The 115,343-nt window shown below is 47.1% G+C and carries 112 protein-coding genes, 1 tRNA gene and 1 pseudogene (1 of these 114 running past the window's edge); 57 read left to right on the top strand and 57 right to left on the bottom strand.

Features of this window, described 5'->3' with window-relative positions:
- The 6 genes from holA to AC1DYT_RS11100 form a co-directional block, all read left to right on the top strand.
- Positions 1–799: the 3' portion of a DNA polymerase III subunit delta gene (holA, locus tag AC1DYT_RS11125; protein WP_477469678.1), read on the top strand. Its footprint begins 224 nt before the window's first position; only the last 799 of its 1,023 coding nucleotides appear in the window; its start codon lies off the left edge, out of view; it ends in the stop codon at positions 797–799.
- Between the two features lie 22 nt (positions 800–821).
- Positions 822–1,952 carry an acyltransferase family protein gene (locus AC1DYT_RS11120; RefSeq protein ID WP_477469677.1) on the top strand — a complete coding sequence of 377 codons (1,131 nt, stop codon included), beginning with the start codon at positions 822–824 and terminating at the stop codon, positions 1,950–1,952.
- Between the two features lie 120 nt (positions 1,953–2,072).
- Entirely contained in the window at positions 2,073–2,264 is a 192-nt protein-coding gene (locus AC1DYT_RS11115; protein ID WP_477458554.1) for a hypothetical protein, read from the top strand.
- 73 nt (positions 2,265–2,337) lie between these two features.
- Entirely contained in the window at positions 2,338–2,745 is a 408-nt protein-coding gene (locus tag AC1DYT_RS11110) for an EVE domain-containing protein (protein ID WP_477469676.1), read from the top strand.
- Positions 2,742–3,869 (top strand): carbohydrate-binding family 9-like protein, encoded by a 1,128-nt coding sequence (locus AC1DYT_RS11105; RefSeq protein ID WP_477469675.1) that lies wholly within the window; start codon positions 2,742–2,744, stop codon positions 3,867–3,869. Before AC1DYT_RS11110 ends, AC1DYT_RS11105 begins: the two co-directional genes overlap by 4 nt.
- A gap of 1 nt (position 3,870) precedes the next feature.
- The gene (locus AC1DYT_RS11100; RefSeq protein ID WP_477469674.1) at positions 3,871–4,944 is read left to right on the top strand and encodes a family 10 glycosylhydrolase; all 1,074 of its coding nucleotides are present in this window, start codon (positions 3,871–3,873) and stop codon (positions 4,942–4,944) included.
- Here the strand turns inward: AC1DYT_RS11100 and AC1DYT_RS11095 are convergent, their stop codons facing one another.
- The 8 genes from AC1DYT_RS11095 to AC1DYT_RS11060 all read right to left on the bottom strand — a co-directional run bounded on the left by AC1DYT_RS11095 (position 4,945) and on the right by AC1DYT_RS11060 (position 12,635).
- Positions 4,945–5,265 carry a hypothetical protein gene (locus AC1DYT_RS11095; protein WP_477469673.1) on the bottom strand — a complete coding sequence of 107 codons (321 nt, stop codon included), beginning with the start codon at positions 5,263–5,265 and terminating at the stop codon, positions 4,945–4,947.
- A gap of 20 nt (positions 5,266–5,285) precedes the next feature.
- Positions 5,286–5,813 carry an O-acetyl-ADP-ribose deacetylase gene (locus AC1DYT_RS11090; protein WP_477469672.1) on the bottom strand — a complete coding sequence of 176 codons (528 nt, stop codon included), beginning with the start codon at positions 5,811–5,813 and terminating at the stop codon, positions 5,286–5,288.
- Between the two features lie 41 nt (positions 5,814–5,854).
- Positions 5,855–6,724: an aspartyl protease family protein gene (locus AC1DYT_RS11085; RefSeq protein WP_477469671.1), complete on the bottom strand. Its 870-nt coding sequence runs from the start codon at positions 6,722–6,724 to the stop codon at positions 5,855–5,857.
- A gap of 51 nt (positions 6,725–6,775) precedes the next feature.
- On the bottom strand, positions 6,776–7,300 hold the full coding sequence (locus AC1DYT_RS11080) for an acyl-CoA thioesterase (RefSeq protein WP_477469670.1): 525 nt from the start codon (positions 7,298–7,300) through the stop codon (positions 6,776–6,778).
- A 221-nt stretch (positions 7,301–7,521) separates the two neighbouring features.
- Entirely contained in the window at positions 7,522–9,048 is a 1,527-nt protein-coding gene (locus AC1DYT_RS11075) for a type IX secretion system plug protein (protein WP_477469669.1), read from the bottom strand.
- Positions 9,049–9,139: 91 nt separating this feature from the next.
- Positions 9,140–9,532: a DUF5991 domain-containing protein gene (locus AC1DYT_RS11070; RefSeq protein ID WP_477469668.1), complete on the bottom strand. Its 393-nt coding sequence runs from the start codon at positions 9,530–9,532 to the stop codon at positions 9,140–9,142.
- Positions 9,533–9,844: 312 nt separating this feature from the next.
- The gene (gene abc-f / locus AC1DYT_RS11065) at positions 9,845–11,773 is read right to left on the bottom strand and encodes a ribosomal protection-like ABC-F family protein (RefSeq protein ID WP_477469667.1); all 1,929 of its coding nucleotides are present in this window, start codon (positions 11,771–11,773) and stop codon (positions 9,845–9,847) included.
- A 94-nt stretch (positions 11,774–11,867) separates the two neighbouring features.
- Positions 11,868–12,635 carry an SGNH/GDSL hydrolase family protein gene (locus tag AC1DYT_RS11060; protein ID WP_477469666.1) on the bottom strand — a complete coding sequence of 256 codons (768 nt, stop codon included), beginning with the start codon at positions 12,633–12,635 and terminating at the stop codon, positions 11,868–11,870.
- Positions 12,636–12,729: 94 nt separating this feature from the next.
- Between AC1DYT_RS11060 and AC1DYT_RS11055 the strand changes: the two genes are divergently transcribed.
- The gene (locus tag AC1DYT_RS11055) at positions 12,730–13,764 is read left to right on the top strand and encodes a quinone-dependent dihydroorotate dehydrogenase (RefSeq protein WP_477469665.1); all 1,035 of its coding nucleotides are present in this window, start codon (positions 12,730–12,732) and stop codon (positions 13,762–13,764) included.
- Positions 13,765–13,917: 153 nt separating this feature from the next.
- Here AC1DYT_RS11055 and AC1DYT_RS11050 read toward each other — a convergent pair whose 3' ends face one another.
- Together AC1DYT_RS11050 and AC1DYT_RS11045 are read right to left on the bottom strand one after the other, a co-directional pair.
- Positions 13,918–14,091 (bottom strand): spore protein, encoded by a 174-nt coding sequence (locus tag AC1DYT_RS11050; protein WP_078347886.1) that lies wholly within the window; start codon positions 14,089–14,091, stop codon positions 13,918–13,920.
- 32 nt (positions 14,092–14,123) lie between these two features.
- Positions 14,124–14,194: transfer RNA gene (locus AC1DYT_RS11045), tRNA-Cys, on the bottom strand.
- Positions 14,195–14,354: 160 nt separating this feature from the next.
- On the opposite strand from AC1DYT_RS11045, the gene AC1DYT_RS11040 reads away from it, so the two are divergent.
- Positions 14,355–15,035, top strand: coding sequence for a hypothetical protein (locus AC1DYT_RS11040; protein ID WP_477469664.1), 681 nt, complete (start codon positions 14,355–14,357; stop codon positions 15,033–15,035).
- Here AC1DYT_RS11040 and AC1DYT_RS11035 read toward each other — a convergent pair.
- Positions 15,032–15,778: a TrmH family RNA methyltransferase gene (locus AC1DYT_RS11035; RefSeq protein ID WP_477469663.1), complete on the bottom strand. Its 747-nt coding sequence runs from the start codon at positions 15,776–15,778 to the stop codon at positions 15,032–15,034. The genes AC1DYT_RS11040 and AC1DYT_RS11035 overlap by 4 nt on opposite strands.
- Here AC1DYT_RS11035 and tamL point away from each other — a divergent pair.
- Positions 15,769–18,162 carry a translocation and assembly module lipoprotein TamL gene (gene tamL, locus AC1DYT_RS11030; protein WP_477469662.1) on the top strand — a complete coding sequence of 798 codons (2,394 nt, stop codon included), beginning with the start codon at positions 15,769–15,771 and terminating at the stop codon, positions 18,160–18,162. The genes AC1DYT_RS11035 and tamL overlap by 10 nt on opposite strands.
- Before the next feature lie 34 nt (positions 18,163–18,196).
- On the opposite strand, the gene AC1DYT_RS11025 is transcribed toward tamL, so the two are convergent.
- The 4 genes from AC1DYT_RS11025 to AC1DYT_RS11010 are packed head-to-tail and all read right to left on the bottom strand — an operon-like array spanning position 18,197 to position 20,880.
- Positions 18,197–19,084, bottom strand: a complete 888-nt coding sequence (locus tag AC1DYT_RS11025) for a flavin reductase family protein (protein ID WP_477469661.1) — start codon at positions 19,082–19,084, stop codon at positions 18,197–18,199.
- 34 nt (positions 19,085–19,118) lie between these two features.
- Positions 19,119–19,505, bottom strand: coding sequence for a four helix bundle protein (locus AC1DYT_RS11020; RefSeq protein WP_477469660.1), 387 nt, complete (start codon positions 19,503–19,505; stop codon positions 19,119–19,121).
- A 40-nt stretch (positions 19,506–19,545) separates the two neighbouring features.
- Complete coding sequence (locus AC1DYT_RS11015; protein WP_477469659.1) at positions 19,546–20,544, bottom strand: fumarylacetoacetate hydrolase family protein; 999 nt, start codon at positions 20,542–20,544, stop codon at positions 19,546–19,548.
- 39 nt (positions 20,545–20,583) lie between these two features.
- Positions 20,584–20,880, bottom strand: a complete 297-nt coding sequence (locus AC1DYT_RS11010) for a hypothetical protein (protein ID WP_477469658.1) — start codon at positions 20,878–20,880, stop codon at positions 20,584–20,586.
- Between the two features lie 373 nt (positions 20,881–21,253).
- Here AC1DYT_RS11010 and AC1DYT_RS11005 point away from each other — a divergent pair, with 373 nt between their 5' ends.
- From AC1DYT_RS11005 to AC1DYT_RS10980, 6 genes are all read left to right on the top strand, one after another.
- Complete coding sequence (locus AC1DYT_RS11005) at positions 21,254–22,411, top strand: homogentisate 1,2-dioxygenase (protein WP_477469657.1); 1,158 nt, start codon at positions 21,254–21,256, stop codon at positions 22,409–22,411.
- Positions 22,412–22,518: 107 nt separating this feature from the next.
- Positions 22,519–23,643, top strand: coding sequence for a 4-hydroxyphenylpyruvate dioxygenase (gene hppD, locus AC1DYT_RS11000; protein ID WP_477469656.1), 1,125 nt, complete (start codon positions 22,519–22,521; stop codon positions 23,641–23,643).
- A gap of 119 nt (positions 23,644–23,762) precedes the next feature.
- Positions 23,763–24,224, top strand: coding sequence for a YciI family protein (locus tag AC1DYT_RS10995; protein ID WP_477469655.1), 462 nt, complete (start codon positions 23,763–23,765; stop codon positions 24,222–24,224).
- On the top strand, positions 24,214–24,888 hold the full coding sequence (locus tag AC1DYT_RS10990; protein WP_477469654.1) for a DNA alkylation repair protein: 675 nt from the start codon (positions 24,214–24,216) through the stop codon (positions 24,886–24,888). The genes AC1DYT_RS10995 and AC1DYT_RS10990 overlap by 11 nt, the downstream gene beginning before the upstream one ends.
- Positions 24,889–24,938: 50 nt before the next feature.
- Positions 24,939–25,436, top strand: coding sequence for a TspO/MBR family protein (locus AC1DYT_RS10985; protein ID WP_477469653.1), 498 nt, complete (start codon positions 24,939–24,941; stop codon positions 25,434–25,436).
- 49 nt (positions 25,437–25,485) lie between these two features.
- Entirely contained in the window at positions 25,486–26,025 is a 540-nt protein-coding gene (locus tag AC1DYT_RS10980) for a hypothetical protein (RefSeq protein ID WP_477469652.1), read from the top strand.
- Positions 26,026–26,051: 26 nt separating this feature from the next.
- On the opposite strand, the gene AC1DYT_RS10975 is transcribed toward AC1DYT_RS10980, so the two are convergent.
- From AC1DYT_RS10975 to AC1DYT_RS10945, 7 genes are all read right to left on the bottom strand, one after another.
- A complete protein-coding gene (locus tag AC1DYT_RS10975; protein ID WP_477469651.1) occupies positions 26,052–26,756 on the bottom strand; it encodes a L,D-transpeptidase family protein in 705 nt (234 codons plus the stop codon).
- Positions 26,757–26,972: 216 nt separating this feature from the next.
- Positions 26,973–28,142 carry a DUF6794 domain-containing protein gene (locus AC1DYT_RS10970; protein WP_477469650.1) on the bottom strand — a complete coding sequence of 390 codons (1,170 nt, stop codon included), beginning with the start codon at positions 28,140–28,142 and terminating at the stop codon, positions 26,973–26,975.
- Positions 28,143–28,208: 66 nt separating this feature from the next.
- Complete coding sequence (locus AC1DYT_RS10965) at positions 28,209–28,856, bottom strand: DUF4279 domain-containing protein (RefSeq protein ID WP_477469649.1); 648 nt, start codon at positions 28,854–28,856, stop codon at positions 28,209–28,211.
- Between the two features lie 50 nt (positions 28,857–28,906).
- The gene (locus AC1DYT_RS10960; protein ID WP_477469648.1) at positions 28,907–29,656 is read right to left on the bottom strand and encodes a LytR/AlgR family response regulator transcription factor; all 750 of its coding nucleotides are present in this window, start codon (positions 29,654–29,656) and stop codon (positions 28,907–28,909) included.
- A complete protein-coding gene (locus AC1DYT_RS10955; protein WP_477469647.1) occupies positions 29,653–30,687 on the bottom strand; it encodes a sensor histidine kinase in 1,035 nt (344 codons plus the stop codon). The genes AC1DYT_RS10960 and AC1DYT_RS10955 overlap by 4 nt, the downstream gene beginning before the upstream one ends.
- A gap of 176 nt (positions 30,688–30,863) precedes the next feature.
- Positions 30,864–31,199 carry a DUF4288 domain-containing protein gene (locus AC1DYT_RS10950; RefSeq protein WP_477458581.1) on the bottom strand — a complete coding sequence of 112 codons (336 nt, stop codon included), beginning with the start codon at positions 31,197–31,199 and terminating at the stop codon, positions 30,864–30,866.
- A 45-nt stretch (positions 31,200–31,244) separates the two neighbouring features.
- A complete protein-coding gene (locus tag AC1DYT_RS10945) occupies positions 31,245–32,084 on the bottom strand; it encodes a LiaF transmembrane domain-containing protein (protein ID WP_477469646.1) in 840 nt (279 codons plus the stop codon).
- 167 nt (positions 32,085–32,251) lie between these two features.
- On the opposite strand from AC1DYT_RS10945, the gene AC1DYT_RS10940 reads away from it, so the two are divergent.
- A complete protein-coding gene (locus AC1DYT_RS10940; protein WP_477469645.1) occupies positions 32,252–33,400 on the top strand; it encodes a hypothetical protein in 1,149 nt (382 codons plus the stop codon).
- A 4-nt stretch (positions 33,401–33,404) separates the two neighbouring features.
- Here the strand turns inward: AC1DYT_RS10940 and AC1DYT_RS10935 are convergent, their stop codons facing one another.
- Both AC1DYT_RS10935 and AC1DYT_RS10930 read right to left on the bottom strand, forming a co-directional pair.
- Entirely contained in the window at positions 33,405–34,445 is a 1,041-nt protein-coding gene (locus AC1DYT_RS10935) for an agmatine deiminase family protein (protein WP_477469644.1), read from the bottom strand.
- Positions 34,446–34,580: 135 nt separating this feature from the next.
- Positions 34,581–35,450 (bottom strand): carbon-nitrogen hydrolase, encoded by an 870-nt coding sequence (locus AC1DYT_RS10930; RefSeq protein WP_477458587.1) that lies wholly within the window; start codon positions 35,448–35,450, stop codon positions 34,581–34,583.
- Positions 35,451–35,930: 480 nt separating this feature from the next.
- Between AC1DYT_RS10930 and AC1DYT_RS10925 the strand changes: the two genes are divergently transcribed.
- From AC1DYT_RS10925 to AC1DYT_RS10915, 3 genes are all read left to right on the top strand, one after another.
- Complete coding sequence (locus AC1DYT_RS10925; RefSeq protein WP_477469643.1) at positions 35,931–36,902, top strand: lysylphosphatidylglycerol synthase transmembrane domain-containing protein; 972 nt, start codon at positions 35,931–35,933, stop codon at positions 36,900–36,902.
- Between the two features lie 488 nt (positions 36,903–37,390).
- A complete protein-coding gene (locus AC1DYT_RS10920) occupies positions 37,391–39,169 on the top strand; it encodes an aromatic amino acid hydroxylase (RefSeq protein ID WP_477469642.1) in 1,779 nt (592 codons plus the stop codon).
- 66 nt (positions 39,170–39,235) lie between these two features.
- Positions 39,236–39,940 (top strand): SDR family NAD(P)-dependent oxidoreductase, encoded by a 705-nt coding sequence (locus AC1DYT_RS10915; RefSeq protein WP_477469641.1) that lies wholly within the window; start codon positions 39,236–39,238, stop codon positions 39,938–39,940.
- 126 nt (positions 39,941–40,066) lie between these two features.
- Here AC1DYT_RS10915 and AC1DYT_RS10910 read toward each other — a convergent pair whose 3' ends face one another.
- Entirely contained in the window at positions 40,067–40,405 is a 339-nt protein-coding gene (locus AC1DYT_RS10910) for a single-stranded DNA-binding protein (RefSeq protein ID WP_477469640.1), read from the bottom strand.
- A 147-nt stretch (positions 40,406–40,552) separates the two neighbouring features.
- Here AC1DYT_RS10910 and AC1DYT_RS10905 point away from each other — a divergent pair, with 147 nt between their 5' ends.
- The 8 genes and pseudogenes from AC1DYT_RS10905 (at position 40,553) to AC1DYT_RS10870 (ending at position 46,817) form a co-directional block, all read left to right on the top strand.
- Positions 40,553–40,939 carry a hypothetical protein gene (locus AC1DYT_RS10905; RefSeq protein WP_477458593.1) on the top strand — a complete coding sequence of 129 codons (387 nt, stop codon included), beginning with the start codon at positions 40,553–40,555 and terminating at the stop codon, positions 40,937–40,939.
- A 52-nt stretch (positions 40,940–40,991) separates the two neighbouring features.
- Positions 40,992–41,159 (top strand): annotated as a pseudogene (locus AC1DYT_RS10900) (short-chain dehydrogenase); the annotation flags it as partial.
- Positions 41,160–41,177: 18 nt separating this feature from the next.
- On the top strand, positions 41,178–41,567 hold the full coding sequence (locus AC1DYT_RS10895; protein ID WP_477469639.1) for a hypothetical protein: 390 nt from the start codon (positions 41,178–41,180) through the stop codon (positions 41,565–41,567).
- A gap of 161 nt (positions 41,568–41,728) precedes the next feature.
- Positions 41,729–42,796, top strand: coding sequence for an NADPH dehydrogenase NamA (gene namA / locus AC1DYT_RS10890; RefSeq protein WP_477469638.1), 1,068 nt, complete (start codon positions 41,729–41,731; stop codon positions 42,794–42,796).
- 134 nt (positions 42,797–42,930) lie between these two features.
- Positions 42,931–43,350, top strand: coding sequence for an OsmC family protein (locus tag AC1DYT_RS10885; RefSeq protein WP_128531669.1), 420 nt, complete (start codon positions 42,931–42,933; stop codon positions 43,348–43,350).
- A 79-nt stretch (positions 43,351–43,429) separates the two neighbouring features.
- On the top strand, positions 43,430–44,017 hold the full coding sequence (locus tag AC1DYT_RS10880; protein ID WP_477469637.1) for a DUF4230 domain-containing protein: 588 nt from the start codon (positions 43,430–43,432) through the stop codon (positions 44,015–44,017).
- Between the two features lie 61 nt (positions 44,018–44,078).
- Positions 44,079–45,461, top strand: coding sequence for a M16 family metallopeptidase (locus AC1DYT_RS10875; RefSeq protein ID WP_477469636.1), 1,383 nt, complete (start codon positions 44,079–44,081; stop codon positions 45,459–45,461).
- Positions 45,462–45,479: 18 nt separating this feature from the next.
- The gene (locus tag AC1DYT_RS10870) at positions 45,480–46,817 is read left to right on the top strand and encodes a M16 family metallopeptidase (protein ID WP_477469635.1); all 1,338 of its coding nucleotides are present in this window, start codon (positions 45,480–45,482) and stop codon (positions 46,815–46,817) included.
- Positions 46,818–46,956: 139 nt separating this feature from the next.
- Here AC1DYT_RS10870 and AC1DYT_RS10865 read toward each other — a convergent pair whose 3' ends face one another.
- The 3 genes from AC1DYT_RS10865 to AC1DYT_RS10855 form a co-directional block, all read right to left on the bottom strand.
- Entirely contained in the window at positions 46,957–48,060 is a 1,104-nt protein-coding gene (locus tag AC1DYT_RS10865) for an AI-2E family transporter (RefSeq protein WP_477469634.1), read from the bottom strand.
- Between the two features lie 154 nt (positions 48,061–48,214).
- Positions 48,215–49,696: a glycine--tRNA ligase gene (locus AC1DYT_RS10860; protein WP_477469633.1), complete on the bottom strand. Its 1,482-nt coding sequence runs from the start codon at positions 49,694–49,696 to the stop codon at positions 48,215–48,217.
- Between the two features lie 85 nt (positions 49,697–49,781).
- Positions 49,782–50,876, bottom strand: coding sequence for an AI-2E family transporter (locus tag AC1DYT_RS10855; RefSeq protein ID WP_477469632.1), 1,095 nt, complete (start codon positions 50,874–50,876; stop codon positions 49,782–49,784).
- Between the two features lie 447 nt (positions 50,877–51,323).
- Between AC1DYT_RS10855 and trpA the strand changes: the two genes are divergently transcribed.
- Positions 51,324–52,094, top strand: coding sequence for a tryptophan synthase subunit alpha (trpA, locus tag AC1DYT_RS10850; RefSeq protein WP_477469914.1), 771 nt, complete (start codon positions 51,324–51,326; stop codon positions 52,092–52,094).
- Positions 52,095–52,278: 184 nt separating this feature from the next.
- Here the strand turns inward: trpA and AC1DYT_RS10845 are convergent, their stop codons facing one another.
- From AC1DYT_RS10845 to AC1DYT_RS10830, 4 genes are all read right to left on the bottom strand, one after another.
- Positions 52,279–53,460: a hypothetical protein gene (locus tag AC1DYT_RS10845; RefSeq protein WP_477469631.1), complete on the bottom strand. Its 1,182-nt coding sequence runs from the start codon at positions 53,458–53,460 to the stop codon at positions 52,279–52,281.
- 33 nt (positions 53,461–53,493) lie between these two features.
- On the bottom strand, positions 53,494–54,114 hold the full coding sequence (locus tag AC1DYT_RS10840; protein WP_477469630.1) for an L-threonylcarbamoyladenylate synthase: 621 nt from the start codon (positions 54,112–54,114) through the stop codon (positions 53,494–53,496).
- A 78-nt stretch (positions 54,115–54,192) separates the two neighbouring features.
- Positions 54,193–54,966 carry a hypothetical protein gene (locus AC1DYT_RS10835; protein ID WP_477469629.1) on the bottom strand — a complete coding sequence of 258 codons (774 nt, stop codon included), beginning with the start codon at positions 54,964–54,966 and terminating at the stop codon, positions 54,193–54,195.
- A gap of 440 nt (positions 54,967–55,406) precedes the next feature.
- Complete coding sequence (locus AC1DYT_RS10830) at positions 55,407–55,940, bottom strand: YceI family protein (protein ID WP_477469628.1); 534 nt, start codon at positions 55,938–55,940, stop codon at positions 55,407–55,409.
- A 722-nt stretch (positions 55,941–56,662) separates the two neighbouring features.
- Here AC1DYT_RS10830 and AC1DYT_RS10825 point away from each other — a divergent pair.
- Positions 56,663–57,202, top strand: a complete 540-nt coding sequence (locus AC1DYT_RS10825; protein ID WP_477469627.1) for a hypothetical protein — start codon at positions 56,663–56,665, stop codon at positions 57,200–57,202.
- A 550-nt stretch (positions 57,203–57,752) separates the two neighbouring features.
- On the opposite strand, the gene sucC is transcribed toward AC1DYT_RS10825, so the two are convergent.
- Complete coding sequence (sucC, locus tag AC1DYT_RS10820; protein ID WP_133236175.1) at positions 57,753–58,946, bottom strand: ADP-forming succinate--CoA ligase subunit beta; 1,194 nt, start codon at positions 58,944–58,946, stop codon at positions 57,753–57,755.
- Between the two features lie 369 nt (positions 58,947–59,315).
- Positions 59,316–60,134: an alpha/beta hydrolase gene (locus tag AC1DYT_RS10815; protein WP_477469626.1), complete on the bottom strand. Its 819-nt coding sequence runs from the start codon at positions 60,132–60,134 to the stop codon at positions 59,316–59,318.
- Between the two features lie 84 nt (positions 60,135–60,218).
- Between AC1DYT_RS10815 and AC1DYT_RS10810 the strand changes: the two genes are divergently transcribed.
- From AC1DYT_RS10810 to AC1DYT_RS10795, 4 genes are read left to right on the top strand one after another with little or no spacing between them, the layout of a single operon-like run.
- Positions 60,219–60,881: an ABC transporter ATP-binding protein gene (locus tag AC1DYT_RS10810; protein WP_477458611.1), complete on the top strand. Its 663-nt coding sequence runs from the start codon at positions 60,219–60,221 to the stop codon at positions 60,879–60,881.
- Positions 60,878–61,186, top strand: coding sequence for a hypothetical protein (locus AC1DYT_RS10805; protein ID WP_477469625.1), 309 nt, complete (start codon positions 60,878–60,880; stop codon positions 61,184–61,186). Before AC1DYT_RS10810 ends, AC1DYT_RS10805 begins: the two co-directional genes overlap by 4 nt.
- Positions 61,167–61,784 (top strand): HAD family hydrolase, encoded by a 618-nt coding sequence (locus AC1DYT_RS10800; RefSeq protein WP_477469624.1) that lies wholly within the window; start codon positions 61,167–61,169, stop codon positions 61,782–61,784. Before AC1DYT_RS10805 ends, AC1DYT_RS10800 begins: the two co-directional genes overlap by 20 nt.
- A gap of 59 nt (positions 61,785–61,843) precedes the next feature.
- Positions 61,844–63,412 (top strand): S41 family peptidase, encoded by a 1,569-nt coding sequence (locus AC1DYT_RS10795; RefSeq protein WP_477469623.1) that lies wholly within the window; start codon positions 61,844–61,846, stop codon positions 63,410–63,412.
- 58 nt (positions 63,413–63,470) lie between these two features.
- Here the strand turns inward: AC1DYT_RS10795 and smc are convergent, their stop codons facing one another.
- Complete coding sequence (gene smc / locus AC1DYT_RS10790) at positions 63,471–67,013, bottom strand: chromosome segregation protein SMC (RefSeq protein WP_477469622.1); 3,543 nt, start codon at positions 67,011–67,013, stop codon at positions 63,471–63,473.
- Positions 67,014–67,089: 76 nt separating this feature from the next.
- Between smc and AC1DYT_RS10785 the strand changes: the two genes are divergently transcribed.
- The gene (locus AC1DYT_RS10785) at positions 67,090–67,620 is read left to right on the top strand and encodes a hypothetical protein (RefSeq protein ID WP_477469621.1); all 531 of its coding nucleotides are present in this window, start codon (positions 67,090–67,092) and stop codon (positions 67,618–67,620) included.
- A 25-nt stretch (positions 67,621–67,645) separates the two neighbouring features.
- On the opposite strand, the gene AC1DYT_RS10780 is transcribed toward AC1DYT_RS10785, so the two are convergent.
- Together AC1DYT_RS10780 and AC1DYT_RS10775 are read right to left on the bottom strand one after the other, a co-directional pair.
- Positions 67,646–68,764: a DUF4369 domain-containing protein gene (locus AC1DYT_RS10780; protein ID WP_477469620.1), complete on the bottom strand. Its 1,119-nt coding sequence runs from the start codon at positions 68,762–68,764 to the stop codon at positions 67,646–67,648.
- Positions 68,757–69,542: a PhzF family phenazine biosynthesis protein gene (locus tag AC1DYT_RS10775; protein ID WP_477469619.1), complete on the bottom strand. Its 786-nt coding sequence runs from the start codon at positions 69,540–69,542 to the stop codon at positions 68,757–68,759. The genes AC1DYT_RS10780 and AC1DYT_RS10775 overlap by 8 nt, the downstream gene beginning before the upstream one ends.
- 121 nt (positions 69,543–69,663) lie before the next feature.
- On the opposite strand from AC1DYT_RS10775, the gene AC1DYT_RS10770 reads away from it, so the two are divergent.
- Positions 69,664–69,903: a hypothetical protein gene (locus tag AC1DYT_RS10770; RefSeq protein WP_477469618.1), complete on the top strand. Its 240-nt coding sequence runs from the start codon at positions 69,664–69,666 to the stop codon at positions 69,901–69,903.
- Positions 69,903–70,502, top strand: a complete 600-nt coding sequence (locus AC1DYT_RS10765; RefSeq protein WP_477469617.1) for a zeta toxin family protein — start codon at positions 69,903–69,905, stop codon at positions 70,500–70,502. The genes AC1DYT_RS10770 and AC1DYT_RS10765 overlap by 1 nt, the downstream gene beginning before the upstream one ends.
- Positions 70,503–70,509: 7 nt before the next feature.
- Here the strand turns inward: AC1DYT_RS10765 and AC1DYT_RS10760 are convergent, their stop codons facing one another.
- From AC1DYT_RS10760 to AC1DYT_RS10745, 4 genes are all read right to left on the bottom strand, one after another.
- Complete coding sequence (locus tag AC1DYT_RS10760; RefSeq protein ID WP_477469616.1) at positions 70,510–71,169, bottom strand: ATP-binding cassette domain-containing protein; 660 nt, start codon at positions 71,167–71,169, stop codon at positions 70,510–70,512.
- A complete protein-coding gene (locus AC1DYT_RS10755) occupies positions 71,166–71,471 on the bottom strand; it encodes a hypothetical protein (RefSeq protein WP_477469615.1) in 306 nt (101 codons plus the stop codon). Before AC1DYT_RS10755 ends, AC1DYT_RS10760 begins: the two co-directional genes overlap by 4 nt.
- Before the next feature lie 137 nt (positions 71,472–71,608).
- Positions 71,609–72,469, bottom strand: coding sequence for a sigma-70 family RNA polymerase sigma factor (locus AC1DYT_RS10750; protein ID WP_067053926.1), 861 nt, complete (start codon positions 72,467–72,469; stop codon positions 71,609–71,611).
- A gap of 122 nt (positions 72,470–72,591) precedes the next feature.
- Entirely contained in the window at positions 72,592–73,431 is an 840-nt protein-coding gene (locus AC1DYT_RS10745; protein WP_477469614.1) for an MBL fold metallo-hydrolase, read from the bottom strand.
- A 511-nt stretch (positions 73,432–73,942) separates the two neighbouring features.
- On the opposite strand from AC1DYT_RS10745, the gene AC1DYT_RS10740 reads away from it, so the two are divergent.
- On the top strand, positions 73,943–74,173 hold the full coding sequence (locus AC1DYT_RS10740) for a hypothetical protein (protein ID WP_477469613.1): 231 nt from the start codon (positions 73,943–73,945) through the stop codon (positions 74,171–74,173).
- A 133-nt stretch (positions 74,174–74,306) separates the two neighbouring features.
- Complete coding sequence (locus AC1DYT_RS10735; protein ID WP_477469612.1) at positions 74,307–74,942, top strand: hypothetical protein; 636 nt, start codon at positions 74,307–74,309, stop codon at positions 74,940–74,942.
- A gap of 473 nt (positions 74,943–75,415) precedes the next feature.
- On the opposite strand, the gene AC1DYT_RS10730 is transcribed toward AC1DYT_RS10735, so the two are convergent.
- Positions 75,416–76,243, bottom strand: a complete 828-nt coding sequence (locus AC1DYT_RS10730; protein WP_477469611.1) for an SGNH/GDSL hydrolase family protein — start codon at positions 76,241–76,243, stop codon at positions 75,416–75,418.
- 64 nt (positions 76,244–76,307) lie between these two features.
- Positions 76,308–77,600 (bottom strand): tetratricopeptide repeat protein, encoded by a 1,293-nt coding sequence (locus AC1DYT_RS10725; protein ID WP_477469610.1) that lies wholly within the window; start codon positions 77,598–77,600, stop codon positions 76,308–76,310.
- A gap of 229 nt (positions 77,601–77,829) precedes the next feature.
- Between AC1DYT_RS10725 and AC1DYT_RS10720 the strand changes: the two genes are divergently transcribed.
- Complete coding sequence (locus AC1DYT_RS10720) at positions 77,830–78,258, top strand: SRPBCC family protein (protein ID WP_477469609.1); 429 nt, start codon at positions 77,830–77,832, stop codon at positions 78,256–78,258.
- Positions 78,259–78,297: 39 nt separating this feature from the next.
- Here the strand turns inward: AC1DYT_RS10720 and AC1DYT_RS10715 are convergent, their stop codons facing one another.
- The 7 genes from AC1DYT_RS10715 to AC1DYT_RS10685 form a co-directional block, all read right to left on the bottom strand.
- Entirely contained in the window at positions 78,298–79,959 is a 1,662-nt protein-coding gene (locus tag AC1DYT_RS10715) for a serine/threonine protein kinase (protein ID WP_477469608.1), read from the bottom strand.
- A gap of 390 nt (positions 79,960–80,349) precedes the next feature.
- Complete coding sequence (locus AC1DYT_RS10710) at positions 80,350–81,417, bottom strand: NHL repeat-containing protein (RefSeq protein ID WP_477469607.1); 1,068 nt, start codon at positions 81,415–81,417, stop codon at positions 80,350–80,352.
- Positions 81,418–81,732: 315 nt separating this feature from the next.
- Entirely contained in the window at positions 81,733–82,260 is a 528-nt protein-coding gene (locus tag AC1DYT_RS10705; protein ID WP_477469606.1) for a hypothetical protein, read from the bottom strand.
- 54 nt (positions 82,261–82,314) lie between these two features.
- The gene (locus AC1DYT_RS10700) at positions 82,315–83,607 is read right to left on the bottom strand and encodes a hypothetical protein (RefSeq protein WP_477469605.1); all 1,293 of its coding nucleotides are present in this window, start codon (positions 83,605–83,607) and stop codon (positions 82,315–82,317) included.
- A gap of 218 nt (positions 83,608–83,825) precedes the next feature.
- Entirely contained in the window at positions 83,826–84,599 is a 774-nt protein-coding gene (locus tag AC1DYT_RS10695; protein WP_477469604.1) for a polysaccharide deacetylase family protein, read from the bottom strand.
- Positions 84,580–85,590, bottom strand: a complete 1,011-nt coding sequence (locus tag AC1DYT_RS10690; RefSeq protein WP_477469603.1) for a glycosyltransferase family 2 protein — start codon at positions 85,588–85,590, stop codon at positions 84,580–84,582. Before AC1DYT_RS10690 ends, AC1DYT_RS10695 begins: the two co-directional genes overlap by 20 nt.
- Positions 85,587–86,810: a glycosyltransferase family 87 protein gene (locus tag AC1DYT_RS10685; RefSeq protein WP_477469602.1), complete on the bottom strand. Its 1,224-nt coding sequence runs from the start codon at positions 86,808–86,810 to the stop codon at positions 85,587–85,589. Before AC1DYT_RS10685 ends, AC1DYT_RS10690 begins: the two co-directional genes overlap by 4 nt.
- 671 nt (positions 86,811–87,481) lie before the next feature.
- Between AC1DYT_RS10685 and AC1DYT_RS10680 the strand changes: the two genes are divergently transcribed.
- The 7 genes from AC1DYT_RS10680 to AC1DYT_RS10650 all read left to right on the top strand — a co-directional run bounded on the left by AC1DYT_RS10680 (position 87,482) and on the right by AC1DYT_RS10650 (position 95,039).
- Positions 87,482–88,171, top strand: a complete 690-nt coding sequence (locus AC1DYT_RS10680; RefSeq protein ID WP_477469601.1) for a class I SAM-dependent methyltransferase — start codon at positions 87,482–87,484, stop codon at positions 88,169–88,171.
- Positions 88,172–88,285: 114 nt separating this feature from the next.
- Entirely contained in the window at positions 88,286–89,401 is a 1,116-nt protein-coding gene (locus tag AC1DYT_RS10675; protein WP_477469600.1) for a glycoside hydrolase family 130 protein, read from the top strand.
- A 358-nt stretch (positions 89,402–89,759) separates the two neighbouring features.
- Entirely contained in the window at positions 89,760–90,314 is a 555-nt protein-coding gene (locus tag AC1DYT_RS10670) for a hypothetical protein (RefSeq protein WP_477458636.1), read from the top strand.
- A 193-nt stretch (positions 90,315–90,507) separates the two neighbouring features.
- Complete coding sequence (locus AC1DYT_RS10665; protein WP_477469599.1) at positions 90,508–91,443, top strand: transporter family protein; 936 nt, start codon at positions 90,508–90,510, stop codon at positions 91,441–91,443.
- Between the two features lie 16 nt (positions 91,444–91,459).
- On the top strand, positions 91,460–93,004 hold the full coding sequence (locus tag AC1DYT_RS10660) for a vanadium-dependent haloperoxidase (protein WP_477469598.1): 1,545 nt from the start codon (positions 91,460–91,462) through the stop codon (positions 93,002–93,004).
- A 38-nt stretch (positions 93,005–93,042) separates the two neighbouring features.
- On the top strand, positions 93,043–93,846 hold the full coding sequence (locus AC1DYT_RS10655) for a hypothetical protein (protein WP_477469597.1): 804 nt from the start codon (positions 93,043–93,045) through the stop codon (positions 93,844–93,846).
- Positions 93,847–93,938: 92 nt separating this feature from the next.
- Positions 93,939–95,039: a transporter family protein gene (locus AC1DYT_RS10650; RefSeq protein WP_477469596.1), complete on the top strand. Its 1,101-nt coding sequence runs from the start codon at positions 93,939–93,941 to the stop codon at positions 95,037–95,039.
- Positions 95,040–95,131: 92 nt separating this feature from the next.
- Here AC1DYT_RS10650 and AC1DYT_RS10645 read toward each other — a convergent pair whose 3' ends face one another.
- The 5 genes from AC1DYT_RS10645 to AC1DYT_RS10625 form a co-directional block, all read right to left on the bottom strand.
- Positions 95,132–95,548 (bottom strand): OsmC family protein, encoded by a 417-nt coding sequence (locus AC1DYT_RS10645; protein ID WP_477469595.1) that lies wholly within the window; start codon positions 95,546–95,548, stop codon positions 95,132–95,134.
- Positions 95,549–95,568: 20 nt separating this feature from the next.
- Entirely contained in the window at positions 95,569–95,982 is a 414-nt protein-coding gene (locus AC1DYT_RS10640; protein WP_477469594.1) for a hypothetical protein, read from the bottom strand.
- A gap of 43 nt (positions 95,983–96,025) precedes the next feature.
- Entirely contained in the window at positions 96,026–97,075 is a 1,050-nt protein-coding gene (locus AC1DYT_RS10635) for a PorP/SprF family type IX secretion system membrane protein (protein ID WP_477469593.1), read from the bottom strand.
- A gap of 2 nt (positions 97,076–97,077) precedes the next feature.
- A complete protein-coding gene (locus AC1DYT_RS10630; protein WP_477469592.1) occupies positions 97,078–102,264 on the bottom strand; it encodes a PKD domain-containing protein in 5,187 nt (1,728 codons plus the stop codon).
- A gap of 198 nt (positions 102,265–102,462) precedes the next feature.
- Positions 102,463–103,701, bottom strand: a complete 1,239-nt coding sequence (locus AC1DYT_RS10625; protein WP_477469591.1) for a nucleoside recognition domain-containing protein — start codon at positions 103,699–103,701, stop codon at positions 102,463–102,465.
- A gap of 94 nt (positions 103,702–103,795) precedes the next feature.
- Between AC1DYT_RS10625 and AC1DYT_RS10620 the strand changes: the two genes are divergently transcribed.
- The 11 genes from AC1DYT_RS10620 to AC1DYT_RS10570 all read left to right on the top strand — a co-directional run bounded on the left by AC1DYT_RS10620 (position 103,796) and on the right by AC1DYT_RS10570 (position 113,623).
- Positions 103,796–104,230 carry a DinB family protein gene (locus AC1DYT_RS10620; protein WP_477469590.1) on the top strand — a complete coding sequence of 145 codons (435 nt, stop codon included), beginning with the start codon at positions 103,796–103,798 and terminating at the stop codon, positions 104,228–104,230.
- A gap of 1 nt (position 104,231) precedes the next feature.
- The gene (locus AC1DYT_RS10615) at positions 104,232–104,654 is read left to right on the top strand and encodes a DUF3052 family protein (RefSeq protein ID WP_477469589.1); all 423 of its coding nucleotides are present in this window, start codon (positions 104,232–104,234) and stop codon (positions 104,652–104,654) included.
- Positions 104,655–104,838: 184 nt separating this feature from the next.
- On the top strand, positions 104,839–105,546 hold the full coding sequence (locus AC1DYT_RS10610) for an ATP-binding cassette domain-containing protein (RefSeq protein ID WP_477469588.1): 708 nt from the start codon (positions 104,839–104,841) through the stop codon (positions 105,544–105,546).
- A gap of 169 nt (positions 105,547–105,715) precedes the next feature.
- Positions 105,716–106,219, top strand: a complete 504-nt coding sequence (locus AC1DYT_RS10605; protein WP_477469587.1) for a hypothetical protein — start codon at positions 105,716–105,718, stop codon at positions 106,217–106,219.
- Between the two features lie 153 nt (positions 106,220–106,372).
- A complete protein-coding gene (locus AC1DYT_RS10600; RefSeq protein ID WP_477469586.1) occupies positions 106,373–106,882 on the top strand; it encodes a hypothetical protein in 510 nt (169 codons plus the stop codon).
- Between the two features lie 76 nt (positions 106,883–106,958).
- Positions 106,959–107,498: a hypothetical protein gene (locus AC1DYT_RS10595; protein WP_477469585.1), complete on the top strand. Its 540-nt coding sequence runs from the start codon at positions 106,959–106,961 to the stop codon at positions 107,496–107,498.
- A gap of 127 nt (positions 107,499–107,625) precedes the next feature.
- Complete coding sequence (gene gldG, locus AC1DYT_RS10590; RefSeq protein ID WP_477469584.1) at positions 107,626–110,028, top strand: gliding motility-associated ABC transporter substrate-binding protein GldG; 2,403 nt, start codon at positions 107,626–107,628, stop codon at positions 110,026–110,028.
- 144 nt (positions 110,029–110,172) lie between these two features.
- Positions 110,173–111,297, top strand: a complete 1,125-nt coding sequence (gene dnaN, locus AC1DYT_RS10585) for a DNA polymerase III subunit beta (protein ID WP_477469583.1) — start codon at positions 110,173–110,175, stop codon at positions 111,295–111,297.
- A gap of 177 nt (positions 111,298–111,474) precedes the next feature.
- Positions 111,475–112,146 (top strand): DUF4397 domain-containing protein, encoded by a 672-nt coding sequence (locus AC1DYT_RS10580; protein ID WP_477469582.1) that lies wholly within the window; start codon positions 111,475–111,477, stop codon positions 112,144–112,146.
- 15 nt (positions 112,147–112,161) lie between these two features.
- A complete protein-coding gene (locus AC1DYT_RS10575; RefSeq protein WP_477469581.1) occupies positions 112,162–112,899 on the top strand; it encodes a DUF4397 domain-containing protein in 738 nt (245 codons plus the stop codon).
- 58 nt (positions 112,900–112,957) lie between these two features.
- On the top strand, positions 112,958–113,623 hold the full coding sequence (locus AC1DYT_RS10570; protein WP_477469580.1) for a DedA family protein: 666 nt from the start codon (positions 112,958–112,960) through the stop codon (positions 113,621–113,623).
- 9 nt (positions 113,624–113,632) lie between these two features.
- Here AC1DYT_RS10570 and AC1DYT_RS10565 read toward each other — a convergent pair whose 3' ends face one another.
- Positions 113,633–114,100, bottom strand: coding sequence for a hypothetical protein (locus AC1DYT_RS10565; protein WP_477469579.1), 468 nt, complete (start codon positions 114,098–114,100; stop codon positions 113,633–113,635).
- 6 nt (positions 114,101–114,106) lie between these two features.
- Entirely contained in the window at positions 114,107–115,072 is a 966-nt protein-coding gene (locus AC1DYT_RS10560; RefSeq protein ID WP_477469578.1) for a zinc dependent phospholipase C family protein, read from the bottom strand.
- Between the last annotated feature and the right edge of the window lie 271 nt (positions 115,073–115,343).

Here is a 115,343-nt window from a genome sequence, read left to right as displayed (position 1 = left end):
TTACCAGGTGGTGATGGTGAAAGAGGCCCAGGATATGAAATGGGGCCGCGACGACGATGACAAGAAAAGCATCAACCCCTTGCTGGCCTACCTGGAAAACCCGCTGCCAAGCACCATATTGGTTTTTTGCTACAAATACGGCAAATTCGACAAACGCAAGAAGACTTATAAAGCTATCGATAAAAAGGGGCTGATATTCGAATCGGCTGCTTTGTATGATAACAAGATACCAGGCTGGATAGAGGGTTACATTGCGGATAGGAAATACCGCATCAACACGCAGGCTTCGGCCATGCTGGCAGAATACCTGGGCAACGACCTATCTAAAATAGCCAATGAACTGGATAAGCTGATGCTGAACATCGCCGCCGGCGACGAGATTACCCTGAAGCACATCCACGATAACATCGGCATCAGTAAGGAGTATAACGTATTCGAGCTGCAGGCGGCACTCACCAAAAAGGATGCCTATAAGGTGAACCAAATTGTAAACTACTTTGAGGCCAACCCCAAAGCCAACCCCATAGTACTGGTTTTAGGCAACCTCAATAACTTTTTCAGCAAGGTGCTGGCCTATCATTACGTAAAAGATAAATCGCCGCAGAACCTTGCACGCGAGCTTGGCGTAAACCCCTATTTCTTAAAAGACTATGAACAGGCGGCCCGTGGCTACAACCTCGGCAAAACCTTCCAGGTGATTAGCTACCTGCGCGAGTACGACCTCAAGAGCAAAGGGGTAGAATCTAACACCGGCCCCGGCGGGCTGATGAAAGAACTGATGTTTAAGATATTGCATTAATCACCTACACCAATTGGTAAATATGACCGAAGCAAAACCGGACGCAGCACCCGACCCACTGAAGCTGAAATATGTAGATGCACTGCGTGGTCTGGCCATTTTGGGGGTGATAATGGTACATTGCGGGCAAAACGGCAATAATCAGCATTTAACTACATTCGTAAAATACGTCATACTGAACGGCAGCAGCGGCGTGGCCCTGTTTTACTTTGTGAGCGCTTATACACTAATGCATTCTATGCACGCGCGCGCAAGGGCGCAGCATGAGCCGTTGAGTGATTTTTACCTGCGCCGCTTTTTTAGGATTGCTCCCATGTTTTACGTGGCCATTATATATTACCTGTGGCAAGATACCGGCGGCCACCTGGGCAATAGCTTGCAGGCATACACGGCGGGGAATATTATTTCGCATTTTACATTGTTGCATGGCTTTCATTACTGGTGGATGAATACCCTGGTGCCCGGCGGCTGGTCCGTTGCCAACGAGGTGCTGTTTTATGCGTTGCTGCCGCTGCTGTTCCGCCTGATAAACAGCACGCAAAAAGCCGCCTGCTTTTTCCTGATAACGCTTTATTTGAGGTACCTGCTTGATTTTGCCCTGCGGAAATATGTTGTTGGGCATGATGATATACTGCTGGAGTACACCCGCCTTTATTTGCCGGCCCAAATGCCTGTTTTTGCCCTGGGGATATTATACTATTTCGTAATAAACGATGGCTATAAACTTAAGGTTAGCCCGGCAGTTATTTTGGCGATGGCAATCACCTTGCTTATGAATATTTTAGGGGTGGTTATACTGCCGACTAACATATTGTGTACCATTGCTTTTTTTGTACTGGCTATTGCCCTGAGCAAAAAGGAGTTTAAGTTTATGGTAAACCCGGTACTCATCTACATAGGCAAGGTAAGCTATAGCGTGTACCTGTGCCATTTTGCGGTATTTTATTGGCTTGGAAAATATAACCACGTAGACTATTTTGCTGCCACCAACCTGCCCGGCGCGCTGGCCAATTTCGCACTGCGGTACCTTGTAGTGGCTCTGCTGGCAATTGCGGTATCATCTATAACCTATAACCTGATAGAGGTGCCCATGCAACGGCTGGGTTATCGCATCATCAAAAACCGTAAAAAAGCATCAGCTGAACTGCTTTGATAGCTACTGTACGAAGGATGTAAGTAATAAGCAAAATTCCTGCATTATTATGCAACTACTTTTTTGTTTATTCGTACAAAGAATAAATATTATATTAGACAAATCATCATAGCAGTAGTCATGAGCGCAGGAGTTACCATCATCATAATTTTATTTTCGCTTGCAGCGTTGCTGATATTAGGCGTAATATTTTTCAGTATCCTTAAATACATCAAGCGGCAGTATTACCCCAACTGGAAATTCCCCGATTATTTCAGCGTGGGGTACGCCGAATACTTATATCATAAGTTTATCAAAAAAGACCTGAAATAAGGGTTTTTAAGGTCGTTCGCATTTCCGTTTATCGGGCCTTTTTAGCATTTTTACTGCATAATACTTCTACGATATGCAGTACTGGCTCGTAAAATCGGAACCATTTAAATACAGTTGGGATAAGTTCAATCAGGAAGGCCGCACCTTTTGGGATGGCGTGCGCAATTACCAGGCGCGTAACAATCTCAGGGCCATGGCCACCGGCGACTTGGTAATGTGGTACCACAGCAACGAGGGCAAAGAAATCGTAGGCATAGCCCGCGTAGCAAAAGAGGCCTACCAGGACCCCACCACAGAAGACCCGAACTGGGTAGTGGTTGACCTTGAACCCGTAGAGAGCCTTAAACGCCCCGTAACCCTCGAAGAAATAAAAGCCGACGAACCATTGAAAGATGTAGGCCTGGTGCGCCAGGGCCGGTTATCGGTAATGGGCCTTAAACGCGAAGAGTTCGACCGCATACTGGAGCTGGCCGAAAAATGAAGCATCAGACTGCCCATACCTCCAAATCATTAATCAAATCACTTGTAGCAGCTTGCCTGTTCACCATGCCGCAATTTGCTAAGGCGCAGGATGCTTTTGCCCGGTTTGCTAACTTATTTACCGTGCCCGCCCATTATGTGGTAAAACATGTGAATAAAGCACCTGTGATTGATGGCAACATAGGCCAAGCCGAATGGCAACAAGCCGCCTGGACTACCGATTTTGTAGACATAGAAGGCGACCTGAAGCCGAAGCCATTTTTGCAAACCAACCTGAAGATGCTTTGGGATGATAGCTGCCTGTACATAGCCGCCCGCATACGCGATCCGCATGTGTGGGCCACCCTTAAAAAGCACGACGATATCATTTACCTCAACAACGATTTCGAGCTGTTTATAGATCCTTTGAACACCATGCACCAATATTACGAGGTGGAGGTAAACGCTTACAACACCATATTCGATTTATTGCTGACAAAACCTTACCGTAACGGCGGCAAGCCCGTTATCAGTTGGAATGCAGCGGGTATACGCTCGGCGGTGCAGATTCAGGGAACACTAAACAACCCTTCTGACCAAGATACCGGCTGGACGGTGGAAATGGCCATCCCTTTTAAGGCCTTGAATGCCACGGCGCAGCAAATCAAGCCGGGCAACGGTTCCATGTGGCGCATCAATTTTTCGCGCGTGCAGTACGATACCGAAATAGTGAATGGCGATTACCGTAAATTAAAAGACAGCACCGGTCGCACCCTGCCCGAGCGCAATTGGGTGTGGAGCCCGCAAGGCGTTATCAATATGCATTGCCCCGAGCGCTGGGGTTACCTGCTCTTTAGCAAGGGGAAGAAAGCTGCTAAGTTTAAAATGCCCGACGCCGAATTGCAGAAAAAATACCTTTGGCTGGTATATTATAAGCAGAAAGAATGGCTGAAGGCCAGGGGTAACTACGCGCCAACGCTTGCCGATTTGCAACTGGATGGCGCGGTTAAGGTGGCGGGGGGCGTCAATGCCTTAAGCCTGGAAGCCAGGGGGCGAACTTTTATTGCCCGTATAAGCGGCGGTAGCAATAAAGCTGCTTATACAATAGATCAGGACGGTTTGGTACAACAAGAAACTGCTAAATAAAATGAATAAACGGGAATTTTTAAAAGTGGGCATGCTCACTGCCGCCGCAGCGCAGTTGCCTTTAGGAAGCTTTGCCGCAAGCAAAAAGAAAAAAGGCATGAAAAATTGGGTATGGACCAACCCAAACACCAAAGATACCGACGAGGAACTGCCGGCCCGCTACGCCGCCTATAAAGCCGCAGGCATTACCGGGATATTCTTCGAGGCGGATAGCGAGCGGCATTTCCGTGCGGCAAAGGCGCAGGGGCTTGAAACGCACCGCTGGATATGGACCTTCAACCGCGCCGAACTGGTGAGCCAGCACCCCGAGTGGTACAGCGTGAGCCGCAAAGGCGATTCCTGCGCGGATAAGCCGCCCTATGTGAATTATTATCGCTGGCTGTGCCCATCGCGCCCCGAGGTGCAGGAATATCTGGAAAAGACTGTTACCGATATTTTAGCCTTGGATTATGTAGACGGCATCCATCTGGATTATGTGCGCTATTGCGACGTAATTTTACCAGTAAACCTGTGGGACCACTACAAGCTCGACCAAACCCACGAACTCCCCGAGTATGACTTTTGCTATTGCAACGTATGCAAGGCCAAATTTAAAGAGAAATACAACTACGATATCGACCAGGTACAATACCCCGATGCCAGCTTATCCTGGCGCTTGTTCAGGTACGGAAACATCACGCGCGTGGTAAATAGCATTGCAGATATTGCACATCGCAATAAAAAACAGATTACCGCGGCCGTGTTCCCCACGCCGGAGATTGCCCGCCGCAACGTAAGGCAGGACTGGACGAATTGGAACCTCGATGGAATCTGCCCCATGATTTACCATGGCTTTTACAAAGAAGGCGTAGGCTGGATAGGCGATGCAGTGGCCGAAGGCGTACACTTTTTAGCAGGCAAATTCCCAATTTATGCAGGCGTGTATCTGCCCGATTTTAAGAACGATGACGAAGTGAAGACCGGTATCCAAAATGCGCTTAAGAACGGCGCGGCGGGTATATCTTTCTTCGGCAACGTTACGCGGGGCGTATTGGATGCCTTGAAAGGCGAGATTGCCAATAGTAAACGAGCATAGCTAAAGTTTCCCGAAAAAACTCGAGATATCGAAATAGACATCCAGTTTGGTACCTTCGGCGGTGACGATATGGATGATGTCGTAAGGTTTTTTATCGTGGCTGCTTAGCGCCTGCCCCTGTGTTTTGGCACCGGGGTATTTTACTTTTATCCACGCATATTCGGCATCTACGCCCTGGCGTTCGTGCGTTTCGGTGATGATAATGGCGGTTTCGAAGGATTTGCCATCCTGCACGGCGCTTGCGCCAGCCAGCTTTTTAGTACTACTGCATGACGCGAAAATGAACAGCAAAAGGGCAAAAACAACAAATAATCTTTTCATAACGAGGTTGATTCAGGTTACTATAAATGTAATAAATTTTTATAGATACCTAAATTTTCATCGTCGAAGCAGATGAAGATCACTTCATCTATCCCTTGGTTATCCGCCAGGAATTTATCCACTGTTTCGGTGGCTATTTCTGCGGCCAGCTGTTTGGGGAAACGATATACGCCGGTACTGATGTTGGGGAAAGCAATGGTTTTGATGCCATTATCCAAAGCCAGGTTAAGGCTGTTGGTGTAGCAGTTGGCCAGTTGTTCCTCCTCTTTAGCTACGTTCTTCCCGCCGTTGTAAACCGGGCCAACGGTATGGATAACATATTTAGCGGGTAGGTTACCGCCCGAGGTGATGACCGCCTTGCCTGTTTTACAGCGGCCCTGTCTGTCCACAATCTTTATACACTCTTCCAGTATTTGCTTGCCGCCGGCGCGATGTATGGCGCCATCCACGCCACCGCCGCCCATCAGGCTGCTGTTGGCCGCGTTTACGATGGCATCGATGGCCAATTTAGTAATATCGCCCTGCTGTAATTTTATCCTTGCATCCATAAATTATAACGGCTATCAAACGCAACCGTTTGCGTGAGATTTTACTCCAAATAAAGCAAATTTCGCTTATAATCTATGGTGAATTTATATTGCTTCAAAATGCCGCCGCCAATGCTGCCATCTATACTGTTATCAGCAAAGCCACCTGTTTTTGCCATGGGGATGCGGGAGGCTACATTGGCTATTTGTTTGTTCCCGATGCCGATCTGCTTTAAAGTAAACGTTCGCGCGTAAATGGGGCCGCCAATGCCATAGCCGGTAATTGTAGTATCAGATAATGGGTAGCGATTTTTGATGCCTGTACTTTCGGCATAATGGTTAAATACCGTGAGCGCGGTGCGGTCACCCGTATCCATGATGAGGGTGGCGGGTTTGCCGTCGATAGCAGCTTTTATCCTGGGGATATGGTAATACATGCTGAAAGGAATGCCACTTGTGCCGGCGTATGAATTATAAAAATTGATGGTTCGGTTGGGATAGTCGAACTGGACCGCATAATCTTTCATGAAGTTATAGCCGATGGCGCCATCCAGATAGGGTAGGTGCAATTTGTTCTTGATTTCCGACAGGTCCACCACATTGAAATCGCCATTTATGATTGTAGACTTACCGATGCGCGTAGTATCTACAGTAGTTTCCCAGCTCGATGCGCGTTTGGCCCCTGCGCCGCTGGTGGTGCTTTCGTTCATCAGTTTAAGATGCAGGGCGCGGGCCGTAGTCACATCTATTACGTCCGTTGCGCCGCAATCCAATATAAAGTGCAGGGTTTTATTGTGAATCTTCACCTCAATAAACGGGCGGTTATCTACCAAAGTAAACGGGATAGAGAATTGCAGTTTATTTTGCGCCGATGCGGAATTGCAGCAAAGCAAAACTATGGTAAAGGCAAGCAGGCAAATATTTCTCATCATCCGTGTTTTTAGTTGGATGGATGGGAGGGTGGAAAGTTACATGGGCAATAATTACTTTTTCTGCGCGGCAAAAAACAAAGCCTTCAACTCCGTAGCGTCATCCGGTTTCATCTTACCGCCCAGTATCAGCCTTAACTGGCGGCGGCGGAGCGCACCGTCATAAAGTTCTATCTCGTCTTCGGTTACGGGTAGCAGGGCGGGGACATTTACCTTGCCGCCATCCTTGTCCAGGGCTACAAAGGTGTAATAGGCTTCGTTGCTTTTATGGCGGGTGCCCTGTGGGATATTCTCGGCATACACGTCCATCCGCACCTCTACAGAGGTGGTGAAAGCACGCGTAACCCGGGCTTCGATGGTGATTACATCGCCCAGTTTGATGGGGTGGTGGAAGGAAACATTATCTACCGATGCGGTTACCACCACGCGGTTGCAATGCTTTTGTGCAGATATGGCAGCCGCTATATCCATCCAATGCAGCAGGCGCCCGCCCATTAAATTATTGAGGGTGTTGGTATCGTTGGGCAATACCAATTCGTTCATAATAGTGAATGATTCTTTAGGCGCTTTTCCAGTCATAATTGCAAAGATAGATATTTCAGTTGGCAGTTTTCGGTGGGCTGTGTGCAGGCTGATGGGGCAATTTTACCACAAAGAACACAGAGGTAAAAGCACTAAGAACACAAAGATTAAAAACTGATTCAAGTTAAAGGGACGTTAAAAATGGGAACTTTGCCTTTGTGTTTCTTTGTGCTAACAAACTCGCAAATCCTTTGAACTCTTTGTGGTAAAAGACAGCGCTAAGGCCTCACCGTCCTTAACAAACTATAGCCCACCAGCTCCTCCCAGCGGGCACCTGCGGGGCGGGCGTAAACCAGTAACTGGTACTCGTTCTCAGTTTCGAAATAAGTGCCCTCCAGGGCGGCGTAATCGGGTTGTTTGGTGGTGTTGTTTACCCACACGTACATATAATCGTAAACGCCTTGTTTCAGCAGCAGGTCGGTGTAGAAGCGGCCGCGGGCATCAAACTGCATACGGCTTTGCTCGTTTATCTTAAAATCATTAAACTGACCAATGATATACGGCGTGCCCTCCACTTCGGATTTATTGGTGCCCACATTGAAATAAACATGCGCGTAATCGGCATCCGTGCGTGCATCGCGGCCATCCTGATTAATGATGTAGTATTTGCCGTCGTTATCGTAAAGCAAGGTGTAATTGGGCAGGTTGCGGTTCGGGTCGCCCAGCAGCATTACGGTGTTGGCGGTGTCGCGATATATCCTGGCAATACGCTCCGAGTTGAGTTTTAACGAGCGCGTATCAAAATGCCTGAATTCGTTGCCGCCGGTAAAATCGTTAATGTTTACATCGTTATACACCAGCTGCGTGCCGCGGATGTAGGTAGGCACGGTGTTCATCCTGCCGGTTTCGGGCCGGGCGTTTTGCATTACCAGCACGCGGATATCGCGGTTGGGGTTCTGTACGTTGAGGCCGCCATAATCCACCGTAAAATTCAATTTTTGATTGCTGCGCCTCGCCAAAACGTTGTTAGATGAAGTGATAGTGCCCCCAACCCCAACGCGGCTGTTAAGCACATACATGCGGCGGGTGAGTATCAGTTTAGTCGGGTCGCCATCTTCGTAAATCTTCAAAACATAATTACCTGCTATTTTTGGTGCGATGTTTTGATTGGGCAAGGTGAGTTCGTAATGCGTGTATTTTTGGAACGTGGCCGATGAGTAGGTGTAGTTGAAAAGCCTGTCGTCCATAAAAGTTTGCAGGTATTCGGCAGGGGAGAGGTTGGACGATTTCCAGTTTGCATCGCAATGCTCTATAGTGTACGAGAAGTTGCGGCTACCACCGCTAAGGTCGTCGAAGCCTAATGTTACTTTTTCGTCGCTGTTTAGCGAAATTACCGGGAAGGCTGCCGCTTGTTTATCTACTTTATAAAACTCAACGCTTTTTATTTCGGGGTGGAAGATGTTATTGCCGTAGGGGGATTGGGCGAAGGCGGTGCTTTGGATGAAGAGACAAAGGACTACAAGGAGGGTTGAAAAGCGGGGGCATGTGCGATTCCCCTCTTGAGAGGGGCGGAGGGGTGTGTACTCTCCACAATGCTTCGCGAGGTTTGCACAGCGGCGAACACACCCCTGCCACCACACAAGCCCACGCGCCCCCTCTCGAGAGGGGAACAAAGGCGATCTTTCGAGACACTGATAGGCTTGCAGTGCGGCTTTGCGTGCCGATGATTGCCACGCTATCGCTCGCAAGGACGAGGTGGCTATTGGCGACAAAGCCAACGGCGAAACGGGCAACGCTTTTTTCATTATCACAATAATAGCACAAAAACGCGCGCGGTAGGGAATTATTTCGGCAGGCGGCGGCGTGTATTGAATATCAAATGTAAGTCGCCTGTTTTTATTTCTTCACAAAACACGAGCAAGTTGGCGGAAATTTTTCGGGCAGGATGGGTGTAAGTTTCGCCCACTTTGTAATTAATTTTCCGTGGATATTTTCGAGGATAAACAATGCTTGCCCGCGTTTATAAGCTCCGTAATCTGTTCCATCCAACGTTTTGTTGTAAACGATGGTAATAGAATTCCCGTTCACCTTAATATCCGTGAGCAGTTTAAGGAAAGTTTGCTGCCCGTTAACATCTAAAATACCGGTGTAAGCCGTGGCCCCCGCTTTTTTAACAATTAACTGCCATTCCATCACCATCGAGTAATCCGCAATTGCTTTTAAAGGTTCCTCATTGTATACGTACTTACCCTCCCATGAAACTGATTTAGGTTGCTCCTTGAATGCCATACCCAGGATTAGCAGTGGAAAAATTAGCAAACAAAGCGCTTTTTTCATTATCACAATAATAGCACAAAAACGCGGGGGCGGGAATTTACTTCAGCAGGTTTTTATTTCATTGCCGTCGGTTTTAACCGACGGAGAGCCTGGAAAAGTAATACCGGCTTTAGCCAAACGCCGAGCACCGGTTCGGCTAAAGCCCAACAGGTACCAAACAAAACCGTCCCATAAATGGGACGGCAATGAGAGTGTTTTATTGAATTAGTTTTTCAAAAACTCCCCCTTTAGCGGCCTGCCTGCCGGTAGGCAGGGCTGGGGGGCTTACGCTTCCAGCTCCATTATTTGCTCGGCAAGAGCTTCCCATTTTTGCTGCAGGCCGCCAAGCTCCATTTTTTTAAGCTGATAGCTGTTGTTTATCTGCTTCAACTTTTCGGCCTGGTTAAAAATGGCGTTATCAGCCAGTTGGGCCTCTAAGGCTTTTATTTCTTTTTCTACCAATGCAACGTTATCCTCCAGCTTTGCCAAATCCTGGTTAAGCTTTTTCAACTGCTGGTGTTTGTTATCGCCACCGGTCTGTTGTTTAACCGGGGCAGATTCCTTCTTCTCTTCCTTTTTAGGCTGGGGAGCAGGTGTAGCTGCAACCGGCTCCAAAATGCGTTTGGCGTTCCATACGTCGTACTCGGCGTAGGTGCCGGGGTATTGTTTTATCTTTTGATTTTCGATAAACCAAATTTTATTCGCCACATTATCCAGGAAGTACCTATCGTGCGATACCACGATTACCGTACCTTCATACTGCTGCAGTGCCTGTATCAATATATTCACCGAAGCCATATCCAGGTGATTGGTAGGCTCATCCAGTACCAGGAAGTTAGCATCCGCAGTAAGTGCTTTGGCCAATGCCACGCGCGATTTCTCGCCACCCGACAGCACCTTTATCTTTTTGAAAACATCATCGCCGGTAAACAGGAACGAACCTAATATCGAGCGCAGCTCGGTATCGGTATGTTTTGGAGCGAACGCCTGCAGTTCCTGCAATATCTGGTGCTCCAGGTGCAACGACTCTAACTGGTGCTGTGCAAAGAAGGTTTGCGTAACGTTATGGCCTGTTTGTGATGTGCCCTCAAACTCAGTATCGGCCCCTGCAACAATGCGCAGCAGGGTAGACTTACCTTTACCGTTGGCGCCGATCAGGGCAATTTTATCACCTTTTTCGATGATGGCTTCGGCATCATCCAAAATATCGATGGTTGGGTATTTTTTGGTGATATGTTCCATGGTAACCACGTGCCTGCCGCTTTGCTTGCTGAAACGGAAGCTGAAGTTAACCTCCGGGTTATCATCATCCACGTCATCAACACGCTCCATTTTATCCAGCATTTTTATACGCGACTGGGCCATCTTAGCCTTAGAGGCCTTCGCACGGAAACGCTCTATCAAGCGCTCCTCCTGCTTTATTTTTGATTGCTGGTTTTTAAACTCGCCACGCTGTATCTCGGCACGTAAGGCTTTTTCTTCCAGATAGAAAGTGTAGTTGCCTGCGTAAACGTTCAGCTTTCCCTTGCGGCTTTCTACCGTGCGGTTAATAACTTTATCCAGGAACCACCTATCGTGCGATACGATGATGATAGCGCCGTTGAAGGCTTTTAGGTAATCTTCCAGCCATTGGATGGAAGGTAAGTCCAAGTGGTTGGTAGGCTCATCCAGTAAGAGGATATCCGGTGCCTGCAACAGTATCTTGGCAAGCATTACACGCATGCGCCAGCCCCCGCTAAAAGTACTTAGCTTACGCTGGCACTCTGCCTCGCTAAAACCAAGACCGGCCAAAATTTCGTGTGCTTTGTATTCGATGTTGTAACCATCCAGCAGTTCAAATTCGTGCTGTTTATCGCTAAGCTTATGTAAAAGGTCCTCGGTATAATCTGTTTCCAGTTTTTTCAGCAGGGCCTCAATCTCGTCGTGCAGTTGGTTCTGGCGCTCAAAGGCTTCCATTGCAACGTGAACGATGTTCTTGTCGGATGAGTAAGAGAGCAGATCCTGGTTTAGGTAACCCATAGTAAGGTCCTTAGCCATCGATATCGTACCCGATGTGGGTTTGTAATCGCCTACGATTATCTTCAGGAGGGTGGTTTTACCGGTACCATTGGCCCCTATAAGGCCAATTTTTTCTCCCGGTTTTATATGCCAGTTAGCTTCATCATACAGCGCCCGGGCACCAATCTCAAACGTAAGGTTATTTATAGCGATCATTTGCCGCAAAGATACGAAAACCCCCCGACCCCCTAAAGGGGGAGTATGAAAAAGATAGGATGACCAAAAAGCTCCCCCTTCAGGGGGCGGGGGGCTACCCTCTAACCGTACTCAACCATCCCTCTGCCATCAATCTTGATCCTGCCACGCTGGGGTGTACGCCATCCAGCGTCCAGTAATTGGCAGAGCCGGTTTCCAGTGCCTTATCGAATATTTTTTGCAGCGGTATCAACGGCGCATCGAATTGCCCGGCTAAATCTTTCGCTGCTTTTTGGAAAAGCGGGAACGTAGGGTACCATTTGTCGTCTACAAATTTGGTTCCTTTTAGAGCAAATGGTTCGCCGATGATGAATTTTACGCCGGGCAGGGCTTTTTGGGTACGCTCCAACAGGGCCTTATAATCAGCGATATAGGTGTCTATGGTGCCTTTGTAGCCGTTGGTAAGGCTGTGCCAAAAATCGTTTACACCGATGTGGATGCTCACTACGTTTGGTTTAAGGGCCAGGCAGTCGGCTTCCCAGCGTTCGGCCAATTGGTAAACTTTGTTGCCGCTTACGCCGCGGTTGTATATTTTGAAGTTCTTTTGTGCATGTTTAAATAATAGCTCGCCGGCAGCATAGGTGGTGTAGCCCGTGCCCAGCATACTGTTGGTGTTGGGTTCGGTGGCTTTATGGTCGCGTCCCCAATCGGTGATAGAATCGCCCTGGAAAAGGATTACGTCGCCATCATTCAGCTCCACTTTTTTCGCGGATGATGTGCCAACGGCGGCCGATACGATTTGTGGGATTGATAAGGTGGCAACGGTGCCTATAGCGGCGCTTTTAATAAAACTGCGGCGGGAGTTTTGCAGGAAATTCTTCATTATTGGCAGGTGTCTGTTATAAATGGACAGCAACTAAATTACAATTTTCCGGCTGATGTTAACCCTTAAATATTAAAAACGGTAAATTCGCGGCATGTATCAATTGCTTAAGCCCCTGCTGTTCAAATTCGACCCGGAAAACATACATTACTTTGTTACCCGCAACCTAAAGCGTCTTAATAAAGTTCCTGGCGGCAGCGCCATCAGCAAAGCTATATGGACCTCGGACGATAAACGTTTGGAGCGGGAAGTCTTCGGCCTGAAATTCAAGAACCCGGTGGGCCTGGCGGCAGGTTTCGATAAAAATGCCGAGCTCATTGCCGAGATGGGAAACCTCGGCTTCGGCTTCGTGGAAGTAGGCACAGTTACGCCCTTGCCCCAGCCCGGTAACGATAAGCCGCGCATGTTTCGGCTGCCCGCAGACGAAGCGCTTATCAACCGGATGGGCTTTAATAATTTAGGAGTAGATGTAGCTGCGGAGCGTATTGCCGCCTACCGCAAAAGCCTTAAACCGGGCGAAACGGCCCTCATCATAGGCGGCAACATCGGCAAAAATAAAGTTACTCCGAACGAAGATGCCGTAAGCGATTACATCAAATGCTTCGACCGGCTGTTTGATGTGGTGGATTATTTTGTGGTGAACGTAAGCTCCCCCAATACACCAGGCCTGCGTGCCTTGCAGGAAAAGGAACCATTGATGCATATCCTGAACACGCTGCAGCAGCGCAATAGCAAAAACGGCATCAGCAGGCCTATACTCCTTAAGATAGCTCCGGATCTCACCGATTCCCAGTTGGATGATATTGCCGATATTGTAAAGCAAACGGGCATAGCGGGCATTATTGCTACCAATACCACTATCAGTCGCGAGGGTTTGGTTTCACCGTTTAAGACCGAAACCGGCGGTTTAAGCGGCAAGCCGTTGACCAAACGTTCTACCGAGGTTATCAGTTATTTGCATAAAGCTTCAGGCGGCTCGTTTCCGATAATTGGTGTAGGCGGCATTCATTCGGCAGAGGATGCGGTAGAGAAATTACAAGCCGGCGCGGTGTTGGTGCAGTTGTACACCGGGTTTATTTATGAGGGGCCGGGGTTGATCAATCGTATATTGACACGATTGAAGGATTAAGGGATTGACACGATTTTTGTAGAGGGGTGATATTCCACGTCTCTAATCATGTAATCTTAAAATCAAGCAAATCATGGTTCAGACAAAATCTCCCCCAACAAAAAAAGGCGTACCGAACCTCAGTACACCTTCAAATCTTTTGCGGAGATAGAATTATTTGCCTGCAGCAATAGCTAAAACAGCATTGTTTTTTGCTATCTGGCTATCTTTTTTCTCTGCCGAACGGCTGCCCAACTCAATGTTGGTAGCTAACTTTAAAAACTGTACTTCTAAACGAGAGAAAGTTTTGTTTCTTCTATCTTTTCTTTTTAAACGAGTAACGCCCATGATCTTTTATTTTATAAAATATATTAACCCTGAGGTCGGAAGCGGATTCGAACCGCTGTAGGAGGTTTTGCAGACCTCTGCCTAGCCACTCGGCCATCCGACCTTTTTTAAGGACTGCAAAAATAGTAATTATTATTTGCTAATCAATTTTTATTGAAATGATTTTGCTGCAAGTTTTGCACAAAATATAGCGGTAGATACAGTAAAGGTCCGCCAATCCGTACAAATTGCTTATTTTTAAGCCAATATCTAAACCACATAACATGCAACGTACATACCGGCAATGGGTAGTGTTGGCCATAGTAATCAGTTCTGCCATTTCTCTTTATACAAATCGCGAAAGAGAAAAGAAAAATGAAATCGAGCGGCAGCAATGGCACAGGATGTTTGACGAACAACATGAACAACAATTGACCGCCGATCCCGCATTTGGTGCGTGGAACGATGCCAGGGAAAAAATGGTTTACAACAGGTATTATGAGCAAGCCGGCAGTGCACATATCAGTAAAAATATCAGGGCCGAATATGCGGCGTGTTGCGTGGGTAAGATAAAAGCAATGTTTCCCAATGGGTTAAGTGGCATAAATGATATTATTAAGATAAAGGCAATGAAGATAGATGCCGACTGCGCAGAAAGCATAGGGCATAATTTCAAATTATGGCAACCCGAGTTTGCGAAACTACTTAGAAAGAAATTTTATGCTTTCCCCGAAGTGAAATTACTACCGGAGGGGGCCAGGGCAGGATTTGTGGATTGCTTAACCGATAAAGTTATTGCAAAATTCCCCAACGGAGTAACTAAAGAACAAGAGAAAGCCCTCAAAGATATGATGGCTGCAGCGCGTCAGGAATGTGTAATAACAGCGATAGAAAAATATACAAAACCGCGTACGAAAGAAAAGCAAAGATTACCGGACGTTAAAGATACGGCCTCGGCCAATTAGCTGTTCCGGCCAACTACTTCCGAACAAAATATAGCAGTGGCTATTGCCACGTTCAACGATTCGGCGCCGCCGACGCGTGGGATGGTTACCGGATGCTGTATCACCCGCTGAATTTCGGGCCGGATGCCGTTGCCCTCATTGCCCATCACAATCAACGCTTCGTTGCCAAAATCTACACCATAGATGCTTTCGCCGTTGAGCAAAGCACCATATACCGGTAGGTTTGCAGACCGTAAAAACTCTTTCAAATCGGTATAACTGATATTCATGCGGGCCAGGCTACCCATGGTGGCCTGCACCACCTTAGGGTTGTATGCGTCAACGGTGTCTTCGCTGCAGATGATGTTGGTAATGCCAAACCAATCTGCCGTGCGGATGATGGTGCCCATATTGCCGGGGTCCTGCACGCCATCAAGCACCAGGCTGTATTTATTTTTGAGGTCGGCATCACTAAAACCCGCCCATTGGGGGATATTGACAGCGGCAACAGCATCGGCAGGGTTCTTCAGCGTGCTTATTTTTTGCAGTTCGACAGGTGAAATCTCCTGAAAGTTTATTTTTCGGGATAAATTGAGCAATTTTGAGGCAATGCCCGGCGTGTGGTAAATTGTTTGGATGCGGTATGGGGAGTTTGCAAATTCGATGATGGATTTATAACCCTCCACCAAAAACAAACCACTTTGCTGGCGAAACTTTTTGTGTTGTAGAGACGTTAGTAAACTGATTTGAGATTTTGAAAGCATATTTAACACCCGGCCGTTACCGTCTTGCAATATTAAGTATTTTGGTGGTTATTATCTCCGGTTGCAGCGTTACGCGCGGAATAAAGCCTAACCAGGCTATCGTGCGCAAGGTAACGTTAAAGAATTTCGACAAGGAGTTCTCCGAAGCCGCCTTAAATTATGTTGACAAAGAGCAACAGCCTAACAACTGGCTAAACCTGCAATTCTATTACACTTTCAGCAAAAAAGGCAAACGCAACATAGGCGAGGCACCGGCTATATTGGATAGCAACCTGGTGGAGTTCTCGCGCCTGCAGCTGCAAAAATACCTGCAGAACAAGGGCTACCTTAAAGCAAAGGTGGCCGATTCCATCGTGATAAAAAAGCAGAAAGCGGAGTTGATTTTTACAGCCACCGAAGGCCCGATGTTTCACATCAGAAATTACAAGGACAGTATTGCCGACCCCAACGTACGCAACCTTTATCGCAGCACCAAGAAGCAATACTCGCACGTGAACCCCGGAAGCCGCTTCGATACGGATAGCCTGGCTTACGACCGCGACCAGTTTTTTCAGGTGATGAAACGGAACGGTTACTTCGATTTTTATCGCCAGTACATCAACTTCGAACCTGATAGCAGCTATCGCCAAAGCGTTGTAGATCTGGTGATGATTATAGATAACCCTACCGGCAAAGCCGCCCACCCAACTTATACCATCAATAATACGCTGATAACCATTTCCACCAGCAATGGCCGCAAAATGGGCAAGGCCGATACCATACAGGTAGACTCGCAATTCAGGTACGTAGATTACTCGGGCCGTTTTAAGCCTAAAACGGTAACCGATTATATCTTCCAGAAAAAGGGGAGGGTGTTCGATATCGATATGCAAACGCTTACCACTACGCGCTTATCGGAATTGAACGTTTTCAGGAACGTACCCAGTCCCATTTACGACAAGCTACCTGATAGCACAAACCGCTTGAATACCAGGCTGGAGATAGTGCCGCTCAAAAGGATGTCTGACAGGGTGGAGGCGGAGTTTCTGTTCAACGGTGGGCGCTACGGGTACAACCTTGGCAATACCYTTACCAACCGCAATATTTTTAAACAGGCAGCTGCTCTGCAGGTGAAGATTAACTGGAGCATATTGTTCGATAGCGGGCGCAACGCAGGCGATAACAAAGGCATCCAGAACCAGGAGTTCAAAACGGGCGTTAGCCTTATTTACCCGCGCATAGTTTCTCCGTTCGATTTCCCCAACCTGGCCAAATTCGGTGTGCCGCATACTACGTTCTCTACTAACTTCTCGTTGTTTTACCAGAAAGGCCTGGTACAGCGCCGCAGTTGGGTAAACTCCATCACTTACGATTTCTTCGATACCCGTACCAAGCAGCACTCTATTACGCCCATCAACATCGAGTTTTCCAGTGGTAGTATAGATCCGGTTGCCAAGGCCGAGCTGCTTAAACAGAATCGCTATTCGTACGTGTACCTTATCGGCCGCACCACATTTACATCCGGCTCGCAGTACACCTTTCAGTATAACACCATCAAGCTGAATACCTACGAGAATTTCTACTATTTCCGCGGTAGCCTGGATTTGGGCGGCGGCACGCTCAACCTGCTTAGCCGGGCCTTTAATACCCCGAGGGACACCCTGGGGCAGCGCACCATTTTTGGCAACGCTTTTTCGCAATACATCAAAACCGAGATCGATTACCGCCTGTATAAAAGTCTCGGCGGCGAAAAGCAGTTCATTTTCCGCTTTAGCCCCGGTATTGGCGTGCCTTATGGCAATAGCAGCCAGCTGATATTCGAAAAGAACTTTTATACCGGTGGTGCAAACGATATGCGTGCCTGGTTGCCGCGTACGCTTGGCCCTGGCCAGTTTAACCGCGCCAGCTACGGTGTTGGCGGCGCTGCCGATACCACGCGCGCCCGCCTCAAATACCTCGATCAATTTGGCGAGATAAAGATGGTTGCCAACCTGGAGTACCGATACAAACTGATGGATAACTTCTTCGGCACGAAGCTGAAAGGGGCTCTGTTTATGGATATGGGCAACGTTTGGCGCCTGCACAAAACGGCCGATAACCCCAACGGAGAGTTTAGGCTGAATAACATTTTCAATTCTACCGCCATAGGCATAGGTACGGGTCTGCGTTTCGACCTTAGCTTCTTTATCTTCAGGCTTGATGCTGCGTTTAAATTCAAAGACCCACAATTTAGCGGATCTGATCAGTGGGTGCTCATTAAACACCCGGGTGAGTTATTCAAAGCCGGCGAATTTAAAAAGGCCTACCTTAAAGCCAACAGCACCGGAACAGATGGCAACGGCAACTATGTGGGTGATAGCTACAACTTTATGCAGTTGAACTTTGGTATAGGGCTACCTTTTTAGATGCCACTGGCTGAATTGGGATTTTAGATACGGTTTATATCAGCAACACCTTCCAGGCATCAGCAACCAGGCCGTTATCCAGCAGATGTTTGGCATGCAGGTGCAACTGCAACTCGCGGGTTTGGCTGTCGCCGATGGTAGCATCGAATAATTCTTTTATCACATCGCTTTGGGCAAAGACTTCGATTTCTTCATCGGTAGGTAAAGCTTCCACATTGCCCAGCTGCCCCAGGTTATTCCCTGTGAGGACTTTAGAATTGCGGATGGCATATGGAATAGCATCCACGCCGATACCTATCGTACGCACAGGCTTTGCTGCCTTAAACAGGTTATCGGCAGTAACGCGGCAATACCAGTCGCCGCCAAGGCGAGCCACAAGGTCTATCTTTTCCTGATCTATTTTACCGGTATCGTCTAAAATATCTTCGTTGATGTGGATCAGCTTTATTTCGGCTACGACAAGGTTTCCCGCGCCCGGGCCATCGCCCAGGCTTATTACGTCTTTGATAAGGCATTCAAACTGTACCGGCGATTCGGCCACACGGGGTGGTTTTACCAGCACCGATGGTAGCGGTGTCAACCCCGATTTCACGAACTCATCCACGCCCGCCGGGTACTCCACGCTGGACAGCGACACTTGCTGTACGATATCGTAGTTCACGATATTGATTACGCACTCGGGCACTGCCAGTATATTCTCCAGCGTGTGCTTGGTGGTATTGTCTCTCACCCTCCGCGCAGGCGAAAACACGCACACCGGCGGGTTGGTGCTGAACATATTAAAAAAACTGAAGGGACTTAAATTGACGTTCCCCTCCGCATCCATGGTTGATGCCAGGCAGATGGGCCGCGGCGCTATGGCGTAATGCAGGTAATTTTGTAATTCCAGCGGGGAGAGGTCGGAGGTTTTGAGGGTTTTCAATGTTGAAAAGTTTGAAGGTTGGAAAGTTGAAAGGTTATTTCTTTTTCTTTTGTGCTTCAAATTGCGTCAGGTAGTCGATAAGGCTTTTAGTTTTACCCGAAAAGGTTATGCTTTTGTTGTAAAGCTCATCAAAAATTGGCTTTTCAATTTTCCCTGCCGAAAACAAGATGGTAAGCTTATTCCTGAACTCTCCTGATGAACCTTTGGCATATCGAAGGAACCGTATAAAGTCAGGGTTATTATTATACTCAAATCCTTCTGCAATATTGTCCGACATTGAACACGCTGCTCGCCTAATTTGGTCTTTCATTCCCCAATCAGACTTTAGAGGGTCATTGTCGCACAGTAAATAAACAGCAACTGCAATATCAACAGCAATTTTCCAAATTTCCAAGTCCTCGAATTTTTCAGCTTTTGCCACGTCGCTCAGTTTAACTTTCCAACCTTCAAACTTTTCAACCTTACAACTTCTTCAACGCAAGTATCGAAAATTCACTCTCACTCTTCTTAATAATATTCCCCAGCATCCCCAATCCCGTTATTTCCATTTCAACCAAATCGTTCGGCTGCAGCCATTGGGTTTGATAGTTGGGGTCGTGCAGCAGGCCGGTACCATTAAGCTCTAAAAAACAGCCGGTGCCTACAGTGCCCGAGCCGATGACATCGCCCGGAAGCACGTCGCAGCCATATGCGCAGCGTTCTATGATTTCGGCGAAGGTCCAGTCCATGTCAGCCATATTGCCGCTGCTTACTTCTTTGCCATTTACCACACATTTCATTTCCAGATTATAGGCATTGCCGGTGTGGCCGGGTTTAGGAGCAGTTTTGTATTGCTCCAATTCATCGGGCGTAACCAGCCAGGGGCCAATCACGGTAGAAAAATCCTTTCCTTTTGCGGGGCCAAGGTTCAATAGCATTTCTTCCATTTGCAGGGTGCGGGCGCTCATATCGTTCATGATCATATAGCCTGCGATATAGCTATCTGCGTCAGCTGCTTTTATGTTACGTCCTTTTTTGTTGAGCACTACAGCAACTTCCAGTTCAAAATCCAGCTTTTGGAAATGATCCGGCATGCACTCAATTTCGCCCGGGCCTTGTATGGCGTTGTGGTTGGTGAAGTAAAAGATAGGGTACTGGTCAAATTCGGGTATGATATCCACCTTACGGTTGCGGCGGGCGGCAGCCACATGCTGGCGAAAGGCATAACCGTCGCGGCAACTTGTGGGGTGGGGCACAGGAGCTATCAGTTCATAAAATAGCTCTTCCTTTCCCTGCATTTTGCCCTTGCGCAAATCCTCGTCAACACGTTTGGCGTGCTGCATCAGCTCATCGCCGCCCCATAAAAACTCATTCATGCTATCGGGGATAAGCTTATCGCAGGAGTTGAGGTTGTAGATATGTCCTTTGATGTACACACCTAAATGCTCGCGGTCTTCGGTTTTGTAAGATACTAATTTCATAAGTATGGTGGTTTAATTAGTGTTTAGCCGCCCGGTTTGTTAAGGCAAATAAGGCGGCTTTTCTGAATTGGTTTTCTTTTTCACATTGCGCTCCAGGAAAACGTGGAGGCCATACACAAGCGCTGCCAGCGCGGTAAGGTCTAATATGAAATTATTCATATTGAAGCCTGTCTGGCTATGGTTGACATAACCTATTCCGCCGCTGGTATAGCGGTAAAAATTCCAGGGGATGCCTACGCCAGTGAAGCCCTCAGTAGCGGTTTTATCGTTCGTAAACAAGAAGGTTAAAACAACCCAGGCAGCAACTCCAATAATTATGGCTTCTTTCCTGATCATGCTTGGTTTAATTGGAAACCAAACATAAAACTTTTTTATAATAAACAGCGGTGATAATATTATGCTTGCATATTAAAACAACTAGTCCTACATTTGTTTACCAAATATGAGCATCATTAAACAGTTTTACTTTTCCCTGGGCCTCACCTCTATGAGCGATGCTTCTTCTTTTAGGGATGCTGTGCTCGCTACTGCCGTTTTAGCGCAGTATTAACTTCGTTGTTTTAAGGTTTTGATGTTGAAAGGTTGGGATGTTACTTCCACCGCCATTAAAACTATTCCCCCATTTCAATCGTTTAATAACTAATGATTTAAGTTAAGGTTTTCACAACCTTCCAACCTTAAAACATTCCAACATTTAAACCAACCACCAATGCCTATTTACCATACTTTGGGGACTATTCCGCATAAGCGGCATACCCAGTTCCGTAAACCCGATGGCACTTTATACGCCGAAGAGCTGGTTTCTACCGAGGGTTTCTCCAGCCTCTACTCGCTGGTTTACCATGCCTACCCGCCCACCATCGTAAAGGCGCTGGGCGAGCCATACTCCGTAGAACCGAAAATTGCCCGCGAAAAGCACCTTAAGCATACCAGCCTCATCGGTTTCAACATTGAACCGGTTGACGATTACCTGCAAAGCCGCAAACCGGTGCTGGTAAATGCTGATTTGCACATCTCCATTGCCGCGCCGCGCCAAAGCATGACGGATTACTTTTACAAGAACAGCCAGGCCGACGAGGTGATCTTTATCCACGTAGGCAGCGGCACACTAAAGACCGGCTTCGGGAAAATCAAATTTGCTTACGGCGATTATTTGGTGATACCGCGCGGGACTATCTACCAACTGGAATTCGATACGTCCGATAACCGCCTATTCATCGTAGAGAGTTTCAGTCCCATCCGTTCGCCAAAGCGTTACCGCAATGCCTACGGGCAACTGATGGAGCACTCGCCCTATTGCGAACGCGACATCAAACGCCCAACCGATTTAGAAACAATCGACGAGAAAGGCGATTTTAAGATACTCATCAAAAAGCAGGGCCTCATTTACCCGTACATCTACGGTACCCACCCCTTCGATTTCATCGGCTGGGATGGCTTCCACTACCCATGGGCTTTTTCGATACATGATTTTGAACCCATAACCGGCCGGGTGCATCAACCACCACCCGTTCACCAAACTTTTGAGGGGAACAACTTCGTTATCTGCTCTTTCGTGCCGAGGAAATTCGACTATCACCCGCTATCTATCCCTGCGCCATATAATCACAGCAATGTAGATAGCGACGAGGTCTTATACTACGTAGACGGCGATTTTATGAGCCGCAAAAGCGTAGTAAAAGGGCAGATAACCCTGCACCCCGGTGGCATACCGCACGGCCCTGCGCCTGGCTCGGTAGAAAAATCTATCGGCAAGGAATTTACGGATGAACTGGCCGTGATGATAGATCCCTTCCGCCCGCTGATGTTGACGGAAGATGCGGTAAGGATTGAGGACGAGAATTATTATAAGAGCTGGGTGATTTAAGCTGTTGTAAGGTTGAAAAGTTGTAAGGTTTAAAAGTTGCCTTTCTCTTACGCATATCAACCTTACAACTTTTCAACATTAAAACCTTTCAACTATAAAACAACAACATGAGCACACTAACATTAGATAGAAAACCAGCCACAACAGATTTTTTGCCGCTTAACGGCACCGATTATGTTGAATTTTATGTGGGCAATGCCAAGCAGGCGGCGCATTATTATAAAACCGCTTTCGGCTTTCAGGACCTGGCTTACGCTGGTCCCGAAACCGGCGTGCGGGACCGTGCATCGTACGTGTTGCAGCAGGGCAAGATACGCCTGGTGCTTACCACGCCCTTGCATTCGGACCATCCCATTGCCGAGCATATCAAAAAGCATGGCGATGGCGTAAAGATATTGGCCCTTTGGGTGGATGATGCCTTCGATGCCTTTAAGCAAACCGTTGCCCGTGGTGCCGAGCCGTACCAGGAGCCAAAGTCTATCACGGACGAGCATGGCGAAGTACGTACCAGCGGCATTAAACTTTATGGCGAAACCGTACACCTTTTTGTGGAACGCAAGAATTATAACGGTCCGTTTTTACCCGGCTATAAGGCCATGCAAACCAGCTATCAGCCTACCGATACCGGCCTGCTATATGTAGACCATTGCGTGGGCAATGTAGGCTGGCATAAAATGAACCAATGGGTTAATTTTTATGAGGATATTATGGGCTTCCGCAACATCCTCACGTTCGATGATAAGATGATATCCACCGAATACAGCGCCCTAATGAGCAAGGTGATGAGCAATGGTAATGGTTATGTAAAGTTCCCTATAAACGAGCCGGCGGAGGGCAAAAAGAAGAGCCAGATAGAAGAGTACCTGGAGTTTTACGAAGGCGAAGGCGTGCAGCATATGGCACTGGCTACTGGCGATATCGTAAAAACCGTTACCGACCTGCAAAGCCGCGGTATTGAGTTTTTAACCGTACCCACTACTTATTACGACGAACTTACCGACCGTGTGGGCCACATAGACGAGGACCTGGGCCCCTTAAAGGAGCTCGGCATCCTGGTAGACCGCGACGACGAAGGCTACCTGCTACAAATATTCACCAAGCCGGTGGAAGACAGGCCGACTTTGTTCTTCGAGATTATCCAGCGCAAGGGCGCTAAATCATTTGGTGCCGGTAATTTCAAGGCCCTTTTTGAAGCGATTGAGCGGGAGCAGGAGTTGAGGGGGAACCTTTAATAGATGTGAGATTTTAGATATGAGATTTGAGACAGAAGCCGGGCCGAATAGTCCGGCTTTTTGTTTGGGTAATAGCCAAAGAGATTTTCTATCTTTATTCCACAACCCAAAAAACCTGTATGATGTTACGATTAAAACTCCTGCTGCCCTTGCTGTTCATCGGTATGGCTTGTTTTGCGCAAGATAAACCTGTTTATGATGCCGCCCTGGCCAAAAAGCTGGGTGCCGACCAGTACGGCATGAAGAAATACGTAATGGCTTTCCTGAAAGAAGGGCCAACCAAAATTACCGACCCCAAGGCCGCACAGGACCTACAGATGGCGCACCTGCGCAACATTATGAAACTGGCCGCCGAAGGCAAACTGGTACTCGCCGGGCCGTTTATGGACGACCAGCCCATCCGGGGCATCTTTATTTTTAATGTGGAAAGTGTGGCCGAGGCCGAACAACTTACTGCTACCGACCCCGCAATAAAGGCAGGCACGCTGGTGATGGACCTGCACCCCTGGTACGGCTCGGCGGCCTTGATGCAGGTTGTACCTATCCACAACACCATAGAGAAAAAAAGCGTTGCCGACTAAGCCTTCCACCGATGCGGAATGCATCATAGCCCTGCTAAAAGAGCATGCCGATGCAAAATATCTTGCCGGTATGCTGCGCTTCGGCGTGGATAATACTCGTGCCCTTGGCGTTAGGATACCTGAGGTGCGTAGAATAGCGAAAGACCACAAAAAGAATCACACGCTGGCTTTACAGCTTTGGGATACCGGCGTACACGAGGCGCGTATAATGGCCTCGATGGTTGATGACCCTGCACGGGTTACAACAGAACAGTTCGATGCCTGGACGATGGATTTTTACTCATGGGACCTGTGCGACCAGGTTTGCGGCAACCTGTTCGACCGTACGCCGTTTGCCGTAGCTAAAGCCATGGAGTACAGCGAACGCCCCGAAGAGTACGTAAAACGCGCCGGCTTCGTGCTAATGGCCGAATACGCCATGCATCAAAAAACGGCCGCAGACGATGTATTCTTGCAATTCTTCCCCCTCATGGAGCGCGAAGCATACGATAGCCGCAATTTTGTGAAGAAAGCCGTAAACTGGGCATTGCGGCAAATTGGCAAGCGGAACGCTACCCTCAAAGCCGAAGCCATTGCAACCGCAAACCGCATTATGCTGCAGGATAGCAAAGCCGCCAAATGGGTGGCTCAGGATGCCCTCAAGGAGCTTTTGAACCGGCCATAACCGGCACCTTATTTTAAACTTTTTTATGTTGACGATGTTATGTCATTACCATGAAAGCCGATACATCCGTAACCAAATTCCAGCCAATACCTTTTATCATTAGCCAGGCAATTACGCTCGTTATTGGTTTTGTTGCTTCATTATTTACGCGACCCGAAATTGCGGGATGGTACACCACATTAAAAAAGCCCGGCTACACGCCGGCCAACTGGGCATTCCCTGTAGCATGGACCACCCTTTACATCCTCATTGCCACTGCCGCTTACCTGGTTTGGAAATGTAGGGACGGTACTTCGGTTTACAAAACCGCCGTGTTTATTTATATCGTTCAACTGCTGTTAAATTTCTCCTGGTCGATTGTGTTCTTCGGGATGCACGCGGTGCTGGGCGGGTTGGTCGTTATTATCCTGTTGCTGGTATCTATTGTACTCAACATCGCATGGTTTGCAAGCTTCAAAAACACGGCAGCCTGGCTGCTGGTGCCATACCTGCTTTGGGTGGGTTATGCCACGCTGCTCAACATCGGTATTTATATATTTAACAAGTGATAGAAAAAACATTATTTTTATTGCAGGCTTATAGCCATAAAAACTCTCCATGAAAAAAATACTTTTTGCCTGCTGCCTGTTATTTGTTGCATCGAGCTACGCTTTTGCAGATACCGTAAGCATCAAACATTTCGTGGTAAAGGAAAACCCTTTCGCCAAGGATGAGATAGCCATTGTGGCCGTAGACACCGCCAGCAATATACAGGAAAACGTAAACGGCACCTTCAATTTTACGATAAACGGATTTTCGGAGGAACTGAAGTTTGAAAAGGGTACGGCCTTCTACCGACATAAACTCGATAAATCGAGCTTTATATTTGCCCGCCATAAGAACGACGAGGGCACCACCTCGATGCTCTACTACGTTTACCGGCACGATAGCAAACTCACCCCGGTAAAAATCAGTTGGATACTGCTGGTTGCCATCCCATTGGGACTTGTATTATTGGGCTACCTGTTTAAGCGTTTCATCATTATCGCGCTTATCATTTTCTGTATATTCTTATACTTTAACCATAGCAACGGGCTCAGCATACCCACATTCTTCCAAAGCGTGCTTGACGGATTGAAGGGGATATTCAGTCATTAGTTAGTGATTTAGTGAAGACGCCAATCCTAATTCCCGAAGCTGTATGCTTTCCTTAGCACACTGGCGGTTGCAGGTATGTGCTTTTTCTCGAACAAATCGTATCCCGGTTTCATCGTTTTCCAAAAGGGGAGGTTTGGCGAGGTAGCGAAAGCTTGCATATGGGCTGCATCCATCGCAAAGGGATAGATATCCAGGTTTATTTTTTCCTGCCCGGCCCCGAGGGCTTTGTAGATGAGGGTGTAAATCTCTTCTATGCGCGCATCTGTCATGGCGTAGCAGCCGATAGAGGCGCAATTCCCATGTATCATGATGGCGCTGCCAGTGTAGCCTTTTTGCTGTTCCAGTTGGTTAGGGTAACCTATGTTGATGGCGAGGTGGTAATTGCTTGCGGGGTTAAGCTGTTTAGCCGTAATGGTATAAAAGCCTTCGGGGCTTTTGCCGTCGCCCTGTTTGGTTTTGGTGCCCAACCCGCCCGAGTAATAGCAAATCTCATAGCGTTTAAGCAAAGCATACTTCGAGCCTTTTTTCGCCCATACTTCGAGCTGGTTAGTTTGTTTAAAAATGCGCAGGTAGATGCGGTAATTGCTATCGAAACCGGCATCCTTAAGCTGGCCCTGTAACTTTGGCCAAATGGCTGCTCGGGCATCGCTGGCGCGTTTGCTGTCGGGGAGTTCTACAGGGTTTTTAAATGTGAATAATGATAGACAGAGGATGAAGAATAGCTTAGGCATGCTGTTATAATTTGGTAAGCAAATATACCTAAGTTATTAGTTGATTCAGAATAAAATTTCAATATATTTTTATATTTAGTTTTTTATTCTTTAAAAATGAATTTTATTGGTATTATAAGTTGTTATGATTGGCTTTGATTCCCGGGCTTAAGCTGGAAGCTTAAGCCATGCCAGCCACGAGATACGCTGCGCTAACCTCGCGGCAGCGGAAGTGTATTATAAGTAACTGTCGTTCGATTTCCAATCTTCATAATTAAACCAAAGCTCCTTACCACTTTTTGATTTTACAATTTTTCTTTTTTTAACTTTTACCCATTTCTTTAATTCTTTATCGAATGTGTAACTGTTTTTGCTATCATAGGTTATAATCCCATGGGAATCGCAGGTTTCTATAATCCTTACCTTTAGCAGGAGTTTTTTATCGTCTTTTTGTAAAACAATCCCTTTAGCAGCGCAACTGTCATTAAATTCAGCGTCTTCCTGTTTTTTGGAAACATAACCGTTCGGATAATTATACTCCAATGTATCACCCAGGTTATAGGTGGCAAACTGCTGCCGGGTCTCTTCTAATTCTTTCCGCTCAGCATCTGCCCAATAATCTTTATAGAATTGCATCTGCTCATCCAATTTTAAAGGGTTATTTAGCAGTCGACGGTGATAACTGTGGAAGATAATCCCGCTCATATCCTCAGGATTGGAGATGCCCATACTATTAAAATATACCCAAAGCCGCGAACCCATATGCAAGCCCCAATTATTCCTTATCCAGGTGCCAAAGCCATGATGTACCCGGCCTATAAACTCTCTCTCGGGTAACTTTTTAAAAGTTACCTTATCCGAATCACTAAACATCTTATCCAGCCGACTTAAGCAATCGTCAAGGTCCTTTGGGATATAATGCCCGCGGAGGCTATCTGTTGTGCTCCTAACTGCATCTTCTTTTTTCCATTTCGCTTCAATCTGCTGGTAAGGTTTAAATATGGAATCCTGGTTAACGGGCTGGCCAAGCAATATCTTTTTAAACGCAATGAGTACTACCGTTTGTTGGTGCTGGTTGTCTTTTATTCCTTTATTGGTGAAGTATTTGTCCAGTTTTTTGGTGTCGTTATCATCGCCTCGAAGCCATTCAAAAATTGTTTTGTAAGGAATAGTGTTTGGTGTATCCCAGGGATAGCAAAGATTAATCAATTTGCCATCGTCAGTTTTTTTGATAATTGATTTTAGACTATCAGGGCAATCAGCCTGCAACAGTTTAAGGGCTTGTTTCAGATTTTTAGGGACTTTGTGGCTTTGCGCCTGCGCCAATTGGACGGCAAATGCTAGTAGGAAAAGTGCGATAAGCGTATATTTCATACGAACAAGATGCAAAGGGATTGGTTTTTCCATAAAAAACTGCTACTGTTACGAGATACGCTGCGCTAATCTCGCGGCAGCGGATTTGACAATCTTGCTTTATTTAAATGGATTACCCCAAGCTGCAAAATCAAAACTCAACTCAAGGTTTAGCTCATTTAGCATACCGATTGTTTCCATATCAAGGTGTACGCTCCCCAGCATTTGGTTGCCGGCGTGGAAATCCATTATTACGTGAATATAAGCTTTAGCGTTTGCCGCCAGCGAAAAAATACCCTCTTTATCCCTCTTCAAAAAGATCAAAAGTTTCTTCAGTTTATCTTCAAACTCGTCGGGTTCGGCATTCGGTTCAAATTCCAAAAAAATATTTGAATAAGTTGATTTTTTATTTGGCCATAAATCTCCATTATTCCAGTATCGGGTTGCTTTTAACGTTGTAAAATTTTGTAACTCAACAGCTGTTAAAGTTTGAGAAGTTGCTCTTAAACAAACCACGTTGCGTGATTCCGTTCCAATATTGATGATTTCTTTTTTGTTTGGGTCTATATAAACAGCAAATGAAAAATATTCATCTGCTACCGGTAGGTAAGCAATTAACAAATCGGCCTTATTTCTATCTACCCGTTCAATAACTATGCGCTCATCCCGATAAACAGGGGCATGAATCTCCATGTATTGTGCAGTTGTGCCCAATGTTTTGTCGCGGAATTCTGCTGCAATTAGGTCGGTAACCTCCTCGTCTGTCATAATAAACTGTTATTTCAAATGCTCCCCCTTCAGGGGGCTGGGGGGCTAACCTATATCCCCAACACCTGCTTCAGTTTCACATACCCGGTTTTGCTTACCGGTATCTTTGCGCCCGATTTCAGGATGGCCAGGTGGCTGTCTTTCTCGTAAGGGTCCAACCGGGTTATTTGTTGTATGGCGATGATGTAGGAGCGGTGCACACGTACGAAGTAGCGTGGGTCCAACGTCTTCTCGAAGAAGGCCATCGTTTTATTCTTCAGGAACGCGCCTTCGGCGGTGATTACGCTTACATAGTCATCGTCGGCTTGTAGGTATTCTACATCCTGTACCGAGATGATCTTCACTTTAGTGCCGGTTTTTACCACGATGCGCTCGTTTTGCGCGGGCGATTGAGCGGCTATCTCCAATAATGTTTCTGTAGTTTTTGCGTTAGCGGCAGGGCCGGCGGCGGCGTGCAACAAGTATTTATCAATTGCTTTTACGAAACGCTCCTTGCTGAATGGCTTGAGCAGGTAATCCACGGCGTGTGCTTCGAAGGCTTTTATGGCAAACTCATCAAAAGCGGTAGCAAATATTACGGCCGGCGGGTTCTCTACCAGTTCCAGCATCTCAAAACCGTTTATTTTGGGCATCTGCACATCCAGGAATATCAGGTCGGGCTGGTGCTGTTGGATGGCCTTGAGGCCCTCGAAGCCGTCGCCGCATTCCTGCAACACCTCAATCTGCGGGAATGCCTGCAGGTATTCCAGTACAACCATGCGTGCCAGGGGCTCGTCGTCAATAATCAAAACGCGTGTCATAACTGCGGTATTTTTATAATGGTTGTAAATATATTATCATTTGCATGGGTTTCCATCAAATCGTTGCGGGCAAATATCAAATATAATCTGCGTTGTACCCCGCTGAGGCCGAAACCGGTGCCCTTGCGGGGCCTTGATGTTTGCGAATCGTAGGGGTTTTGTATGGTCATGATGAGGTAGTTATCCTCCAGTTCGCCGCTGATGCTAATGGTTACTTCGCCCGTGGTATCGTACAAGCCAAATTTTATCGCATTTTCTACCAAAGGCTGTAAAAGCATAGAGGGCAGCAGCGCCTTGCCACATTTTTCGTAGCAGCTTATTTCGGTTTGCAGGCGGTGGCCAAAGCGCACCTTTTCTATTTCCAGGTATAAATTCAAATGCGTAAGCTCGTCACTCAGGGGCACCAGCAGTTGGTCGTCTTTCTTCAGCGTGCCGCGAAGGAAGTCAGACAGTTGGTGTATCATCTTACGTGCCTCATCGGGCTTAAAGCCTATCAGCGCGTTGATGGAGTTTAGGCTGTTGAACAGAAAGTGCGGCTGCAATTGCTGGCGAAGGTTGTAAAGCTCGGCATCGCGGGCCAGTTTTTCGGCTTCTGTTTTGCGTTCTTCAGTTTTCTTATGATCAAGCTGCGAGTAGAACAGGGCGCTTATCATGGCCATCCAGCCGATAGCCAGGAAATCGGTAAAGAGACGGATAATGAACGATTGCTTCAAAAAGTTATCATAAACCACACCGAAATTAAAGAAGGGCAGTATATACCTGCATGCCGCTGTACAGCCTGCCGCGAGGGCGCCGCACCATACCAGCAGGTAAATGTAGCTGCCACGGTCGGGCTGGTAGTAGCGCAGGTTGTTGTTGATGAGCCAGCAGGCCATGGAGAGCAAAAGGGCGCTCATGGCGCTATCTGCCAGGGCCACCATCCAAACAAAGCCGAAACTATGCAGGATATAAGCCTGTAGCGCGGCCCAAACCACCCCGCAGATAGCAAATGCCCCAAATAATTTCCCTCCTGATAATTGTGATGATGCCAAAACCTATGGTTTAATTTTTATTTAACGTTTAACGTTGCGTTTTAATTCCCCTCTTGAGAGGGGGTGGGCCGGATACGTGTAATGGCAGGCCTGCCTGCCGGTAGGCAGGGGTGTGTTGGCGACGCGGACTAACACACCCCTAACCCCTCTCAAGAGGGGAACCTTTTCGACCTTCCCTAGTTCCTAACCCCCAAAAGGGCCGATTTGTGATGCGCCCAGGCGATGTACAGATCCGGGTCGGGAGCTTCGTGGATATTGTAGTACAGTTCTGCACCGTCAGTCGGCGTGCCTATGGCGTTCAGTTCGGCAACATCTATAAATTGCCATTTTACGGTTTGCTTTTGCACGTTTACAAAGCTATCCTGGTTGGCGTGGCCTATATTGCTGGCTTTCTCGAAAGCGTGCTGCTCGGTGTCGGCGTTTATCAACCTAAGTTGTTCGTCAAACTGCGGGTTGTGGTCGCCGTTGCCGCTTATCACCCTAAAAACTAATTTCGCTACGTACCAATTCATGTTGTTGGGTATTATAGGTTATCGGATATATTAATTAGGCGTGGATTAGTAGCTGCGTATTTCCAGCCCGGCGAATATGGATACGCCTTTGATAATCAAAACCTTGTCGCTTTTCATGGCCTGCATGCTCTTCATGCGTTTATCGTCGGTGCCGGCAAAAATCGCGCTCATATCTACTATTACCTGCCAGTTGGCCGGTACGATAATTTTGGTGCCACCAAATACCTGCGTAAGATCTATGATGGCGCGGTTGCCGATATCGGCATGGGTAAAATCAATTTCGGTACCACCGAAGATGTTGGTAATATCGCCACCCCTGAAGTTTTTGGAGAAGATGGTTTTATTTACCCCGCCGAAGATGGCGGTAGCATCTAAAATATCATCGTGCGATGGGGGAGGCGTAGTGCCGCTGCTTGTACCGCCATCGGTTGGAGGCACGCCGGTTGGGGCACTGTATGGGGCAGCGTCACCAAAATCTGCAAGGGGCTTTTCGCCGCTAACGGTACCTGCCTGGTATTTTTTATCCCAAAAGTCGCCGTCGTTTAATTGCCCGGCGGTTTTTTTCTTCTTCATAATGATCCACAAGCCCATGGCTATGAAGGCTGCGGGCCAAACGATGCCGCTGGCGTTATTGATGTTCTCTGTTAAAAGGGTTATAACGCCCAGGCCGGTGATGATAACCCAGGTAGCGTTTTGGAAGTTGCTGCGCGAACCTATCCACAGGCCAATGAATACAAGCCATAGGGGTTTAAGATCTATATAATCGGGCAGTAGGAAGAGGTTGAGTTGCCTGAGCAGCATATAGCTGCCTATGAGGAGCAGTATTGCCCCGGCCATAACTGCGCCATTGGCTTTGTTAGGTTTTGGATTTATGTTGGTGTTCATGATATCTAAATTTTAATGTTACCCAAAACTAATGTAACATTTGGTTTATGCAAACCGCTTATTGGCGATGTAATTGAAGAAGTCGGTAAGTATGGATAATTTGTCGGTGAAAAAATTTGGAACGATGGATTTGGGAATACCTATATTTAGTGGCACAGGATATTAATATGGAAAAAGAATATCGCGTACGTGGTGCCATGAAGGCATCGTACACTATTTTGACAGTAATGCTTGGTGGCGCATGGGGATTTGTTTTTAGCCAGCTTGCGCCATCGCAAAATTGGGCGCTATTTGCAGTTTTATTGTTACTGATTTGCGGCGCGCTCATTTTACTAAGCATTTTTACAACAAAACTTGTCATTGTCGGGGATGCGATCTCCATATCCCGTTTTTTTTATAAACGAACGCTCCCTAACGAATTTATAAAAGGAGTCAGGTTTCGCGGGCGGCGTATTCATATCGAATCGAATAACGAAAAGTACCGGGGAATAATGGTATTTAAATACAACGATTTTGAAAATTGGGCTGATATGAGCAGCCGTTTTCGCGGATTTAAGGATTTAGATGGCTATGACAAGAAGCAGAGCCTAAAAGCCATATTGAGTGAAGAGCGTTTAGGTACAACAGAAGTGCAACGCCAAGTCTTTTATGATCGGATGCGGGGTTTTGCTACTGCTTACGCGATATGGGGCCCTCTATCAGCGATCGCTTTCATCTTGTTTGATCATGTGATCATAGCGGTTATTGCCGGTATCATTTATCCTTTGCTAGGCGTTGTTTTAATGAAGAGCAGCAAGGGGCTTGTTAAATTTACAATAAATAGTGTAAAAAGCGCGCATATAAGTATTACTATCGGCTTTTTGCCGCCGGTATTTGTAGTGTTGGCAAAAATGCTGTTGTATGGAAATATCTTATCCTTTTCTAACTGGACGCTGCCGGCTGCTTTGTTATCCTTTGTTGCCTTTGCTGCGCTTTACCTAACCGGGAGAGATGCCACCGAAGGGGCTATAAAAGGGCAAGTGTTAATAATTGCCTTAGCAGCCGCCCTTTTCGGCTTTGGTAATACAGCAATGGTAAATTGCAAATTTGATAGATCTGCACCGCTGGATCATCGCGCCACGATAGCCAATAAATATATAAGTTCCGGAAAAACGACACAATACCACCTTGCAATAAGCGCCTGGGCTACCGGCGAAGACGGGCATGAGCTAACGGTATCTAAAAGTAAGTTCGGTTATATTAACGTTGGGTCGTCGATAACGGTGCACGAAAAAAAAGGGCTTTTAAATATGCCCTGGTATTATATAGACCTGTAGCTAATTACACGCTTGGCTCCTGCTGGCTTAAACAGTGGAAACTCCCCAATCCCCAGATGATATCGGTAGAATCTATACCCACCACTTTCCTATCGGGGAAGCAGCCCTGGATAATATCTAATGCTTTATCATCGTGCTTACTGCGGTAAGTAGGGACTACTACTGCTGCGTTGCCGATGTAGAAGTTGGCGTAGGAGGCAGGCAGGCGCTGGTCGTCGTAAATCACGGCATCCGGCATGGGTAGTTCAACGATGTTGAGCTGCTTGCCGTTTAGCAGGCGCATAGTTTTGAGGCTTTGCAGGTTCTCTTGCAGCAGGTGATAGTTCTCGTCGTTCTTGTCGTGCTCTACCACGGTAACTACGGTATCGGTATTAACGAAACGGGTAATATCATCAATATGTCCATCGGTATCATCGCCTACGATGCCATCACCCAGCCAAAGTATCTGTTCCACGCCGTAATACTTTTGCAGGTAGCTTTCTATCTGCTGCTGGTTTAATTGCGGGTTACGGTTAGGGTTTAGCAGGCAGGCCGTGGTGGTAAGTAGGGTGCCGGCACCGTTAAAATCTACCGAGCCTCCTTCCATTACAATACCCGGATGATAAACCGGCAGGTTGAAATGGTTGGCGATTTTGGTAGGGATAACATCATCCAGATCAAACGGAGGGTATTTGCCGCCCCAGGCGTTGTAGCCCCAGTCTACTATGGCTTTCTCTTTGGTTTCGTAGTTCACTAAAAATGCAGGCCCATGATCGCGGCACCAGGCATCGTTGGTTGCGAAGCGGAAGAATTCCACTTTGCTCATATCAACTCCTGCCAATAGTAATTGCTGCTTGGCAAACCATTCCATCGCCTCATCGACCACGTTAATACGCACCAACTGGCCCTCCGATACAACCTTTATGAATTCGCAATATTTGGGATAAATAAGGTCTATTTTACCCGGCCAGGAGGCCTCTTTGTGAGGCCAGCTAAGCCACATAGCAGTCTGTTTAGCCCATTCGGCAGGGAAGTGGAGTCCGGTTGGTATGTTGGTGGTGCTCATGGTGTCGTGTTATTAAAATCATAAAACCATGTCATTGCGAGGAGGAACGACGAAGCAACCTCATAGGACGCTCGGGCATGCTGAGGTTGCCGCGCTATCGCTCGCAATGACATTAGGGTTATAGCATTGAGAGAACTAATCGCCGTCGATCAGGCGTTTGGTAATCGGCTGATACGAATCTATACGACGATCCCTCAGGAACGGCCAGTGGCTGCGGTAATAATCAGATTTATCCAGATCCAGTTCCATTACCACAACTTCCTCCTGATCGGGAGTGGTTTGGTGCATAATGGCGCCGAAAGGGTTGGCAAAGAACGATCCGCCCCAGAATTTTACGCCGGCTTCTTCGCCCACACGGTTCACGCTTACTACGTAAACGCCGTTGGCCACGGCGTGCGAGCGTTGTATGGTTTGCCATGCATTGTATTGCTCAACGTTGGTGGCTTCGTCCTGCGTGGTGGCCCAGCCGATGGCGGTAGGGTAGAAGAGTATCTCGGCACCCATCAATGCGGTAATACGTGCAGCTTCGGGGTACCATTGGTCCCAGCAGATAAGCACGCCTATAGTGGCGAATTTGGTTTTGAAAACCTTATAGCCAAGGTCGCCAGGGGTGAAGTAGAATTTCTCGTAAAAGCCCGGGTCATCAGGGATGTGCATCTTGCGGTATTTGCCCAGGTATTGGCCATCGGCATCTAAAACGGCGGTAGTGTTATGATAAACGCCTTGTGCACGTTTTTCGAACAGGGAGGCAATAATCACCACGCCAAGCTCGGCAGCCACAGCCGATAAAGCATCGCTTGACGGGCCGGGGATAGATTCGGCCAATGCGAAATTGTCGTAATCCTCTACATCGCAAAAATAAAGCGACGTAAAAAGCTCCTGCAGGCAAACGATCTGCGCGCCTTTAGCGGCAGCTTCGCGCACCTTTACGATAGCCTTATCCAGGTTTTCCTGCTTATTGGCAGTGCAGGTCATCTGCACCAGGCCTACTTGTACTTTTCCCATAGCATTAGAAATTTGCCGCAAAACTACCGTTTTTTGGAGATTTGAGGGCAATGATTAAAGATTAGTTATCCATCATCGTTAAAAATTACGCGGCGGTGATCAGTGGTTAAAGCAACCGAATTGAGAAAAAACGCACCGGGGATAGAAAGAGGAAGTTGCGATAGGGATAGTAGCGGAAACCCCGGAATGAAGTCCCCGCTTCTATCAGTGGGGACGTAATGAGGAGTTGCAGCGGATAGCCCGGGCCGAAGGCATCGCCATAATAATTTGTCTGAACTCGAATTTTTATAGAATTAAACGAATTGACAGAATTTTAAAACAAAGCACTTCAATTTGCATTAACCTCTAACCTCTAACCTCTAACCTCTAACCTCTAACCTCTAACCTCTAACCTCTAACCTCTACCACCAATGTTAAGTTTTGTTAACTAATCGCTCACCTCAAATCAACTAATCGCTAAATTACTACCTTTGCACCCGGATGAAAGACTTGATAGAGACCGAGCTGGAAGAAACGGAGCAAGCCATAAAGCCTAAAAGCTGGAAAGATACGCTGTGGAGCGTAACCAAGGTGTTGCTTAAAGTAGGCGTAACCGTGGTATTGCTGTACCTGCTTTTCCATGGCAAGCAAGATCTGATAGACCAGGTAAAGAGCCGCCTGCTGCACGCAAATTACTGGTGGATGCTGGCCGCGCTTATCAGCTATATGTGCAGCATGGTGTTATCATCCTGGCGGTTGCTGAGCTATTTTAAATCCATCGGCCTCAAACTCGACCCACGCTTCAACTTCCGCCTGTACCTTTTGGGCCTTTTTTATAACGTACTGTTGCCGGGCGGCATCGGCGGCGATGGCTACAAAATTTACCTGCTCAATAAAACTTACAAACTGCCGGCCCGCAAAATGTTCTGGGCTATTATGTTTGATAGGCTTAGCGGGCTTTGGGCCATAGGGCTCATTACCGTGGCGCTGATATTTTTGATACCGCAGATAGATATTCATATCGGTATCCCGCTGGGCATATTCACCCTTGCATCGGTTGTTTATTATGGCGTTGCCTATAAATTCTTCAGGGAATACACACATTACTTTTTCGAGGGGCACTTAAAGGCTGTAGGCGTGCAGGGCTTGCAGGTGATGGCGATCGTGTTTGTTTTGCTGGGGCAAAATTTTACCGGCAAGTTCTCGCCATACCTTTTATCTTTCCTGATATCAGCCCTGGCTACTATCATCCCTATCAGCATGGGCGGCGTAGGCGTGCGCGAAACCGTATTCAGTTATCTGGCCAAATGGTTCCCCATGGAGAAAAGCCTTACATTGTTCTTGCCGGGTACGTTTTACCTTATATCGCTTATCGTGGCCCTGCTTGGTGTTTATTACCTCATACGCCCCAAACGTTTGGAGGAGGGCCTGACGAAAAACGATATGGAATTGCACGAAGACCAGGCCGTTTAGTCCCGCGTTTTGGATGCCTTTGCCCGGGCGGCGGCAAGCTGGAAATTCCTGGAAATCTATAGATAAAATCCGCGCAAAAGTTGGAAAAAGCTGGAAATTTTTTTGAGGCTCAAAAAGCTGTTTTTAGCCAAAAACAGCCATTCCATGCAAATTTGGCCCTTTTGAGGTTTGCAAAGAAAAAGCCATAAAAACACCCAAAAAGCACCGAAAAACACAGAAAAGCACAGATTTTTTACGGTGTTTTGCCAAATTTAAGCCCGTGACAAGGGCAACTTAATGGCAGGTAAGCTGGTCCCAATCCGGCCCAATTCCGTTGGATTTTTCCAACATTTCTATAAAATAAAACTGGACAAGCATTTTTCAGAATCCGTAATTTAATTCGGGCATACGGGCCTCAAAAAATATTATATTCTGAATTAAAAATCTATCGAATCATAATCGGTAATTTGCTGTTTCTGTACAAGGAACCAGTTAAAACCAGCTTCCCAATGAGCCGATTTAATGATTTTAATAACCCCCAGGTTGCTGCGCTGCCGGCGCATCTAAAGCAGTTCATCGTACCGCAGCACTACGAACATTACACCCCGGTAGATCATGCCGTGTGGCGTTACGTAATGCGCCAAAACTACAGTTACCTTAAGGATGTTGCGTACTACCCCTATATACCCGGGCTGCAAAAGGCAGGGCTAACGATAGAGAAAATACCCGATTTGCAGGACATGAACAATGCTTTGGCCAAAATTGGCTGGGGGGCGGTTACGGTCGACGGGTTTATTCCCCCTGCTGCCTTTATGGAGTACCAGGCCTACCGGGTTCTGGTGATTGCTGCCGATATCCGCCAGTTAAAGCATATCGAATACACTCCAGCGCCGGATATTATACATGAATCGGCCGGGCATGCGCCCATTATCGCCGATAAGGACTACCACCAATATTTAAGCTACTTTGGTTCGATAGGGGCCAAGGCAATGTTCAGCGCACAAGATTTTGAGTTGTATGAAGCCATACGGGCGCTCTCGATACTGAAGGAGATGCCTGATGCCGACGTGGAAGAAATAAAAAAAGCCGAAGAACTGGTTGCCTGGCGTCAGGATAATATGGGCGAACCATCTGAAATGGCCCTGCTGAGCCGCCTGCACTGGTGGACAGTGGAATACGGCCTGATAGGCACCTTGCAAGAGCCGAAGATATACGGGGCGGGTTTGCTATCCTCCATTGGCGAAAGCGCCAGTTGTATGATGGATGAGGTTAAAAAGCTGCCTTATACGATTGATGCCCTAAAGTACAGCTATGATATTACCAAAACGCAACCGCAGCTATTCGTTACGCCCACGTTCCAGAATTTGATTGATGTGCTGGAACAATTTGCCGATACCATGGCGTTCCGTAGAGGTGGAGCGTATGGCCTGCAGAAAGCCATCGACAGCAAAAATACCTGCACGGCGGTTTACAGCTCGGGGCTACAGGTTTCGGGAACCTTTACGGCGTTAAAGATGGATACCGAAGGAAACGTCACATTCCTTAAAGCCACTGGCAGTACCGCCTTATCGGTAGATAATAAGCAACTCAAAGGGCATGGCAAGAGCTATCATAAAGATGGGTTCAGCTCGCCCGTGGGTAAATTGGCAGCGAGTGAAAAAGCTCTGGAGGATTTTACTGCCGATGAGTTAAAAGCCGCAGGCATAGAAACAGGCAATGACGCATCGCTCCAATTCGAAAGCGGCATTAGCGTTTATGGCAAGGTGAAAACTATCAGCGCCCACGACAGTAAGATACAAATCATCACTTTTACCGATTGTACTGTAAAGAATAAGGAGGGCGAACTGCTGTTCCAACCCGCATGGGGTGTATATGATATGGCTGTCGGCGAGCGCATCGTATCTGTATTTTGCGGCGCGGCCGACAAGTGTGCTTTTTTAGAAATTGCGTATAAATCAGCAACCGGAACCCATCATCCGGAATACGATCATATGACCCGCGAACTTCATAAACTTTACCAGCAAGTACGCAACCGCAGGCACAAGGGTGGTGATTATGGCTACCTGGGTAATGTATGGCTGATGCTGCAGAAACACCACCACGATGACTGGCTCTGCGCATTGGAGATTTTAGAACTGCTCGACCATGAAGGCGTAGAACATGCCCTCGCCGCTGAGATAAGGACCTTCTTAGAAAATAAAGCCGTCGCCGAACCGGAGTATAAAAAGCTCATCAGCGATGGGTTGTACCTGATAAAGCATCCTGTGGAAGAGAAATTGGTGGTTTAGATACAAATACTAAATTTGCAATAACATTTATCAATTCCCCGCTAGCCAGCGGGGGTTAGGGAGCTCATGAACATCATTATAACAGGCGCCAGCAGCGGCGTAGGATTCGAAGCTGTACTGGAACTTATTTTATCGGGCAAACATAAGGTGATTGCGTTGGCCCGTTCGCAGGATAAACTGGAGAAACTGCTGGAGATTGCCAAAGGCCTCAACCCCGATTGCGAGATATTTGCCATTGCTTTCGACATCGTACACGATGACTATGCGGGGCTGCAGCAATTTATCGCCGCTAATTTTGACAATAGGGTAGATATACTGGTGAATAACGCCGGCGTTCTCATCAATAAACCCTTTACCGAGCTTTTGGAAACGGACTTTGTAGAGATGCTGCAGAGCAACTACATAGGGCATGTGCGCATTATCCAAAGCTTGCTGGGTTTTATGGGCGAAGGCTCGCATATCCTTAACATAGGCTCAATGGGCGCTTTTCAGGGGAGTGCGAAATTCCCCGGCTTGCTTGCTTACTCGGCCAGTAAAGCGGCCTTGCATACCTTAACCGAATGCCTTGCACAGGAACTAGTAGGGCAGGGCATCAAAGTAAACTGCCTGGCCCTGGGCTCGGCGCAAACCGAAATGCTGGAGCAGGCTTTCCCAGGCTACGAATCGCCGGTGATGGCATTTGAGATGGGCAAATACATTGCCGATTTCGCAGTTACCGGGCACAGATTCTTTAACGGCAAAGTTCTACCAGTGGCGGTGACTACGCCATAGTTTTTGTGAATTTATTACCTGCTATTCCGCCCCATATATGGGGCGGCAATGAATTGCCTCAACACGTCTCCACCCACTTCATTGCCCTTGGTTTTCACCAACGGAATAGCAAATAACATAAATCTTCTAAGCCTTGCTCCCCATTTTCACAAATTCATTTACCACTACTTCGGTCACATAGCGCTTTACGCCATCTTTGTCATTATAATTGCGGCTGGCCAGTTTGCCCTCAATAATTACCGAATCGCCTTTTTTTAAATAGCTCTCGGCCATGTTTGCCTGGGCTCCCCAGAATACCACCTGGTGCCATTGAGTTTCGGTTACTTTTTCGCCTTTGTCGTTTTTATAACTTTCGTTCGTGGCTATAGATAAGCGCGCCAGTTTACGGTTATTATCAAATGTTTTCACTTCAGGGTCCATGCCCAGGTTGCCGATCAGCCGAACGCTGTTTTTCAATGTTGTCATTTTTGTAGTTTTAAAATGGTATCCGATTAATTGATGATACAAAGTTGCAGCGGGGTGGGAAGGTTAGTCGGGTAATAAGTGCTTATAAACGACAGTATCCGTTTGCAAGCGTTTGCAAACGGATAAATAATCGGCTATCTTTATCAGGTGAATGCAGAAAGAACCTGTTTAGATTGCGGAACGCCCTTACATGGCCGTGCGGATAAAAAATTCTGTAACGACTTGTGCCGCAATAATTATAATAATCAGCTTAACAGCAACAGCTATAACCTGGTGCGCAATATCAATAATATCTTGCGCCGTAACCGCCGCGTAATAGAAGAGCTGAACCCATCGGGCAAAACCAAAACCACGCGCGAGAAACTGCTGAAGAACGGTTTCGATTTTGAGTATTTTACCAGCAGCTACAAAACACAGGCAGGCGCGCGCTACTTCTTTTGTTACGAGCAGGGTTATCTGTTGCTGGATAACGACGAAGTACTCCTGGTAAAAAGTAAAAAAGAAACGGCCAAATTTGGAGAAGCAGGAAATTAATTTGCCAAAAATGATTAATATGAGAGGCTTTGTAATTGTTTTTTTTTGCCTTTGCCTGGCCCTGGGTTCGGCGAAAACCGAAATGCTGCAGCGGGCCTTCCCGGGTTACGAGTAGCCGGTGATGGCTTTTGAGGTGGGCAAATACATCGCCAATTTTGCCGTTACCGGCCACCGCTTTTTTAACGGGAAAGCATTGCCGGTTGCTGTTACTACCCCATAGGTTTGCTATATTGCAGCCATGAAGCTTTTCTTATCCGCTGTATTTTTCCTGATGTTTTCAACCTTGGCAGCGAAGGCTCAAGAACCCGATTGCCTGAAATTCCACGATGGTAAATTTAAACTGGTCGACCCGAAATACGGCACTTTCATTATCAACCGCAAAGGCGATACGCAAACTGAGCAGCTACTGGGCGATACTACCGTTTACACTTTTAAGGTTACCTGGATAGATGAGTGCACCTACCGGCTGGATGACGGTGAAAAATTCAAGAAGGATTTCAAGCCGCTCGGCCCCAACGACGTATTTACCGTGCACATCATCAAAACCACTGCCGATTCGTACACGCAAATTTCCAGTTCTTCATCCGTTAAGAAGAAACTGGTGAAAACACTCTTCCGGATAGAGTAGTTGATGCTACCGTGGCTTCTTGGTTCTTGCACCATAGGCGCACATATCGGCAAAAAGTCGTTTATTTTCATCGCAAAGTAATATCTCCGCCAGTCTCCCTATTTGACAAAACACTGAGATAGCCTTTGCGCTTTGCTATGCATATTTGTCAAAAAAACATTATGCCGCATCTATTCAGTCCTATAAAAATAAAAAATGTTGAGTTAAAGAACCGTATAGCGGTATCGCCCATGTGCGAGTACTCTGCCGTGGATGGTTTCGCCAATAACTGGCACCTGGTACATCTGGGCAGCCGCGCCGTTGGTGGTGCCGGTCTGATCATCACCGAGGCCACAGCCGTATCGCCTGAGGGGCGTATTTCTTATGGCGATTTGGGCATCTGGAAAGACGAGCACATCGCCAAACTAAAAGAGATTAGCAATTTCATCAGCGAGCAAGGCGCGGTAGCAGGTGTCCAGTTAGCCCACGCCGGCCGCAAAGCCAGCCACGATTTGCCCTGGACCGGTGGCAAACAAATACCATCTGCAGAAGAAAACGGTTGGGTAACTTTCGCGCCCAGCGCCATCCCTTTCGCCGAAAGCGAAGAGGCCCCGCAGGAGCTGGACCGCGAAGGCATCGCCAAAGTAGTGGATGATTTCCGTGCCGCTACTGTACGTGCTTTGGCCGCAGGTTTTAAAGTGATAGAATTACATGGCGCGCACGGATACCTCATCCACCAGTTTTTATCGCCGCTGAGTAACCAACGTACCGACGGTTATGGCGGTACGCTGGAGAACCGTGCCCGTTTACTATTAGAGATCATAGAAGCCGTAAAAGAAGTTTGGCCCCAGGAATACCCGCTGTTCGTTCGCATATCTGCCACAGAATGGACCGATGGCGGCTGGACGATAGATGACTCGGTGGCCTTAGCCAAAATATTACTGGAGAAAGGCATCGACCTGATAGATACCAGCACCGGCGGTAATGTTGCCGGCGCGCGCATCCCGCTGAAACCGGGCTACCAGGTAGAATTTGCCGAAGCCATTAAAAATCAGGCAGGCATACTCACGGGTGCCGTAGGTTTGATAACCACCGCCCAACATGCCGACGTGATAATCCAAACCGGGCAGGCTGATTTGGTGCTGCTGGCACGTGAACTACTGCGCGACCCGCATTTCCCCCTCCGCGCAGCGCATGAGTTGGGTGCTGATGTGAAATGGCCGTTGCAGTACGAACGGGCAAAGTGGTAAAATAACGCCACACCCCAACGATGGGTTTTAAACCCATCACTAGGGTATAGTGCCCTTCACACAATCATAACACCTAATATTTTCAATAAAAGCGACATATTGCTACATTCGTAAAAACTAAAACAAATACTATCATGAAACGCACAGCAAATGCACATTGGAACGGCACCCTGCAAGCAGGTCAGGGCGAAATTACCACCCAAAGCACCATCCTCAACAAAACACAGTACTCCTTCAAAACCCGCTTTGCCGACGGTATAGGCACCAACCCCGAAGAATTGATAGCTGCTGCACACGCAGGCTGCTTCACTATGGCAGTTGGCGCGGCATTATCGCAGGCAGGCATCACTCCCGGCGATTTAACCACCGATGCTATCCTTGATCTGGATATGCAGGCACTGGAAATAAAAGGCATCCACCTGGAGCTGAAAGCATCAGTAATCGACGGCGTAGACGAAGCCAAGTTCAAAGAAGTGGCTGAAGGCGCAAAGGCCGGCTGTATCGTATCAAAAGCATTGAGCGTGCCTATTACGCTGAACGTTACTTACGCATAAGTAAGTTAACATATTATTATCAAGCGGCGATGGCGCAAACCATCGCCGCTTTTTTTTGTAGCATACATAAACACCTTACATGCTTAATGCCTCCCGTCCCCGCATCTCCATCACCCTCGTATTTTACCTGGTGATAATTGCCTCGGCAATCTTCCTGTTTTTTTATATCAAAGGGCGATTTGCTACGCGCACGGAGGTAACCGAGGATATAATGGTATCTAAGATTACAGCCATGGGGAAGCTGGAACTGGTAAAATATTCGATGAAAGATGTGGTGGAAAAGAAGGAGATTCACCCCATACTGCCCGATGAACGCGTGCTATTCGTGGCGGTAGGGGAGGTAACCGCCTGTATCGACCTTACCAGGGTGAAGAAAGAAGACATCGTACAGAGTAAAGATAGCGTTTGGCTCACGCTGCCAAAACCCGAGATATGCTACGTAAAGCTGGATCATCAAAAATCGAGGGTGTACGATGTATCGGGCGTGTGGTTTGCCGATAAGGCTAAAACCATGGTAGAGGATGTGTACAAAATTGCCGAGAAGAAGATGCTTACTACCGCCGGCGAAATGAATTTGTTGGGCAAAGCGCAGGAGAACGCCCGGCTGATATTCAAGCCATTTTTGGAGGGTGTATCTGGCAAAAAGGTGGCCCTGAAATTTAAATGATAACTAAAGGTTAAGTTTTAAAATAATGCAATATATTTATGGTTTACAATCTACCATAAATATGGCTTCAAAATTTACCAAACAAATTGTATTGGGTACAGCAGCGATGCTTTGTACCCTTTGCGCGGCGGCCCAGCCGCGATTACCCCAGGGTTATTTCTGGAAAAAACTGCCCAACGGCCTCGAAGTGGTGGTGATAGAGAACCCCAAAGTACCCCTGGCTACAGTAGAGATCGCCGTAAAGAACGGCGCCTACACCGAGGGCCCCGAGTATAGCGGCCTCTCGCACCTGTTCGAGCATATGTTTTTTAAGGCCAATAAAGATTATCCCGATCAAGAGAAATTCCTGAAACGTACTAAAGAGCTCGGGGATATTTGGAACGGCACCACCGGCAACGAGCGCGTAAACTATTATTTTACCGCTAATAAAGATAGCCTGAACGGCGTGCTGAGGCTGATGAATGCGGCCATCCGTTTCCCTATTTACCGGGAAGAAGACATGGCAAAAGAACGCCCGGTGGTAGACGGCGAGTTCCAGCGGAACGAAAGCAGCCCCTACTTCCAGTTGTATTTCGATGTGAACAAACTGATGTGGGGCGACCTCATCACCCGTAAAATGCCCATAGGCATACACGAGGTTATTAATACCGCCACGCCGGCCAAAATGATGACCATTAAGGATAGGTATTACTACCCCAATAATAGCCTGCTCATTATCTGCGGCGACGTAAAGCACGAAGACGCCTTTAAGCAAGCCGAAGGTGTTTTTGGCAACTGGGCAAGCAGCGATTTCAACCCCTTCGAAAAGTACCCTATCCCTGCTTTTACCCCTATCGCAAAAAGCCAGGCATTCGTAAAAGAAAGCACCATAGCCCAAACGCCTTATATGATGCTGGCCTGGCAAGGGCCCGCCTTCATGACTGATTCGGCCGGTACCGTTGCTGCAGACGTATTTTCTACAGTAGTGGGGCTAAACTCCTCAAAACTGCAGCAGGCGTTGGTAGATAAGGGCCTGGCATCATCGGTAGGACTAAATTATTCAACCAGCCACTATACCGGCGGTATAAGTCTGTTCGTGGTTCCTAATCCCAATAAATTAAAAGAGTGCTACGAGGTGTTACAGGCCCAGGTGAGCCAGTGGAGCAACCCCGATTATTATACCGACGAGCAATTGAACGATGCCAAGGCCATTTTGCTGCGCAACCACAGCCGCGAAACCGAAAAACCATCCAGCCTGCCCAGTCAGCTCAGCTACCAATGGTGCAGTACTTCGCTCAATTACTTTACCGACCTTACGGATAACTACCAAAAGGTGAGCCGGGCCGATATTGCCAAGTACATCAGCACGTATATTACCGGCAAACCATCCATAGCCGGGCTGATCATCAACCCCGAAATGAGCAAGCAAAGCGATGCCAAAACGTTTTTCGTAGTGGCCAAATAACCTTTAAAAATATCTGAGATGAAAAAGAGAAACTTATTTGCGCTGCTTGTATTAGCTGTTATTTGCAGCGCCGGCACAGCAAGCGCCCAGTTAAAACCCTACGAAACCATCGTAAGCGGCGTAAAAGTAATTGTGCAACCCAGCGGCAACGATATAGTGGAGATACAAACTGTAATAAAAGGTGGCGTGCAAAACTACCCTGCCGAAAGGATGGGCATAGAGGGTATGGCCATCAACGCGCTTACCGAGTGCGGCACGTTAAAACACGATAAAAATAGCTTTAAGAACGCCCTGGACAAGGTAAGTGCCGAGGTTTGGGGCTTCGATACCAAGGAATATGCCATCATCCGCATGAATTGCATCAAAAGCGATTTTGGGACCGTTTGGCCTTTATATGCCGAGGCTATTACCCAGCCGGCTTTCGACGTTAAGGAGTTTGAACGCATAAAACAGGACGCGATAAGCACCCTGAAATCAAATGATGCCGACCCGGATGGCGCCATAGACAAATATGCCGACAAAGTAGCCTTTGCCGGTCGCGATTACGCCAAAGACCCGGATGGCACGGTAGCTATCCTCAGCAAACTTACCGCTGCCGAAACCAAAAAGTACTACCAGGGCATACTCACCAAATCGCGCATGGTGATCATCGTAGTGGCCGATTTGCCGCAGGCGGATATAGAAGCCCGTATAGCAGCTATGCTGGCCGGAGTTAAACAAGGCTTGCCGTTCGAGGCCAAGAAGTCGTTTTTTAGGTCGTATAAAAACAGTTTCTCTTCCGAGAAACGGGACCTGGCAACCAATTACGTAGAGGGCATCAGCAGTGGCCCGGCACCCGGTACGCCCGATTTCAACGCGTTTAACGTGGCCATGCGCATATTTGCCGACAGGCACTTTTTAGAGGTGCGCACTAACAACGGCTTGTCTTACGCGCCAAGCGCATGGTTCAGCGTGGGTAATACTGCGGTAGCCAAGTTTTCGGTATCAACTACGCAGCCCGATAAATACATCGCCGTTTTTGATAAATTGGTTGATAAGGTAAAAACACAAGGCTTTAGGGCAGATGAGGTTGCCGATATGAAAGTGACCTACCTCACAGGCTTCTATTACAAAAACGAAACCAACCAGGCACAAGCCACCTCATTGGTAAACAACGAAGTGCTGCACAATAATTGGAAACGCTCTATTACTTTGGTAGACGATATCAAAAAGCTTACGCCAGAGGAAGTAACCAACGCCTTTCGCAAATACATCGGCAACATCGTGTGGGTTTACCAGGGCGACCCCAAAAAGGTTAACCCATTACTGTTCACCAACGGCACACTAAACAAAGGCGGTAGCCCGGTTAGTCATTAAGTTCATAGATGATGGTTGATAGTTCATGGTAGCTCATTTGAAGTTCATGGATGATGGTTGATAGTTCATGGTAGCTCAGGAGTTGGAGCTTAAAAGCTATTTTTATTCTGCTATGAACTATCATCTATGAACCATGAACTCAACTAAGCCCTACGGCTTTCTTCCGGCGGCCGCCCCATCTATCACCAATGTGGCGGGTGGGGATATTATCGCCGAGGAGTTTGCCCCAGGGCTTGAGTGCGTCTATACGGTCGAAGATGATCTTGAGTACTGCCACAAAGGGGATGGAAAGGAACATGCCCGATAAGCCCCAAAGCTGGTTGCCCAAAAGCACTACTACGATAGACATCAGCGCATTTATTTGCACTTTAGATGATACGATGCGCGGTACCAGCACATTGTTATCGATGAATTGTATAACGATGTAGGCAATGATCACCCCCAACTGTGTGGAGTAGCCGTCTTTGGTTACGGTTGCCATCAGCACGGGCAGGCCAATGGCTATGATGCCACCAAGGTAGGGTATCAGGTTCAGTATGGCACCTATACAACCTATCAGTATGCCGTATTTTACGCCGAGTAGCAATAAGGCCCCGGAGTTCATGGTTGCTACGATGATCATCTCTATCAGCAGGCCTACAATATAACTTTGTATGGCCCCCTTGGTTTCGCTTAAAACCTCGCTTACCTTTTTTGAATTTTCCTCGGCAAACACCTCGTACAAAAAATTGAGGATAAGCGGCTTATAAAGCAGCATGAAAAAAATATAAACCGGCAGCAGAAATATGATGCCGAGAGTGCCTATTAAACCGCCCAGGGTTTTGCCAACCATGGCCTGGCTGTTGCCGAGGGCCTCTTTCACCATTTGGTCTTGCTTGGCAACGGCTATGCCGAAAGTGGCCTGTACCCAGTCCTTTAATTGGAGACTCATCTCAGCAAACCTTTTCTTTAACATGGGCAGCGAATCGCCAAACTGTATAACCTGGGTGGACAGGAAATAAAATACTGCAGCAACAAACAATATGGCAACCGCCATGGCAATGGCTATGGCGGCAGCACGGGGCATTTTATAACGCTGCAGGCGGTTGGCAAGCGGGTTTAGCAATATAGCCAAAAAGGCGGCGAAGGCCAGCGGCACCAAAATATCGGTAAGGGTGGCTAATATGTACACCAGCAACACCAGGCCAAACAGCACGGCGGTTGCCTGTATGTAAAAAGGCTGGTCTTTAATTTTTATGGGCATGTAAATGTGTTTGCATATTTAACACACAAGCAAAATTGCGGTGCAATTGTTTTGTAAGTTAGCTGTAAATAAGAGCAAAAAAAAGAGGCCCATTATGGTTAATAATGCGGCCTCTTTAAGTATTTCAATTGCCTGCTGAAAGCAGGCAGAGTGTTTACCCCAGCAAATTCTTCCAGCTTACCAAATCGCCTATGATTTTTTCCAGGTCGTCGGCAGCTACGCGTTCCTGTGCCATGCTGTCGCGGTGGCGTATGGTTACGGTGTTGTCTTCCAAGGTTTGATGATCTACCGTGATGCAGAACGGCGTACCTATGGCATCCTGGCGACGGTAGCGTTTGCCAATGGCATCCTTCTCCTCGTATTGCAGGTTAAAATCAAGCTTCAGCTTATCCATTATCTCGCGGGCTTTTTCGGGCAATCCGTCTTTTTTGGTCAGCGGGAAAATGGCGGCTTTAACCGGTGCCAGGCAAGGGTGCAGGCGCAGTACGGTGCGGCTATCCTGTTTCTCTTCGGTGCTCAGGTCTTCTTCCTCAAAAGCATTTATCATCGTTAGTAAAAACATCCTGTCGAGGCCTATCGAAGTTTCGATAACGTAAGGAATATAGTTACCGAATGGTTTTCCGGTTTCCGGGTCTACCTCCGGGTCGAAGTACTGCATCTTCTTGCGCGAGAATTTCTCATGCTGGCTCAAATCGAAATCGGTACGGCTGTGGATACCTTCTACCTCTTTAAAGCCAAACGGAAAATCAAACTCGATATCATAAGCAGCATCAGCATAATGGGCCAACTTGGTGTGCTCGTGGTAGCGGTATTTGGCTGCATCGGTACCCAGGGCCAGGTGCCATTTCAGGCGAGCGGCCTTCCATTTTTCGAACCATTCTTTCTGTGTGCCGGGGCGTACGAAGTATTGCATCTCCATCTGTTCAAACTCGCGCATGCGGATGATGAACTGGCGGGCGATAACCTCATTACGGAAAGCCTTACCGATCTGCGCAATACCGAAAGGGATTTTCATCCTGCCCGATTTTTGCACGTTGAGGTAGTTCACGAATATCCCCTGCGCGGTTTCGGGGCGCAGGTAAATAGTGTCTGATTCATCGGCAATAGCACCTACCTGCGTGCTGAACATCAGGTTGAACTGGCGAACATCTGTCCAGTTAGCGGTATTGCTTATGGGGCATTTTATGTTTTGCTCAATGATAAGTTCTTTCAACCGGGGCAGATTCTCCGCTTTTAAGGCATTATCCATCTCCAGTTGCAGTTCTTCCGCTTCGCTGGTTTTGCCTTCTTCATCCAGTTTGGCTATACGGTCTTCCAGCAGTTGGTCGGCGCGGTAGCGTTTGTTGCTGTCCTTATTATCAATCATCGGGTCGCTGAAGCCGTCTACGTGGCCGCTTGCTTTCCAGATGGTGGGGTGCATAAATATGGCAGAATCAAGCCCAACGATATTATCGTGCATCTGCACCATGGCTTTCCACCAGTAGGTTTTGATGTTGTTCTTCAGTTCGGCACCGTTTTGGCCGTAATCGTAAACAGCGCTTAGTCCATCGTAAATCTCGCTACTCGGGAAAACAAAGCCATACTCCTTGGCGTGCGATATAACATTCTTGAAAAGTTCGTCGGTTGAATTGCTCATAATAAGGGCAAAGATAGTTTTTAGTCGGAAAGATGGAAAGTCTTACGTCGAAAGTCCTTCGCCCGTCGAAATCATTCCCTTTCCTTCAATCCGTCAACGGCACATGCTTCGCATCCACTCCTGGCTTTGACTGGCCCTCGTTTATCTTTTTTACGTATAGCTCGTCTGCCAGTATGATGATGATGGCCAGCAGCGGTACAGACAATATAATGCCCAGCGCACCCGATAGGGTACCCATAATTACCTGGCTGATGATAGTTAGCGCGGGTGGCAGGTTGATGATTTTGTTCTGGATAATAGGCGTTACGATATTGCTTACGATGGTTTGCGATACCATATAAATAAGCGCCACTACGATAGCAGTATTGGTGCTTATCGTGAGTGCCAGCAAAACGCCGGGTATCATGGCTACCATCGAGCCGAAGTTGGGGATGATCTTCAGCATGCCCGCAAACAGGGCCAATACCAGTACAGCCGGTATGTTAACGATGCTGAGGCCTATGACCAACATGATGGTAATCAACACCATCGATAGCAGCGTGCCCTTTAGCCAGCCTTTGAGTGATACGTTAACGCGGTTCATGATACAGCGCCACAGTTCTTTTTTCTCGGGCGGGATAATGATCATGAAACCCTCTTTGTAAACCGAAGGACTCACGGTGAAGAATATCCCCAAAAACAGTATGATATAAATATTGCCCAATACCCCGAAGCTGGTACTAAAGAACTGTTGTGCGGTTACGAATAGCTTGCCCGAGTTATCGTCCAGGTAGGTGAGGACCTGCTGGCCGACAGGAGTTTCGGCAAGCTTGCCGCGTGCAGCGTTGATGGTGCCCGGCAACGAGTGGCTAAGCTGCGCCACCTGGTGCTGTATTTTTGTACCCATAAACCAAAGGAGGGCAGCCACTATAGCAAACGTGCCGCCTACCGATAAAGCCATGGCCGCCTTGCGCCCCCATTTTGTTTTGCGCTGGATAATATTGCCCAGGCCATGAAAGTAAGTGGCAATAAGCGTTGCTGCCAGTATCATCAGCAATACATTGAAAGCAACACGGGCTATCAGTACCACTATGACCAGCAGCGCTACGATGCCTACGGTATGCCATACTTTTTGTATGTAAGTAAGTTCGCGTTTTGGGCGGGGGGCAGGTATTTGGGGTTTGGGGTCGATATTTTCCATTACGTTTAAAGGACAATGATGCCGCCTAAATGTTTTGATGCGCATCCCCTATAAAAGACGTGGGGTATTTTGGCCTGTGATGTTGGCGACACACAAGACCACCAGATCGGCTTTTCGGCACAGGTGTTCCACTTTGAATGTGGAACACTATTTTTTAAATAATCATTGATTATCAAATAGTTGCATTTTTTAGCGGAACACTTTGGAACATCCCTGTTGTTTAGGTAAAATCTGTAATGTGTTTATTGTTAAACACTTAAATAAAATAAGTAAAATGCTTTTTAGACAGCTAGGTGGAACACCTTGGTAAACCCTAATCAGGATTACGGCCCCAATGGCCTGTTATAGGCTCGCCCGCCAGGCCTCCCTCAAAAAGTTTCTGATAAATCCTGCGAAAGATATTTATTAACGATATTTTTGCAGCATATGGCTGATACGATTACCCCCATGAACCGGTTAAACAAACTTTTCGCTGCTAAAAAGCATGACCTGCTGTCTATCTACTTCACTGCCGGTTACCCTGCGCTGGATACCACGGTTGATATTGCCGAGACCCTGGAAAAAGCCGGTGCCGATTTCCTGGAGGTAGGGTTCCCGTATTCAGACCCTGTTGCCGACGGGCCCACTATACAGCATAGCTCGGAACAGGCCCTGCTTAACGGCATGACGCTGACCGTATTGTTCGAACAACTGAAGGATTTGCGCCAACGCGTAAGCATCCCCATATTGCTCATGGGCTACGTAAACCCTATAGTACAGTACGGCGTAGAACGTTTCTGCAAAGATGCGGCGGCGGTTGGCGTAGACGGCATCATCGTCCCCGATCTTCCTATGTACGAGTACGAAATGCTGTACAGCAACTATTTCGAAGATAATAACCTCAGCAATATATTCCTGGTTACGCCACAAACCTCAGAGGAGCGTATCCGTAAGATAGATGCCTTGAGCAACAGCTTTATATACCTGCTATCCTCGTCATCCATCACCGGTGGTAACCTACAGCTTACCGATAGCATCGAAAGTTATTACAACCGCGTAAAGGCCATGGAGTTAAATAACCCAACCATCATCGGTTTCGGCATATCAGATCATGCTTCGTTCAATAAGGCTTGCCAGTACGCTAATGGCGCCATTGTGGGCAGCGCATTCGTAAAACTATTGGGTACGGAAAGTTATATGGAGAAGATACCAGGCTTTATTGCGGGGATAAAAGGCTAGCGCGTATTTCCTTAAATTTCTTCAATTTTCGTTGTTTTTCTTCATTTTAGGGCTGCAAAAGCTTGCTTTTTGCAACATAATGGGCCATTATCTTGCAATATCGAGTGAAATGCGCGGCCACGAGAGGGGTTATAGTCAGCCGTGCCCCCCTTAAATGGAGTATAATCCAATAAAAATAGGTTGTTTATTGATGGTCAAGCTTGCTTTTTGCTAGTGCGATATAATCATCTACCAATACGGTAGTGGCGTTCAATTCTTTGGCTTTCACCAAATTAAGCAGAGCGGCCTGCGGGGCACCGGTTTCTAACTGGTACATCCCTTGCACCAGATATATGTAAGAGTTGCCATCGTTCAGCTCCATGGACTTGTTGATGTCTGCCCGTGCCTCCTCCAATAAGCCAAGTTTCACATTCGAATACGCCCGGTTGGTTACCGAGTAGGCCGCATTCGGGTCGAGTTTGCAGGCTTTGTTTAAATCGGCTTTGGCGGCAGCGTAGTTACCCAGTAGGTTGTGGACGAAACCGCGGTTGTTGTACGCATAATAGCTTTCATCATCCAGTTCTATGGCCCTGTCCAGCAACGCCAAAGCTTCAGGGTATTCCTTTAGCTGTATGTTGGCAAACGACAGGTTGATGGCATTGTAAGAGGTAAGTGAGGCCATCAGGCCTGCATCCATATACTTTTCTTTGAACGCCGTGAGCATACCAAATTGCTTCAGCTCTACATAGCTTTGTATATATAAGCTGGCGATGTATTCGTTGAGGTGCCGCTTGTCTATTTTGTCCAGCTCTGCCAGAGTTTCCTTGAATTGGTTGTGATAGAAAAACGCGGCAGCCCTGAAAAGATACGTGTTTGTTCCCCGCAGGTTAATGATATCGATAAGCTGCTTCCCGTCGGAATACAGCGTGGTATCCGGCTCTAATTTGCGGGGATATAAGTTGCCGATAAGGTTGAGCAAGGTACAGCCCAATAATATAACCACCATAATCTTCAGCGGACCGTGAAAGTCGTCGTCAATTACTACCGGTATAAGCAAAGCCGCTATGGCCACCGTTACCAGTGGACCGCCCAGTAGTATCGCGTAGTTTTTGGCCGCCGATGGGATAGCCTCGTAGGTACTAAGCCCACCCGCCCGTAAATAGGAGAGGCGGGGTTTTATCCTGATGGTTAATTTGCCGATGCGGAATTTCGGCCCGATATCGTCGCCGTAAGAACCGATGTAAATGGTGACGGGTCGTTTGGTGAAAAATAGCGCGGGCAGGGCGTGCCCCAACTCGTGCAGGAGGATGATGACAAAGCTTGCGGTATTGAGTACTATTAAGCCGGCAACAGCAAACACCCCCAATAAAAGCCAGTTTTCGTTCATCGGCGGAAATTAGGTTGTTTTTGGCAGATATCCTTATAAATAATCTTCCAGCACGCCTTTGCCTTCGCGGATAACCTCGAAATCGCCGCCGGTGCAGTCTACCACGGTAGAAGGCACGTTGTCGCCGTAGCCGCCGTCTATCACGAAATCTACCAAATCCTGGTATTTCTCGTAAATCAGTTCGGGGTCGGTACTGTATTCGATGATGTCGTCCTCATCGTGTATGGAGGTAGATAGGATAGGGTTGCCCAGCACCTTCACAATTTCGCGGGCGATATTGTTATCAGGTACACGGATACCCACCGTTTTCTTGTTAGAGCTAAGCAGTTTGGGCACCGCATGGCTGGCATTGAAGATAAAGGTGAATGGCCCCGGCAGGGCTTTCTTCAGCACCCTGAAGGTGGTATTGTCTATGGGTTTGATGTAATCGGAGATATGACTCAGATCATAGCAGATGAACGAGAAATTAGCCTTCTCGGGTTTGATGCCGCGTATCTTACAGATAGCTTCAATGGCCTTGTGATTGGTTATGTCGCAACCTAGCCCGTAAACGGTATCGGTTGGGTAAATGATGAGACCGCCCTTGCGCAGCACATCGGCAACTTGCTCTATGGCTTTTGGGTTGGGGTTCTCGGGGTATATTTTGATTAGCATGGTGTTATTATTTCGGATTTCGGGTGTTCGATTTCGGAATCTATTCCCAAACCTTTCTAGTATTAATATCGGAACGCTTTAATAATAATGGGAATATTGGAATTCCCTTACAGCCGTCAAATAAAAGTACTCGGTAAGTAAACCATCAATTTCGCCTACTGTTTTAAAGAGGTCCTTTTTGAGCGTTATCTTTTGATCAACTGTAGAACTTAAATCGTTGCTTATTTCGTCGTCAATATACTGCTTTAGCGATTGAATATAGAGTTGCTTTTGATTGACTATTGAGTAGGTTTTGTGGTAATAGTCGTCCTTGTTTTTAATATAAAGATATACGGAATATTCAGCGTAGCCTAAAATACGTTTGTGCTGATGGCCAAAATAAGTACCGCCGCCTATTAAAGCCGACATAATATAGTTGATATCCCTGTAAAGTTTAATCAGCCTTATTCGTTGTGTGCTATATAGGTTACCGCCATCCCGCTTATATAAAAAATACGCATAAAGCTCAAAATACTCATCCTGGCAAGCCTCACAACCGAAAATAATCTTGTAGTCATCATCGGGTTGTATGTACACGGCATTTTTCCCTCTTGAAGCATAAGCCTCATCCGGAGGCTCCGGGATTTCCTGATCTATTTCGGGGTAGTATTTAATTATGCGTTTTATTTTAGTTTTTTTGAGGAAGTTCTTCTCGCTGATATCTGTGGATATATCAATAGAATCGGTGTCTGCAGCTGATATCACATCGGTAGCAACTTTTTTAGGCTGCGCAATAGGGGCCGGCGTTTTAACGGGAGTGTTTGTACACGCAGAAAGTACGCACGCGAGCAGCAAAAGCGGTATTATTTTCATGTAGCGTTATGCTATCGAATATAAGCATATTTACCTTACGAATAGCGATAAAAGCAAAACGCCACTCGGGCAATTCCGAACGGTGTTTAATATCTTTAAAATCCGAAACTAAACGAGTATAGATGAGGCTTTATCATGAAAACATTTTAGGCATCTGACTAAAAATTAAATTTGGCTTTGTGTTCTTTGTGCTTCTACCTTTGTGGACTTTGTGGTAAAATTTTAACCACAAAGTCCGCAAAGATTGGCATAGAGTTTAGCGCAAAGGGCACAAAGCCTATCTTGACCAAATCTAGTTTTGTTGTTTAATACTCGGTTATATTTGTTTATGATGCAGACTCATCTGAATAACTGTTTTAAACAGGAAAGCCACTCGTTAAACGAATGGCTTTCTATAATTAAAGTGACTAATCTCCAGTCAACTAATCACTAATCTCTGCTTACGCTTGTTTTGCAAACTGTACGTTGATGATCAGCTTAATATCTGAACCCAACACTACCGAACCTGCTTCGGTTACGCCATCCCAAACCAAACCGAAATCTTTACGGTTTATTTTGCCGGTTACTTCGAAACCGGCTTTGGTGTTGCCGTAAAAGTCGCCTGCTACGCCACCGTGCTCAACATCAAGGGTTACTGATTTGGTAACGTCTTTAATGGTAAGGTCGCCGGTTAATTTATAGTCGTCGCCGTCTTTGGTGAAAGCGGTTGATTTGAAGCTGATTTTTGGGTAAGTTTCTGCGTCGAAGAACTCGCCTGATTTCAGGTGACCGTCGCGCATTTCCTGGTTGGTATCGATGCTTGCTACATCTAACGAAAAGCTGATATCAGCGCCATCAAAATCTTCGCTTTCTGTGGTCAGTTCGCCCTCGAATGTTTTGAAAGAACCGGTTACGGTAGATATTACTAAGTGTTTTACTTTAAATTGTACTTCTGAGTGCATTGGGTCTAAAACCCATTTTGTTGCTGTTGCCATGATGTTTTATGTTTTAAATTTTGTTTCTCTTTTGAATTATGATACAAATATAATAATAGATGTTTAAACATGTATTATTTATTGTTGATTTTACACTAGGTAGACAAATATAAGTTATAACACTTATTTTAGGGTTATTGTTTAGGCGAATAAGCGATAAAGGGGGCGGTGCCATGATATTATTACATGAAGTATTTGTTAAGTTTTCAGTCTCCGTAGAGGGCATTTTCTCCCTTTTGTCATTGCGAGGAGCAGCAGGGAACTGAGCGCAGGGGCGACGTGGCAACCTCATAGGACAAGCACCGTTGCTTTGCTGCGTCGCCAAATGTCCTCTGAGGTTGCCGCGCTTCGCTCGCAATGACAACGTGATTAATACAGCACAGCCTACACATGTCAACGTCCGGCTGACGTAACGAAATGATTTTTAGTCGATTTTGCAGGTATATTATTATTCCTGTACCGAAACCACGTGCCAACGGGGCCGCAAGATTTAAATGTGGATGTTTCTAAGATTGCAAAGTGGTGAAGTAAGCGGGACGCTTACTATAACGCTAAGGTTCAAGCGGGACGCTTGAACCGGCGGGAAGTCTATCGAGAGGCCCTGCGGGCGACGATATGTTTGGCCCACCCCACATTCCTTGACCATTTAGGGGATTAGATTTACGGCTGTTTTAGATTTTGTGCCGATAGAAAGTATATATTGCGTAAAATAGATAATACAATTGAGCTATACCTTCGAACGATTATTTAAAACGACTGGCAAGGTCCTTTTTGTGACAGGGTTAGTCCTGAATATTTGTATGGTTTTCTTCGGTATATGGCCCACCCCGGTGTATTTCCTGTTGATGGTTTTTGGCGCCGGGATGATTTACTTTACCAAAAAAACTAAAACACCAGGCATTACTTACGCAGCTGTAAAAAGAACAATCACCCGTATCTTATTTTCTTGCTTGGGTATATTTTCTATCATTATTTTAGTATTCATCTTTTCTAAAAATTACTTTAAAAAACGAGATACTTTAAAGGAATGCGAAGAGATTAATATTGCATTGAAGCATTACAAAGAAAGCACCGCTCAGTACCCTGCCAACTTATTCATTTTAATTCAAGGAAACCCACTACGATCAGACTGGATGCAAGATGAATGGGATAAATCGTATAAATATCAACTGATGAACGGAGGTAATTCTTATCTATTAAAATCCAGTGGAGCCGATCAGAAATTCGGAACAAAAGATGATGTTATTTTCAAAGGAAACTAAAGCAAACAAAAGGGGCGGAGGGGAGATATTGAAACATGATTTTTTTGTTGAGTTTAGAATTAAACGGTCTATATAGAGACTTTTAACTGTATTTGCTCCCTTTTGTCATTGAGGAGCAGCAGGGAACTGAGCGCAGGGGCGACGTGGCAACCTCATAGGACAAGCACCGTTGCTTTGCGGCGTCGCCAAATGTCCTCTGAGGTTGCCGCGCTTCGCTCGCAATGACAACGTGATTAATACAGCACAGCCAACACACATGTCAACGGCCCTCTGACGTAACGAAATGATTTTTAGTCGATTTTGCAGGTATATTATGATTTCTGTACCGAAACCACATGCCAACGGGGGTACACGATTTAAATGCTGATGTTTCTAACATTGCTAAGCGGTATGGTAAGCGGGACGCTTACTTTAGCGCCTAGGTTCAAACGCGACGCTTGAACCGGCGGGCGATAAATGCCATAAACCAACATCATAAAAAAGGGGCCGAAGCCCCTTTCAATATTTCTGCGCCGGGCTAATCTCTAACCTCCGGCCTCTAATCTCTCACCTAAAGTGCTAACACTTCTTTAACGCGCTCAGCAGCTTCTTTTAAAAGAATAGCCGAGTACACTTTCAGGCCCGAGTTATCGATCAGTTCTTTCGCTTCGGCAGCATTGGTGCCTTGCAAACGAACGATGATAGGTACCGGGATGTTGCCGATTTCTTTGTAAGCATCTATAACACCCTGCGCAACACGGTCGCAACGAACGATACCGCCGAAGATGTTGATGAGGATAGCTTTCACGTTAGGATCCGACAGGATGATGTTGAAACCTGCTTTAACGGTTTGTGCGTTGGCAGTTCCACCTACGTCAAGGAAGTTTGCAGGCTCGCCGCCGGCAATTTTTATAATGTCCATGGTAGCCATGGCCAAGCCGGCGCCGTTAACCATACAGCCAACGTTACCATCAAGCTTTACATAGTTAAGGTTGCTTTTGCTGGCTTCAACTTCTGTTGGGTCCTCCTCGTCGGTATCGCGCATAGCTGCATAATCCGGGTGGCGGTAAAGGGCGTTATCGTCTAAGTTTACCTTAGCATCAACGGCCAATATTTTGTTATCAGATGTTTTAAGAACAGGGTTTATTTCGAACTGCGAAGAATCGGTAGCATCGTAAGCTTTGTATAAAGCCGTGATGAATTTCACCATATCCTTAAAAGCATCGCCGCTAAGGCCCAGGTTGAACGCTATCTTGCGCGCCTGGAAGCCCTGCAGGCCAACTTTTGGGTCAATTTCTTCTTTGTGGATAAGCTCGGGAGTGCTGTGTGCTACTTCTTCAATGTCCATACCGCCTTCGGTAGAGTACATGATGATGTTGCGGCCTGCGGCACGATCAAGCAGTACGCTTACGTAAAACTCTTTTACTTCGCTTTCGCCGGGGTAGTAAACATCCTGGGCAACCAATACTTTCTTCACTAATTTGCCTTCGGGGCCGGTTTGCGGGGTAACCAGTTGCATGCCGATGATCTTGCCTGCAATTTCTTTTACCTGCTCAGCATTCTTGGCAAGCTTTACGCCGCCGCCTTTACCACGGCCACCTGCGTGTATCTGCGCTTTGATAACCGTCCAGTCCGACCCGTAGTCTTCCTTCATTTTCTGTGCAGCTGCCACCGCCTCTTCGGGGGTATCGGCAACAATGCCTTCCTGTACTCTAACGCCAAAGCTTTTTAATATCGCTTTGCCCTGATATTCGTGGATATTCATGTGTTTTGAAAGATTTGCGGTAAAACTACTATTTTCTTTTTAGAGATTGGAGGTTAGCGGTTATAGATTTGTGGGCAGGGTGTTAATTTATTGCCATGAATGTTCGAAAGCTTTCTTTTTATTCCCCTCTTGAGAGGAATAGCCCATGAAAAGACAGTGCTTTTTTGGGATTAAAGACTCCCTCCCAACGGGAGGGGTGCGGCTGACTGAGCGCAAAGGCGGGGAGGGGTTTAGTCGAAAGCGAAGTCCATAAACCCCTCCCTTCGCCCTCCCAAGGGAGGGAATCGCACATTCCCCCCGCTTTTTCGAACCCTCTTAATATTATAATCGCGCTTACTTAGTCCCTAATAACGCCCGGCATCCGCCGCCCTATTTTATCACCTTTTCGCGGGCTATAATCTCTTTCAGCAGCAGGGGGAAGGCACCTGCCGGCATGCCGCCATGGTCGTAGCCCTGCAGTTGGAACAGCCGGGTGCTTTTATGGTCGGCCAGTTTCATCATGCGCAGCATGTAGGCGTTTTCTTCGTAACGGCCAAGCAGCTCCATTTCGGCATCGCCGGTGATGAGTAGCATGGGCGGGGCATCGGCACGTACCCAGTAAAGCGGGGCAAATTCGTCGATAGTTGGCTGGGTATCTTTAATGCCATGTTCCTGCCTGATGGTGTAATGCGTAATGCACTGCCCGCTGAAGGGAATCAGTTCGGCCACGTTATTAGCATCGATGCCGTATTTGCCTAAATAGGCCTTGTTCAGGGTAATCATCATGGCCAGGTAACCGCCTGCCGAGTGGCCTGTTAAGTAGATATGTTTAGCGCTGCCGCCGTATTGGGCAATATTTTTGAATGCCCAGGCCACGGCCGCAGCTGCATCCTCTATATAAGCCGGTGCTTTGGCTTTGGGCGATAAACGGTAGCCAACGCCAATTACTGCATATCCTTTATCCTTTAACTCCTGCGGTATTTCCCTTGCGCCGCCGGTAAGCCCGCCGCCGTGGAACCACACGATGGTGGCAAAATCCTTTTTATCCTTAGGATAGTAAACATCCAGCACGCATTGCGAAGCGATATAGGCATCTTTCTGCCGTACTGAATCCGCATAGTAAGGCACAGCCTTTACGGTTATGTAGCTTTGTTGCGCATTTACAACAACGGGAATGGTAAAGAGCAGCAGGAGGATGAGTTTTTTCATAGTAATTTAGATAGCTGGTTATAATTGTAAGTCTAATATACGCCCCCTTCCGGTTTTTCCAAGGCAAATCACTAATTTTACCCCATGCTTAAAGCGCAATCTATCCATAAATCGTACGGGAAGCTGCATATCTTAAAAGGGGTAGACCTTCAGGTGAACCGGGGCGAGATCGTAACCATAGTAGGCGCATCAGGTGCGGGCAAAAGCTCGCTGCTCAATATACTGGGTACGCTGGATAATGCCGATTCGGGAGAACTGTTTATCGATAACGTGAAGGTTAGCCAGCTGGATAACAAACACCTGAGCGATTTCCGCAACCGCAAAATTGGCTTTATCTTCCAGTTCCACCACCTGCTGGTGGAGTTCAACGCCATCGAAAATGTGTGCATGCCTGCCTTTATTGCCGGCGTGCCCCGCGCCGATGCCGAGAAACGCGCTACAGAGCTACTGGAAATGCTGGGCCTGGGCGATAGGCTCACCCACAAACCTGCCGAACTATCGGGTGGCGAGCAACAGCGCGTTGCCGTGGCAAGGGCTTTAATAAACAAACCTGCATTGATTTTCGCCGATGAACCATCGGGCAACCTCGACTCGAAGAACGCGCTGGAACTGCATGAACTATTCGTAAAATTGCGCAGGGATTTTAACCAAACATTCGTCATTGTAACCCATAATGAGGAGCTTGCCGGCATGGCCGACCGCACCATATTAATGAAAGATGGCAAAATTGTAGATACTTTAGCTTGAACATACTGATAACCGCCGCTACATCCGCTTCGGCACATAAATTAAAGAACAAACTTAACGCCTGGGAGATATTGCTGGGCGATTACGCCGACCTGCCCGATTTTATGGTAAAGAATATGGGCCTGCTTAGGCTGCCCAACCCTGCATCGGCAAGTTACCAGCACGAGATGCTTACCCTTTGCCTGGATAAAGGCATCGATGCGATTTATGCATTAACGGGGGATGAGTTTACCCTACTGAAACAATCTGAACTATTATTCAACGAATATAACATAGCGCTATTTGATGGCCAGGCTTACTTATAACGACATCGACCCACGCAAAAAGGCTTTCATACTGGAGCTTGATAACGTGCTGTATCCCGAGAAGGATTACCTATACCAAATTTATTACCTGTTTGCCAATCTTTTGGAGTACACCGATCTTACCGACGCCAAGCAGACAACCAATGTAATGATAGATACGTATATACATAAAGGAGCCGATGCGGTGTTCGACGAATTGGTGGCGACTTTGGGTGTAGACGAAAAATACAGGCCCAACCTGGCCCTGCTGATGGACACAGGCAAGGTGCCGCTGAAGTTGCTGTTGTACCAAAATATGCTTACCTTTTTGCAGGAAGCCGTTACAGATCGGAAGAAATTGTTCATTGTAACTAATGGCAGCCCGCAGCAGCAGCTCAACAAAATAAAGCATATGGAATGGCACGGGCTCGAGCCTTACCTGGTAGCTTATTTTGCGGATGAAAGCACGCCTAAACCCGAGCCGGATGTGCTGCATTTGCTGATGAAAGAGCATAATTTAGAGCGTCGCGACCTGCTGATGATAGAAAATTCGGAAAGGGACGTATTATGTGCCGAGGCAACCGGAATAGATTACCTGAATGTGAGCGAGTTTTTGTAATTTCAGGGCTGTAATATATTATTGATAAATCCGTTAACGAACATATACTTATAATTAATATGCGCAAAATACTTTACCTGGCTATACTTTCTGCAGTGGTTGTTTTCTCATCATGCAAAAAGAGCAAAACGCCCACCCCGGACGATACCAATATCGGCCCATCTAAAACAGGCACAACGCTTGATTTGATACGCGATTCTATCTTTCTGTATGCCAAAGAAGCATATTACTGGAACGACGGCCTGCCTGATTACGCCACTTTTAAGCCCCGTACCTTTACTGGTACCGACGATATCAGTGCCCTGCAGAAAGAGGTGGACGCTATATCGCAGTATAAGATAAACCCTAATACGGGCAAACCCTACGAGTATTATTCGGCTTCGCCGGGCGAGGCTAAATACTCGTTTATAGATGATGGCACCGTATCATCAGAACTGAACGGTATCAACGGCGATTTCGGTTTCGCGCCGATATATAATGATAACAACGATTTGCGCGTGCGCTACGTTTACCCCAACTCGCCTGCAGATTTAGCGGGGATGAAACGCGGCTACCAGATAACCAGCATAAACGGCCGCACTGCCTTAACCTATGATGGCAACGGCGGCTCGGGAACAAACCTTAACTTCGTGATAAACGCGTATGCCAACAGCAATACCATTACGATGGTGCTTAAAAAGCCCGACGCTACCAATATCACCGTTACGCTTAATGTGGCCACTTATACCATAAACCCGGTAATCGTTCATAAGGTGATAGACCAGGGCGGCGGCAAAAAGGTAGGTTATATCGTGTTCAATAGCTTCACCTCGCAGGCTAATGCTAAGCCTAAAATAGACGAGGCATTTGCCGAATTTTCCGCACAGGGTATCACCGACCTGGTGGTAGATTTACGTTATAATGGTGGTGGCTATGTATCAACCGCCGAGTACCTGAGCAATCTGATTGCCCCGGCATCAAAAAGCGGCACGCTGATGTACAGCTCTTACTTCAACAGCATTTTAACCAGCGGCAAAGCCAGTATCCTTAAAAACCAGGTACGTAAAGACCCGGATACCGGCGAGATATACAACTACTCGCAGTTTGATTATTCGGTATCGGGCAATGCTGTAAATTTCACAAAAACAGGCATTCCTTATTCATTGAACCTGAGCCATGTGTTTTTCATCATTACGGGTTCAACAGCATCGGCAAGCGAACTCACCATCAACAACCTGCGCCCTATAATGGATGTAAAATTTATTGGCACTACTAGCTATGGTAAACCGGTCGGCTTTTTCGATATCGACATCAACAAATACCAGATGTATATTCCGGAATTTGAAACCAAGAACTCTTTAGCTCAGGGCGGCTATTATGCCGGTATGACACCTGGTACAACAGATTACCCGGGCATAAGGGACTTTGACGACGTGACCAAAGATTTTGGCGACCCAACCGAAGGGCTGTTTGCGCACGCGTTGAACTATGTTAAAACCGGCACGTTTACCGTAGCAGGGCAGGTGATACAAAGCACCAACGGCAAAACCCGTGTAATGTCTTTAGACCAAACCCACGATGCAGGCATACAAATGGACGGCAACAACTTCCGCGGCATGGTATTCAACAAATCGTTGAAAAGGAAATAGTTTTAAGTATTGTAATTATAGCAAAGCGTCGCGGGAAACCGGGGCGCTTTTTTTGGTTTTAATCGGCCAGCTCGCGAAGGTCTACAGGTACCACGCGCGAGATACCCTGCTCAACCATGGTAACGCCGTAGATAATATCTGTGCAGGCAATGGTGCGCTTGTTGTGCGATATGATGATGAACTGCGATTCTTTAGAGAACTTGCGGATGATGTTGTTGAACTTATCGATATTGGTATCATCAAGCGGGGCATCTACCTCATCAAAAATACAGAAAGGGGCTGGCTTAAGCAGGTAAAGCGAGAAGAGGATGGCCGTAGCCGTCAATGTTTTTTCGCCGCCGGATAATTGGTTGATGGATAAGGGGCGCTTGCCCTTTGGCCGTGCAATGATATCTATCTCCGATTCCAGCGGGTGGGAGGGGTCTGACAGGATAAGGTCGCAGCTGTCTTCCTCGTTGAAAAGGGAACGGAACACTTTGATGAAATTCTCGCGCACCATCGTAAATGCCGACATGAACTTCTCCTTTGCCGTATCGTCTATCTCCTGTATGGTGGCCAGCAATGATGCTTTCGCTTCCGCCAGATCTTTCTTCTGCGCCTGTATAAAAGCGTGGCGTTCGCTCATTTCGTTGTAAGCCTCTACCGCCATCGGGTTAATGGCGCCGAAGTCGTCCATCTGGCGTTTCAGCTTATCGGTGCGCTCGCGTATGTCGGCCTCGTCTTCTGTTTGGTTTTCGTCGGTCTCGGGCAGGTCGGCAATATCCACGTTAAACTCAACCGAAAGGCGCTCCTTTAAAGCATTCAGTTCCAGTTTAAGATTGTTGCGGGCATCTTTCAGTTCGTTCTCAATCAGTTCGGCCTGATCTTTATTGCGGCGAAGCTGAAGTATTTCGTTCTCGCTTTCGGTGATGCTGCCGCGCCAGGCGTAGTATTCGCGTTCGGCTTCCTGCGTAGCTTTTTCCAGGTTTTCCTTTTGCTCATACATACTCAAAAGGTCGTCGTCGCTTTCGCCGGTTTGCTGCAGGTTCTCTTTTATCAAGACCTTCACCTTTTCCATTTCGGCACTGTTGTGCATAATGCGGCCGTCGAGGTTCTCCAGTTGCGATTCGCGGTATTCCAGGTCCTTCATCAGTCCCGATACCTTGTTCTGCTGCTGGTGGAAACGGATGTTCTCCTGGTTGTACGCGTTGGATTGTACCGACACCATCTCGTTCAACTCGTTAAACTCTTGCTGCTTATCCAGCATCAGGTCGGCCTGTGTTTGTTTTTGGGTGCGGTATTCTACAAGTGCGGGTTGTAGCGTAAGGATATCGTTTTTGATTCCAGCTATGCGATTGGCAATATCCTGTTTGCGGTTAAGGCTATTCTCTATAAAGGCCTGGTATTGCTCCTGCTTGGTTTTAACAGTAACCAGCTCGGTATTCAGCTTGTTCAGGTCGACTTGTTTTTGCCTGATCTCGTTGGCTTTGGTTGATGCTTTTAGGGCTACCAGGCTGCTTTGTAGCTGTTGGCTCTGGCTTTTAAGCGTGCCAATGCGCGTTTCGGCCTGTTTTATTTCCTTCAGCAGGTTCTCCAGGTTTTTGGCGCGGCCAATACGCTTACCCTCAAACAGGCCCACCGAACCACCGGCCATGGTATGGCGCGATTTATTGAACTTACCGCTTTTGCCTATCAGCACCACGCCATCGGGGAGCGGGAGGCTGTTGATGTCCTGCTCGGTATGATCGTTTACCAGGTACACGTTCTTAAGCAGGTGGGTGCACAGCGCGGCATAGCGCGGCTCTACTTCGATTACGGATAGGGCAGGGATGGATACACCCTCTAAATTGACGCTGTTCTCTACTGCCTCGTTTTTGTAATTATCAAGTATGAAAAACTGCGCCCGGCCCTTTGACGAATTGCTAAGCAGGTTGATGGCTGCTATGGCCTCATCGTAGTTGTTCACCACGTAATGGTTCATCAGCGGCTCCAGGTAATTCTCTATCGCTATGCGGAACTCCTCCTTACAAAACAGGATATCGCTGAACAGGGTGATGTTCTTGGCCCAGTTGGTGTTCTTCTTCAGGAAACGGATAGATTCCGGGAAGCCTTCCAGGTTATCCACCATACTTTTGGTAAGGTTGTATTCGTTTTGTTTGGCATCCAGCTTGCGGCTGTCGGCGGCTATGCTGTCGGTAACGGTTTTCAGCTCAGCGTCGGTAGCTACTATTTGCTCCTGTAGCTTGTTTTCGGCATCAACGGCCAAATCGTATTCGTTCTTCAGCGTTTCGCTGCGGCTATCCAGCTCGGCAACCACGTGGTTAAAGTGCGACAGCTCTACCTCTTTATTACTGGCATCTTCCATATTGCGCAGGCTTTCCTGTTCCAGGGCCTGCTGCTGTATGTTGAGGATATCGATATCTTTTTCGGTTTTGTACACCTGGTTTTGCAGGCGGTTGTTAACCGAATTGAGCTCGTTCAATTCTGCCCGCGCCTCGGTTTGCGATAGGCGGAGGTCATCCACGGCGGCCTTCAGTTCAGCTACCCTAGCTGTGATAGTTTGCAGGTTTTCTTCCTCCTGCATCTTTTCCTCGTTGAGGCGTTTGATATTGTATTGAACGTGCTTGTGCTGGTTGGTGTCGCGTTCCAGCTCCTCTTTCAAGCGGGCTTCTTTGTCCTGCTGGTGCTTCAGCTGCTCGTTCTTGATGCGTTTCTCGCTCTCGTAGGCGCGTATTTTTGATACGAACTCGTTGGTGGTTTTTTGCTGCGCGGCAAGGTTTTTCTCGCGGGTAATGCTATCCAGTTTCTGTTGTTGCAGCGCGGCTTCCAGCGTATCAATCTTGGTGGCGAAGCCCGATTTCTCTACCCTTTGCTTTTGTTCTTTTTCCTCTATCTCTGCCAGTGTTTTGCTGAACCCCGCAATGCGGAAGGAGGCGAGCGAAATGCTGAGCGCCTTGTACTGATCGCGCAGGCGGTAATAGCGTTCGGTTTTTTTGGCCTGGTTCTCTAGGGTCTTTAGGTTTTTCTCGATTTCGAAGAGCAGGTCCTCTACGCGTTCCAGGTCGGCTTCGGTATCTTTTAGCTTATTGAAGGTTTGCTTTTTGCGGAGCTTGTATTTGGATATGCCCGATGCCTCCTCGAACAGGTTGCGGCGCGAACCTTCCTTGTTGTTGATGATCTCGTCGATCATCTTCAGCTCGATGATGGCGTACGAATCGGCCCCTACGCCGGTATCCAGGAACATATCGGTAATGTCTTTAAGCCGGCATTGCACGTCGTTTAGGCGGTACTCGCTTTCGCCGCTGCGGTAAAGGCGGCGGGTAAGCGTAACCTGCGAAAAATCGGTAGGGAGGATGTTTTTGGTGTTGTCGAAAGTAAGCGACACCTCGGCCAGGTTAGCAGCCTTGCGGCTTTTGGTGCCGTTGAAAATGATGTTATCCATCTTCTCCGATCGCAGCGCGCGGGTGCTCTGCTCGCCCAAAACCCAACGTATAGAATCTACAACGTTGCTTTTGCCGCAGCCGTTTGGGCCTACTATAGCGGTAACACCCTCATTAAAGTTGATGGTTATTTTATCGCCAAAGCTTTTGAAACCCTTGATTTCTAATTTAGTAAGCTGCATTAAACAATATAGTACGTGCCGAAAAATTAAGGCTTTAAGGTACGGAAATTATCGCGGTATTTTGTATGTTTAAGCTATGTTTTCATCATATAACCGCGATGCCCGCCCGCCGTATTTATTGGGCCTTTTAGGATTTGTACCCCTGGTAGGTGCTTTTGTGGGCGTAGCCTTAATATTATACGGCTTAATAAAGTATCATGACCGTAAACTTGTTTTGATAGGGGTTGCCTGTGTGCTGTTTACTGTTTTTGCTTATGCCTCTTTAGGTATATTTTCGCGCAGTGAGGATTTTCAAAAAAGGTTTGCGTCCATATCAAAAGACCAGCTAAATGGCCTGGTGAAAAACGTTGAATTTTATAAGGTACAGCATGGGCTATATCCCGATAGTTTAGAAGAACTTACTAAAGAAGATAAGATGATCTTCATTTACGACCCGGTACAGAAAATCCACAGCAAACAGCCAAACTTCAGGTATAAAAAAAGCGGCGATAATTATTACCTGTTCTCTGCCGGCGTTGATGGGGTAGACAATACCAGCGATGATATTTACCCCGTGCCGCCCGTAATGAAAAATGGTAAAACAGGGCTGTTGATACCCGGTAAGTAGAATAGATTTACTAACTTTTGATTGTTCAGGGCTTTTTAAGGTATTTGATAAGATGCAGTTCCAGGCTGCCCAAGCCGCTTGCTTGTTTTTCGTACCCGGTCCATTTCTCAATAATTACGCCGCCCGGCGAAATGATATAAAAGGTAGGATATACCGGCACGCCATATTTTAGCAATGTTTTGCTGTGATCGCCCTGGCCGTCGGTAAGGCTTATCCAGGTTGCCTTGTCGTTTTTAATGCCCTGCAGCCATTCGGCTTTTTTATCGGGCGAGAAGGATATTACATGTAGGGTACCCTTGTATTTTTGGGTGAGCATACGTAATTCATCCGCCGCAGCAATACATGGGCCGCAATGTACGGAGGAGAAATCGAGCAGGATGTATTTATCCGTATAGTTAGAAAGCAAGTGGTTTTTGCCGCTGGCATCATAGGCCTCAAAATCATAAATTTTATCGTTAACCTTTAGCGTATCGCCCGTAGTTAAATACGTTTGGATGCGCTTCCCATAGATGCTCTGTTGTATATGCCCCGAAAGGCCGCTATACACCCGCTGAATGCTGTCCCGGCCCATTTGGGGTAAGTAGTTGTGGAATTCCTTTGCGGCGTAATAGGTGTTGCTGTTTTGATTAATTAATTTCTTGTTGATGGTTTGGTATTCATCGCCCGTTTTATTGTAATTTATGGCCGCTTGTCGTGCGGCTATGCTGTCGTTCCGCACTTTTAAATAAACCTGCATCAGGGAGTCCGACTTCTTATTTATCGCCTTCATCAACTGCTGATAAGCATTAAACTTGCGTTGTTCGGCAGACCCGTCTATTTTGATATTGTACGGAAAATCCTTTTTGCTGCCTGTAATGGAAACATCGCCGCCACCGGCAAACACCTCGCAGGCATACTCGTTTTTTCCTTCGCGAATAATGACAGAAAGGTACATCGGGCCGTCCTTTAGATTGCCTTTTAAATGGAATATGCCTTGCCTTAGCACGGTGCTGTTTATGCGGTTGTCGGTTTCTCCATCTACCAAATAAACTTTGCTGTTATTTTTAAAACCTCCTATTTTACCGGATATGCTGTACCGCTGTGCAAAAAGTGCCGCGGGGCTTGCCAGCAGCAACAATAAAATAAGGCACCATTTATTAAACATAAATCTCACCTTTTAAATAAGTAACCGCTTTGCCAGCCATCAGTACCCTGTCGCCCTTCAACTCACACCAAAGCTCGCCTTTGCGGGCAGATATCTGGTAGGCATGCAGCTTGGTTTTGCCCAGTTTGCCGGCCCAGTAAGGTATCAGATTGCAATGGGCCGAACCGGTAACCGGATCTTCCGGAACACCCGCACCCGGCGCAAAAAACCTCGACACGAAATCAACCTCTTTACCCGGCGCTGTAACTATTACGCCGAGCGTATCTATTTTGGCCAGTGCAGAATGGTCGGGCACTATCCCGGCCACGTCTTCCTCACTTTCATACACCAGCATATAATCGCGCGAGCGCAATACTTTAATAGGCTTTTTCCCGCCTAATGAAGCAATCAGGCCCTCAGGGGCATCCGCTGCGAATGCCGGCCGCGAGGGAAAATCCAAACAATATTTGTCGCCTTCGCGCTTTACTGACAGCGTGCCCGCTTTAACGGTATCGAAATGGATGGTATCGCCATCATAGCCCAGTTCCGTAAAAATGATGTGCGCCGTGGCCAGGGTGGCGTGGCCGCAAAGGTCAATCTCCAACTCGGGCGTAAACCAGCGCAACAGGTAGCCGGTTTCGTTCTTTACAAAAAAGGCCGTTTCGGCGAGGTTGTTCTCTAAGGCTATCTTTTGCATTACGGCATCGGGCAGCCACTCGGTTAGCGGACAAACAGCTGCCGGGTTGCCGCCAAAAAGCTTATCTGTAAAGGCATCGGCCTGGTAAATTGGGATGGTCATGATGGGTAATGTTTAGTCAAAGCAAATTAAACTATCTGCCGTAATCACACGCTATTAATCGGTAATTATTTATGTACAAATGTTTTTAGCATTTTTGTGTGGTAAATTAATGCCTCTCGCCATGGAAAAAGAATCGACAGTCGACCGCCTTTTAAAGAACATGAATAACATGCACGAGCTTGGACGCCAGCGTGCGTTTGAATTGGGTAACCCATTCTACGCGCAGTTTGAGGAAGATGGCGGCTACTGGCGCAAAGAACTGCCTACCGGGGAGATGTTTGTGGTAGAAGTAGAAGTGATAATGGATGAGAACGATATGCCTGTTGAAATGAAAGATACAATTATTAAGCAAATCTGTTAATGGCTAAACCAGAACTCATTTTTGTGTCGGGTTGTAACGCATCAGGCAAATCTTCATTTATCCGCAGCCGTTTAACCGAATTACAAGATTTTACTGTTCTGATGACTGATGTTTACAAGGGCAGGACTAAGGAGATGGTGTATGAAGCTATTGTGGCCGGTAAAAATATTTTGATTGAAACTGTATTTAACGATGCCACATTCAACGAAATTATTGATAGGGCGAGAAATGCTGGTTATAAAGCTTCATTGATTGCGTTATTTTTAGATAGTCCGGCTCAATCAATCATCAGGGCAGCTTCGCGGCGAATCCAACAAGACGGCCTCAATATTTCCGATGGGAACGTTCGGATAAACTTCAACGAGAGCTTTAAGAATATCGCTCAATACTTTTTCTATTTCGACCGCTCTGATTTCATTTACACTGGTTTAAGCGGCCAAAATAAACTGGTCATGAGTTTTAAAAAAGGCGAACTATTATCTTATAGTTCCTCGGAATTAACTTACCCTCAAAAGTTTGCGGAATACAGCTATAGACGAGAGCGTATGAATGAGGAAGCCTATACAATTATTATAGCAAACAAAGACTTCACAAAGTAAAAGCTAATTACTTCCCGCTCAAATACCCATATCTAACCAGCTCTTCATTATCCGCGATGTGTTTTGTCACCCCATCGGCTAATAAAATCACTTTATCGCTTACCTCCAGTATGTTGTAGTATTGGTGATCTGTGATCACGATGCCTTTGCGTTTGGCGCAGGCGCGTATCACGGGTTTGAACTCTTCGGCCTGGATAGGGGAGATGTGGGTGAAAGGCTCGTCCAATAAAATAAAATCGGCGCGACTGTGGATGATCATCATGGTTTCCAGTTGGCGCAGCTCGCCGCCCGAAAGCTCGTGTATCTTTTTATCTGCATTGCGTTGGTATATGGGCAAGGTAGCAAACTCGGGCCACGATATAGGGTCTACCAGTACCCGGGCCAGCTTCTCTATCCTGATGCCGCCCGGCAGGTAGTTATGCTGCGGTAGGTAGGCAATGCGGTTGTGATGATAGCCTTTGTGTATGAATTGCTCATCAATGCTCACGTAGCGGTAATTGGCCTGCAGCGTACCGAAAATGATCTTGAGCAACGACGATTTGCCGCAGCCATTACGGCCCAGCAAACCAATCACTTCGCCCTGGGTGCAATTGAGATATACGCTCTGCAATATCTTGCGCCCGTCGAATTCCAGCTGCACGCTATCCACTTTTAACGTCTTGTTCATTTGATTAATAACAGGCAAATGGTTAGCAAAATGAAGTATATGGCCAAATCGATAGCGTAGGTATAGGCATACATACGGCGCACGCTATAGCCCGCGTTGCGGTAAAACATGTACACATTTTTGGCGGTATAGCTTTGCAGGAAGGTAGTTGATACATACCCCATCAACTTAAAAAACAGCACGAAGCCCGCCACTTTGCGGCCATAATAGCAAACCAGCCCCAGGCAGGTAAGGGTGAATGCGCTGTTCCAAAAAAGGATGGGTTTGTAAAAGTACCAGAGCAGCTTGCGTATATCGGGCATCGGGAATATTTGTGAGTCCTTTAGGCAGACAAGGCGTAAACGCTGCCTGTGCAACGATATTGTATCCTGACGGGGCTAGTGGGCATAAAAAAACCTCCGCTGTTTTGGCGGAGGTTTTTTCGTATAACGTAAAAGTATTACCCCAGGTACGATTTTAGGATTTTGCTGCGCGACGTGTGGCGCAAGCGCTGCAAAGCTTTGTCTTTTATCTGGCGAACGCGTTCGCGGGTTAGGTTGAACTTCTCTCCAATTTCTTCCAACGACAGCGGGTGATTGCTGCCCAAACCGAAGAACAGCACAATGATTTCGCGCTCACGCTCGGTTAGGGTTGATAACGAACGTTTTATCTCTTCGGATAAGGATTCGTTTATCAGTATCGAATCGGTATTGGGTTCCTGGTTCTCCAATACGTCCAACAAAGTATTTTCCTCGCCTTGTACGAAGGGGGCATCCATACTTACATGGCGGCCACTGTTGCTCAGCGTATCAGATATTTTATCAACGGTGGTTTCCAGTATGTCGGCCAGCTCTTCGGGAGAGGGTTCGCGTTCGAATTCCTGCTCCAGCTTGCTGAAAGCCTTACTTATTTTACTTAAACTGCCTACCTGGTTCAATGGTAAGCGCACTATACGGCTTTGCTCGGCAATGGCCTGCAAAATAGACTGGCGGATCCACCAAACGGCGTACGAGATAAATTTGAAACCCTTTGTCTCATCAAAACGCTTGGCAGCCTTTATCAAACCCAGGTTGCCTTCGTTTATCAAGTCGCCAAGGGTAAGGCCCTGGTTTTGGTATTGCTTGGCAACCGAAACCACGAAACGCAGGTTGGTTTTGGTTAAACGCTCCAATGCAGCCTGGTCGCCTTCGCGTATTTTTTGGGCTAAGATTACTTCTTCTTCGGCAGTGATCAAATCAACTTTACCAATTTCGTGCAGGTATTTGTCGAGGGACTGCGACTCACGATTGGTAATGGATTGCGTTATTTTGAGTTGTCTCATCTATTTAGGTAAACCTCAATTCTGTTATTTAGGATTGAACGTGCAAATGTATATTTTTGTTTCTTAAAGTTAAAAAACCGCATTGCTAAAATGCAATAATTATTCATATATTAAAAGCAATCTCAAAGTTTATCCAGGCTAAACATTTCCTTAACCTTGATGCCTTTTTCGGTTTGCTGCAGCGTGCAGCACTCGTTTATCGGGTCGTGCTCCAGGTAAAGGATGTACTCCTGTTCAATGGCCTCGTTCCAAAATACTTTACGCTCGGCGAGGGTTTTCATCGGGAACATATCGTAGGCCATTATATACGGCAAGGGGATATGCCCCACGGATGGCAACAGATCGGCCATGTACAATAGCTTTTTGCCTTTATAATCAATCAGTGGCAGCATCATGGCATCGGTATGCCCATAGGCCAGCCGTATGCTGATATCATCGGTAAATTTTGCGCCATCCACAGCATCGATGAATTTTAACTGACCGCTTTGCTGTATGGGCAGGATATTCTCCGTTAGGAACGATGCTTTCTCGCGCTCGTTGGGGTTTACCGCCCAATCCCAGTGTTGCGGGTTGCTCCAGTAGATAGCATTCCTGAAGGCCGGTTTCAACTGTTCTCCATCTCGAACAACAGCCCCCCCCACATGATCGAAATGCAGGTGAGTGAGGAATACATCCGTAATATCATCCCGGTGGAAGCCCTTCGCCGCCAGGGAGCTATCCATGGTGGCATCGCCGTGGAGGTAGTAATGGCTAAAGAATTTCTCGCTTTGCTTATCGCCTATTCCCGTATCGATAAGGATCAACCGGTTGCCATCTTCTACCAGCAGGCAGCGCATGGCCCAGGTACAAAGGTTGTTGGCATCGGCCGGGTTGCTTTTTTGCCATATGGATTTGGGTACCACGCCGAACATGGCACCGCCGTCTAATTTAAAAAAACCTGTATCTATGGTGTGGAGGGTCATAATGAACTAAATTGGAAAATAATATTGGAAAAAACCACCGAAAATTTCTGCTTATTAATTATTCGATTAAAATGGAAGGGAACCTTAACATTCGTATTCGAAAACTTTATTATCTCACTGTCTAGGAAACCGCTTCGGCTGGCAGGTTATTCTTTGCCGAAGTGTAGGATGTGATTTTTTTTAACCCTGTGGCATAAAAAAAGATGTTTTGGGTTTTCATCAACAGCGGCTCGTCGCTCATAAATAATGCACTGAAGGGGTTGGGGATTTGTTGGTTATTACTATATGAAATTAAATTAATTGGAGAGGTGTTTTTTTTATCCATGGCAAGAATCGGAGAGTGTTTTTTTAAGTAGAAATTAATATTGTCTAATTGACATTTTTATTATAACATACTTATAATAAATGTGTTATAAATTTAGTTTATACTAATATATATAAAGCATATGGATATGGTATACTTTACATATTTTGAAAAAAAATCACAATTAGATCGTTTAATCTTAAAACTATGAATTATTCTACATTAAAGAAAACAAGCGCTTTTCAAGGCTTCACAAAAGCACGAGATGTTGTCCGGAACAGGTCTCTCGAAATGTCGTTTGGCACAACCACCTCCAAAGTATTTGGTGGTAGGGGACGGTACAACTCAGTTATTCAAATTGCACAATGGATAGCACAAAGTTTTAAACAGTTTTATAATAAGGTTAGTGGAGGTGGAGGGTTTCAATCAGTAGTATAATTTTACTCAGAAATCAAACATTTTATTAACGCCCTTTTGGCTTATTATTCATTTAAAAACTGCAAAAACATGAAAAGGATAGAAATCACTAATAGCGACTAAAAATGAGCTATTTAACAAAAACAGAACAATTATGGGAAAAAGTAAAAGTTCGCTTTCAGCACAATCAGGAGATGAGGGTTGGAAATTAAAGTTGCTAAAATTCTTAAAAGAGAATACCGCATTTATTGCCATTTTGGTGTTGCTTTTTGGAAACGGCGTTGTAAAGGGTTCGTGGGTGAAGTTTTACGCACACAATGCTGCTTGTATTTCAAAAAAAGATAATCGGCTTTCTTATTGCCAGTCTTTTGATATTAAGAATACTGGCGGTGCCGTAGGATACCTTCAAGATGTAAAGGCTGAGTGGATAGATCCTAACGGTAATGTAATTGCAACGTTTGGTGCCGATAGTATCATTGTTGACAACGATAAAATCAATGAGCTTTCCGGTGGGGTAGATATTAAACCTGGGCATGTGACAAAAGCCACGTTGTTTTTAAAGCAAACCTCTGCAAATACGGTAGATTTAAAGGCTGGAATAATATACAAGGTTAAAATAACACAATATTATACCAGTAACTTCACATTCTTAAACAATAACACGACAGCCACTATGATGCTATTTTTTACTTTAAACAGTGTAGATTTGTCTCAACTTAATATTACTAATAATGCCAATAAAATCGCATTTGTGAAGGTAATGTTACAAAAAGACAATAACGCACTATAAGTTGGAGGTTACATGCCTACTTGGTTGTAATTCCTGCAATTAGATATGAAAATTGTAACTCGAAATATATTATTTCAGTCACTTTTGGTTTTAACCTGGTGCATGAGTATAGGTGTTGCGACAGTGATGATGCTTCGCGGGCAATACTATGTGCTCACTTTTTTTAAAATTCCTGTATACATTTTAGACGGCGCTTTATTGACAATTGTTGTTATCAAACTCGTTAATATTTATAAAAGGAATTATTGAATTTACCCATTGACTAAAAGTGATAAGCGAACTTCTTCGGTAAAAACGCGATGATAACCGCTTCCTAGCGACGTGTAATACATGTGCGTCAAAAAATCAAATCTCTTGCAAGTCATCTGAATTTTCCAGAAATAGGCTCGACGGTACTTTTAGTATTTAAAGCAAGCATCTGCAAGTATATCCATGCGGCATCAATAACAGGGTATTAATATAATTCAATCTGCTTAATACTTCTTCATAATATTTACCAACATCTTAGCTATTGCGGCGTGCCCTTTGTCTGAGGGGTGCAGGCCATCGTAGGTCATGTTCATGGCTTCTACAGGATAGGGGTACTCGTCTTTTGCCGGGTCGTAGGGGATGCCGATGTAATCCGGGTAGGTGTAGTTTTTGTATTCGTGGGTTTGCGGGTTGCGCAGGCGGCGGAAGTTTACTGCATTTTTTAAATTGATGCCACTCTTGTAATAGAGGTCGGCCAGTTCGAAGGATTCTGCTTTGGCGATGGCTTTGGTAGCATCGGCATATTGCGAAAGGAATACGCCGTCCTTAGCTTTGTATTGGCCTTGTATAAATACCTTGGGGTTGTTAAGATCTACGTATTCGGTACGTTGCAGCGGCGTCATCAAAATAATCTTCGCATCGGGGTTTAAGCTGCGTATTTTGTTGATGATAGTGCGGTAACAGCCATATACTGTTTGGTTGCCCGTATTGTTCTGGTAATCGCTCAGGGTACCAATAGGCAGCCCAGCCCACCAATCGTTAGTACCCAGGAATATCGAGTATATATCCGCCTTCTCGATGCCGATTTTCTCGATGTTCTCGGCCATGCTTTTTGCCGTCCAGCCCGGGTAGCCGTGGTTATTGAAATGCACGTATGGCAGCGCCGTAACCACATCATCCATATAGCCCTTGCTGATTCGGTGCAGCGAGGCCTCGGGCCGACCGTTGGAGTAGGTAATGGAATCGCCAATGGCTTCCCACTTCAATTCTTTATGAGGAGTGCAGGCATACAGCATCGCCAACAAGAGTAAAAGCGAAAACGATTTTTTCATGCCTGTAATTTGGGTATTCATAAAGGATTTCCAAAAGGGTTTATGATGGAACCCTAATTTGTCATTATTCGATGATTACGTTGTTGCCCAACAAATCGCGCAGCGTTTTTACCGACTGGTCGAAGATGTTGCCGCAGGTATCTAACAGTATCAGGTAAAATATCTTTCCTTTTACGCGGGCGAATTTCAGGGGCGCTTTGTAGTATTTTATCTGCCCGCTGTTGTCGTTGCTTGTGGGCGATTCGGTAGGGGTTTCCAGCAACATGCCCGGGAACTCGGGGGCATCGCGCTCTATCGCCAGTTCGTAAAAATGCCCGCCGCCTATGTCGCGGTAGCTGGCCGGGTCGTTTATTTCGTAAGCCAGCATACTGGTGAAGCCGCCTGCCGTAAAGGTTACCGGCTTGCGGTTGGTGTATTTAGAAGTAAGTTTATCCAGGTAAGCCTGTAAAGTTTCGCCGGGCTGTGCCTGTTTCATCATAAACAGCATCGTATAGCCAATTTTTCGTCCTTCAGCATCGGTAGCCCGCGCCGGTTGTAAAACGAGGTAACATTGATGGTCCTTATATTCGCCGGCCGTGAGTCCCCAGGTGCTATCTAAGCCTACTTTGATGCCCATCAGCCAGTTATCGAACACCACTTTGCCGTCTTTCTTGTAGGAGGTCCATATATCGGTGTTTTGCAGGGTGGTATCCGGCGAGGCTATCTTATACCGGTTGGCAGCTACCTGGAGCAATTGCTCCTCCAGGTGCTGCATGCCGCTGTCTATTTTGGTGGCCCTGCTTGCAGCATAGCGGGCAGTGCTTATCATGCTGGCGTTGGCGCAGGCCACAGAGTAATCTGCCCAGAACTCGGGGCTTTTGGCGTCAGCCGGCATCAGTTTGAGGGCGATGGCATAAGCGCCAAATGCGTCCATTTGCCTGGCCGATAGGGAATAGTGGTTGCCAAGGAACCAATATGCCCGGTAATCGTTAGGGGACAAGGATTGCGCTTTTTGGTAATTGTCAACAGCTTTTGGGTAATACGTTTCCACTTCCATATTGTACAGGTAATGGGCTATATCGCCAAGCAGCAGGTACGTCTCTTCGTTTTTGGCGGTGTTTTTTTCCAGCGCCTGGTAAAGCGATACCAACGTGTTCACGGTTTTTTCCTTAGGGATATCGTACTGCCAATCGTGTACCCAATGGTTGTAAAGTCGGTAGTTAGTTTTGAGGAAAGTAATTTGTGGCTCCAGTTTGCCGGCATCCGGAATTTTGGAGAAATCGATAGCATTGACGTTGGCAGTGGCATTTGTTGCAACGGCTATAGCCGACAAAACCGCCAGCGTAATTTTCAAACGTTTAAGAAAATGGGGTGTCATAAGGTTTAAGTAAGTTTATAATCTGTATCCCAAGCCAAATATAAACTTCTTTTCCTGCTGTTTTTTTGGGTATTATATTTATTCCTATCAATATTTTAAATTAACTACCGTGGGGTTGGCCCTCCTTACATGCCGTTGTCATTACCGCCGTTAATTTTGCGTGGGAAACTAATGCGAAACCCAAATGGGTTTACGTTGTTAATTAAAGCAACCCATAAAACATAAAACCATGAGCGACATAAAATTAACAACCAGCATAAGCTTTAACACGCCAAAGGAAAGGGTTTGGGAAGGACTTACCGACCCGGATGTGGTGAAGCAGTATTTCTTTGGCACGATGCAGGAGTCGGCATGGATGGAAGGCAGCCCCATTACCTGGAGCGGCGAATGGGAGGGCAAAACCTACCAGGATAAAGGCACCATACAGGAGATAATCCCCGGCGAATACCTGCGCTACACCTATTGGAGCAGCATGGGCGGCACAGAGGACAAACCCGAAAACTACCAGATGGTGAGCTACAAGCTGGATGAGCAAGACGGCGTAACCACGCTGACGATTACACAGGAAAACATCAAGGACGAAGCCGCCAAAGAGCACTCCGAGGGTAACTGGCAGGCCATTTTCGGCGGGTTGAAGAAGCTGCTGGAAGAGGAATAAGCCGGACGGGCACTTGTTGCCAATGCAGTTGGAATAAAGCTACTGGCCAACTACTATCAAATCTTTTTTATTGAGCCAGCCACTAGTGGTTTGGCCGTTTTTATTGGTAAACGTAACGTAGATGAAGCCGTTCTGGTCGTCTATAGCGCGGACGCGGGCGTTATCCCATTGGTTGATGTTTGCTGCGCGTTTGCTGGCAGCATCTGGTCGGCTATGGAAATAAGCATAGGTGGTAAACAGCGAGAACACTTTGCCCACATCGCTGCCTTTAGGTTGGGCAACCACGGGCTGCTTCGGCGGAAGCGGTGTCTTTTTTGGCGGCGTTTTTTTAACGGTATCTTTTTTGATTTTCTTGTGCGTGGCCAGGGTTTCGGGCCTGGCTGCGGCTGGTTTTGAATGCGCTGTATCGTGTTTTTTTACCGGTAATGGTTTGGCAGCCGCTACCGTATCAGCATGGCTGGCAGGTTTAGAAACGCTGCTTTCAGGCTTTTGCATTTCTGCAGCAGTTTTTACGGCCGCAGCTTTGCTTCCCGAGGAAAGGTAGTGCCCCAAAGCCGCGCCGGTGCCAATGCATAGCAAGGCAATGCCAATTAACAAGCCTTTCGATGCGCTTTTGGCGGGGGCGTTTACCGGCGGGGGGAAGGCAGCAGGCGTTTTGCTGTGCGATGCGGCTTGTTTCAGCCCTTCAATTTCCTGCTGCAGGGCCTTGTTTTTTTCCTGCTCTTGTTGCAGCAGGTTTTGCAGGCTGGCTTTTTCGTTCTGTAGTATCAACGCCCCCTCGGTGCCGGTTTTTGTGTTGAGTACGCTGTTTTGTATGGCCTGCCGCAGTTCGGTGCCGTCGGCATAGCGGTCGGCGGGGTCTTTTTGCAGGCATTTGTAGATGAGGGTTATCAGCCATTCGGGTACCTGCATTTCGCTTTGGCGTTGCCCGGCAGACCAATCCGGCGGGATATTGGCTTTGCGGAGGGCCAGCATATTGGGCGGCTCCTGGTCCAGGTGGGCAATCATCACGGCGTTGCGTGCGCTTTGGCCGTTATCGTTCAGTTTGAAGGGCACGGTGCCGGCCAACAGTTCGTACAGGATAATGCCGTAGCTGTACACATCGCTTTGCGGTAGTAGGTTGCCGTCGCTTTGCTCGGGTGCCATAAACTCTACTGCACCGGCATTGCGCAGACTGCTGCGCCGCTGCTCGCCGGTCATGATAGCCAGGCCAAAATCCAGCAACACATAGTTGCCGGTATTTACATTGAACTTTACGTTGTTGCTTTTGATATCGCCATGCTTTACGCCCACTTTATGGCAGTGGCTCAGTGCGTTGGCCAGTTGGTAAGCCACCTTGATGGTTTCGGCGATGGTGAATATGGGTTTGTCTTTTTCGGTAAGTAGCTCGGCTAAGTCGGGGCCCTCTATGAATTCCATCTCGATGAAGGGGAGCGAGCCGCTCTCGGTAATGCCCGAACTGAGTATCTTCACCACGTTGGGGTTGGCTACCTCGTTTACCTTTTTCAGCTTCTCAACTTCGTTGGTAAAATCCTTGTAATGCTTGTCGTTTTCGTCCTCGGCGAAGATGGGAGTAGGCAGCAGTTTTACCGCCACAAAAATTTCGCCGATGCGTTTACCCTTATACACAGAGCCCTGGCCGCCGGTATGCAGCGCGCCCATATTTTCCAGTCCCGCGGTTATCGTAAAAATTTTACCCATGTGATGTTTTGCCTAAGCCGGTATATTAACGCAACAAGCCTATGAATTGTTGGATAAGATAAACAGTTTAGGGTTTAAAATGAAACCGGGGAAAATAATAAAGGGAAGAGGCAACGGGAGCTACTCTCCCCATCGTCTTTGCGAGGAACGAAGCAATCCTCGGCAGGAAGGGTGGACGATTTGCATAGTGGCTACCTTGCATGCGGGCCACAAGTGGGGACACTTGCGGCAGCGGATGCTTTTTTTGTTACTCTCCCCATCGTCTTTGCGAGGAACGAAGCAATCCTCGGCAGGACAGGTAGGTGATTTGCATGGTGGTTACCTTGCATGCGGGGCAGCGGGTGGTTCCGAACTTCTGCTTTGACTAATTGAAAAGGTACTTTACTGTTGTTAATGTTTATTGCTTATTTTACGTATCAGGTTATTACGGGTATCAGCCACATATACATTCCCTGCCGCATCTACCGCAACGCCCTGCGGTAAATAAAATGAAGCTGAAGTGCCCGTGCCGTTGGCCGAACCTGGGGTGCCATTGCCTGCCAGGGTAATTACTACGCCACCCGGGCTTATCCTACGGATCCGGCTGTTATCGCGATCCCCCACATATATATTACCCGCTGCATCTACCGCTACGCCGGCAGGGGGGCTAAATGAAGCTGAAGTACCCGTACCGTCGGCCCAGGCCCGGGTTCCACTGCCCGCTACGGTAGTTACCAATCTGTCGGGGCTTATCTTCCGTATCAGGTAATTGCCGTTATCGGCTACGTACACATTGCCCATTGCATCTACCGCTACGCCGTAAGGACCACGAAATGAAGCTGCAGTGCCAATACCGTTAGCCGAACCTTGCGTGCCACTGCCTGCATAAGTAGTTACCATACCCTCCGGGCTTATCTTACGGATCAAATTGTTAACACAATCCGCCACGTACACATTACCTGCTGCATCTACCGCTAAGCCCAATGGATGGCTAAACGAAGCTGCAGTGCCCATGCCGTCGGCCGAGCCCTCAACACCACTGCCTGCAAAGGTAGTTACTACGCCGGCCGGGCTTATCTTCCGTATCAGGTTATTGCTTTGATCCCCTACATATACATTACCCGCAGCATCCACCGCTACACCCATTGGCTCAAAAAACGAAGCTGAAGTTCCGGTACCATTGGCAGAACCCTGGGCGCCAGCGCCTGCAAGCGTGGTTACTGCACCATCCGGGCTTATTTTACGTATCATGTCATTGCCTAAATCTGCAACGTACACATTGCCTGCTGCATCAACAGCTACGCCCGCCGGGCCGCTAAATGAACTTGACGTACCTATGCCATTGGCTGCGCCCCAGGCGCCACTGCCTGCAAAGGTAGTTACCATAGGAACGGCCTTAGAACCATCAGGTCCGTTTTTGTTAGTGCAAGCAGCAGCAAGTAATATAATAAGGGGAAGTAATGACAAAGGTCTTCTCATGGGTTTTAGGTAGTATAAGAATTATACATTTTTTAATTCAGCGAAGTTATCTGTATTGAATTACAAAATAGGGCTACAATTAGTCAAAAATGGCGATGCAAATGTTTACAACAGAAGGAGAAGACGATTTTTGGCGCAATTTATGGGTTTTTAAAAAAATCCGATGGGGGAAGGTAGAGCCTGCGGGGGACTCTCCCCATCGTCTTTGATAGCGCGACAATGCCCGGCAGGAGAGGTTGGCGATTTGTATGGTGGTTACCTGGCATGCGGGCCACAGGTGGGGACCTTGCGGCAGCTAAGGACTACCTTTCCGAATCATAATCGATGCTCTATTTCTTTAAGTGCGCCATATCCGATAAAATATTTTTTATTGTCTTTCCTTATCGCTTTGCACCTTGCCTTAATAAAGGTGACGATTTTGTTGTAGCTGTCCTTTAGCTCATCGCTTGCTTTAAATTCATTGTAATTACTAAAATGGATGAATCTCGGGTAATAGGAAAGGTTAGTGCTACTGTAAGGAATGATGGCATCACCGGCAAAACCTCTGTAATACGAAATATCTAAATAAGGGCCTCCTACTCTTTGGTTAACCTGATAAATAGGTCCTTCAGCATATTTATTGCGGCTCACCACAATTGGTTCCAGGGAAAACAAATCGTTGATCATGAAAAAATGGGTAGTATTGCGCTCGTGATGCTCCATAAAATCATTCCAATCGGAAATTATATGACACTGTTCGGTAGGGTAAAATATATCAGGGATAATCCGATAATTATTTGCTTGCAGGTAATCGAATAATGCCTCCCAGTCCTGTTTATTGATGTGGAAATTAAAGTCTGCCATAGATTGGTTTCCTTATAGTTTTATAAAGGAATTTTTGAATTAACTTATTCCTCTTTACCTATTCTGTTCGCTCAACCAATGAAACTGCCGCTCTGCCAGTTGGAAATGGCGTTTCGTGCGCTTTAGTTCTACGTACAGGCTATCCTTGCCTTTCAGGCCGCTGAGGGTAATGGTGCTGCTATCAGGCATGGCGTAGTTGAATAAAAGGATGTAGGCCTTATCGTCTAAGCGTTTTTTGAAGTAGAGCATGTGGCTCGCGCTATCCAGGCCGTAGGCAAAATAGCCGCGGTTGTACCGCTTCCTGAAGAGCGTATCATTAGATTTTACGCTGCCGTAGCCATTCTCGAATATCAGGTCCTGCCAGCGCAGGGTGTCTGTAAGCGAAAGCGGTACATCCTGTTTATTGATTTTGTAGCTGGTTACGGCATATACGCCATTTTGAACGGGCTGTTTGGCCACCTTGTTAGGACCCGCGCCGCTAAAATCCTGGTAAAGGGGTATGATAATCATTATCAGTACGAAGAGCGATTTCAGCACGATGCGGCTGATGCGCATCCACTTTTTGGTGTACCTGAAATGGTATATGGCGCTGAGGGGGGCGGGTTTGTCCAGTATAAAGAAATTTATCAGTCTCCCGCTTTCGTTGGCCAGCAAAAACAGGCAGGTAAATACCATCTGCATCGAAAATATCTTAACGGGGATATCATAGCACAGGTTCAGCATCATTACGTTGATGAAAACGCCCGTGGCTACCAAAGTGCCGAGGGATGTGGTGCGTCGGTACAGCAATAATATGGCCGCAAAGACCTCCATCGCTCCCGAAAAAAACTGGTATGGCCCCGAGTAGCCGATGAACAGCCAGGAAAAACGCATGGGCAGCAAATCGCCAAGCGGCGTGGCCAATTGGTGCAGGCTCGGGAAAATCATCTGCATGCCAAACAGCTTGATGATGCCGTAGCCCAGGGCCACCAAAATAACATAGTAACGGGTAAAAAGGCAGAGCCAATAGTTGAGGTGGGTGTAATTGGGCCGTTTGCGGTCGGCTACCGACCATATAATCGCGCCCAGCACGGCCAGCAGCAGGTAAGTCCATAACCTTGCCCAGCCCATAGAGGTATCGCCGCTGCCGTTTTCGGGCACCAGCACCGGTTTCACATGCAAAAACAGGGTGTTTGCCTCGGTCACTATCCAATCGGTAAGCTTACCGTAGTACTGCGTTACGGTACTTACGTAGGGGATGCTATCCAGCCAGGTGATGGGCGCGGTCTGTAAAGCGAGGTAAATGAAAAAGAAGCGGAATGCGATTTTTCGCCACAGTGGCCAATGAGTGTTTTCGGTGTTTTGCATAAATAGTGAGGGCTTTTTACAGGTTGAGTTAAGCTCACAATTTATCGATTTATTTTGAAAGAGCGTGCGGTTTAAAACCAGTTCGAAATAAAATTTGGCTTTGTGTTCTTTGTGGTCCTCTCTTTGTGAACTTTGTGGTAAAATTTTCAACCACAAAGAACGCTAAGATTTTGCACAAAGGTCACAAAGAGGTTTGCTGAATGATTTTAATTTGAATATTACTTCCCTTCCAAAAACCCGCTTATCGTCCCAAACGCCAAGCCATTCCGCTTGAAACTCCCGATCAAATCTTCCATCCTTTGCAGCATAGCCTCGCCGCTGTTTTTGCTTACGTAGCCGGGGAAGCCGAAACGGGCTTTATCATGCAAATCGGTAAATTCCCAGGGGTGGTAGTACAGGTTAAGGTAGCCGTCGGCTTTGTAGGTCTTCCGGCATAGGTATTTGTAAAACCACAGCGGGAAGTTGTGCAGGGCCAGCCAAAATAGCGGCAGCCGCAAGCGGGGACTAACCGATGCGGGTAATTGTAAAACACCATCCTGCATAAAATAAGTGCGCGATACTTTGAGGTTATTGTACCGCCCGGGCAACCAGGTGGGGTTGATGGAGCTGTTGTACACATAGCCGGCTTTTTGTATCTCGGCTTCGTCTACCGGCATCATGCGGGCCATGCGGTAACCGGTAACGGGTGTATGCGTAATGGCTTCCAGCGCCAGTTTGGAGCTTAACAAGTGCGCAGGCTCGAATTCGGAATGGTAATAGCCGTGCGAGGCCACCTCATGGCCATCGGCAATCATCTGCCTGATAAGGTCGGGCCGGGCAAGGGCAAAGGTGGCCGTGCAAAAAAACGTGGCCTTTACCTGCTGCCTTTGCAGCATGGCCAGTATAGTTTGGGTGCCGGTGGCGGATATGGCTATCTGATCTTCGAAACTAATATTTTTGCCGTATTCAAACGGCATATCAAACTCTTCTACATCAAAACTCAACAAGATCATACTGGCGCTCTTTAATACTGCTGCTCTCTACCACATAATTCGGCCTCAACTTAGTCTGCAGGAATATCTTGCCCACGTAAATGCCTATAATACCCATAATAATCAATTGCAGGCCTCCCAAAAAGAAAATCGACATCATTATAGATGCCCAACCTGCCGAGGCATAGCCCACCACCGCATGCCCCATGTAATAACAATACAGCACATAGGGCAGGAAGATAGCCGTTAAGGTGGAGAAGCCGAAGCCCAGGTACACCGCAAAATAAAGCGGACGTATGCTGAAGGAGGTTATCCCCTGGAAAGCAAAGCGCATCATTTTGATGAGTGAGTACTTGCTTTTGCCCGAGTGGCGCGGATCTGCAGTGTAGCTGATGCCATACTGCGAAAAGCCTAACCATTTGATGATGCCACGCAAAAAGGGGTCAATCTCTTTGAATTGTAGTAGCGCATCGGCCACCTTGCGGTCAATCAGGCGGAAATCGGCAGTGCCGGGTTCCATGTTTATCTCGCTGAGGCGGTTGGCCAGCGCGTAGAACATATTGGAGGTTGTTTTTTTGAACAGCGACACCTTTTCGGTAGAGGTGCGTTTGCTGTACACGATATCGTAGCCTTCTTCCCACTTGCTTAAAAAGGCAGGGATAAGTTGTGGCGGGTGCTGCAGGTCGCCATCCATGCATATCACGCAGTGGCCGTCGGCATAGTCCAGACCGGCTTTAAGCGCGTTCTGGTGACCAAAGTTGCGGCTCAGTTTAATGTAATGGATGCGGTTATCCTGTATGTTGAAGGTGCGGAGCACGTCGGCGGTATCGTCTTTGCTGCCGTCGTCCACAAAAATAAAATCGTAATCGTAGGGCAGGGTATCAAATACCTGCCTCAGCCCCTTGATCAGGATGGGGAGGTTTTGGGCCTCGTTAAAAGCAGGCACTACTACCGACACCTTTTTGCGGGGCGGGGCGGTCCTGGTTTTTGGGCGTTCCTGTACGTATCTCATATCGTTGTAGGGGTGGGGGTTATGGTATCGTTATAGGTTATTGCAAGCGGCTGCGCCGGAACAGTTTTTTTAATAAGCATTTCGCCAACTATAGCCAGCCAAACCAGCAGGCAGGGCAGGGCTTTAAGGGCATAAGGCATAATCAAATTGTTTTTGATGTAGGCCGGGAAAATATCGGTACGGAACAAGCTGCCGAAGTACAGCGTAAATGCGAACAGGGCTATCTGCCATTTGCTTACCGGCTGCGGGGCGCTCATGAACCATATACCCACACCCACAAAGGCGATGATATAGGTAGCATGCTCTGAACTGGTGCTGAACAACACCACGAAGAGCAGGCAGCTGGCCAGCATGAGCAAGCGACTGCGCAAATCGGTAGCTAGTTGGTTTTTTAAGCTGCTCCAGGCGAATAAAGCCACGCCTGTGAGCAGTATGGGGAAGATGTTGATAGGATGGCCCACTATGCGGCGCACCATTCCGGTTACAGATATGTCCTGGTATTGGGTGGCCATGGATACGTTTTGGGCGTTCTTCTCCATGAGCGAATGGTACCAATCTACGTACGAGTGCGCTACGAAACCCGGCGAGAAGAAGAGCATCGGCAATACAAAAAGCACCGCGCCCCAAAAGAACAGGCCTATGATGAACTGCTTCTTTTGTTTGGATAGCAGGAAAAATACTACGCCCACCACTCCGTAAAGTTTTACAAAGAGGCCCAGCATAATGAACAGCGATGCCCAGAAATCTTTCTTATTCTCTACCAGTACCCAGGTAAAGATGAGCAGCGCGGCGATGGCCCCGTTGGTTTGGAATTCTTTAAGCGAGATGATGAGCTCCTGCGCGCAGATGATGCAGATGAGGTTCTTCTTCAGCGTGCTTAAAGGCAAAAACTGTATGGCGCAGAACAGGAACGCGACGTTGCAAATCTGCCAAAAGTACATGCCCAGGTTGTCCGTTAGCAGTGCGAAGGGTGCTATCATAAGGCAGAAAATGGGGCCGTAATGGTTGGTATCCGAATAATACTGCGGATAGCCGGCATACAGGTTATGCCCCATGGAGGCATTGAAATACGTGTATTTAAAAATGAGGTAATTGTTGATAGAACCGTAGCCGATGTACTTGTAAGTAAAAAAAACGGCAATGAATATCCACACCGCCAGGATGAAGTACTTATTGTTAAAAATTTGATAAAAAAGGCTGGTTTGCCCTTGTTTGGCCATTGGCATGAACTTTTTTTCGTTGTTTTGAAAGCATTACGGCAAATACCGGCGCTTTGAAACAGCGGTTTGAACAATAGTTTATAACTTAATTAGGCTATAAAGATAAAGTATTTTTTTAATCTGTATTAAAAATGTTACAAACATATTCGTTGCTTTCGGGTATGGTTAAAGGCTGATATGCAGTGTTTCCACGATGAGGATTGGTGAAGTGATTCGCGTTATTTTACCGCCAAGGGCGCATGAATTTGAATAACACTAATTTTTCGAATTAAATCGAATTTCACCGATTTAATTTCACGCAAAGCCGCAAAGATCGCCAAGGAGGGAAAGCATAAAAAATCTTTGCGTCTTCGCGCCTTCGCGTGCCAACTTAACCACCTGCAAGGCTTTGTGTGCCTCTGTGATAAAACAAACCTCCAATTATAATAACTTCCATTTTTACCCTACAATGCTTTCCTTTGGGGTAAAAACCAATGGTGTTCGAAATAAGCAAAAAAGCGGGGGAATGTGCGATTCCCCTCTTGAGAGGGGGGAGGGGTGTGTTTGTACATTATGCATTGCGCTATTGCATTGCGGCGAACACACCCCCCGCCACCACACAATCCATCGCGCCCCCTCTCTTGAGGGGAATAAAAAACCCTTCGAACACTCCTCATTAAAACCCATAACAATTGGCAAAAGATATTTTCGGGCAGGCCTTGTACGATGCCTATAAAGGCAGGCAGGCCTCAAAGCTTTTCATCCATAATAAATACGGCCCCAAAGAGGAGATGCCGCTGGACGTGTATTTCCGTACCGAAGCCGAAATGCCCGATCTGGAATTACTGGCCCTGAGCCATTGTCGGGGCCGTATTTTAGACATAGGCGCAGGCGCGGGCAGTCATGCCTTGTATCTGCAGGAGCGCGGCGCGGATGTGACCGCGATGGACGTATCCGGCCTTGCGGTGCAGATAATGCAGGATCGAGGCGTTAAGCTGGCCATAGAACAGGATATATTCGGCTACGCCGGAGAAAAATACGACACCTTGTTATTATTGATGAATGGCATTGGCCTCTGCGGGAATATCCAACAATTACGTGTATTTTTACGGCACGCCATGCAACTCTTGTGCCCGGGCGGCCAATTATTATTCGATTCATCTGATATTGCTTATTTGTACGATGGTGCACCGCCCGCCGGTAATTATTACGGCGAAGTATGGTACCAGTATGCCTACAAGGGCCAAAAAACCGATTGGTTTCAATGGCTGTATGTAGATGCCGATACGCTGATCCAATTTGCCGCCGAAGAAGGCTGGGCGATAGAGATACTGGATGAGGACGATATGGATGGCTACCTGGCACGGCTGATGCCTTTGTGAGCTTATTAAATATCGAACACCGAACGCCCAATAATGAATGATGAAGTGGAAGGACTTCGATGGGATATGTTTGCCTGGATTATACTGCACTTAATCTTTTGAACCGATAAACCTATGATAAAGACCTTTTATAAAACCCTTCAGGCCTTCGGCCTGCTGTTGTTGCTTACAGTTGCTGCCAACGCGCAAACCAAATTACCTGCCTGGGCCTTCGGTCCGTTCGTTCGGCCGGCGGGGGTGAACCCTTTGATTAGTCCCGATACCACAACCCGCTTCAACGACCCGATGTACAAACGCAGCGTAGATTGGGAAAGCAACGATACTTTTAATCCCGCCGCCACCATTAAAAATGGTAAGATATATATCCTGTACCGTGCCGAAGATAAATCGGGCACCGGGATAGGGGGCCGCACATCCCGCCTGGGCCTGGCCGAAAGCAAGGACGGCATCAGCGTAAAACGCTCGCCGGTGCCGGTGTTGTATCCATCAAACGATAGCCAAAAAGAATTCGAGTGGACGGGCGGTTGCGAAGACCCCCGCGTAGCCATGACGGCCAAGGGCACCTACGTGGTTTTTTACACCCAATGGAACCACGATATGCCGCGCCTGGGCGTTGCCACCTCTAAGGACCTCAAGACCTGGGTAAAGCATGGCCCTATATTCCGTAAGGCATACAAAGGCAAGTTCCATAAGATAGCCAGCAAATCGGCCTCCATCATTACCAAGCTGGTAAACGGCAAGCAAGTCATCGCCAAAATAAAGGGCAAATACTGGATATACTGGGGCGAAACCGGTGTTTACGCCGCCACATCTACCGATTTAGTGAACTGGACACCCCTGATAAACAAGGATAGTACGCTGAGGCCGCTCATCTCGCCCCGCCGCAACTTCTTCGACAGCGACCTTACCGAATGTGGCCCTCCGGCTATCGTAACCGCCAAGGGTATCGTACTATTATACAACGGTAAAAACAACGCAACCTACGGGGATAAAAACTATACCGCCAACTCGTACTGCGGCGGGCAGGTAATATTTTCGGCAACGGATCCAACCAAGCCCATCGGTCGGTTAGATAAGCCTTTCTTCGTGCCGCAGGAGGCTTTTGAAAAAAGCGGGCAGTATCCGGCCGGTACAGTGTTTATGGAAGGGTTGGTATATTTCAAAAGCAAATGGTTCTTGTATTATGGCTGCGCCGATTCGAGAGTAGGGGTGGCGATATATAAACCCTGATTAGATGTGCAGATTTCAGATGTGCAAATGTGCAGATGAAAAGGAATGGATGCGTGGATTTCAGATTTCAGATGTGCAGATTTCAGATGAAAGGACGACGCGTTCAAAGCATCCTAAAATCAAGCGAATCAAGGTTCAGAAAAAAATCTATAATCTGCACATCCGCAGCTCATCTGCACATCTGAAATCTGCACATCTGCACATCCGTAGCTCATCCGCACATCTGTAATCTGCACATTTGAAATCCGCTTTCTGTAACAATCTTGCGCTATTACAACAAATCGTTAAAAATGTTTGCAGATAAAAATATTTATATATATTTACCACCGAATTATACCCCTAATCTGCAACGGATATTGTGAAACGGTTTTTTGTTATATTGCTATTGAGCGTGCACCTGTTTTATGCAGGAGGCTACACGCTTTTTTTTCAATATTTCATCCACCGGTCCGAAACTCAGATGGTAAAGCAGATTTACGAGAACAAAGTAGATGCTACCCAGCTGGTGCAGATAAAAATACCTGTCCACATGCCCCAGATGCAGGATTGGCCAGACTACGAGCACGTACAGGGCCAGGTTCAGCTTAAAGATAATTACTACAATTACGTTGGTGTAAAAATGACGCGCGATACCATGTACCTGGTATGTATTGCCAACAGCGTAAAAACACGCCTCGTAAGCGCAAACCTAATCGTAGCCAAAGATGTATCTGATGTACCCCTTACCAAAAAAGGCTCAGAGCAATCATCGGTAAAAAAAGCATCCGGAGGCTTTGAATACAACATGCCTGCCCTGCATTACAGCTTCGTTACGTTCTCCCAAACATTGAAAGGACATGAGAACCCTATATCTGCCAAGTTGACTAACCCGTACATCGAATCTCCAGGAAAACCGCCAAACTTCGCCGGTTAATATATTTGACATCCGGTAACCCCCAAAAAAATCACGTACAATATTAGTACAGGCGTAGGAATTAGCCCTGCGTCTAAACCATACGTGCAAGTACGATTTTAACGGTTACACACCCTCTCCGCCCATTTATTATGGCTGCGGAGGCCAAATGCTCATTGTTCATCCTTAATTAAATTACTCTTAAAAGCCTTATATGAAATACTTTTTACAATATACTTACAGGTATTGTGTTGGTATTATTGCTTGCGTTGCCTTATCACAAACAGTTTGTGCGCAAACAGAAAGCGATGCTATCATGATCCCGAAAAATTACATATGCGTAGCCGGCATGTACGCCCACAACAGCTGGGATCATTACTGGGAAGGCACCCTCAAACGCGAAAACTTAAACCTGGGCACCATCAGCGCCAATATTTACAATGCAGGCGTGGTTTACGGGCTTAGCAACCGCATCAATATTTCGGCATTTGTGCCATACATCCAAACCAAAGCCAGTGCAGGCACCTTGCGTGGCCAGCGCGGTTTTCAGGATATTAACCTGGCTTTTAAATGGATGGCCATACGCGAGCAAATCGGTAGCGGCATCCTTAGCGTCCACGCCATCGCGACAGGTTCAATACCCGTTGGCGATTATCAGGGCGACTATCTCCCTTTCGCTTTAGGCAGCCGCAGCAAAAGCGTTGCCTTACGCGGTTTAATCAATTACCAGCGCGGCAGGTTCTTCGTTGCGGGCGCAGGCCAGTACATCCGCAGGAGTAACATGACTATCGATCGTGATGCGTACTACACTACCGAGATGCACTACACCAATCAGGTTGCCTTGCCAAACGCTACCAACTTTATGGTTAGCGCAGGTTTCCGTAGCTTGTTGCTCAACGTAGAAGCTATTGCTACTAAATACACCACAGTGGGCGGTTTCGATATCACCCGCAACAATATGCCTTTCCCAAGCAACCGTATGAATGCTACTGCAGTAGGCGGTTTAGTAAAATATATGCCTCAGTTTGCCAAAGGCCTCGAGTTCACCGTTGGCGGCAGCTACGTAACATCGGGCCGTAATGTTGGGCAAAACACTCAGATTATGGGCGGTATAGATTATGTTTTTTCGGTTAAAAAGGAAAAAAAATAAGGAGAGGATAACAATCATGAAAACAAAAATACTTTATATATCATCACTAGTGGCCGTGTCGCTTTTTGCTGCATCGTGCAAAAAAGATATTACCGAACGTAACACCGAGTACCCGGCACTGGCACCCGCAAACATCGATTTGAATGCCGATACCTGGACACCTATCTTAACCGGTTCGTCAACATTTACCGTAGCTACGCCCGAGGCTGTTACCACGCCAAATTACCTGGCCGATCTTAACGAAATAAAAAGCTACCAAAAGAACCTTACCAGCGAGCAAAAAGACATCATCAAATACTGGAGCGCAGGCTCGGTATTGCGCTGGAACGAAATACTGCGTGAACTGGTGGCCAAGCATAACCTGCCGCCATACCAAAACGACGACGGCAGTTACCCTTTCCCAAGCGCGGCTAACCCATTGGCTTACCCGTTGTTCCCATTCTCAAACCCGCCTTACGCTGCCCGCGCTTATGCTTACGTTAGCGCAGCACAGTACGATGCATTGGTACAGGCCTGGAAATTCAAGAAATCGTTCAATCGCCCGGCCCCTTACAAAACCGATACCAAGATAACGCCGTTGGTGCCGGTATCTGATTTGCCTGCATACCCAAGCGAGGATGCAACCGTGGCAGGCGTAACTGCCCAGATGATGATTTTATTATTCCCTGGTGATTTGGACTACATACAGAAAAAGGTTGCCGAAGAAAAATTATACCGCTTAATGTCGGGTGCCAACACCCGGTCTGACTGGGATGCCGGCGAAAACCTGGGCAAACAGGTTGCAGCTGTGTTTTTGGCACGTGCCCGTACAGATAAAGCCGGTGCAGCTATAGGCACACAAGCCGACTGGACCAAATTCGAAACCGATGCTACCGCTGCGGGTAACACCCCATGGATAAGCCTGGAAACACCTCACCGCCCTCCAATGCTGCCCTTGTTCACTAAGGTTACGCCTATTTTGATGCCCGCTGCAGATGTAGCAACCGTTCGCCCCGCTGCGCCTTATAAGGAAGGTACCGCCGAGTACAAAAAAGATGTGGACGAGGTAATGGCCATGAGTAACGACCATAGCCGCGACCATGAGCGCATTGTTGCGTTTTGGGCAGACGGCGTAGGCACAACAACGCCTCCGGGCCATTGGAATGCTATTGCCGCGGAAGAATTCATAAAACATAACTGGAGCGAAGTACGCTGGGCACGCAACCTGGCCCTGCTTAATATGGCCGAGATGGATGCAGCTATCGTATGCTGGGATACCAAATACTTTTATTTTAACCCGCGCCCAACACAAATGGTGGCCGGTATAAAAACGCTTACAGGCATACCAAACTTTCCGTCGTATATATCGGGCCACGCTACTTTTAGTGGTGCAGCGGCAACGGTACTGGGCTATCTGGTACCCGAGCGTGCTACGGAATTTATGACGATGGCAAACGAGGCGGGCATGTCCAGGTTGTATGGTGGCATCCACTACCGTAACGACTGTACCGTTGGCTTGGCTACCGGCGTAAAAGTAGGCACTTACGCGGTAAACCGCGCCAAAACCGACGGCGCAAACTAATATAATCGCAAGAGAGAGAATTAAAGAGAGACTGAATCGTGAGAACTGAACAGGGGCTTCATTATATTTTACGCATAGCGGTTGCTATGTGTTTTATAGGCCATGGCGCATTCGGCATCATAACTAAAGAGATATGGTGTAATTACTTTGCCGTATTCGGCATTGGGAAAGAAACGGCCTATGCATTGATGCCCTGGGTTGGTATTTTAGATATTATGATGGGGGTAATGATGCTGGCTTATCCTATACGCGCCATTGCCTTATGGCTGGTGTGCTGGGGTACTATGACAGCATTCTTGCGGCCTTTATCGGGTGAGCCATTTGCAGAAGTTATTGAGCGTGCCGGTAATTTCGGTGCGCCATTGGCGCTGCTGGTACTATCCGGCGGCATAAAAAACTGGCGGGAGCTGTTTACCAGGATAGATGCCGCCGCTGCAGCCACACCACAAACACTGGAAACTGTAAGCCGGTGTTTGCGGATGGTGGTATTTATGCTGCTGCTTGGCCATGGCTGGCTCAATATCATCGAAAAGAAAGGGCTGCTTAACCAGTACGCTTCGCTTGGGTTTTCGCATCCGGCTAAAGTGGCTGTATTTGCAGGCGTTTTTGAGATTACCGCCGCCCTTATCGTGCTTATCAAACCCATCAGGAATATATTGCTCGTATTATTGATCTGGAAAATATCCACCGAATTGTTTTATCCGCACTACGAAGCATTCGAGTGGATAGAACGCGGCGGCAGCTACGGATCTATACTGGCATTATGGTTTGCCCTCAAAGAAGCGCCCTCCGGTTTTAGCCTGTTCTCTCTTGCAAAGCATAAACAAACAGAACATTATTAACCAATTGATAAACCTGTAAACAGCCCGCAAACACACGCCCGGTGCGTGGTGGCGTTTACCTATTTCATTTTTTTTAGCCCCCAATAACACACATGAAAACCACCTTAAAATTAGTGGCTGTATTAGCCGTTTTTATCCTTCTTAATTGCACAAAAGCAAGCGCACAAGGCTGCGTGGCCATCCGCAGTACCGGCGGCCTCTGCAATATGGATGAGCATCCCGATAGCAATTCTACCGGCGGCCTCTGGCTGTTTAACAGCAATAGCCGTTACTACCGCTCATACAAGCACTTCGTTGGCTCAGAAGAGCAAAAACAACGTATCGAATTAGGTACTAATGTAATCAACCATTCATACGCGCAAGATCTTACGCTTACGCGCATCTTCAACAACCGCTGGTCGTTCTCATTGGACATCCCGGTGTTGGCAAACAGCCGCTCGTCGCTTTATGAGCACGGTGGCAAAGAACGCCGCCTTACCCATTCATTCGGCGTGGGCGATATTACCCTGAAAGCTTATGCATGGTTGCTTAATCCTGCCAAAGCAAAAAAGGGTAATATACAAATAGGCCTGGGCCTTAAATTGCCTACAGGCAGCTACACCTATCAGGATTATTTTTACAACACCGGCACAGGCGGCGCTAAAACCCTCGGCCCTGTAGATCAATCTATCCAATTAGGCGATGGCGGTACCGGTATCACAACCGATATCAACACCTACTATAACTTCTCTCATAAATTTGGCTTGTATGGCAGCTTTTACTACCTCATCAGCCCACGCGAGCTTAACGGCGTATCTTCTGCCCGTGGCGGCACGCCAAGCGCCAAAGCAGTGGCCAATGGCAGCGACATCATGAGCGTACCCGATCAGCTGATGTTAAGGGCCGGTGCAAACTACGGCGTAAATAAATTCAATTTCTCTGCGGGTATTCGCTACGAGTGCCTACCAGTGAAAGATCTTGTTGGTGGCAGCAACGGTTTCCGCAGGCCGGGTTATATCACCTCTATAGAGCCGGGCGTTACCTATCGCATCAGCAAATTCTCTATATACACGTTTGTGCCGGTTGCTATAGTGCGCAACCGTACTCAAAGTGTACCTGATAAGATCTCTACCCAGCTAACCGGAACCAATAGCCACGGCGACGCTGCATTTGCCGATTACGCCGTTAATCTGGGCGTATCGTTCAAATTATAATATTCTATGTGTTTAATTGTTTGGTTAAAAGCCGGGAGTAGTGACCCCGGCTTTTTCTTTTGATTCCTATTGGGTCGAGGCCAGGATAATTATTAAGATCTCATGCCGATGCAGGTGGTGATGGCGATGTTGCCCACCAGTATTTTATGGATAGGACAGGCATTGGCAATAGCCACCAGTCGTTTTTGCTGCTCGTGCGTCGCTTCGCCCTTAAATGATATGCTGCTTTCTATCAGGATACCGCTGCCGGTACGGTACATTTGCAGGTCAACCGCGATTTCTTCGATGGGCCACATCTTTCGGTTGATGTACATGCGCAGGGTAATTGCAGTGCAGCTGGCCAAACTGGCCATCAATAAATTATAGGGCGACATGCCCACATTGGTACCGCCTTCATCTAAGGGTTCATCGGCAATGATGGAATGGCCGCCGCTGCTTACGAGGGTTTGGTATTGCGCCCGGCCAATAACGGCTCGGCCATCAACTATGTAATCTTTCTGGGTATCCAAATAATTATGGCGTTTAGGTGCTATTCCTGGTTAAGGTCAAGCAGTTTCCAGCTCTCTTCCCGGTTGGCTGCGCCGCCCATATATTTCATGGCGATGGTGAAGTGCGTGGTTGTTTTTTCGCCGCTGCTGCTTACGGCAGAGTAGGACGATTTTATCACATAAACCGAATCCGATTTCTTGGCGAATTTGTATTCATCGTCGTGAAAGGAAACGTTGGAGGCCAATACGGTTGGGCGGATGTATATTTTGGCCATTGAATAGGCGGCATCGCTATCGGGTAACCCGCTAAAAACGCCTACCGAGTTGGAGGTGGCTATTTTTACAAGAATTATTGCGAATATAATACCTAATGCAACCAGTATCCATACGCTGCTTTTCGCTTTTTTCTTCTTTGCCTGTTCCTCTTTTAGGTATTGGTCCTTAACCGTTTGCATTTTTCTGAATTATAGCTCTTTATAGCCCTGATATTTTGCAAATTTAATAAAAATCATAACACCGGCGTGCGCCATTGAATTTTCTGTAGTCGCTACTACGGTATGGCAGGGTGGTTTCGTACCCAATGCTGCCTTCGGTAGTGCCGCTGGTATTGCTGTAGTTAAGACCGCGGCCCGATGGTACATCGTGGCTTACCCCCAGCCGCATTTTTTCGGCTCCCTCGCGGTTGATGAACAGGTCGAATATAAAAGATACTACTATAGAGCTTGGCCCGTTGCTGAGGCCGCCACTGCGGTACCACAGCCCGGCGTTAATGCTGCGCCGTTTGTACTGGAAGCCCACGCTTAAAGATTGCGCCTGACTTTGTTTATAAAAAACTACCGAAGGTATGACGTATGATTTTTGGTCCTCATCCAGGTTGTCGTCCTGCGTTATGTTGTAGCGGTAACTGGCATGGAAAACCCCGCGCATGGGCAGTTTGGCCGGCACGCCGGTAAACGATTCGTTGGGGCGGTTAATGTGCTGCATGGCGCCACCAATGTTGAAATTGCCTGCGGTGAGGTTAAGGCCGGCACCCGAATCGAAAAAGAATTTATTGTTGAACAACGCTGCATCGGCCCCGCTTACCGAGCCGGGGATATAACCCAGGCGGGGGTCTATCTGATCGCTGAAGATCAATTTGGTATAATCTACGGCACGGTTGGTTACGCCGGCCTGCAAGCCAAAGGATAGTACGAAACTATCGTTGCCGATGCTATAGGAATATATACCCGAGATATTATTTTTGGTAAGGTAAGCAGTACCCTCGCTGCCCCTGGTAAACATCAGCCCGAAGCCGCCGCCGAAGCGCGGTACGTTATAATCGATGGACGCGGTAAGATAGGTTAAGCCCCCGCCCGCAATGGACGAATATTGGTTGCGATAGATGAGGTTCATGCGCAAATCGCCCTCAAACTGGCCGTTCAAAGCCGGGTTTAGGTAATTGGGCGAATTGAAGAATTGCGAGTACATATGATCCTGCGCTTGTAAACGCAGGCCCCCGGATAGGGCAATCAACAGCAAGGCGTAAAATCTCTTCGTTCCCTTCATCATCGCTATCTTATTAAATGTATTACGCCCGTTCGTTTCGGCAGGGTGTTGGGGCCGTATTGCATGCCTTTCCAATCGGAACCGTTTATGAATTTGGCCGATGCCTGCCATATATAAACCCCTTGCTGCGCCGGTACACCTTTATATAGGCCATCCCAGCTTTCAACAGGTCGCCCGTTCTCATCTAGCTTGGTGGTTTCCCAAACCAGCTGCCCCCAGTTGTTGAATATCTGCAAGTGCCAGCTCTCTATGCCCGATCCTTTTACAACGAAGGTGCGCAGCTCGGTAGTGCTGCTGGCCGGCATAAAGGCGTTGGGGATATAAAGCTGCCCCGGCACACCCGTAATTTGTACGTTGTGCGATACGGCGCTGTCGCAGCCTTCGCGGTTCGTTACTCTAAGGGTTACTTTATAAGTGCCGGTATCTATATAGGTATGCGCCGGGTTTTGTTCGGTAGAGAAGGTTTTGTCGCCAAAATCCCAGCTCCAGCTTACCGGATTGCCCGATGTTTGATCGTCGAACGCGAAATGGTAATTCGGTATCCTGGTGATAAAGCCCGGGCTGACCGAGAAATCAACATTAGGTGCGCCATTAACTTTTATAAACTCCGTTTTGGTGATCTCACTGGCACAACCGGTAGCCAGGTTAGTGACTTTAAGGGTAACCGTATATGGCGAATTTTTATAGCCATAAACGTGCGGCAACGGTGTATAACCAAAAAAATGCGCTGTGCCATCGCCAAAATCCCATTCGTAACTTAACGATTGCGGGTTGGTAATGCCATTGGCCGGCGTTGTGTTTGTGAAGTGAACGGTTATTGCCTTGCAGCCGATTGGTATATCGGCATCAAAGTTCGGCAGTGGTTGTGGGTATGCCTCAAACTTTATCCTGTCGGTAGATTCGAATGTGGCGCAGGGGTTTTGGGCCACAATGCTTACAAAATATGTACCCGGTGTTGCAAAGGTATAGGGCTGTTCGGTCTTACTGCCCTGTATCTCGTCAACCTTTACACCATTTTCGTCAAATATGCGATAGAAAAATGTGTCCCCGCCCGAGGAAATATTTACAAACGTTGCCGTGAAAGGATAGCAGGCGGCACTCTTATTATCCTTAGGGAAAAATAGGGGCACAAACGTTGCCGGGAATATGTTGATGGGTATGGCTGTACTCTGCGAGGTGTTATCGCAAAGATCGGTTGCAATCACATAAACGGTATAAAACTTATCGTTACGTGGTGGGCCCAGTGGGTCAAAGGTCACATCCGATTTATCAAACACATGTTTTTGGAATATTCTCACATTGCCATCATAAACAAAGAAATCGTAAAACTTATTATTGCCAGGCGATGTGTTTTTAACTTTAATGGCCAAAGAACCACAGCCCGAGAGCCGTTCGGGCAGCAAAGATGCTAACGGTGTCGCAGGCCTAACGGTTATTTGCATGGTGTAAGCAGGGCGTGGAAGGCAGTTGTTGATAATGCTTAATGATACGGTATATGTGGTATCTCTTCCATCTGTACGTGGTAAAAAGGTATGCTGCGGGCTCACTTCGTTAGAGTTTCCGGTACCATCGCCAAAATCCCATAGATAAGTGGTTGTTGTAAATACAGGGGTAGATGTATTGGTGAACTCAACACTTACCGGCCCGCAAACGGTGTTGGTAAAATTGGATATAAATTTAGGTGTTACATCCGGGTTGTTTACAACAGTAATTTCATTTTGGCTGTCGGGGCAAGGAGCGGTTCCTTTTATTGTCCAGGTAAATTTATAGGTACTGCCGCCAACTAAGCCGGTTACCTGGGTTTTAGGATTGGTTGCATCGGCAAATACGGCGGGAGGGCCACCGGTTTGTGTCCATACCCCCGCAAACGGCGTTGGGTCGTTACCATTTAAGGTAATGCTAGTGGCGTTGCATAAAGTAGTTAAAGGCAGGCCGCCACTTGCCGCCATTACAGGCTGGTTTACCGTTATAGTTGCAATTGATGAACGCACCACGTTACACACGCCGTTTTGTATAACCGCCCTAAACTGTGTTGTTTGCGTAAGCATGTTATATTCGTATTGGTCGGTGGTGTTTAGTAAAGTTACCCAGTTAATGCCATCGGTAGAAGATTCCCAACTTACTACGTTACCCAACTGGCCCGAAAGGTTAAGGAAGCCGCCATTGGCATCTGCACATACCGAAACAGAACCGGCAATTGTGCCGCCCACGGTTGGTACATCGGTAGTTATACTCACCATATCGGTAGATGGTGAACAGTTTGGACTGGTATTTATCGACCAAACAAACTGGTAGACGTTGCCCGGCTGTAAGCCGCTTACAATTGCGTTTGGTTTGGTAGCATCAGAAAATGTAATGCCGGTTTGGCCCGATGCGAGTGTCCACTTTCCCGTGCCGGGCGATGGGTCGTTACCTTGCAGCGTATAGGTGGGGCCGGCACAGATGGATTCGTCAGCCCCGGCAGCAGCAGCTATTGGCAATGGTGCAATAGTTACAGTTACCGATACAGGCTGGCCCGAACAAGTACCGTGGTAAGGCGTAATAGTATATTTTACAGTGCCAAAAACCGTGTTTGTGTTCACTAATATATCATCAAGTGTAGCCGACGCAGACGTTTGATCGGTATTGCCTGTAATGCCTGCCGATGCCACGCTCGTCCAGGTGTAAGTAGTAGCAGGTGTGGAGGAGCTAAGCACAATACCATTTGGCTGATTGCTGCAAATTGGGGATGCCGGTGGCGTGGCAGTTAAAGCAGGTATGCGGCTAACTGTTACCAATAAGTCGATAGCGTTGCCGGGGCAGCCATTGGTAGTAGGGGTGATGGTATATTTAACTACGGCATCGGTTGCGCCGGTATTTGTGATCACATCATTTATGGTTGCGCCGCTCCCGGTTGCGCCAAATCCCGTAGCGCTTCCTGAGAAAATACTCGCTGTCCAATTGTAGGTAGAAACAGGGTTTTGTGACGTGATAGCGTAATTGAAGTTAGCACCTGTGCAAACCTCAGCCGTTTTGGGGCTGGTGATATTGTCTTTACGGGTAATAGTAATAATTACAGGCGCCGAAATTATATTACAGGGCGGTGCCAGGCTGGTAGTTACTTCCATGCTAATGGTAGCTGTCCCTGCAGCTATCTCTGCGGCAGATGGCGTATAAGTTGGCTTCATTACATTTCGGCCGGGGCTAAACGTCCCCGTGCCTCCAACCCATTGAAAACTGTTGTAAACTCCGGTGACATTAGCATCGAGAAACGTTGAATTGCCTTCGCAGATGGTACGGTCGCCGCCGGTGCTTATAATTGGAGCTTCCTGGAAAGTGAGTTGTTGAGTATCTGAAGCAGGCCCGCAGTTGTTGGTATGGTTTACCGTAATGGTGTAGGTTTTGTACTCGCTGAATATGATATCCGGGTATTTACTGTTTGCTGTTGTGCCGTTTGCAAAGCTGAACGCTCCGCCGGTAACCGTCCACGTGTAGGTTGTAGGCAAAGCTTTCGATGTTCCCGTTAAGGTTGTTTTAGTGGTTGTGGCTGTGTTGCTGAATGAGACAACCTGGTCTTTTCCGCAGATGAGGGCATCGGCAGAAAGCTTGGCTACCGGGCTTAAGTTTACTACCACGTCCTGTGGGGCTGACGATACCAACCCGCAGCTTTGTGTGGTAATATCCAATTGTACGGTATATACTCCCGATGTGTTAAAATCAAAATCTGGTACTTTACTATTTGCATTTGTACCGTTTATATACCTGAATGTACTTGGCGTAACGCGCCATGTATAAGTAGTATTAGGGTCGCAATTTTCATCAACCACCGAGGTATTGACAGGGATGAGCGAGCCGGCTGTACAAATGGTTGATCCGGGCAAAGTAAAACTTGGCTTTGGCGGGTTTTGAATACAGATGTTGATCACCGTATCCTTTACCTCGCAAATATTATTTCCGTTTTGTAAATGCAGGCCCACAAAGTGTTGGCCGTTTGTAGTGAAGGTATATTCAAGGGATTTGTCCAGTGGGTAATTTACGGCAACAACCACACCATCCACCACCCAGGTATATAAGGCATTTTGGTTTGTACAATCAAACGAAGTACTGTTTGGATCCTGCCCGGGGATAGACCTGTTACCAAATGTAACAGGCGTGTTAGTACACGCAGTTTGGTCGGCGCCTATAATATTTTTTGGCGGTTCAATCACCCGCGCGTAGCCTGTAACCGGTGTGCCCAATTTACCGCAGATAGGGCTTGTTGGCTGCAGGTCTATCTGGAAAACGTTTTGCAGCCCGTTTGCTACGTTGCCGCAGGATGCTTTTTTGTAAGTATGATCTATAAAGCCACCGGCCGCCACAATATCGCAAAGCGTATAATTGGTGCTTAACCCATCGCCCCAGGTAACACTGTAAATTAAACCGGGGTAATTTTTTTGAATGCCGTTTGGCGAGTTGACATCAACGCTATAACTTAATTTATTTTGGCCGTTTAAGCATACCTGGTTACTGCCCGATGCACCGAAGCTGTTGTTAACCAGGTTATTTATAAGGGAGTAAGCCTTGGTGCCAACTGTACCCGCGGCGTCCACTGCCCTTACAAACACGGTATAGTTAGCGGCCCTTGCGGTAAATGGCTGTGAGGGGAGTATCAGGGTGCCTTCATTTGTTTGGGAAAGCTCATTAAAAAAATTAGCGGATGCCGTAGCGCCTGCAGACGATGCGTTCACAAAAGGGTAAGCTGTATTGTCTGTTCCGATACATGCGCCGAATACCTCGGGGGTGCTTGCGCTGATAGCTTGCGAACTTACGCCTGCGGTTACGCCCGCCGCAGCCTTCACCTCAAATGGCCCCGAGGTAACTGGTAGTATGGCCGGGTCGGTACATTGTATGCGTATGCGGTAATTTGTGCCTGCGGCAGTAGTAGCAGGTATAACGCCGTTTACGAAAGTGCCGTAAAAACCTGTATAGCTGCCAATCAGTTTCGGTGCGCCGAAGTTGCCGTTGGCATCTGAAAGATAAAGGTTGAAAACGTTAGTAGAACTGGCGCAGGCTGTTGATGTATTGAGGTGGAATGGGACACCGATAGTAGAGCCTTGCCCGTAAGGCCCGGGGTCGATATTCCCTATAGTAATAATTTGGGCAGAAGCACCCATCACCATGAGGCAGCAAAAAGCAAAGGCAAGAAAAAATATCCTAGTAAAAATTCTATCCATCAAACCGAATTCATATCCAACCGTAGCACGATGCTAAAATAACATAAATGTTACACATTATAAACCATTTTTAAAACCAAATATTGGTTAAAGTGTGTACGTTATTTTATAGCTAATGGTTGTGTAAAGAAAAAAAATTAGCTAAAGGATAATTAAATAATCCTTATTGTTGTATTTGCTACCAAATTGGAGGGTTTATCAGCCGAAAAATAGGTATGATACCAGGATAGCCGCAATTACGCCGGCCAAGTCGGCAATAAGGCCAAAGGGTATGGCATAACGGGACTTTTTGATGCCCACAGAACCGAAATACAAGGCAGCGATGTAAAATGTAGTATCTGCCGAGCCGTTAAAAACAGATGCCAGGTGGCCGGCAAAACTATCAACTTTAAAAGTGGTCATGATATCGATGCTCATCGCCTTAGATCCCGAACCACTCAGGGGTTTCATATAGGCTACAGGCATAGCATCAACAAAACGCGTATCGAGGTTTAATTTGGTTACTACCCATCTTAGCCCATCGTTCAAAAAGTCTAAAGCGCCGCTGGCCCTGAAAACGCTTATGGCCACCAGCATCGCCACCATATACGGTATTATTTTTACGGCCACATCAAAACCCGCTTTGGCACCATCAATAAATATTTCAAAAACGTTCAGCCTTTTTCGTATTCCCCCCAAGATAAACACCACCGGTATGCAGTATAGCAGCACATTGCTCACTATTTTTGATACGATAGAGATTTGCTCATGCGTTAGCTGCGTGGTAAAGTACCATACCACCGCCGTTATGAAAGCTGTTAAGCCGCCAAGCCAGGCTATGATAACTTTGTCCCACAGGTTTATTTTTTGTTTCACCGCTACTATAAGCAAGCCAACAACGGTTGCCACGTAAGTTGCCAAAATACAGGGCAGGAAAACATCGGCCGGGTCTTTGGAATGTAGGATAAACCGTTGCGCAATTATGGTAACGGGCAATAATTGCAGGCCGGAGGTATGCAGCACCAAAAACATGATCTGTGCATTAGAAGCGGTCTCTTTGTCCTCATTAAGTTCCTGCAGGCTACCCATGGCTTTTAAACCAAGCGGGGTAGCGGCATTATCCAGACCCAGCAGGTTGGCCGAAAAATTCATCATCATTTGCCCGTTGGCCGGGTGGTTTTTGGGTACGCCGGGGAACAGGCGGCTAAGAAAAGGGCCAACTATACGGGCCAGGAAATTCATGGCCCCGGCACGTTCGCCGATGTTCATGATGCCTAGCCACAAAACCATATTGCCGGCAAGGGGCAGGGCAATATCCATTACGGATGCCTTGGAGGAATTGAACATGCCATCAACCAAAAGCTTAAAGGCATCTACATCGCCCAAAAAAATAAGCTTGCAAAGCGCTATAACGAAGGCGATGAGGAAAAAGGCTATCCAGATGTAGTTAAGGGCCATAGTTATATTTAAAGGCTTGAAGTTAATTTTTTTTGGATAATTTATGCAGGAATGAGGATATTTAAATGATTTTTAAAACCGATAAATACCTTTTATGCCGAATGTAGCCGGGCAATTAGATGCCGCCATCAAATATTTTTTGGATAACGATGCCGCCGGGGTCGACTGGCAGAATACCGTGCCGACGGGTAAATGGAACAATACTCAAATCATCGGGCACCTGATAGATAGCGCTCACATTAACCTGCAACGCTTTGTACGCTGTACCTACCAAGAACGCTTTAAACTGATTTATTACCAGGAAGAATGGGTGCAGGCGCAGCACTACGCCGATGCCGACCCGCAGGAACTTTTGTTGCTATGGAAACTGGTAAACAAACAAATTGTACGCGTGCTGGCCAATTACCCGGCCGATAGGTGGCAAGTAACCTGCGATAATAACCGTGGCGAACCTATTTATAATACGGTGGCGTTTATTGCCGAAGATTATATAGCGCACATGCAGCACCATTTAAATCAATTGAAATAGTATGCCGACAGCAGGTTATTCGGGCACGCCGCTGGCGAAGAAACTGGGGATAAAGCCGGGTTTCCGGGTGAGGCTGATCAATCCGCCTGCCCATTATTTCGATCTGTTTACCGATTTGCCGCCTGATATTTTAATGTTAGATGATGGCGCGACGGCTGTGGACCTTATCCACTTCTTCACGAAAGAAAACAACGAATTAATAGAACTTCTGCCCGCACTGAAACAGCAAATTACGCAGGACGGCATCATCTGGGTATCGTGGCCTAAAAAGGCATCTAAAGTTGTAACCGATGTTACCGAAGATAAAATACGCAACTACGCGCTGCAAATTGGATTGGTAGATGTAAAGGTTTGCGCGGTAGACGAGGTATGGTCGGGCTTAAAACTGGTTTTCAGGCTGAGGGACAGAGCAAGAAAGGAATAATATCGAACACCGAATTTCGAACTCCCAACGCTGAAGTACTCCTGCCAGAAATATTTACTTCATTATTCGATATTCAGCATTCGGTGTTCGATATTGTTTTCCCGGAGAATCTCAAGCATCCATTTCCATCCTAAATCTCACATCTCATATCTCACATCTCAAATCTATAATCTATTTTTGCCTAATGAGCATTTCGGTACAGGGCCTTACGAAAATTTACGGGCAGCAAAAGGCTGTAGATAACATTACGTTTACTGCCGGGCCGGGCGTACTGGGTTTTTTAGGGCCAAACGGTGCGGGAAAATCTACCACCATGAAAATGCTTACCTGCTTTATCCCCCAAACATCGGGCGCGGCTACGGTTTGCGGTTTCGACGTAAGCAAGCAACCTTTAGAGGTAAAACGAAACATTGGCTACCTGCCCGAGAGCAACCCGCTGTACACAGAAATGTACGTAAAAGAGAGCCTGGCCTTTGTTGCCGGTATTCATAAACTGCATGCACCTGAAAAACGCATTGCCGAAGTATTGGAGCAAACCGGCCTGGGCCCCGAACAGCATAAAAAGATAAACCAGCTATCGAAGGGGTACCGCCAGCGTGTGGGCCTGGCGCAGGCTATACTGCACAATCCACAGGTGCTGATATTGGATGAGCCCACTTCCGGCCTCGACCCAAACCAGCTCATCGGCATCCGCCAACTGATAACCGATCTGGGAAAAACCAAAACCATCGTGCTATCAACCCATATTATGCAGGAGGTTGAGGCTGTTTGTAACCATGTCATCATCATCAATAAAGGCAATATCGTGGCCAACGATACACTGCAAAACCTGCGCAAAAACAATAACAGCAAAACGCTTGAGAATATCTTTATTGGCCTCACCAATAAATAGACTGTAATTTAATATACTAAATATCAGGTATTTATATCGCTACGAATTTTTCTGCACACAATTGGCGTAAAGTTGTGTTTAAACAAAACGTCTGCAAAAGACAAAAAGCTGCGCAGCAGAAGGTACCCTGCAAAGCAGCTGTAAATGTTTATTACAATTTAAAATTACCATGAAAAAAGTATTATTACTCTTAACCGTTTTAAGCGGTTTATCAATCGGAGCGTTCGCGCAATCATCATCGTCAAACGGTGGCAAATTCAGTATCGGTTTCGAAGGCGGCGTACCGGTAGGTAACGCTAAAGACGCTTATAACGCAGTTGTTGGCGCCTCGCTTAAATACGATCATAATATTGCTGCGGGTACTTACCTTACCGGTTCAGTTGGTTACAGTGCGTACCTTGTAAAATCGGAGTTCAAAGGCATAGCCGGTTCTACATTTGGCGCTATCCCGTTAAAGGCAGGGCTGAAGTATTATTTTGGTAGCGGCTTTTACGGCGAAGGCCAGTTAGGTGCTGCATTTATTACCGAAAGCGGCGGCGGTACAGCATTTGTTTACTCTCCGGGCGTTGGTTATGATTTTGGTAGTGGTGTAGACTTGGGTTTACGCTACGAAGCCTGGTCTAAAACTAATACCATCGGCCAGGTTGCCGTACGCTTAGGCTTCAGTTTTTAAGCAGGACAGCGAAAATAATATAAAACGGCCCGGTGGGAATATTCTTACCGGGCCGTTTTGCTTTTTTTAAGAGCATAAGCAGTGTTAAAAAATGCGCAATTGGTGCATTATATTCGTAATTTCGGCGTTGATAACTGCAGAGTAATACCTTATATGAAGAGATTCTTACCCTTATTATTTTTGTTTTTTTATGCAGCAGCCTACAGTCAAACCCAAACATCTCCCCAAAAAGCTTTCAGCATAGGGTTAGATCTGGCAATTCCAACCAATAGTATCTATAGCATCGGCTTTGGCGGCTCGGGCAAAGCCGAGGTACCCATTGTGGGTGCGGCAAGCCTTACCTTTACAGCCGGTTACACCAGCTTATATTTCAAAAGCTCGTTGCTGGGCAGCGCGCAATCGCAGCAACCCAGCGGCTTTGTGCCATTAAAGGCCGGCGTAAAGTATTATATAAGCGAAAGCTTTTATATAGAGGGCGAGGCCGGCACATCCATAGAAACCAATTACACTAAAAACAAGCTGTTTGCATTTGCCATTGCGCCGGGTTTTTTGCTGCCTATTAATAAAAACTCTGCTGTAGATTTGGGTTTCAGGTACGAGAACTGGGGCAACGGCCGCGTACGCCAAACCGGCATAAGGGCGGCGTACCGTATAAGCTGGTGATTAAATAATTGAATATTTTATATAATATCCCATATAATGGTATTATATTTCCAAAGTTTTTTAATAAATGCTACAAATGATGAAAAAATTACTAACTGTCGCTTTGATGCTAATTGGTTTTTATGCACAGGCTCAGGAGCGGACAACTGTATTCGAAAAATTCACTAATCAGCGGGCGATTGGCATAGGCGCTACCGGGTACCTCCCATCGGGCAACGTATTTAAATATGGTTACGGGGCCTCGGTAAAAAGCGAGTGGCCAATAGCACAGGATCTGAGTGTTACCGGTACAGTAGGGATTGCCCGGCTTGATTATAAACATATTTTTAAAGAAGAGTTGCAGCCAACCAAGGCAGCTACGTTTGTACCTATAACAGTGGGTGCCAAATACTTCTTAGCCGACGATTTTTATTTTGAAGGCAATGTTGGCGGAGGCATCTCATCAGACTATACACGAAAAGATGGATTTTTTGCCATAGAGCTAAGCGCCGGATATCAGTGGAAACTAAGCAAATCAGGTAGCTTGGATACTTCTGTTAGTTATTTGAACTGGGGTAATAACGACCACCTTAAACTAGTAGCGCTTAAAGTTGCATATAGGGTTCAGTGGTTTTAAGTATTTGCTATAAACATTGTTTGTGTTAATGCCTGGAAAATTAAACGCTGCARCATATTCGTGCGTTTAGTGAAAATTCAAATCGTAACTTTGGCATCCTGATTATAGTTTAACCAAGCGCGAAACAGTGTTCCCTATCTTAAAAAAAGAAATTACCACCTACTTAAGTTCGTTGGTGGCCTATGTTACCATCGGCGTTTTTTTGCTGGTTTTAGGCTTGTTTTTATGGGTATTCCCCGATACCAGCATACTAGGCTACGGCTATGCCGGGCTCGAGAGCCTTTTTAGCACTGCGCCTTACTTGTTTATGTTTTTGGTGCCGGCTGTTACCATGCGCTCGCTTGCCGAGGAACGCCGGGAGGGAACTTTCGAGTTGTTGCTTACCCGCCCGTTAAGCTACCTGCAAATTGTATTGGGTAAATATTTAGCCGGCGTAGTGATCGTGCTTTTTGCACTGGTACCTACCCTGGTTTATTACTACAGCGTGTACACGCTGGGCGCGCCGCAGGGCAATATAGATAGCGGCGCGGTCATAGGTTCGTACATCGGCCTGTTTTTATTAGGCTCATCTTTTGCGGCTATTGGTCTGTTTGCCTCGTCGGTAAGTAAAAACCAGGTGATAGCCTTTACCATCGCCGTATTCCTTTGCTTCTTTTTTTACAGCGGGTTCGATTCGCTTAGCGGCTTGTTGTCCTTACAGAGCCTTGGTATCCAGTCTCTGGGTATTACGGAGCATTACAATTCGGTGAGCCGCGGCGTGCTGGATACGCGCGATCTGGTTTACTTTGTGGTGCTTGATGCTGCATTTATTATGCTCACCATTTTTGTATTGCACAGGCAGCAGCAAAAAAAGTTTATCAATACCGTTTTCTTAAGCACTATCGGTATCTTGTTCGCGCTCACGCTGGGCAGCCAAAAGATGTTCACCCGTTTCGATTTTACCAAAGAGAAGCGTTTTACCATATCGCCTATCAGCCGCGCGGTTTTAGATAGCCTGCCCGCCGACGTTAACGTTACTGTTTACCTACAGGGCGATGGTTTTCCCGGAGGCATCAAAAGGCTGCAAACTGCCACCAAAGATATGCTGAGCGATTTGCAGGCCTACAGCCATAACAAACTCAGCTTTGTGTTTTTAGACCCATTGAAGGGGCTATCGCAGGAGGAACAACAAAAAACCGTTACGGACTTGGAAGGGCAGGGGGTATTTGCGCAAACACTCAGCGTAAAAAGCGATGATGGCGTGCAATCTAAAGTGATGGTGCCTTATGCGCTGGTGAGTTATAATGGCAAAGCCATCCCGGTAAAGCTGCTGGAGAACCAAAGCAACCTGGATACCAGTCCCGAGGAGAAACTGAACAGCTCCATCCAAAACCTGGAGTACGCCTTTACATCGGCCATCAAAAAAATAACCACCGGGGGCAAACGCCGCATAGGGTTTACCGAAGGGCATAAAGAACTTACCGACCTGCAATTGAACGATGCCATGCGCAACTTATCCGACGGGTATTTGGTAGGCAGGATAAACCTGGCGACCATCCCTTTCGATAGTCTGCGCAAATTGGGGCTGCTAATAATTGCCAAGCCTGATAAGCCTTTTACCGAACAAGAAAAATTCAAGGTAGACCAATACATTATGCGTGGCGGCCGCGTACTGTGGGCCATTGACCAGGTAAGCGCCGAACTGGATAGCCTGCGCGGCAAGGGCAACCAGGCCCTGGCTTTCAATAAAGAACTTAACCTCGACGACCAGCTGTTCCGCTATGGCATCCGCATCAATTATAATTTAATTGCCGATATCAACAGCTCGCAAATACCCGTTACCACAGGTGATGTTGGCGGCACGCCGCAGATACAATTGCTCAACTGGTTGTTTTACCCGGTGTACATTCCACAGTCTACCCACCCGATAGTGAAGAACCTGGATGGCATTACCAGCCAGTTTGCCAGCACCATTGATGTGTTGGATACCAAGGACGTGAATAAAACCGTGCTGCTGAACACATCTCCTTATAACAAAGAGATAAAAACACCGCACCTTATTTCGCTGATGTCGTTGCGCGATGAACCCGACCCTAAGGAGTTCCAAAGCCCGCAGAAGATAACGGGGGTATTACTGGAAGGGAAATTCGTATCAGATTTCCGCAACAGGCCGGTACCCGATAGCCTGGGCGAAAAGATAGCTTCGCTGCCAGAGAGCAAGCCAACCAAAATGATAGTACTGAGCGATGGCGACATCCTGCGCAACCAGGTTGGTGCCGATGGCTCGCCCTTCCCGCTGGGGTATGACCGATACACCAAGCAAAGCTATGGCAACCTGGCACTGCTGATGAACATTGCCGATTACATGGCCGACGATTCGGGCCTGATATCGCTGCGCAGCAAAGAAGTGCAGATACGCCTGCTGGATAGGGCGCGCATTCGCAGCGAAAAAACGTATTGGCAAATCATCAACAACATCGTGCCGATAGGGATAGTGTTAATATTCGCTGTTTTTCAACATTATATCCGCAAGCGGAAGTATGCACGGTAAATGCCTCACCATCCAATCGCTTTATTTTGCTGCACATAGTTCAGCGATTGTTAATATTTCTCTTAGTTTTCAACATTGCTTTCATATAAGAAAGTATGCACGTTAAATTTTATACTTTTGGTTTACTAAAAGAACTAACCAATTATGAGATTCATAGTTTCCACATCAACCTTACTTAAGCAACTGCAAGCTGTAAGTGGCGCGCTTAGCAACAGCACCGTGTTGCCTATTCTGGAAAACTTTTTGTTTGAGATAAAAGACGGGAACTTAACCATTTCTGCCACCGACCTGCAAACCAGCATGACCACCTCTTTAGCTGTTGAAGCCAAAGAGAATGGCCGCATAGCCATACCATCGCGCATATTGCTCGATACGCTGAAATCATTGCCAGAGCAGCCGGTATCCTTTTCGGTAGATGATAAAACCTTCGCTATAGAAATAAGCGCCGGCGACGGTAAATACAAACTAAGCGGCGAAAACGGCGAAGATTTCCCTAAGATACCTGTGGTAGAGAATGCATCATCGGTAAATCTGCCCGCATCTGTATTGGGCGAGGCTATCAACAAAACCATCTTTGCCGTAAGCAATGACGAGCTTAGGCCGGCCATGACGGGCGTATACTGCCAGCTAAGCAGTCAACACCTTACCTTTGTGGCCACCGATGCCCACAAGCTGGTGCGTTACCGCCGCAAGGATGCCAAGGCTGATAGCACCACATCATTCATCCTGCCCAAAAAAGCGTTGACGTTACTGAAATCGGCCCTGCCAGATAGCGATGTAAATGTATCTGTAGAATATAACAGTACCAGTGCCTTCTTCAAATTCGGTAACATCAACTTGGTGTGCCGCCTGATAGATGAGCGCTACCCCGACTATGAAGCCGTTATCCCCAAAGAAAATCCTAACAAGCTGGCTATAGATCGCCTTGCACTGTTGGGCACCCTTAGCCGCGTGGCTATATACGCTAACAAAACCACCCACCAGGTGCGCTTGAAAATAAGCGGTAGCGAACTGAACATATCTTCAGAAGATATCGATTTTGCCAACGAGGCGCACGAACGCCTGAGCTGCCAGTATGAAGGCGACGACCTGGAGATTGGCTTTAACGCTCGTTTTCTGATTGAGATGTTGAAGAACCTAAGCTGCGAAGAGGTATCGCTTGAAATGTCGACCCCAAACCGTGCAGGTTTACTGCTGCCACAAGGCGGCGACGAAAACGAAGATGTACTGATGCTGGTAATGCCGGTAATGCTTAACAGCTATGCATAATATTGATTAGAGGATGAAGTTAAGGTAGGGTGACAGCCACTGGCCATCATTTAACCGCTTATCTCCAACCTCTAATCAACCCAAAACGAAAAGTCTGGCCTGCAAAAGCCGGACTTTTTTGTTGAAAGGATACCAAAAACTGCCTTTATACAGTTATTATTGCATCTGCTAACACATATGAATTTTAAGACAGCTGTTTTTGTACTCTTTGCAACCCTGGCCATAGCTGCCTGCAATAAAGGCGACGATAGCGTGCCGGCCTCCTCTAAGCTGACTACCACCCTCAACGTGGTAAACACCACCACCGATACGCTTAATTATTACCTCAACGGTAGCCGGGTAAACACCACTTCGTCATTATACCCCTTCGGCAATACCGGCTATCTGAATGTAAATTACGAAGACCAGGACTACCAGTTTAAACGCCTGGGCAATGCCGACGTATTATTTAATATATCTTTGGCACTGGATACCAGCAAGGTTTACTCGCTGTTTGTGGCGGGTCGTGCTGCCGAGCAAACCTTTACTACGCTTGATACCTTAACCGCCGATACAGCGGGCCGTGCGCGCATACGTTTCGTAAACGCCTCGCCCGATGCAGGCAACCTGGATGTAATGATAGGCGATACAGTTAACTTTAAGGTGAGGGCGTACAAATCGGCGTCGGTGTTTTTGCCGGTGGGCGTGGGTATCAAACACGTCAGGGTGTTTCAATCGGGCAGCACCCTTGCTATATCCGATACCTCGCGCACCTTAGTTGCCGGCAGGGTGTACACGCTTTTTGCCAGGGGCAAGCTGGCAGGAGTGGGCGGCGCCAAATTCGGTACGGGGCTGATGGTTAATAAATAGTTTCGATTAATAGGGATGAACAATCATAACAGCAGCATATTAAAGTACCTGGGCCTGGTTATAGGGAGCTTGCTTCTTGTGTCGCAGTTGGTATCGTGCGGTAAAGATAACAGCACGTCGTTGGGTACCGATAACGGCTACCTCAACATTGTGAACCTGAGCCCCAACATGAACCCGGTAAACTTATACGCCGAATACATAAAACAAGGTACAACCCAATACCGGTACCCCAACCCATCGGGCTATTTTTTGATGAATATCAATGATACACCCTTACAAATACGCCCCGCGTTAAGCACTACCAGCAGCCAGGTAAACCTGGTTTCGCTGGATAGATCCTTAAAAAAGAATGTGCGCTATACATGGTATTTAACCGGATTAAAGTCTGATAGTGCGTTTACGTATATCTTTACGATCGACTCTGGCGCAACGCCGGCTGTAGGGCGAAGTAAAGTGAGGCTGGTGAATGCATCGCCGGGCAGCGCCGGCTTAAATATCACCGCCAACGATTCGGAATTGTTCCCAAACATACCCTACAAAGGCGTGAGCGATTACCGCGAAGTAACCTCGGGCTCTTACAATTTTAAGATAAGTGCCAGCAACGCACCCGGGATTATACTAACTACGCTTAAGAACACCACTGTGCTCGATGGTAAACTTTACACCATTTACGCCTACGGCCTGCCCAATCGTACCGATACGGCCGCCTTTAGTGCCGGCATTATCCTGAACACCATCCCCGATAAAAAGTAGGGAAAAAAGGCACCAGTTGTGCTTAATCTTGCTATTTTTGGATAAAAATTAAAACGCTTTGGAAATAATACACGGCCTGATAGACTTTATACTGCATATTGATAAGCACCTTTCGGATATAACCCGCGATTACCAGGGTTGGACCTACCTCATCCTATTCATCATCATATTTGCCGAGACAGGATTTGTGGTTACTCCATTTTTGCCCGGAGATTCGCTGCTATTTGCAGCGGGAGCGCTTATTGCGGGCGGCGCATCGGGCCTTAATGTAAACCTGTTGGCGGTGATACTCATCATTGCGGCATTTGCCGGCAATACGGTAAACTATATGCTGGGCAATTACCTGGGTGCAAAAGTTTTTAAGGAAGAGAATAAGATACTGAAGCTAAGCTACTATTTGCAAACGCAGGCTTTTTTTGATAAGCATGGCGGCAAAGCCGTAATATTTAGCAGGTTTATGCCCATTATACGCACCGTAGCACCATTTGTGGCCGGGGTAGGAAAAATGCCATTTGGGCGATACAGCCTCTACAATATCATCGGCGGCCTATCATGGATAGTGCTTTTCCTTTACGGCGGCTACTTGTTTGGCAATGTAGACTTCTTTAAAAAGAACTTCTCGCTGGTGGCTATCGGCATTGTGCTGCTTTCTATATTGCCGCCTATTGTTGCGGTAATAAAAAGCAGGTTTACAAAAAAGGAAGAGGCCAAACCTGTTCAGTAGCCGCAAAAGCTATTGTTCGGTATCTACTATCAATTTCCCGGCTTTGTTGTAGTAATGGGGTTTGCTCCATCCGGGTGTCTTACTCAACCTTCGCCATTTTTTCAACGTCAACACGCCTTCGCTGCCCCGTGATGTTATCATGTCGACATAAAAAACCTGGTAGGTTTTAGGTGCAACATAAAAATGGAAGATGGTACGCATCATGTCGTTATCCCCATAGCCCACTTGTGCCCAATAGTATTTACGCCCTGGTTCTGGTCCGCCGTTATACACAATGGTTGCGGCTTTTGGGGCGTATCTGAAAAAACCTTTTACTTCGGGCACGGCCCGTATAATAGCCACTATTTTCTTCTCATATCTATCGGGAACTTCAATTACCCGCGACTCCGCAGGTTTGGCGGGGAGTAGTATTATCGGCGATTGCCCCAAAACGGGTAGGCAATAAAATAAAATAAGCAGGCAAGCGACTGTTTTCACGTAACGTTATGGTTTCCCTAAAATAAACACTTTGCCGCCCCTGTACAATGCTTCTTCCTTATTTATTTGTTGTTTTTGGGTTGCGGTTAAAGGGTTTGCAACTAGCTTATCCAGGTTGGGCTGCCCGGCATCTACCCATGCCGAAAACCAAAAGCTGCCTACACTTAATATCGATTGCCGCATTTTGCGCTGCACCATGCCGGCCAGCATTTTATGGTATGCTTTGCTGTATGCTGCCGAGTACGCCTTTACCATGCGGTTGCCCCGTTGCTCCATGGTGTATTTGGTGCTGTCGGTAAAGCGTTTGTTAAGTAGTTTCTCAAATTTCAATACCGAATCGGCGCTTTTAAAGCTGGCCCGGCAAATAGCGAAGGCCTCGGCCTGCGGGTTGGCGATGTAGCGTGCTTTACCTACGTAGTAATTGTAATGATTGGCAAAAAGCTCTGGCAGGCGGCTTTCCCAAAGCGAATGGATGCCGTTTTGGCCCGTTAGCTGCCCATCGTAATTTTGGGTGAGGTGCAGAGGCGTATGCGCGTCTGACACGTAGTGCCCCAAATTGGCCGATAGGGTGAGGATGGCGGTGGTATCGTGCCGTTTGAAGGCTTTTACCAGCCAGTAATAGTTGGAGGTGATAACCCAGGGCAGGGTACCGTATTTGTTGAGCGTATCGCTGCTGTATTTGGCTGCCGCATCTATCCAGTGCTGCGGCATGGCTTTAAAGGGGTGTTTGCCGTAATGGTCGGCATCGAAGAAATGGTGCGGGGCCTCAGTAGAGTCGATATAGCGCTTTTTATCGGCGCTTACGGCGTGTTCGGTCAGGAAATCGATATTGGCCCTGTAAAAGCCGGCCATGCTCTTAGGTAGCGTAAAAACTGCCAACCGGTGTATGCGGTAATGCGCAAAGAAACCCCAGGACGTGCAGAGGGTAGTGATGATAGAGGCAATGAGAAAGAGTAGGAGGGGGCGCTTCATTAAGGTTTTCTGAACTCGAATTTTAAGAATTAACGAATTTACAGAATTAGGAGAGTACCTTGCATTTAATTCAAGAAATTCCATGAATTCTTTAAATTCGAGTTCAGACAACCCGCGTTAGTGAAGTCTGGCCGGAGATCCGGTTGGTTTAGTAAGGGACAGATATTAAATTTGATAAAGCTTTAACCGGAAGTAACAGAGCTACAAATTAGTGTTTAATACCTGATAGTGAATCTTGTTCCGGCTGTTTAATGAATGGTTTATTGGTGAT

This window comes from Mucilaginibacter sp. P1_D10 (assembly GCF_056406215.1).
This window is presented reverse-complemented; position numbering and strand designations above follow the sequence as displayed.

Bases quoted from the DNA above. Each gene is read 5' to 3' on its own strand.
- AC1DYT_RS11120 (WP_477469677.1), top strand. From the start codon at position 822: ATGACCGAAGCAAAACCGGACGCAGCACCCGACCCACTGAAGCTGAAA.
- AC1DYT_RS11115 (WP_477458554.1), top strand. From the start codon at position 2,073: ATGAGCGCAGGAGTTACCATCATCATAATTTTATTTTCGCTTGCAGCG.
- AC1DYT_RS11110 (WP_477469676.1), top strand. From the start codon at position 2,338: ATGCAGTACTGGCTCGTAAAATCGGAACCATTTAAATACAGTTGGGAT.
- AC1DYT_RS11105 (WP_477469675.1), top strand. From the start codon at position 2,742: ATGAAGCATCAGACTGCCCATACCTCCAAATCATTAATCAAATCACTT.
- AC1DYT_RS11100 (WP_477469674.1), top strand. From the start codon at position 3,871: ATGAATAAACGGGAATTTTTAAAAGTGGGCATGCTCACTGCCGCCGCA.
- AC1DYT_RS11095 (WP_477469673.1), bottom strand. From the start codon at position 5,265: ATGAAAAGATTATTTGTTGTTTTTGCCCTTTTGCTGTTCATTTTCGCG.
- AC1DYT_RS11090 (WP_477469672.1), bottom strand. From the start codon at position 5,813: ATGGATGCAAGGATAAAATTACAGCAGGGCGATATTACTAAATTGGCC.
- AC1DYT_RS11085 (WP_477469671.1), bottom strand. From the start codon at position 6,724: ATGATGAGAAATATTTGCCTGCTTGCCTTTACCATAGTTTTGCTTTGC.
- AC1DYT_RS11080 (WP_477469670.1), bottom strand. From the start codon at position 7,300: ATGACTGGAAAAGCGCCTAAAGAATCATTCACTATTATGAACGAATTG.
- AC1DYT_RS11075 (WP_477469669.1), bottom strand. From the start codon at position 9,048: ATGAAAAAAGCGTTGCCCGTTTCGCCGTTGGCTTTGTCGCCAATAGCC.
- AC1DYT_RS11070 (WP_477469668.1), bottom strand. From the start codon at position 9,532: ATGGCATTCAAGGAGCAACCTAAATCAGTTTCATGGGAGGGTAAGTAC.
- abc-f (WP_477469667.1), bottom strand. From the start codon at position 11,773: ATGATCGCTATAAATAACCTTACGTTTGAGATTGGTGCCCGGGCGCTG.
- AC1DYT_RS11060 (WP_477469666.1), bottom strand. From the start codon at position 12,635: ATGAAGAATTTCCTGCAAAACTCCCGCCGCAGTTTTATTAAAAGCGCC.
- AC1DYT_RS11055 (WP_477469665.1), top strand. From the start codon at position 12,730: ATGTATCAATTGCTTAAGCCCCTGCTGTTCAAATTCGACCCGGAAAAC.
- AC1DYT_RS11050 (WP_078347886.1), bottom strand. From the start codon at position 14,091: ATGGGCGTTACTCGTTTAAAAAGAAAAGATAGAAGAAACAAAACTTTC.
- AC1DYT_RS11040 (WP_477469664.1), top strand. From the start codon at position 14,355: ATGCAACGTACATACCGGCAATGGGTAGTGTTGGCCATAGTAATCAGT.
- AC1DYT_RS11035 (WP_477469663.1), bottom strand. From the start codon at position 15,778: ATGCTTTCAAAATCTCAAATCAGTTTACTAACGTCTCTACAACACAAA.
- AC1DYT_RS11015 (WP_477469659.1), bottom strand. From the start codon at position 20,544: ATGAAATTAGTATCTTACAAAACCGAAGACCGCGAGCATTTAGGTGTG.
- AC1DYT_RS11010 (WP_477469658.1), bottom strand. From the start codon at position 20,880: ATGATCAGGAAAGAAGCCATAATTATTGGAGTTGCTGCCTGGGTTGTT.
- AC1DYT_RS11005 (WP_477469657.1), top strand. From the start codon at position 21,254: ATGCCTATTTACCATACTTTGGGGACTATTCCGCATAAGCGGCATACC.
- hppD (WP_477469656.1), top strand. From the start codon at position 22,519: ATGAGCACACTAACATTAGATAGAAAACCAGCCACAACAGATTTTTTG.
- AC1DYT_RS10995 (WP_477469655.1), top strand. From the start codon at position 23,763: ATGATGTTACGATTAAAACTCCTGCTGCCCTTGCTGTTCATCGGTATG.
- AC1DYT_RS10985 (WP_477469653.1), top strand. From the start codon at position 24,939: ATGAAAGCCGATACATCCGTAACCAAATTCCAGCCAATACCTTTTATC.
- AC1DYT_RS10980 (WP_477469652.1), top strand. From the start codon at position 25,486: ATGAAAAAAATACTTTTTGCCTGCTGCCTGTTATTTGTTGCATCGAGC.
- AC1DYT_RS10975 (WP_477469651.1), bottom strand. From the start codon at position 26,756: ATGCCTAAGCTATTCTTCATCCTCTGTCTATCATTATTCACATTTAAA.
- AC1DYT_RS10970 (WP_477469650.1), bottom strand. From the start codon at position 28,142: ATGGAAAAACCAATCCCTTTGCATCTTGTTCGTATGAAATATACGCTT.
- AC1DYT_RS10965 (WP_477469649.1), bottom strand. From the start codon at position 28,856: ATGACAGACGAGGAGGTTACCGACCTAATTGCAGCAGAATTCCGCGAC.
- AC1DYT_RS10960 (WP_477469648.1), bottom strand. From the start codon at position 29,656: ATGACACGCGTTTTGATTATTGACGACGAGCCCCTGGCACGCATGGTT.
- AC1DYT_RS10950 (WP_477458581.1), bottom strand. From the start codon at position 31,199: ATGAATTGGTACGTAGCGAAATTAGTTTTTAGGGTGATAAGCGGCAAC.
- AC1DYT_RS10945 (WP_477469646.1), bottom strand. From the start codon at position 32,084: ATGAACACCAACATAAATCCAAAACCTAACAAAGCCAATGGCGCAGTT.
- AC1DYT_RS10940 (WP_477469645.1), top strand. From the start codon at position 32,252: ATGGAAAAAGAATATCGCGTACGTGGTGCCATGAAGGCATCGTACACT.
- AC1DYT_RS10935 (WP_477469644.1), bottom strand. From the start codon at position 34,445: ATGAGCACCACCAACATACCAACCGGACTCCACTTCCCTGCCGAATGG.
- AC1DYT_RS10930 (WP_477458587.1), bottom strand. From the start codon at position 35,450: ATGGGAAAAGTACAAGTAGGCCTGGTGCAGATGACCTGCACTGCCAAT.
- AC1DYT_RS10925 (WP_477469643.1), top strand. From the start codon at position 35,931: ATGAAAGACTTGATAGAGACCGAGCTGGAAGAAACGGAGCAAGCCATA.
- AC1DYT_RS10920 (WP_477469642.1), top strand. From the start codon at position 37,391: ATGAGCCGATTTAATGATTTTAATAACCCCCAGGTTGCTGCGCTGCCG.
- AC1DYT_RS10915 (WP_477469641.1), top strand. From the start codon at position 39,236: ATGAACATCATTATAACAGGCGCCAGCAGCGGCGTAGGATTCGAAGCT.
- AC1DYT_RS10910 (WP_477469640.1), bottom strand. From the start codon at position 40,405: ATGACAACATTGAAAAACAGCGTTCGGCTGATCGGCAACCTGGGCATG.
- AC1DYT_RS10895 (WP_477469639.1), top strand. From the start codon at position 41,178: ATGAAGCTTTTCTTATCCGCTGTATTTTTCCTGATGTTTTCAACCTTG.
- namA (WP_477469638.1), top strand. From the start codon at position 41,729: ATGCCGCATCTATTCAGTCCTATAAAAATAAAAAATGTTGAGTTAAAG.
- AC1DYT_RS10885 (WP_128531669.1), top strand. From the start codon at position 42,931: ATGAAACGCACAGCAAATGCACATTGGAACGGCACCCTGCAAGCAGGT.
- AC1DYT_RS10880 (WP_477469637.1), top strand. From the start codon at position 43,430: ATGCTTAATGCCTCCCGTCCCCGCATCTCCATCACCCTCGTATTTTAC.
- AC1DYT_RS10875 (WP_477469636.1), top strand. From the start codon at position 44,079: ATGGCTTCAAAATTTACCAAACAAATTGTATTGGGTACAGCAGCGATG.
- AC1DYT_RS10870 (WP_477469635.1), top strand. From the start codon at position 45,480: ATGAAAAAGAGAAACTTATTTGCGCTGCTTGTATTAGCTGTTATTTGC.
- AC1DYT_RS10865 (WP_477469634.1), bottom strand. From the start codon at position 48,060: ATGCCCATAAAAATTAAAGACCAGCCTTTTTACATACAGGCAACCGCC.
- AC1DYT_RS10860 (WP_477469633.1), bottom strand. From the start codon at position 49,696: ATGAGCAATTCAACCGACGAACTTTTCAAGAATGTTATATCGCACGCC.
- AC1DYT_RS10855 (WP_477469632.1), bottom strand. From the start codon at position 50,876: ATGGAAAATATCGACCCCAAACCCCAAATACCTGCCCCCCGCCCAAAA.
- trpA (WP_477469914.1), top strand. From the start codon at position 51,324: ATGAACCGGTTAAACAAACTTTTCGCTGCTAAAAAGCATGACCTGCTG.
- AC1DYT_RS10845 (WP_477469631.1), bottom strand. From the start codon at position 53,460: ATGAACGAAAACTGGCTTTTATTGGGGGTGTTTGCTGTTGCCGGCTTA.
- AC1DYT_RS10840 (WP_477469630.1), bottom strand. From the start codon at position 54,114: ATGCTAATCAAAATATACCCCGAGAACCCCAACCCAAAAGCCATAGAG.
- AC1DYT_RS10835 (WP_477469629.1), bottom strand. From the start codon at position 54,966: ATGAAAATAATACCGCTTTTGCTGCTCGCGTGCGTACTTTCTGCGTGT.
- AC1DYT_RS10830 (WP_477469628.1), bottom strand. From the start codon at position 55,940: ATGGCAACAGCAACAAAATGGGTTTTAGACCCAATGCACTCAGAAGTA.
- sucC (WP_133236175.1), bottom strand. From the start codon at position 58,946: ATGAATATCCACGAATATCAGGGCAAAGCGATATTAAAAAGCTTTGGC.
- AC1DYT_RS10815 (WP_477469626.1), bottom strand. From the start codon at position 60,134: ATGAAAAAACTCATCCTCCTGCTGCTCTTTACCATTCCCGTTGTTGTA.
- AC1DYT_RS10810 (WP_477458611.1), top strand. From the start codon at position 60,219: ATGCTTAAAGCGCAATCTATCCATAAATCGTACGGGAAGCTGCATATC.
- AC1DYT_RS10800 (WP_477469624.1), top strand. From the start codon at position 61,167: ATGGCCAGGCTTACTTATAACGACATCGACCCACGCAAAAAGGCTTTC.
- AC1DYT_RS10795 (WP_477469623.1), top strand. From the start codon at position 61,844: ATGCGCAAAATACTTTACCTGGCTATACTTTCTGCAGTGGTTGTTTTC.
- smc (WP_477469622.1), bottom strand. From the start codon at position 67,013: ATGCAGCTTACTAAATTAGAAATCAAGGGTTTCAAAAGCTTTGGCGAT.
- AC1DYT_RS10785 (WP_477469621.1), top strand. From the start codon at position 67,090: ATGTTTTCATCATATAACCGCGATGCCCGCCCGCCGTATTTATTGGGC.
- AC1DYT_RS10780 (WP_477469620.1), bottom strand. From the start codon at position 68,764: ATGTTTAATAAATGGTGCCTTATTTTATTGTTGCTGCTGGCAAGCCCC.
- AC1DYT_RS10775 (WP_477469619.1), bottom strand. From the start codon at position 69,542: ATGACCATCCCAATTTACCAGGCCGATGCCTTTACAGATAAGCTTTTT.
- AC1DYT_RS10770 (WP_477469618.1), top strand. From the start codon at position 69,664: ATGGAAAAAGAATCGACAGTCGACCGCCTTTTAAAGAACATGAATAAC.
- AC1DYT_RS10765 (WP_477469617.1), top strand. From the start codon at position 69,903: ATGGCTAAACCAGAACTCATTTTTGTGTCGGGTTGTAACGCATCAGGC.
- AC1DYT_RS10760 (WP_477469616.1), bottom strand. From the start codon at position 71,169: ATGAACAAGACGTTAAAAGTGGATAGCGTGCAGCTGGAATTCGACGGG.
- AC1DYT_RS10755 (WP_477469615.1), bottom strand. From the start codon at position 71,471: ATGCCCGATATACGCAAGCTGCTCTGGTACTTTTACAAACCCATCCTT.
- AC1DYT_RS10750 (WP_067053926.1), bottom strand. From the start codon at position 72,469: ATGAGACAACTCAAAATAACGCAATCCATTACCAATCGTGAGTCGCAG.
- AC1DYT_RS10745 (WP_477469614.1), bottom strand. From the start codon at position 73,431: ATGACCCTCCACACCATAGATACAGGTTTTTTTAAATTAGACGGCGGT.
- AC1DYT_RS10740 (WP_477469613.1), top strand. From the start codon at position 73,943: ATGAATTATTCTACATTAAAGAAAACAAGCGCTTTTCAAGGCTTCACA.
- AC1DYT_RS10735 (WP_477469612.1), top strand. From the start codon at position 74,307: ATGGGAAAAAGTAAAAGTTCGCTTTCAGCACAATCAGGAGATGAGGGT.
- AC1DYT_RS10730 (WP_477469611.1), bottom strand. From the start codon at position 76,243: ATGAAAAAATCGTTTTCGCTTTTACTCTTGTTGGCGATGCTGTATGCC.
- AC1DYT_RS10725 (WP_477469610.1), bottom strand. From the start codon at position 77,600: ATGACACCCCATTTTCTTAAACGTTTGAAAATTACGCTGGCGGTTTTG.
- AC1DYT_RS10720 (WP_477469609.1), top strand. From the start codon at position 77,830: ATGAGCGACATAAAATTAACAACCAGCATAAGCTTTAACACGCCAAAG.
- AC1DYT_RS10715 (WP_477469608.1), bottom strand. From the start codon at position 79,959: ATGGGTAAAATTTTTACGATAACCGCGGGACTGGAAAATATGGGCGCG.
- AC1DYT_RS10710 (WP_477469607.1), bottom strand. From the start codon at position 81,417: ATGAGAAGACCTTTGTCATTACTTCCCCTTATTATATTACTTGCTGCT.
- AC1DYT_RS10705 (WP_477469606.1), bottom strand. From the start codon at position 82,260: ATGGCAGACTTTAATTTCCACATCAATAAACAGGACTGGGAGGCATTA.
- AC1DYT_RS10700 (WP_477469605.1), bottom strand. From the start codon at position 83,607: ATGCAAAACACCGAAAACACTCATTGGCCACTGTGGCGAAAAATCGCA.
- AC1DYT_RS10695 (WP_477469604.1), bottom strand. From the start codon at position 84,599: ATGATCTTGTTGAGTTTTGATGTAGAAGAGTTTGATATGCCGTTTGAA.
- AC1DYT_RS10690 (WP_477469603.1), bottom strand. From the start codon at position 85,590: ATGAGATACGTACAGGAACGCCCAAAAACCAGGACCGCCCCGCCCCGC.
- AC1DYT_RS10685 (WP_477469602.1), bottom strand. From the start codon at position 86,810: ATGGCCAAACAAGGGCAAACCAGCCTTTTTTATCAAATTTTTAACAAT.
- AC1DYT_RS10675 (WP_477469600.1), top strand. From the start codon at position 88,286: ATGATAAAGACCTTTTATAAAACCCTTCAGGCCTTCGGCCTGCTGTTG.
- AC1DYT_RS10665 (WP_477469599.1), top strand. From the start codon at position 90,508: ATGAAATACTTTTTACAATATACTTACAGGTATTGTGTTGGTATTATT.
- AC1DYT_RS10660 (WP_477469598.1), top strand. From the start codon at position 91,460: ATGAAAACAAAAATACTTTATATATCATCACTAGTGGCCGTGTCGCTT.
- AC1DYT_RS10650 (WP_477469596.1), top strand. From the start codon at position 93,939: ATGAAAACCACCTTAAAATTAGTGGCTGTATTAGCCGTTTTTATCCTT.
- AC1DYT_RS10640 (WP_477469594.1), bottom strand. From the start codon at position 95,982: ATGCAAACGGTTAAGGACCAATACCTAAAAGAGGAACAGGCAAAGAAG.
- AC1DYT_RS10635 (WP_477469593.1), bottom strand. From the start codon at position 97,075: ATGATGAAGGGAACGAAGAGATTTTACGCCTTGCTGTTGATTGCCCTA.
- AC1DYT_RS10630 (WP_477469592.1), bottom strand. From the start codon at position 102,264: ATGGATAGAATTTTTACTAGGATATTTTTTCTTGCCTTTGCTTTTTGC.
- AC1DYT_RS10625 (WP_477469591.1), bottom strand. From the start codon at position 103,701: ATGGCCCTTAACTACATCTGGATAGCCTTTTTCCTCATCGCCTTCGTT.
- AC1DYT_RS10620 (WP_477469590.1), top strand. From the start codon at position 103,796: ATGCCGAATGTAGCCGGGCAATTAGATGCCGCCATCAAATATTTTTTG.
- AC1DYT_RS10615 (WP_477469589.1), top strand. From the start codon at position 104,232: ATGCCGACAGCAGGTTATTCGGGCACGCCGCTGGCGAAGAAACTGGGG.
- AC1DYT_RS10610 (WP_477469588.1), top strand. From the start codon at position 104,839: ATGAGCATTTCGGTACAGGGCCTTACGAAAATTTACGGGCAGCAAAAG.
- AC1DYT_RS10605 (WP_477469587.1), top strand. From the start codon at position 105,716: ATGAAAAAAGTATTATTACTCTTAACCGTTTTAAGCGGTTTATCAATC.
- AC1DYT_RS10600 (WP_477469586.1), top strand. From the start codon at position 106,373: ATGAAGAGATTCTTACCCTTATTATTTTTGTTTTTTTATGCAGCAGCC.
- AC1DYT_RS10595 (WP_477469585.1), top strand. From the start codon at position 106,959: ATGATGAAAAAATTACTAACTGTCGCTTTGATGCTAATTGGTTTTTAT.
- dnaN (WP_477469583.1), top strand. From the start codon at position 110,173: ATGAGATTCATAGTTTCCACATCAACCTTACTTAAGCAACTGCAAGCT.
- AC1DYT_RS10580 (WP_477469582.1), top strand. From the start codon at position 111,475: ATGAATTTTAAGACAGCTGTTTTTGTACTCTTTGCAACCCTGGCCATA.
- AC1DYT_RS10575 (WP_477469581.1), top strand. From the start codon at position 112,162: ATGAACAATCATAACAGCAGCATATTAAAGTACCTGGGCCTGGTTATA.
- AC1DYT_RS10560 (WP_477469578.1), bottom strand. From the start codon at position 115,072: ATGAAGCGCCCCCTCCTACTCTTTCTCATTGCCTCTATCATCACTACC.